Annotated in this window: 118 protein-coding genes and 1 tRNA gene (2 of these 119 running past the window's edge); 67 read left to right on the top strand and 52 right to left on the bottom strand. The window is 59.6% G+C overall.

The genetic code is table 11. The features are described from left to right. A protein-coding gene (locus ACGHU1_RS04115) for a plasmid partitioning protein RepB C-terminal domain-containing protein (RefSeq protein ID WP_390583714.1) crosses the window boundary here: on the top strand, window positions 1–622 show its 3' portion. It extends 281 nt beyond the left edge of the window; 622 of the gene's 903 nt are visible here — the last part of the coding sequence; its start codon lies beyond the left edge, outside the window; it ends in the stop codon at window positions 620–622. Window positions 623–843: 221 nt separating this feature from the next. Here ACGHU1_RS04115 and ACGHU1_RS04110 read toward each other — a convergent pair whose 3' ends face one another. Next, window positions 844–1335, bottom strand: coding sequence for an RES family NAD+ phosphorylase (locus ACGHU1_RS04110; RefSeq protein WP_390583712.1), 492 nt, complete (start codon window positions 1333–1335; stop codon window positions 844–846). Window positions 1336–1340: 5 nt separating this feature from the next. Next, window positions 1341–1691: an antitoxin Xre/MbcA/ParS toxin-binding domain-containing protein gene (locus ACGHU1_RS04105; RefSeq protein ID WP_390583710.1), complete on the bottom strand. Its 351-nt coding sequence runs from the start codon at window positions 1689–1691 to the stop codon at window positions 1341–1343. Window positions 1692–1937: 246 nt separating this feature from the next. Between ACGHU1_RS04105 and ACGHU1_RS04100 the strand changes: the two genes are divergently transcribed. The 3 genes from ACGHU1_RS04100 (at window position 1938) to ACGHU1_RS04090 (ending at window position 3421) form a co-directional block, all read left to right on the top strand. Next, the gene (locus ACGHU1_RS04100) at window positions 1938–2444 is read left to right on the top strand and encodes a hypothetical protein (RefSeq protein ID WP_390583708.1); all 507 of its coding nucleotides are present in this window, start codon (window positions 1938–1940) and stop codon (window positions 2442–2444) included. After that, window positions 2441–2887 carry a hypothetical protein gene (locus tag ACGHU1_RS04095; RefSeq protein ID WP_390583706.1) on the top strand — a complete coding sequence of 149 codons (447 nt, stop codon included), beginning with the start codon at window positions 2441–2443 and terminating at the stop codon, window positions 2885–2887. The genes ACGHU1_RS04100 and ACGHU1_RS04095 overlap by 4 nt, the downstream gene beginning before the upstream one ends. Window positions 2888–3067: 180 nt before the next feature. Next, entirely contained in the window at window positions 3068–3421 is a 354-nt protein-coding gene (locus ACGHU1_RS04090; protein WP_390583704.1) for a hypothetical protein, read from the top strand. A gap of 141 nt (window positions 3422–3562) precedes the next feature. On the opposite strand, the gene ACGHU1_RS04085 is transcribed toward ACGHU1_RS04090, so the two are convergent. Next, window positions 3563–3636: transfer RNA gene (locus ACGHU1_RS04085), tRNA-Gln, on the bottom strand. Between the two features lie 235 nt (window positions 3637–3871). Here ACGHU1_RS04085 and ACGHU1_RS04080 point away from each other — a divergent pair. Both ACGHU1_RS04080 and ACGHU1_RS04075 read left to right on the top strand, forming a co-directional pair. Continuing rightward, window positions 3872–5086 (top strand): Ppx/GppA phosphatase family protein, encoded by a 1215-nt coding sequence (locus ACGHU1_RS04080; RefSeq protein WP_390583702.1) that lies wholly within the window; start codon window positions 3872–3874, stop codon window positions 5084–5086. Beyond that, window positions 5083–5748 (top strand): RlmE family RNA methyltransferase, encoded by a 666-nt coding sequence (locus ACGHU1_RS04075; RefSeq protein WP_390583700.1) that lies wholly within the window; start codon window positions 5083–5085, stop codon window positions 5746–5748. Before ACGHU1_RS04080 ends, ACGHU1_RS04075 begins: the two co-directional genes overlap by 4 nt. 20 nt (window positions 5749–5768) lie before the next feature. Here ACGHU1_RS04075 and ACGHU1_RS04070 read toward each other — a convergent pair whose 3' ends face one another. Continuing rightward, on the bottom strand, window positions 5769–6452 hold the full coding sequence (locus ACGHU1_RS04070) for a c-type cytochrome (protein ID WP_390583698.1): 684 nt from the start codon (window positions 6450–6452) through the stop codon (window positions 5769–5771). A gap of 120 nt (window positions 6453–6572) precedes the next feature. On the opposite strand from ACGHU1_RS04070, the gene ACGHU1_RS04065 reads away from it, so the two are divergent. From ACGHU1_RS04065 to bla, 9 genes are all read left to right on the top strand, one after another. Beyond that, entirely contained in the window at window positions 6573–7478 is a 906-nt protein-coding gene (locus tag ACGHU1_RS04065; protein WP_390583696.1) for a prephenate dehydratase, read from the top strand. A gap of 127 nt (window positions 7479–7605) precedes the next feature. Then, window positions 7606–8250, top strand: a complete 645-nt coding sequence (locus ACGHU1_RS04060) for a hypothetical protein (RefSeq protein WP_390583694.1) — start codon at window positions 7606–7608, stop codon at window positions 8248–8250. Further along, a complete protein-coding gene (locus tag ACGHU1_RS04055; protein ID WP_390583692.1) occupies window positions 8247–9500 on the top strand; it encodes a DUF4350 domain-containing protein in 1254 nt (417 codons plus the stop codon). Before ACGHU1_RS04060 ends, ACGHU1_RS04055 begins: the two co-directional genes overlap by 4 nt. Continuing rightward, entirely contained in the window at window positions 9497–10459 is a 963-nt protein-coding gene (locus ACGHU1_RS04050; protein ID WP_390583690.1) for an AAA family ATPase, read from the top strand. The genes ACGHU1_RS04055 and ACGHU1_RS04050 overlap by 4 nt, the downstream gene beginning before the upstream one ends. Before the next feature lie 4 nt (window positions 10460–10463). Beyond that, window positions 10464–11804 carry a DUF58 domain-containing protein gene (locus tag ACGHU1_RS04045; RefSeq protein WP_390583688.1) on the top strand — a complete coding sequence of 447 codons (1341 nt, stop codon included), beginning with the start codon at window positions 10464–10466 and terminating at the stop codon, window positions 11802–11804. After that, on the top strand, window positions 11801–12892 hold the full coding sequence (locus ACGHU1_RS04040) for a stage II sporulation protein M (RefSeq protein WP_390583686.1): 1092 nt from the start codon (window positions 11801–11803) through the stop codon (window positions 12890–12892). Before ACGHU1_RS04045 ends, ACGHU1_RS04040 begins: the two co-directional genes overlap by 4 nt. Next, complete coding sequence (locus ACGHU1_RS04035; protein WP_390583684.1) at window positions 12889–13827, top strand: RDD family protein; 939 nt, start codon at window positions 12889–12891, stop codon at window positions 13825–13827. The genes ACGHU1_RS04040 and ACGHU1_RS04035 overlap by 4 nt, the downstream gene beginning before the upstream one ends. Beyond that, the gene (locus ACGHU1_RS04030) at window positions 13824–14288 is read left to right on the top strand and encodes a GNAT family N-acetyltransferase (RefSeq protein ID WP_390583682.1); all 465 of its coding nucleotides are present in this window, start codon (window positions 13824–13826) and stop codon (window positions 14286–14288) included. Before ACGHU1_RS04035 ends, ACGHU1_RS04030 begins: the two co-directional genes overlap by 4 nt. Continuing rightward, window positions 14285–15199 carry a class A beta-lactamase gene (gene bla, locus ACGHU1_RS04025; protein WP_390583680.1) on the top strand — a complete coding sequence of 305 codons (915 nt, stop codon included), beginning with the start codon at window positions 14285–14287 and terminating at the stop codon, window positions 15197–15199. Before ACGHU1_RS04030 ends, bla begins: the two co-directional genes overlap by 4 nt. A gap of 3 nt (window positions 15200–15202) precedes the next feature. Here the strand turns inward: bla and ACGHU1_RS04020 are convergent, their stop codons facing one another. Further along, window positions 15203–16258 (bottom strand): isoaspartyl peptidase/L-asparaginase family protein, encoded by a 1056-nt coding sequence (locus ACGHU1_RS04020; RefSeq protein ID WP_390583678.1) that lies wholly within the window; start codon window positions 16256–16258, stop codon window positions 15203–15205. Window positions 16259–16328: 70 nt separating this feature from the next. On the opposite strand from ACGHU1_RS04020, the gene ACGHU1_RS04015 reads away from it, so the two are divergent. Next, window positions 16329–17279 carry an SDR family NAD(P)-dependent oxidoreductase gene (locus tag ACGHU1_RS04015; RefSeq protein WP_390583676.1) on the top strand — a complete coding sequence of 317 codons (951 nt, stop codon included), beginning with the start codon at window positions 16329–16331 and terminating at the stop codon, window positions 17277–17279. On the opposite strand, the gene ACGHU1_RS04010 is transcribed toward ACGHU1_RS04015, so the two are convergent. The 3 genes from ACGHU1_RS04010 to ACGHU1_RS04000 are packed head-to-tail and all read right to left on the bottom strand — an operon-like array spanning window position 17276 to window position 19911. After that, the gene (locus ACGHU1_RS04010; protein ID WP_390583674.1) at window positions 17276–18214 is read right to left on the bottom strand and encodes an alpha/beta hydrolase fold domain-containing protein; all 939 of its coding nucleotides are present in this window, start codon (window positions 18212–18214) and stop codon (window positions 17276–17278) included. The two genes, ACGHU1_RS04015 and ACGHU1_RS04010, sit on opposite strands and share 4 nt — an antisense overlap. Before the next feature lie 45 nt (window positions 18215–18259). After that, a complete protein-coding gene (locus ACGHU1_RS04005; RefSeq protein ID WP_390583672.1) occupies window positions 18260–19057 on the bottom strand; it encodes a putative DNA-binding domain-containing protein in 798 nt (265 codons plus the stop codon). After that, complete coding sequence (locus tag ACGHU1_RS04000) at window positions 19054–19911, bottom strand: DUF692 domain-containing protein (RefSeq protein ID WP_390583671.1); 858 nt, start codon at window positions 19909–19911, stop codon at window positions 19054–19056. The genes ACGHU1_RS04005 and ACGHU1_RS04000 overlap by 4 nt, the downstream gene beginning before the upstream one ends. A 289-nt stretch (window positions 19912–20200) precedes the next feature. Here ACGHU1_RS04000 and ACGHU1_RS03995 point away from each other — a divergent pair, with 289 nt between their 5' ends. The 9 genes from ACGHU1_RS03995 to ACGHU1_RS03955 all read left to right on the top strand — a co-directional run bounded on the left by ACGHU1_RS03995 (window position 20201) and on the right by ACGHU1_RS03955 (window position 27134). Beyond that, complete coding sequence (locus tag ACGHU1_RS03995; protein ID WP_390583669.1) at window positions 20201–20482, top strand: DUF2282 domain-containing protein; 282 nt, start codon at window positions 20201–20203, stop codon at window positions 20480–20482. Window positions 20483–20549: 67 nt separating this feature from the next. Next, a complete protein-coding gene (locus tag ACGHU1_RS03990; protein ID WP_390583667.1) occupies window positions 20550–21023 on the top strand; it encodes a DoxX family protein in 474 nt (157 codons plus the stop codon). Continuing rightward, window positions 21024–21554 carry a sigma-70 family RNA polymerase sigma factor gene (locus ACGHU1_RS03985; protein ID WP_390583666.1) on the top strand — a complete coding sequence of 177 codons (531 nt, stop codon included), beginning with the start codon at window positions 21024–21026 and terminating at the stop codon, window positions 21552–21554. A 1-nt stretch (window position 21555) separates the two neighbouring features. Beyond that, window positions 21556–22209: an NrsF family protein gene (locus ACGHU1_RS03980; protein ID WP_390583664.1), complete on the top strand. Its 654-nt coding sequence runs from the start codon at window positions 21556–21558 to the stop codon at window positions 22207–22209. Window positions 22210–22308: 99 nt separating this feature from the next. Then, window positions 22309–23451, top strand: coding sequence for a flavodoxin-dependent (E)-4-hydroxy-3-methylbut-2-enyl-diphosphate synthase (gene ispG, locus ACGHU1_RS03975; RefSeq protein ID WP_390583944.1), 1143 nt, complete (start codon window positions 22309–22311; stop codon window positions 23449–23451). Further along, a complete protein-coding gene (locus ACGHU1_RS03970; protein ID WP_390583662.1) occupies window positions 23448–23972 on the top strand; it encodes a thioredoxin family protein in 525 nt (174 codons plus the stop codon). The genes ispG and ACGHU1_RS03970 overlap by 4 nt, the downstream gene beginning before the upstream one ends. Before the next feature lie 32 nt (window positions 23973–24004). Continuing rightward, window positions 24005–24892, top strand: a complete 888-nt coding sequence (locus tag ACGHU1_RS03965) for a histone deacetylase (protein WP_390583660.1) — start codon at window positions 24005–24007, stop codon at window positions 24890–24892. A 41-nt stretch (window positions 24893–24933) separates the two neighbouring features. Next, a complete protein-coding gene (locus tag ACGHU1_RS03960) occupies window positions 24934–26385 on the top strand; it encodes an NAD(P)-binding protein (protein WP_390583659.1) in 1452 nt (483 codons plus the stop codon). A gap of 68 nt (window positions 26386–26453) precedes the next feature. Continuing rightward, window positions 26454–27134 (top strand): murein L,D-transpeptidase catalytic domain-containing protein, encoded by a 681-nt coding sequence (locus tag ACGHU1_RS03955; RefSeq protein ID WP_390583657.1) that lies wholly within the window; start codon window positions 26454–26456, stop codon window positions 27132–27134. Between the two features lie 410 nt (window positions 27135–27544). Here ACGHU1_RS03955 and ACGHU1_RS03950 read toward each other — a convergent pair whose 3' ends face one another. After that, window positions 27545–28930, bottom strand: a complete 1386-nt coding sequence (locus tag ACGHU1_RS03950) for a L,D-transpeptidase family protein (RefSeq protein WP_390583656.1) — start codon at window positions 28928–28930, stop codon at window positions 27545–27547. A gap of 247 nt (window positions 28931–29177) precedes the next feature. On the opposite strand from ACGHU1_RS03950, the gene ACGHU1_RS03945 reads away from it, so the two are divergent. From ACGHU1_RS03945 to ACGHU1_RS03930, 4 genes are all read left to right on the top strand, one after another. Then, window positions 29178–30020, top strand: coding sequence for a DMT family transporter (locus tag ACGHU1_RS03945; protein ID WP_390583654.1), 843 nt, complete (start codon window positions 29178–29180; stop codon window positions 30018–30020). Between the two features lie 168 nt (window positions 30021–30188). Beyond that, on the top strand, window positions 30189–32861 hold the full coding sequence (gene acnA / locus ACGHU1_RS03940) for an aconitate hydratase AcnA (protein ID WP_390583652.1): 2673 nt from the start codon (window positions 30189–30191) through the stop codon (window positions 32859–32861). A 239-nt stretch (window positions 32862–33100) separates the two neighbouring features. Next, a complete protein-coding gene (locus tag ACGHU1_RS03935) occupies window positions 33101–33997 on the top strand; it encodes a hypothetical protein (protein WP_390583650.1) in 897 nt (298 codons plus the stop codon). An 8-nt stretch (window positions 33998–34005) separates the two neighbouring features. Continuing rightward, window positions 34006–34467, top strand: coding sequence for a hypothetical protein (locus ACGHU1_RS03930; protein ID WP_390583649.1), 462 nt, complete (start codon window positions 34006–34008; stop codon window positions 34465–34467). 130 nt (window positions 34468–34597) lie between these two features. On the opposite strand, the gene ruvB is transcribed toward ACGHU1_RS03930, so the two are convergent. Genes ruvB through ruvA form a run of 3 tightly spaced genes read right to left on the bottom strand, consistent with a single transcriptional unit; the run spans window position 34598 to window position 36794 of the window. Further along, window positions 34598–35638, bottom strand: a complete 1041-nt coding sequence (ruvB, locus tag ACGHU1_RS03925) for a Holliday junction branch migration DNA helicase RuvB (RefSeq protein WP_390583647.1) — start codon at window positions 35636–35638, stop codon at window positions 34598–34600. Next, complete coding sequence (locus ACGHU1_RS03920) at window positions 35638–36192, bottom strand: DsrE family protein (protein WP_390583645.1); 555 nt, start codon at window positions 36190–36192, stop codon at window positions 35638–35640. Before ACGHU1_RS03920 ends, ruvB begins: the two co-directional genes overlap by 1 nt. Beyond that, a complete protein-coding gene (gene ruvA, locus ACGHU1_RS03915; protein ID WP_390583942.1) occupies window positions 36189–36794 on the bottom strand; it encodes a Holliday junction branch migration protein RuvA in 606 nt (201 codons plus the stop codon). The genes ACGHU1_RS03920 and ruvA overlap by 4 nt, the downstream gene beginning before the upstream one ends. A gap of 77 nt (window positions 36795–36871) precedes the next feature. On the opposite strand from ruvA, the gene aroC reads away from it, so the two are divergent. Next, window positions 36872–37963 carry a chorismate synthase gene (gene aroC, locus ACGHU1_RS03910; protein ID WP_390583643.1) on the top strand — a complete coding sequence of 364 codons (1092 nt, stop codon included), beginning with the start codon at window positions 36872–36874 and terminating at the stop codon, window positions 37961–37963. A 131-nt stretch (window positions 37964–38094) separates the two neighbouring features. Here aroC and ACGHU1_RS03905 read toward each other — a convergent pair whose 3' ends face one another. Continuing rightward, a complete protein-coding gene (locus ACGHU1_RS03905) occupies window positions 38095–38997 on the bottom strand; it encodes an OmpA family protein (RefSeq protein ID WP_390583641.1) in 903 nt (300 codons plus the stop codon). 568 nt (window positions 38998–39565) lie between these two features. On the opposite strand from ACGHU1_RS03905, the gene ahpC reads away from it, so the two are divergent. The 3 genes from ahpC (at window position 39566) to katG (ending at window position 44380) form a co-directional block, all read left to right on the top strand. Continuing rightward, window positions 39566–40132, top strand: coding sequence for an alkyl hydroperoxide reductase subunit C (gene ahpC, locus ACGHU1_RS03900; RefSeq protein WP_390583639.1), 567 nt, complete (start codon window positions 39566–39568; stop codon window positions 40130–40132). A 242-nt stretch (window positions 40133–40374) separates the two neighbouring features. Beyond that, window positions 40375–41964 (top strand): alkyl hydroperoxide reductase subunit F, encoded by a 1590-nt coding sequence (gene ahpF / locus ACGHU1_RS03895; RefSeq protein ID WP_390583637.1) that lies wholly within the window; start codon window positions 40375–40377, stop codon window positions 41962–41964. Between the two features lie 211 nt (window positions 41965–42175). Then, on the top strand, window positions 42176–44380 hold the full coding sequence (katG, locus tag ACGHU1_RS03890; RefSeq protein ID WP_390583635.1) for a catalase/peroxidase HPI: 2205 nt from the start codon (window positions 42176–42178) through the stop codon (window positions 44378–44380). 149 nt (window positions 44381–44529) lie between these two features. Here katG and ACGHU1_RS03885 read toward each other — a convergent pair whose 3' ends face one another. The 3 genes from ACGHU1_RS03885 to ACGHU1_RS03875 are packed head-to-tail and all read right to left on the bottom strand — an operon-like array spanning window position 44530 to window position 46975. Then, window positions 44530–45105 (bottom strand): Smr/MutS family protein, encoded by a 576-nt coding sequence (locus ACGHU1_RS03885; RefSeq protein ID WP_390583633.1) that lies wholly within the window; start codon window positions 45103–45105, stop codon window positions 44530–44532. Beyond that, window positions 45102–46274 (bottom strand): murein transglycosylase A, encoded by a 1173-nt coding sequence (locus ACGHU1_RS03880; protein WP_390583631.1) that lies wholly within the window; start codon window positions 46272–46274, stop codon window positions 45102–45104. The genes ACGHU1_RS03885 and ACGHU1_RS03880 overlap by 4 nt, the downstream gene beginning before the upstream one ends. 41 nt (window positions 46275–46315) lie before the next feature. Continuing rightward, window positions 46316–46975 carry a Tim44/TimA family putative adaptor protein gene (locus ACGHU1_RS03875; protein ID WP_390583939.1) on the bottom strand — a complete coding sequence of 220 codons (660 nt, stop codon included), beginning with the start codon at window positions 46973–46975 and terminating at the stop codon, window positions 46316–46318. Between the two features lie 328 nt (window positions 46976–47303). On the opposite strand from ACGHU1_RS03875, the gene secB reads away from it, so the two are divergent. From secB to ACGHU1_RS03850, 5 genes are all read left to right on the top strand, one after another. Continuing rightward, entirely contained in the window at window positions 47304–47849 is a 546-nt protein-coding gene (secB, locus tag ACGHU1_RS03870) for a protein-export chaperone SecB (protein ID WP_390583629.1), read from the top strand. Between the two features lie 25 nt (window positions 47850–47874). Continuing rightward, window positions 47875–49458: a murein biosynthesis integral membrane protein MurJ gene (murJ, locus tag ACGHU1_RS03865; RefSeq protein ID WP_390583627.1), complete on the top strand. Its 1584-nt coding sequence runs from the start codon at window positions 47875–47877 to the stop codon at window positions 49456–49458. 1 nt (window position 49459) lies between these two features. Further along, window positions 49460–50479 carry a tryptophan--tRNA ligase gene (gene trpS, locus ACGHU1_RS03860; RefSeq protein WP_390583625.1) on the top strand — a complete coding sequence of 340 codons (1020 nt, stop codon included), beginning with the start codon at window positions 49460–49462 and terminating at the stop codon, window positions 50477–50479. 164 nt (window positions 50480–50643) lie between these two features. Further along, on the top strand, window positions 50644–51306 hold the full coding sequence (locus ACGHU1_RS03855; protein WP_390583623.1) for a DUF4136 domain-containing protein: 663 nt from the start codon (window positions 50644–50646) through the stop codon (window positions 51304–51306). Window positions 51307–51422: 116 nt separating this feature from the next. After that, entirely contained in the window at window positions 51423–51863 is a 441-nt protein-coding gene (locus ACGHU1_RS03850; protein WP_390583621.1) for a hypothetical protein, read from the top strand. Here ACGHU1_RS03850 and dut read toward each other — a convergent pair. Both dut and ACGHU1_RS03840 read right to left on the bottom strand, forming a co-directional pair. Further along, on the bottom strand, window positions 51860–52354 hold the full coding sequence (gene dut / locus ACGHU1_RS03845; protein ID WP_390583619.1) for a dUTP diphosphatase: 495 nt from the start codon (window positions 52352–52354) through the stop codon (window positions 51860–51862). The genes ACGHU1_RS03850 and dut overlap by 4 nt on opposite strands. After that, a complete protein-coding gene (locus tag ACGHU1_RS03840; protein ID WP_390583617.1) occupies window positions 52351–54027 on the bottom strand; it encodes a bifunctional phosphopantothenoylcysteine decarboxylase/phosphopantothenate synthase in 1677 nt (558 codons plus the stop codon). Before ACGHU1_RS03840 ends, dut begins: the two co-directional genes overlap by 4 nt. Before the next feature lie 236 nt (window positions 54028–54263). Here ACGHU1_RS03840 and ACGHU1_RS03835 point away from each other — a divergent pair, with 236 nt between their 5' ends. Then, on the top strand, window positions 54264–54644 hold the full coding sequence (locus ACGHU1_RS03835) for a DUF4345 family protein (RefSeq protein WP_390583615.1): 381 nt from the start codon (window positions 54264–54266) through the stop codon (window positions 54642–54644). Window positions 54645–54647: 3 nt separating this feature from the next. Here ACGHU1_RS03835 and ubiB read toward each other — a convergent pair whose 3' ends face one another. Continuing rightward, window positions 54648–56210 carry a 2-polyprenylphenol 6-hydroxylase gene (ubiB, locus tag ACGHU1_RS03830; protein WP_390583613.1) on the bottom strand — a complete coding sequence of 521 codons (1563 nt, stop codon included), beginning with the start codon at window positions 56208–56210 and terminating at the stop codon, window positions 54648–54650. A gap of 25 nt (window positions 56211–56235) precedes the next feature. Further along, entirely contained in the window at window positions 56236–57003 is a 768-nt protein-coding gene (locus tag ACGHU1_RS03825; protein ID WP_390583611.1) for a class I SAM-dependent methyltransferase, read from the bottom strand. Between the two features lie 101 nt (window positions 57004–57104). Between ACGHU1_RS03825 and mutM the strand changes: the two genes are divergently transcribed. The 6 genes from mutM (at window position 57105) to ACGHU1_RS03795 (ending at window position 62000) form a co-directional block, all read left to right on the top strand. Continuing rightward, complete coding sequence (gene mutM, locus ACGHU1_RS03820) at window positions 57105–57920, top strand: bifunctional DNA-formamidopyrimidine glycosylase/DNA-(apurinic or apyrimidinic site) lyase (protein WP_390583610.1); 816 nt, start codon at window positions 57105–57107, stop codon at window positions 57918–57920. A gap of 185 nt (window positions 57921–58105) precedes the next feature. Next, a complete protein-coding gene (rpsT, locus tag ACGHU1_RS03815; RefSeq protein ID WP_390583609.1) occupies window positions 58106–58366 on the top strand; it encodes a 30S ribosomal protein S20 in 261 nt (86 codons plus the stop codon). Between the two features lie 507 nt (window positions 58367–58873). Further along, on the top strand, window positions 58874–60277 hold the full coding sequence (dnaA, locus tag ACGHU1_RS03810; RefSeq protein WP_390583937.1) for a chromosomal replication initiator protein DnaA: 1404 nt from the start codon (window positions 58874–58876) through the stop codon (window positions 60275–60277). A gap of 109 nt (window positions 60278–60386) precedes the next feature. Then, window positions 60387–60827, top strand: coding sequence for a DUF983 domain-containing protein (locus ACGHU1_RS03805; RefSeq protein WP_390583607.1), 441 nt, complete (start codon window positions 60387–60389; stop codon window positions 60825–60827). Beyond that, the gene (locus ACGHU1_RS03800; RefSeq protein WP_390583606.1) at window positions 60824–61588 is read left to right on the top strand and encodes a HesA/MoeB/ThiF family protein; all 765 of its coding nucleotides are present in this window, start codon (window positions 60824–60826) and stop codon (window positions 61586–61588) included. Before ACGHU1_RS03805 ends, ACGHU1_RS03800 begins: the two co-directional genes overlap by 4 nt. A gap of 4 nt (window positions 61589–61592) precedes the next feature. After that, the gene (locus tag ACGHU1_RS03795; protein ID WP_390583604.1) at window positions 61593–62000 is read left to right on the top strand and encodes a YidH family protein; all 408 of its coding nucleotides are present in this window, start codon (window positions 61593–61595) and stop codon (window positions 61998–62000) included. A 6-nt stretch (window positions 62001–62006) separates the two neighbouring features. Here ACGHU1_RS03795 and ACGHU1_RS03790 read toward each other — a convergent pair whose 3' ends face one another. Further along, window positions 62007–62711 carry an NAD-dependent deacylase gene (locus ACGHU1_RS03790; protein WP_390583935.1) on the bottom strand — a complete coding sequence of 235 codons (705 nt, stop codon included), beginning with the start codon at window positions 62709–62711 and terminating at the stop codon, window positions 62007–62009. 34 nt (window positions 62712–62745) lie between these two features. On the opposite strand from ACGHU1_RS03790, the gene dapB reads away from it, so the two are divergent. Then, window positions 62746–63477, top strand: a complete 732-nt coding sequence (dapB, locus tag ACGHU1_RS03785; RefSeq protein ID WP_390583602.1) for a 4-hydroxy-tetrahydrodipicolinate reductase — start codon at window positions 62746–62748, stop codon at window positions 63475–63477. After that, window positions 63474–64124, top strand: coding sequence for an endonuclease III (nth, locus tag ACGHU1_RS03780; RefSeq protein ID WP_390583600.1), 651 nt, complete (start codon window positions 63474–63476; stop codon window positions 64122–64124). The genes dapB and nth overlap by 4 nt, the downstream gene beginning before the upstream one ends. A gap of 35 nt (window positions 64125–64159) precedes the next feature. Here the strand turns inward: nth and ACGHU1_RS03775 are convergent, their stop codons facing one another. The 5 genes from ACGHU1_RS03775 to ACGHU1_RS03755 are packed head-to-tail and all read right to left on the bottom strand — an operon-like array spanning window position 64160 to window position 68556. After that, entirely contained in the window at window positions 64160–64585 is a 426-nt protein-coding gene (locus ACGHU1_RS03775) for a hypothetical protein (RefSeq protein WP_390583598.1), read from the bottom strand. Beyond that, window positions 64575–65810, bottom strand: coding sequence for a dicarboxylate/amino acid:cation symporter (locus ACGHU1_RS03770; RefSeq protein ID WP_390583596.1), 1236 nt, complete (start codon window positions 65808–65810; stop codon window positions 64575–64577). Before ACGHU1_RS03770 ends, ACGHU1_RS03775 begins: the two co-directional genes overlap by 11 nt. Before the next feature lie 25 nt (window positions 65811–65835). Beyond that, window positions 65836–66978, bottom strand: coding sequence for a succinyl-diaminopimelate desuccinylase (dapE, locus tag ACGHU1_RS03765; protein WP_390583932.1), 1143 nt, complete (start codon window positions 66976–66978; stop codon window positions 65836–65838). Window positions 66979–67021: 43 nt separating this feature from the next. Then, window positions 67022–67927, bottom strand: coding sequence for a S1/P1 nuclease (locus tag ACGHU1_RS03760; RefSeq protein WP_390583594.1), 906 nt, complete (start codon window positions 67925–67927; stop codon window positions 67022–67024). Then, window positions 67888–68556, bottom strand: a complete 669-nt coding sequence (locus ACGHU1_RS03755) for a glutathione S-transferase family protein (protein ID WP_390583593.1) — start codon at window positions 68554–68556, stop codon at window positions 67888–67890. Before ACGHU1_RS03755 ends, ACGHU1_RS03760 begins: the two co-directional genes overlap by 40 nt. A 117-nt stretch (window positions 68557–68673) precedes the next feature. Here ACGHU1_RS03755 and ACGHU1_RS03750 point away from each other — a divergent pair, with 117 nt between their 5' ends. Next, window positions 68674–69093, top strand: a complete 420-nt coding sequence (locus ACGHU1_RS03750; RefSeq protein ID WP_390583591.1) for a VOC family protein — start codon at window positions 68674–68676, stop codon at window positions 69091–69093. Window positions 69094–69117: 24 nt separating this feature from the next. On the opposite strand, the gene yihA is transcribed toward ACGHU1_RS03750, so the two are convergent. From yihA to ACGHU1_RS03720, 6 genes are all read right to left on the bottom strand, one after another. Continuing rightward, window positions 69118–69777, bottom strand: a complete 660-nt coding sequence (gene yihA / locus ACGHU1_RS03745; RefSeq protein WP_390583930.1) for a ribosome biogenesis GTP-binding protein YihA/YsxC — start codon at window positions 69775–69777, stop codon at window positions 69118–69120. 26 nt (window positions 69778–69803) lie between these two features. Continuing rightward, complete coding sequence (gene yidC, locus ACGHU1_RS03740; protein ID WP_390583589.1) at window positions 69804–71585, bottom strand: membrane protein insertase YidC; 1782 nt, start codon at window positions 71583–71585, stop codon at window positions 69804–69806. A 72-nt stretch (window positions 71586–71657) separates the two neighbouring features. Next, on the bottom strand, window positions 71658–71867 hold the full coding sequence (yidD, locus tag ACGHU1_RS03735) for a membrane protein insertion efficiency factor YidD (protein ID WP_390583587.1): 210 nt from the start codon (window positions 71865–71867) through the stop codon (window positions 71658–71660). Further along, window positions 71864–72250, bottom strand: a complete 387-nt coding sequence (gene rnpA / locus ACGHU1_RS03730; RefSeq protein ID WP_390583585.1) for a ribonuclease P protein component — start codon at window positions 72248–72250, stop codon at window positions 71864–71866. Before rnpA ends, yidD begins: the two co-directional genes overlap by 4 nt. A 141-nt stretch (window positions 72251–72391) precedes the next feature. Then, the gene (gene rpmH / locus ACGHU1_RS03725) at window positions 72392–72526 is read right to left on the bottom strand and encodes a 50S ribosomal protein L34 (RefSeq protein WP_142787977.1); all 135 of its coding nucleotides are present in this window, start codon (window positions 72524–72526) and stop codon (window positions 72392–72394) included. Window positions 72527–72658: 132 nt separating this feature from the next. Next, complete coding sequence (locus ACGHU1_RS03720) at window positions 72659–73690, bottom strand: alpha/beta hydrolase (RefSeq protein WP_390583583.1); 1032 nt, start codon at window positions 73688–73690, stop codon at window positions 72659–72661. A gap of 147 nt (window positions 73691–73837) precedes the next feature. On the opposite strand from ACGHU1_RS03720, the gene ACGHU1_RS03715 reads away from it, so the two are divergent. Both ACGHU1_RS03715 and ACGHU1_RS03710 read left to right on the top strand, forming a co-directional pair. Further along, on the top strand, window positions 73838–75334 hold the full coding sequence (locus ACGHU1_RS03715; protein ID WP_390583581.1) for a YifB family Mg chelatase-like AAA ATPase: 1497 nt from the start codon (window positions 73838–73840) through the stop codon (window positions 75332–75334). A gap of 63 nt (window positions 75335–75397) precedes the next feature. Beyond that, on the top strand, window positions 75398–76231 hold the full coding sequence (locus tag ACGHU1_RS03710; RefSeq protein WP_390583579.1) for a hypothetical protein: 834 nt from the start codon (window positions 75398–75400) through the stop codon (window positions 76229–76231). Window positions 76232–76235: 4 nt separating this feature from the next. Here ACGHU1_RS03710 and recQ read toward each other — a convergent pair whose 3' ends face one another. The 3 genes from recQ to ACGHU1_RS03695 all read right to left on the bottom strand — a co-directional run bounded on the left by recQ (window position 76236) and on the right by ACGHU1_RS03695 (window position 78947). Then, entirely contained in the window at window positions 76236–78026 is a 1791-nt protein-coding gene (gene recQ / locus ACGHU1_RS03705) for a DNA helicase RecQ (RefSeq protein ID WP_390583577.1), read from the bottom strand. 32 nt (window positions 78027–78058) lie between these two features. After that, on the bottom strand, window positions 78059–78274 hold the full coding sequence (locus tag ACGHU1_RS03700; RefSeq protein ID WP_390583575.1) for a hypothetical protein: 216 nt from the start codon (window positions 78272–78274) through the stop codon (window positions 78059–78061). A gap of 121 nt (window positions 78275–78395) precedes the next feature. Continuing rightward, window positions 78396–78947 carry a winged helix-turn-helix transcriptional regulator gene (locus ACGHU1_RS03695; RefSeq protein ID WP_390583573.1) on the bottom strand — a complete coding sequence of 184 codons (552 nt, stop codon included), beginning with the start codon at window positions 78945–78947 and terminating at the stop codon, window positions 78396–78398. A gap of 221 nt (window positions 78948–79168) precedes the next feature. Here ACGHU1_RS03695 and ACGHU1_RS03690 point away from each other — a divergent pair, with 221 nt between their 5' ends. After that, on the top strand, window positions 79169–79510 hold the full coding sequence (locus ACGHU1_RS03690; protein ID WP_390583571.1) for a hypothetical protein: 342 nt from the start codon (window positions 79169–79171) through the stop codon (window positions 79508–79510). Window positions 79511–79642: 132 nt separating this feature from the next. Here the strand turns inward: ACGHU1_RS03690 and ACGHU1_RS03685 are convergent, their stop codons facing one another. The 3 genes from ACGHU1_RS03685 to galE form a co-directional block, all read right to left on the bottom strand. Then, window positions 79643–80254: an HAD family hydrolase gene (locus ACGHU1_RS03685; RefSeq protein WP_390583569.1), complete on the bottom strand. Its 612-nt coding sequence runs from the start codon at window positions 80252–80254 to the stop codon at window positions 79643–79645. Window positions 80255–80373: 119 nt separating this feature from the next. Beyond that, window positions 80374–80499, bottom strand: a complete 126-nt coding sequence (gene ykgO, locus ACGHU1_RS03680) for a type B 50S ribosomal protein L36 (protein WP_011415100.1) — start codon at window positions 80497–80499, stop codon at window positions 80374–80376. 90 nt (window positions 80500–80589) lie between these two features. Beyond that, complete coding sequence (gene galE, locus ACGHU1_RS03675) at window positions 80590–81603, bottom strand: UDP-glucose 4-epimerase GalE (RefSeq protein WP_390583568.1); 1014 nt, start codon at window positions 81601–81603, stop codon at window positions 80590–80592. 141 nt (window positions 81604–81744) lie between these two features. On the opposite strand from galE, the gene ACGHU1_RS03670 reads away from it, so the two are divergent. The 3 genes from ACGHU1_RS03670 (at window position 81745) to ACGHU1_RS03660 (ending at window position 84286) form a co-directional block, all read left to right on the top strand. Next, window positions 81745–82383 carry a hypothetical protein gene (locus ACGHU1_RS03670; RefSeq protein WP_390583566.1) on the top strand — a complete coding sequence of 213 codons (639 nt, stop codon included), beginning with the start codon at window positions 81745–81747 and terminating at the stop codon, window positions 82381–82383. Further along, complete coding sequence (locus tag ACGHU1_RS03665) at window positions 82380–83519, top strand: M14-type cytosolic carboxypeptidase (protein ID WP_390583564.1); 1140 nt, start codon at window positions 82380–82382, stop codon at window positions 83517–83519. The genes ACGHU1_RS03670 and ACGHU1_RS03665 overlap by 4 nt, the downstream gene beginning before the upstream one ends. An 86-nt stretch (window positions 83520–83605) precedes the next feature. Continuing rightward, window positions 83606–84286, top strand: coding sequence for a DUF4197 domain-containing protein (locus ACGHU1_RS03660; protein ID WP_390583562.1), 681 nt, complete (start codon window positions 83606–83608; stop codon window positions 84284–84286). Here the strand turns inward: ACGHU1_RS03660 and ACGHU1_RS03655 are convergent. From ACGHU1_RS03655 to ACGHU1_RS03645, 3 genes are read right to left on the bottom strand one after another with little or no spacing between them, the layout of a single operon-like run. After that, window positions 84283–84714 carry a cytidine deaminase gene (locus tag ACGHU1_RS03655; RefSeq protein WP_390583560.1) on the bottom strand — a complete coding sequence of 144 codons (432 nt, stop codon included), beginning with the start codon at window positions 84712–84714 and terminating at the stop codon, window positions 84283–84285. The two genes, ACGHU1_RS03660 and ACGHU1_RS03655, sit on opposite strands and share 4 nt — an antisense overlap. Further along, on the bottom strand, window positions 84711–85442 hold the full coding sequence (locus ACGHU1_RS03650; RefSeq protein WP_390583558.1) for a glycoside hydrolase family 25 protein: 732 nt from the start codon (window positions 85440–85442) through the stop codon (window positions 84711–84713). The genes ACGHU1_RS03655 and ACGHU1_RS03650 overlap by 4 nt, the downstream gene beginning before the upstream one ends. Window positions 85443–85451: 9 nt before the next feature. Beyond that, entirely contained in the window at window positions 85452–85970 is a 519-nt protein-coding gene (locus tag ACGHU1_RS03645) for a UPF0262 family protein (RefSeq protein ID WP_390583556.1), read from the bottom strand. Window positions 85971–86117: 147 nt separating this feature from the next. Here ACGHU1_RS03645 and ACGHU1_RS03640 point away from each other — a divergent pair, with 147 nt between their 5' ends. Next, on the top strand, window positions 86118–87632 hold the full coding sequence (locus ACGHU1_RS03640; RefSeq protein WP_390583554.1) for a replicative DNA helicase: 1515 nt from the start codon (window positions 86118–86120) through the stop codon (window positions 87630–87632). A gap of 22 nt (window positions 87633–87654) precedes the next feature. On the opposite strand, the gene ACGHU1_RS03635 is transcribed toward ACGHU1_RS03640, so the two are convergent. After that, on the bottom strand, window positions 87655–88842 hold the full coding sequence (locus tag ACGHU1_RS03635) for a phosphatidylserine/phosphatidylglycerophosphate/cardiolipin synthase family protein (protein ID WP_390583552.1): 1188 nt from the start codon (window positions 88840–88842) through the stop codon (window positions 87655–87657). A gap of 120 nt (window positions 88843–88962) precedes the next feature. Between ACGHU1_RS03635 and rpoZ the strand changes: the two genes are divergently transcribed. The 3 genes from rpoZ (at window position 88963) to ACGHU1_RS03620 (ending at window position 91529) form a co-directional block, all read left to right on the top strand. Beyond that, complete coding sequence (gene rpoZ, locus ACGHU1_RS03630; RefSeq protein ID WP_390583551.1) at window positions 88963–89307, top strand: DNA-directed RNA polymerase subunit omega; 345 nt, start codon at window positions 88963–88965, stop codon at window positions 89305–89307. A gap of 142 nt (window positions 89308–89449) precedes the next feature. Beyond that, window positions 89450–90184: a ParA family protein gene (locus tag ACGHU1_RS03625; protein ID WP_390583549.1), complete on the top strand. Its 735-nt coding sequence runs from the start codon at window positions 89450–89452 to the stop codon at window positions 90182–90184. A 64-nt stretch (window positions 90185–90248) separates the two neighbouring features. Further along, window positions 90249–91529: a DUF3667 domain-containing protein gene (locus ACGHU1_RS03620; RefSeq protein ID WP_390583548.1), complete on the top strand. Its 1281-nt coding sequence runs from the start codon at window positions 90249–90251 to the stop codon at window positions 91527–91529. Between the two features lie 97 nt (window positions 91530–91626). Here the strand turns inward: ACGHU1_RS03620 and ftsH are convergent, their stop codons facing one another. Beyond that, entirely contained in the window at window positions 91627–93591 is a 1965-nt protein-coding gene (gene ftsH / locus ACGHU1_RS03615; RefSeq protein ID WP_390583546.1) for an ATP-dependent zinc metalloprotease FtsH, read from the bottom strand. A gap of 124 nt (window positions 93592–93715) precedes the next feature. Then, window positions 93716–94297, bottom strand: coding sequence for a TetR/AcrR family transcriptional regulator (locus ACGHU1_RS03610; protein WP_390583544.1), 582 nt, complete (start codon window positions 94295–94297; stop codon window positions 93716–93718). A 158-nt stretch (window positions 94298–94455) separates the two neighbouring features. Here ACGHU1_RS03610 and ACGHU1_RS03605 point away from each other — a divergent pair, with 158 nt between their 5' ends. From ACGHU1_RS03605 to ACGHU1_RS03590, 4 genes are read left to right on the top strand one after another with little or no spacing between them, the layout of a single operon-like run. Beyond that, a complete protein-coding gene (locus ACGHU1_RS03605; RefSeq protein WP_390583543.1) occupies window positions 94456–95592 on the top strand; it encodes an ABC transporter permease in 1137 nt (378 codons plus the stop codon). Window positions 95593–95597: 5 nt separating this feature from the next. Then, the gene (locus ACGHU1_RS03600) at window positions 95598–96350 is read left to right on the top strand and encodes an ABC transporter ATP-binding protein (RefSeq protein WP_390583541.1); all 753 of its coding nucleotides are present in this window, start codon (window positions 95598–95600) and stop codon (window positions 96348–96350) included. Window positions 96351–96395: 45 nt separating this feature from the next. Next, the gene (locus tag ACGHU1_RS03595; RefSeq protein WP_390583539.1) at window positions 96396–97400 is read left to right on the top strand and encodes an efflux RND transporter periplasmic adaptor subunit; all 1005 of its coding nucleotides are present in this window, start codon (window positions 96396–96398) and stop codon (window positions 97398–97400) included. 2 nt (window positions 97401–97402) lie between these two features. Then, window positions 97403–98827, top strand: a complete 1425-nt coding sequence (locus ACGHU1_RS03590) for an efflux transporter outer membrane subunit (RefSeq protein ID WP_390583537.1) — start codon at window positions 97403–97405, stop codon at window positions 98825–98827. On the opposite strand, the gene ACGHU1_RS03585 is transcribed toward ACGHU1_RS03590, so the two are convergent. The 6 genes from ACGHU1_RS03585 to ACGHU1_RS03560 form a co-directional block, all read right to left on the bottom strand. After that, complete coding sequence (locus ACGHU1_RS03585) at window positions 98824–99798, bottom strand: HupE/UreJ family protein (RefSeq protein ID WP_390583535.1); 975 nt, start codon at window positions 99796–99798, stop codon at window positions 98824–98826. The two genes, ACGHU1_RS03590 and ACGHU1_RS03585, sit on opposite strands and share 4 nt — an antisense overlap. A 32-nt stretch (window positions 99799–99830) precedes the next feature. Continuing rightward, complete coding sequence (locus tag ACGHU1_RS03580) at window positions 99831–100640, bottom strand: peptidyl-prolyl cis-trans isomerase (RefSeq protein ID WP_390583533.1); 810 nt, start codon at window positions 100638–100640, stop codon at window positions 99831–99833. Between the two features lie 10 nt (window positions 100641–100650). Continuing rightward, complete coding sequence (locus tag ACGHU1_RS03575) at window positions 100651–102567, bottom strand: DUF3604 domain-containing protein (RefSeq protein ID WP_390583531.1); 1917 nt, start codon at window positions 102565–102567, stop codon at window positions 100651–100653. An 84-nt stretch (window positions 102568–102651) separates the two neighbouring features. Further along, on the bottom strand, window positions 102652–103281 hold the full coding sequence (locus ACGHU1_RS03570) for an exopolysaccharide biosynthesis protein (protein ID WP_390583529.1): 630 nt from the start codon (window positions 103279–103281) through the stop codon (window positions 102652–102654). Window positions 103282–103322: 41 nt separating this feature from the next. Beyond that, window positions 103323–103772 (bottom strand): MaoC family dehydratase, encoded by a 450-nt coding sequence (locus tag ACGHU1_RS03565; RefSeq protein WP_390583527.1) that lies wholly within the window; start codon window positions 103770–103772, stop codon window positions 103323–103325. A 5-nt stretch (window positions 103773–103777) separates the two neighbouring features. Next, window positions 103778–104857: a CaiB/BaiF CoA transferase family protein gene (locus ACGHU1_RS03560; RefSeq protein ID WP_390583525.1), complete on the bottom strand. Its 1080-nt coding sequence runs from the start codon at window positions 104855–104857 to the stop codon at window positions 103778–103780. A 199-nt stretch (window positions 104858–105056) separates the two neighbouring features. Between ACGHU1_RS03560 and ACGHU1_RS03555 the strand changes: the two genes are divergently transcribed. The 4 genes from ACGHU1_RS03555 (at window position 105057) to wecB (ending at window position 108600) form a co-directional block, all read left to right on the top strand. Then, window positions 105057–105515 (top strand): glucuronosyltransferase, encoded by a 459-nt coding sequence (locus tag ACGHU1_RS03555; RefSeq protein WP_390583523.1) that lies wholly within the window; start codon window positions 105057–105059, stop codon window positions 105513–105515. Continuing rightward, complete coding sequence (locus ACGHU1_RS03550) at window positions 105512–105994, top strand: glycosyltransferase (protein ID WP_390583521.1); 483 nt, start codon at window positions 105512–105514, stop codon at window positions 105992–105994. The genes ACGHU1_RS03555 and ACGHU1_RS03550 overlap by 4 nt, the downstream gene beginning before the upstream one ends. A gap of 159 nt (window positions 105995–106153) precedes the next feature. Beyond that, complete coding sequence (gene wecC / locus ACGHU1_RS03545; protein ID WP_390583519.1) at window positions 106154–107458, top strand: UDP-N-acetyl-D-mannosamine dehydrogenase; 1305 nt, start codon at window positions 106154–106156, stop codon at window positions 107456–107458. Window positions 107459–107484: 26 nt separating this feature from the next. Then, window positions 107485–108600 (top strand): non-hydrolyzing UDP-N-acetylglucosamine 2-epimerase, encoded by a 1116-nt coding sequence (gene wecB / locus ACGHU1_RS03540; protein WP_390583928.1) that lies wholly within the window; start codon window positions 107485–107487, stop codon window positions 108598–108600. Here the strand turns inward: wecB and ACGHU1_RS03535 are convergent. Then, window positions 108572–109135, bottom strand: a complete 564-nt coding sequence (locus ACGHU1_RS03535; RefSeq protein ID WP_390583517.1) for a hypothetical protein — start codon at window positions 109133–109135, stop codon at window positions 108572–108574. The two genes, wecB and ACGHU1_RS03535, sit on opposite strands and share 29 nt — an antisense overlap. 14 nt (window positions 109136–109149) lie before the next feature. Next, complete coding sequence (locus ACGHU1_RS03530; protein WP_390583516.1) at window positions 109150–109428, bottom strand: hypothetical protein; 279 nt, start codon at window positions 109426–109428, stop codon at window positions 109150–109152. Window positions 109429–109438: 10 nt separating this feature from the next. Between ACGHU1_RS03530 and ACGHU1_RS03525 the strand changes: the two genes are divergently transcribed. Then, on the top strand, window positions 109439–110008 hold the 5' portion of the coding sequence (locus tag ACGHU1_RS03525; RefSeq protein WP_390583514.1) for a polysaccharide biosynthesis/export family protein. It continues 60 nt past the right edge of the window; only the first 570 of its 630 coding nucleotides appear in the window; its start codon is at window positions 109439–109441; its stop codon lies beyond the right edge, outside the window.

Below are 110008 nucleotides of genomic sequence, written 5' to 3'. Positions count from 1 at the left end.
CACCTACAACAAGCGGGTCAATCGGCTTGCGGTGATCCAGGAGCATTACATGATCGTCCGCGCGCTCGATCGCGGTGTCTCCGAGGAGAAGCTTGCGCGCGCGCTCAACGTCGACATCAAGGTGATCCGCAACCGGCGGCATCTGTTGCGAGGAATCAGCGATGACGTTGCCGAGCTTCTGAAGGACAAGCAAGTCGGCCACGTCGCCTTCCAGAAGCTGCGCAAGATGAAGCCGCTCCGCCAGCTCGAAGTGGCGGAGCTGATGGTCTCTGCGAACAATTTTACCTCGTCCTATGCCAAGGCGCTGCTCGCTACTACCAAGCCAGAAGATCTCCTCAACCCCGACGAGCAGCGCAAGGCGACCGGCCTTTCACCTGAGCAAATGGAGCGGCTTGAACGAGAAATGTCCGAGCTCAGCACCGACTACAAGGAACTGGAGATGTCCTACGGTGACGACATGCTTGTGCTGGTCGTGGCATCGGGGTTCCTCGAACGCCTGCTTGGTAAACACGAGATCGAGCGTTTCCTCGAAACTCGCCATCCTGAAATTCTGGAGAACTTCAGGTCGGTTGTTCAGGCGACTTCGCTTGACCAATCCTCAACGACTGGCCGCGCTGCCTAGCATGATGGGGACCCGGACCCGATAAGCGCGGGGACCGCGGTAGACGCCGCACAGTGGGACGGATCGAGCGCGGCGGTGGGAATGGCGGCGAACTCGCACGGAGCCCGCCAACGGTCCGATAGGACTTGACTGAAACGTGTGCCGGGCTTGCAGAGGTCTGGCACACATGCCGATGGAAACTGCCATCTTTCACTATGCCGGCTTGTCAGTTCAAGACAGCCCTACGATCCTCTCCGGGTCAGACGCCCCTCATCGTCAACGAGCCTGAGGTGACCGGACCATTCCCAAAGAACAAGGTTGACGCCATCGGCGTTCGCTTTGGCATAGCTTGGAACGAGCATCCCTACATAGCCATCCGCAATCAGACACTCCGCGAAATCATGCGTCGGAACGGTTCGTCCTACGAGCATATTGTCGCGCCAATCCTCGCTCGACAGAAGGCTTGGAGACATCGAGTATTTCTTCATCGCGCGCACATCGGTAGCGTCGAAAACAGGATCAAGGTTGGCCTGATATGAAACCAGCGTTGTCGGTTGAAGTGCCCCGATCTGATTGGCTTCGCGTAAAGCGTGTTCGGGCTTCAGCGCTGTATAAAGCGTCGCACGGCCGATCCTGTTGAATCGTCCGCCGTATTTCTCGGCTCCCGCACCCGAAAGCGGTTCCTTCGCATATCGAGGATTGAGAGCACGATAAAGCGCTCCTTTATATCTCATAACGATTACGCGAAGACGCCGGCATCCACCGCATCGATATAGGTGAGAACATCGTCCGCCCTACCGTCGTGAACCAGTTGCATCGCGGTTTGGCCAGAAAACCCTGCCAGCGGCTCGGACCGATACCATGCATACGCCAACAACGGCGATCCGAACCGCGGTTCGGTCTTGTTGAGTATCTCGACCATCTGGCGAAGTCGGCGCTGCGTCCTATCGGACGCAATCCGATCCTTACGCTGGATCGCGTCCTTGCCAAGCCCGAGCGAGCGGGCAAGCTCGTCGGCAGTCGTCAAAAGTGCCGTGGCGATCTTGCGCGGCGCGAGCTTACCGTTATCTGCATAATCAGCGATCATCATCGCAACATCTCCAACATAATTGACGCCATATAGCGTCATTTTTAGTGGATGGCAAGGGCTCGAGTGTGAGGACGACCAGTCTTTTCCGGAACGAAATACGACTAGGAAGTATGTTGCCGTCCGACATGCAGTGCGGATGCCCTGCTCAATGATCTGGTCCCACTCGAGCCACGACGGAAGCGTCGCGACGACGCGACTGCGACAGTTCACTTTCGTTACGATCCTGCCGACATCGGCACCATCTATGTGTGGAACCGTAAAACCCGCAAATACATCGAATTGCAGTGCGCGGACGAACGCTATGCGAATGGCATGCCGCTTTGGCTGCATAAGAAGATCCAGGACGAAGCTAAGTCAGAAGGCGCTGCATTCAACACGGAGGAAGAACGGCTTTCTATGCGGGGAAAGCTCGTCCAAGCCATTCGAAACATCTCTCCCAAAGCGCTTGCGGAGTCGCGGAAACGGGTGGCGCAGCTGCTTGAGATCCCTCGGGTCAAGCAGATCACTGGTAGCATCGTCGATCTGACAAACGCAGAACCCGTAGCGATTAGTTTGGGCGATTTTATATCGCATGACCGGGCAGCACTGACCTCACTCGATCACGAAATTCTCTCGCCGCGCCCAGCTCCCAGAAAGGGACGGGCAAAGACCCCTTTAGATCATCGTCGCGAGGAAACCGACCCTACCCAAGGGCAGCTTCCACCTCCTGAGCGAACCCGCAGGAACATAGCCGGCAGAGGAGGTTACGCATGAGCGCTTCGCTCACGCCATCTGAACGGGCGCTCCTCGTTGGCAAGGCGCAGGCGAAATTCAGTGCGATACGGGTTGATTTTCCACCGCAAACCAGTGCCATGGCCATTCTTGACGAGCTGAGGATCGCGGCGCTCTATCGATCGCCTGAAGCAGCATGTGGGGGAGCCACCCGCAGTTTCCCAAGCGAGCCTGTAAAGGAAATGAGGGTCATCGTAGTTAAGCGACGGATCGGAGAAATTTGTGATTTCGCGATCATGGAGGCCTGCCGCAATTCGATCGCCCATCATTTCAGCGAAATGCAGTCTTTCGTGAAATTCTTTCATGGCCGCTGGCCAGAGCGTCTGAACGAGGTCCTCACTGATGTCATGCGGCTGCCCTGCCTTAGGCTGGACGAAAACGGCAATTTCGCTTGGAGCAAAGCTGAAGCTCTTAGGGACTTCTGAGCCGATGAGCGCTTTCATTGCCGCGTCTGCGGCGTTGCAGTCATTGCAGAGTACGACGCGGGCGAATCTTTCGATAACAGCGATCGCTGCGCCGCACGCTCGCTTGCGGATGATATCTGTTTCCTGATCCGCGCCCGCGAGCGCCTTCGCACGCATGATATCGCCAGCACAATCCCCCAAATGATCGTGATGCCAATCAAGCTGGCAGAGCAGGACGCCATTGTCTGTCAGGCGAGCGATTTCGCTCTTCCTACGACCGCAGCAGGGGCAGTTCCAGCCAATCCAAGTTTGCGCCCAAGCCTTGTTGAGGTCGAGTTTTTGGACTCCAAACTGCTCCATCAGCCAGCGGGTCTGCGCGCTCCAACGTCCATCGAACATTTTGGTCAATGCGTGCTGATCGACCTCATCGTCGGTCATCACTGCGAAATCAGGAACATCTACGTGCAACGTGCTCATCTACCCATGTTCACCGAACATCGATCAGGCGGCAAGTCGGTTATCGAAATCAGGAACAACTTCGTTCAACAGTGCTGACGCGCGAGCCGAAGAAAGATGGCACTTCGCGGTTTACGACGGAAAATCAGTTCTTTGTGAGCGAGCGTCAAACCTCAACACGCCAATGCGGCCCACTATTTTGTCACAGCGGGCAAGCTTTGCTGTCAAAGGATAAGGTGCTGGATGCCCCGTGAGGATTCGAACCTCAATTGACGGAGTCAGAGTCCGCAGTCTTACCATTAGACGACGGGGCAATCCCAAGCGGGCCGTAAGCGTCCGCTTGCCGGCTTCTCGCTTTGCGAGCGCGCCTCCTAGTTTTGGCGAAGACCAAGGTCAAGGCTGAAACAGGCACGCTATTTCAGGATCCACGGCGAAATCCCGAATTCGGACCGCCCGTGCCGGTCTGCTTGCTCTCTGTTCCCGCTTCGGTTAGCATTTGTTTCAGGTGCTCGCGTAATATTCACGCGGGTGAGATGAAAGAAGTTGATTATGGCGGACATGATTCCGCCGGACGAAGACAGCAAAGCTGGAAACAATCGGGGCGGCAAGTCCGGCAAGGTAGCCGATTTTCGCTACAAGCAGCCCCGCCAGCGAAACGAGACATCCGGTCGCGGTGGCAAAAGGGATTGCCAAACGCAGGCGGGCTCCAACCCAACTAACCGGCCATCTGGACCGCGTTTGCCGCGTCCTGGCGAAGCCTACGCTGCGCTCGATCTGGGCACCAACAATTGCAGACTGCTGATCGCCCGCCCTTCAGGCCGCGATTTCACCGTGATCGATGCGTTCAGCCGCGTTGTGAAGCTGGGCGAAGACCTGGCGGTGACAGGCAGGCTTTCGGACGAGGCGATGGACCGCGCATTAGGCGCGCTGTCCGTGTGCGCGGACAAGCTGCGCCGGCGCAATGTTCGGCTGGCAAGATCGGTCGCAACCGAGGCGTGCCGGCGCGCCGCAAACGGACCAGCATTTATCGAACGGGTTCGCGAGGAAACCGGCATCGTGCTTGATATCATCAGCGCCGAAGAAGAGGCGCGCCTCGCCGTGCTGGGTTGTCACATCCTGCTCGAACAGGGCAATGGCCCGGCGGTCATATTCGACATTGGCGGCGGCTCAACAGAGCTTGTCCTGCTGGAACCGGGCGGCAAAATCCCCCGCATCATCGACTGGCAGAGCGTCCCTTGGGGTGTTGTCTCCTTAACCGATACAGTCGGCAGTTGCGAAGATAGCGAGTCTGCCCGCCTTAATCGCTATGCGCGAATGCGAGAGATTGTATCAGGCAGCTTTGCACCATTTGCAGACCGGATCGCATCGGCGGCGATGAAAGATGATATCCGGTTGTTGGGCACCAGCGGCACTGTGACAACGCTCGCCAGCCTGCATCTCGAATTGCCGCACTACGACCGTAAGGCGGTGGACGGGCTGATCGTGCCCTCGCACGCCATGCGAGAGATCAGCACCAGACTTTCGGGCATGTCACCTGCGCAGCGCAGCGAACTGCCTTGCATCGGGCAGGACCGCGCCGATCTGGTGGTGGCAGGCTGCGCCATTCTCGAGGCAATCCTCGACCTGTGGCCTGCTGACCGGTTGGGCGTGGCAGACAGAGGCATCCGCGAAGGCATATTGCGCAGCCTGATGGCCGCAGAACGGCAAAGCGCACGCGCACTCGAAGCGTTGAAGAACACCCGATCAGGCCAGATTGGCGCATGACCCGCTCAGGAAAGAATCCCGACCGCCGCGTCAGAACCGCGAAAAAGCGCACAGCCTCATCAACCCGGTGGCTGGAGCGTCAACTCAACGATCCTTACGTCAAACAGGCCAAAGCAGACGGTTATCGCAGCCGCGCGGCCTATAAATTAATTGAGCTGGACGACAGGTTCGGCCTGATCCGCGGTTCAAAGCGGGTGGTCGATCTGGGCATTGCACCGGGAGGCTGGTCTCAGGTTGTTCGTGCAAAAGCGCCAAAGGCAAAGGTAGTTGGTATTGACCTGCTGCCGACCGATCCAATCGAAGGCGTCACGATTTTCGAGATGGATTTCATGGACGACGAAGCACCGGCGGCGTTGGAAGATGCCTTGGAAGGGGCGCCCGACCTTGTCCTGTCCGATATGGCCGCCAACACGGTCGGTCATAAACAGACCGACCATTTGCGCACGATGGCGTTGGTAGAGGCAGGCGCGTGGTTCGCGACCGAAACACTGGAAAAGGGCGGCGCATTCGTGGCCAAAGTGCTGGCAGGCGGCACCGATGCCGAATTACTCACCCTGCTCAAGAAACACTTTACGAGCGTGAAGCACGCGAAACCACCGGCGAGCCGGAAAGGCTCATCCGAATGGTATGTCGTTGCTCAGGGGTTCAAGGGGCGCGGTTAAGCCGCGTCCCTTGGCGGGGATTACTCGCCGGTTGCTTCAGCGGTTTCCGCAGCCGCATCCTGCTCAGCCTCGGCCTCCGCAGCGACATCTGCCTCAGCTTCGCCCTCTGCCACTTCCTCTTCGGCAGGCGGCACGAATTCAGGCACCGGCAGGCCGGAGCCGTTCTCGTTCAGATACAGCGCGATTGCCGCGCGATCTTCGATCTTGCCGAGACCTGCAAAGCTCATCGAAGTGCCGTTGATGTAGCCTTTCGGATTGAGCAGCCACGCATTCATCTCTTCCCAGCCCCAATTGCCATCGGCGCCTGAAAGAGCGGACGAATAGTTGAAACCGGCTTTCGATGCGAAAGGAGCGCCCATGACGCCGTGCAGATTCGGGCCGATGCCATTGGCGCCGCCCTGTGCGACATTGTGGCATGCCTGACACTTCGCGAACACTTTCGCACCGTCATCGGCCGACACCAGCGTCAAAGCTTCTTCAAAGCTCATCTCGGCTGGGCCTTCGGTGCTTTCAGGTTCAGCGATGAAATAGCCCGGTTCTTCGGGCATTTCAGCATCATAGCCGTGAAAATACTTGTCGCTCAGGATCGAAAGACCAAGGCCAAGTCCGGCTGCGAACAGCACCCAGCCAGCGGCGGTGTTGAACAGGTCGCTTCCGCTATTTTCGGCGGCGGGCGTCGTTTCTGTAGAGTTTTCTTGTGTCATCCCGGCGCTCCAATAATGCCGCCTTCGCCCCGGCGCAAGAGAGATCGCAACATCATTTGTTGCGGCGCTTGCAAGCAGGCTTGCCCGGTCCGCCTCGCGGCTCTAGCACGGCAATCAAGTATGCGCAGTTTTCCAGCCCCAGCCCTCGCCATTGTCGAAAAGCTTCGCGCCGCGGCCGAGCGTGATCCGTTGCGGGCTATTGCGTTTCAGGGATCGCCGGGGGCAAATTCACACCGCGCCGCGACCGAAGCCCGTCCCGATGCGCTGCCCCTGCCATGTTTCAGTTTTGAAGACGCGCTCGATGCAGTGAAAGACGGGCGGGCCGGACAGGCGATCATCCCGATTGAGAATTCACAGCACGGGCGGGTTGCAGACATCCATTTCCTCCTCCCCGAAAGCGGATTGTCGATTGTGGGCGAATATTTCATGCCAATCCATCACGCTTTGATGGGAACAGGCGATCCGTCTGACGAGAAAGCGATAGAAGCGGCCTACAGTCACCCGCAGGCTCTGGGCCAATCGCGCGTATTCCTGCGCGAGCGCGCAATTGTGCCGCTAAGCTATGCCGACACGGCGGGCGCTGCGGCTTTCGTCGCGGAGAAAAACGATCCGTCCCTTGCCGCGATCGCTCCCGCTATTGCGGCCGAGCTGTACGGCCTCAACATCTTCGAGACCCATGTCGAGGATTCGCATGACAACATGACACGATTTGTCGTGCTTGCCGACAAACCGGCATTTCTGACAAACGATCCGGCCAAACAGGCGGTGACGACCTTTATCTTCGAAGTGAAGAACATCCCTGCTGCGCTTTACAAGGCGCTGGGCGGATTTGCGACGAATGGCGTCAACATGACGAAACTGGAAAGCTATCAGCAAGGCGCCAGCTTTTCCGCGACCATGTTCTACGCCGACATAATCGGCGCGCCGGGCAATCCATCAGTTGACCGAGCGCTGGAGGAATGCGCGTTCTATTCCAAAGAATTGCGCATTTTGGGAACATACGAGCAAGGGCGCGCCCGCGGCTAGAAAACATCGCGGGGCAAAGCGCCTATCACCTGTTGCGCCGCCTGTATGTCCGTGCCACCAATCTGTCTGAATGACCAACGCGGCACCGATTTCCTCTGACACAGATCAAAGTGATGCAGCAACTGCGGTGAATACGCAGTCGCTGGAGAGCTGGGAGCAGCTTCGTGACGACAGCGATATCCAGTTTGAAGAAATAGAAATACCCGCGCCAGAAGTTCAGGAACCCAGCTGGTTCTTGAAAATGCTTCAAGCATTCTTTGATTTCCTCGGCGAGGTGCTCTCACCGATCGGCGGATTTATCGTATCGATCTGGCCCGTCTTGCAATGGGTGCTGCTCGCGCTCTTGGCCGCATTGGTTCTCTACCTCGTTGCGCGCACATTTGGCCCGCTTGCTTCTCTGCGCAAGTCGCGTGAGCAGGCCGATGAAGAGCCGGTTTGGCAGCCGGATCAGGCCGAAAGCCTGGCGCTGCTGGAAGACGCGGACCGGCTCGCTGCGGAGGGACGCTATGACGAGGCGACTCACCTCCTGCTTAAACGCAGTGTAGCGCAGATCGCGTCTTCCCGTCCCGATTGGGTCGAACCGTCCAGCACTGCGAGAGAGCTTTCTGCCCTTCCCGCCCTGTCTGATGCCGCTCGCGGTGCGTTTGCAACGATGACCGAACGCGTGGAGCGCAGCCTGTTTGCATTGCGCGCCCTTGATGCATCCGACTGGGAGGCGGCGCGCGGCGCCTATGCCGAATTTGCACTGGTCAAGATCGGTAAAAGCGCATGAGCGCAAATTCGCCTTTTAGCCGCCGCACGGTGTTCGGCATCCTTATTGCAGGGTTCGCCACGTTTCTGGCGATGCTGTATTTCATCAGTGCTGGCGATACGGGCGGGCGCGGCAACAATGGCTCTGCCACAGCAGCTGCAACCGGATTGAACGGGTATGCCGGGCTGGTGCGGCTGCTGGAGGCCGAGGATTACGACGTCACGCTCTCACGCTCTCCAGCCGGGCTTGAAACCGATGATCTGCTGATCCTCATGCCGGAACGATACACCGACGCCGAGGCGCTTGGCGAGATTTTGAAAAACCGCGAATATGTCGGGCCAACGTTGGTCATACTGCCGAAATGGAGCGCCGGCCCTCCCCCGCCCGGGACAGACGAAGAGGTCGCAGAGAAATTTGAGGATGGGTGGGTCACCCTCTATGATCCATCGTCACATTCATGGCCTGGGCAGTTGCCCCTGCCTTACCGGTTGGAACAACAACTTGAGAAACTGGAAGAGGATGAACTGGCTGATTGGTCAGGGCTCAACCTTGAAGGGGTCTTGCCGACACAATCGATCACCTTTTCAAAAGACAGCGATATTCATGGTCCGATTGTCACAGACGGTGCCGGCCACACGCTCGCATTTCAGGTCCTCGGCGAAGAGGGTACCGAATATTATAACGACGCGCACTGGACGACCTTTGTTGTCGAGCCTGATCTGGTGAACAATTACGGTCTGGCCGACGCACAGCGCGCGCGGGCGGCGCTCGCGCTGGTGGATGAGGCCGGTTATGGAGAGGGATCCTCGGTAACATTCGACATGACGCTGAATGGCTATGGCGGGGCGATGAACCTCCTTACCCTCGCGTTTCAGCCGCCATTCCTTGCCGCAACGCTGTGCCTGCTGCTTGCCATGCTGATTATCAGCTGGCGTGCATTCCTGCGCTTTGGTCCGGCGGTGGCCAGCCAGTCGGAAATTGCTTTCGGCAAGAACCGACTGGTGCGCAATGGTGCGGCGTTGATCGTGCGGGCAAAGCGGCTGGGCCTGCTGGCGAAACCATATGCCAACCTGTCCATGCGGCGGATCGCGCGGGCGCTGGGGATCGCGCGACCCGATGCGGTTGCCATCGACGAAGCGATCGCCGCCCGCCTTCCGCAAGAAGAACCTTTTTCGGCGCGCGCTGCAAGGTTGCAGAGCGCGGACACCGCATCAGAGATTATACGCGCCGCGCAGGCGCTGAGAGAGCTTGAAGGGAAACTCGCAAAATGAGCATGAGCCTAGATGAATTGCGCGCGCTGGCAGACGCAATCCGCGCCGAGGTGGCGAAAGCCGTTGTCGGACAGACCGAGATGGTCGATCAGCTTTTGGTGGCGATGATCAGCGAAGGCCACGTCTTGCTCGAAGGACCGCCGGGGACCGCAAAGACGTTTCTTGCCAACAGTTTTGCGACTGCACTGGGCCTCGATTTCGGGCGCATCCAGTTCACCCCGGACCTCCTTCCGGGCGACATACTCGGATCGAACCTGTTCAATTTCCAGACCAGCCAGTTCACCCTGACACGCGGCCCGATTTTCTGCGAGTTGCTGCTCGCCGATGAGATCAACCGCACGCCGCCAAAAACGCAGGCCGCGCTGCTCGAAGCGATGCAGGAACGCCGCGTTACGCTGGACGGCGAAACGCATCAGCTTGCCTCCCGCTTCATGGTGGTGGCAACACAGAACCCGATTGAAAACCAGGGCGTCTATCCTCTGCCCGAAGCGCAGCTGGACCGTTTCCTGTTCAAGCTGCTGGTGCCGTATCCCGACGAAGCCGAAGAAACGCGGATCGTTGCGGATTACGGCAAGAGGCAAGGCCCACAGCGCCCGGCCGATCTGGGCGTGACAGCAGTTGCCGATGCGGCAAAACTTCAGGCGGCAAGCGGCGCTTTGGAGCATGTGACCGTAGCCGACGAGATTACGCAATACGTCGTGCGCCTCGTCAGGGCGACCCGCGAACATGCCGAACTGGCCGTTGGCGCGTCGCCGCGTGCCGCGGTCATGCTGGCCAATGCATCGCGCGCCCGCGCGGCATTGGCGGGCCGCGCCTATGCCATTCCCGACGATGTGAAGGCGCTGGCCGTTCCCGTCCTGCGCCACCGCCTCACACTAAGCCCGGCCGCCGAGATCGAGGGCCGCGATATAGAGGCGCTGGTTGCCGAACTGATCGAAAGCACGGAGGCGCCGCGCTGAACCGATGAAGCTGCCGCGCATCCATTTTCCCCTGGTCCCGACTTCGCGGGCGGCATGGCTTATCGCGGCGCTTGCTCCGATCGCCGTGGTCATCGCGGCGACTGCGCCTGCCCTGTGGTTGACGGCACCGGCGGCGGCATTGGTGCTCGTCCTGATGGTCATCGCGGATGGATTGCTGGCCGGCAAATGCCGGGAATGGATGATCCAACCCCCAGCCGACGCCGAAGTCGGGCAACCGGTCACGATCAACGCCTTTGCAAAGTTTTCACGCCGTGTGTCTGGCGAGATCGAAGCGGCGATGGAATTCGATCCTCGCCTGGACCCGACAGGCCGCGCAACGCTTCATCTGGTTGCAGACGAAGACGGCGATTTTTACAGCGGCAAAGTCGATGTTCATCCGGTGCGGCGCGGTACTGCGCCCATCCGCCGGATCTGGCTGCGCTGGTCCGGTCCGCTGGGCCTTGGCGCGCGTCAGCAAAGCAAACTGGCCGATAAGGAAATCCGCATCTGGCCGGATCTCTCGCCAGTGCGAAGCCGCGAATTGCAGGCTTTTATGCGGGACTCGCAAACCGGCCTCATCGCGCGGCGCATCCGCGGGGAAGGCACCCAGTTCGAGGCGCTTTCGGAATACGAGCCCGGGATGGACCGCCGCCGGATCGACTGGAAAGCGAGCGCTCGGCACAATCATCTTTACGCCCGCGAGAATGAAAGCGAACGGGACAACCAGATCGTGTTCGCTTTCGATTGCGGTCAAGCGATGTGCGAACCCGTGGACGGAATGCCCCGCATCGACCGTGCGGTTTCGGCGGCGCTGACCTGCTCTTACATCGCGCTTAAAGGCGGTGACCGTGTTTCGCTGTTCGGCTTTGCCCAGCGCCCCCAATTGATGACGCCGTTCATTTCGGACTCGCGCGCTTTCTACCGGTTGCAAAGTTCGGCGGCGGCGCTGGATTACTCCGCGACGGAGCCGAACTTTACGCTTGCGCTGGCAACCCTCACGTCGAAGCTCAAACGCCGGTCACTGATTGTGCTGTTTTCCGATTTTACCGACCCGACGGCAGCGGAACTGATGGTCGAAAGCATCGGACGGCTCGTCACCAAACACGTGGTCCTGTTTGTGACAATTGCCGATAGCGAGCTGGAAACCTTTATCGCTGAGGAACCCGGCGACATCGCCACCATCGCCCGCAGCGTAACCGCAGACACATTAGCCCACCAACGCGAGATCGTGCTGCAGCGCCTGCGCCGAATGGGCGTCGATGTGATCGAAGCGCCGTGGGATCAGATCGGTTATCAGCTGATCGACCGTTACCTGCTTATCAAGAACAGCGAGGCGATCGGATGAAGGCCGCCGAAGTCACCAGCGCGGTTTCAGGCCGCATCGGATCATTTTTCGGACGCGGCACGGTCGCTGCTCCTGCCGACATCGAAAGCGCGGCATTGCGCTCCGACAAATTCCGTCTGGAGCGCGAGGCCGATTGGCGTCGGCTCGAAGACATCGTTGCCAAGATGGAGCGCGGCGGCCTGCGCCGCATCGATGATGCGGATCTGCTGGCGCTCCCGGCGTTATACCGGACGGCTGCATCCAGCCTTTCGGTCGCACGCGAAACATCGCTGGATTCTGCGACGCTCACCTATCTGGAAAGTCTAGTCCAGCGCGCATGGTTTCAGGTTTACGGCCCGCGCAAGGGCTTCTTCGGATGGTTCAGGGAATTCCTGCTGGGCGGCTGGAGCCGGGCGGTGCGCGAAATCTGGCTGGATGTCTGCATCGCGCTGTTCGTGATGGTAACTGGCGCGATTGTCGGCTGGGTGCTCGTGTCGCAGAATACCGACTGGTATTACCGGCTGGTTTCGACCTCGATGGCGGATAACCGCGTGCCCGGCGCGAGCCGGGAGACGTTGATGCAGACACTTCAGGTGGAAGACAGCGCAGGCGGATTATCCGGGTTTGCTGCGTTTCTTTTCAGCAACAATGCCGGGGTATGCATCCTCGCATTCGCGCTGGGGTTTGCGTTTGGCATCCCCTCTCTCATGCTGCTGATCCACAATATGGCGATGTTGGGAGCGATGGTGTGGCTGTTCGCCGGGCAGGACCTGGGCTGGGAATTCGGGGCATGGCTCAGCGTGCATGGAACAACGGAGCTGTTCGGCATCCTGCTCGCCGGTGCAGCAGGTTTGCACATCGGGCGGTCGATGGCATTCCCCGGCACGCGCTCCATTCTTGAAGCGGCGTCCGAGGCCGGTCGCCGCAGTGCGGTCGTGATGGTCGGCGTTGTCCTGATGATGGTTGTCGCCGCCCTGCTGGAGGCGTTTCCGCGCCAGCTCGTTGCCGGAACCGATAGCCGCTATCTGATCGGCGGTGTTTTCCTCACTTTCTGGCTCGCCTATTTCTATCTCTATCGGCCCGATCACGCCGATGAGGATACGTTATGAAGCCGCGCAAACCGAAATCGGGCGCAGGCAACGCGAAACGCGAACGAACGCTGGTCACGCCAGAAGGGCTCGCCATACCAATTTCCATCGCTTCACGCGGTTCGCGGTTCGGCGCGCTGGTGATCGATTGGCTCATCATCATCACAGTAATGACGTTGATACGCATGCTGATCGGATATGCGAGCGCGGGCGCGATGAATGAAGGGGTCAATACAGCGAATGAGGCCGTGTCCGGTGCTGCTGAATTCTTGGTGGTCGTCCAGCTGATCCTGCTATTCCTAGCTTGGTATGGCTATTTTCTGGTGCAGGAACTGGGACCGCGCGGCGCCACCTTGGGAAAGCGTGCGGTTGGCATTCGTGTCGCATCACGCAGTGGAGGCAGGCTGCCGCCCGAAGCGATCATCGCGCGCAACCTGCTGCGCGACGTCGAAATATTCTTCCCGCTCGTCTTCATTCTGGTCGCGCTGATCATGAACAGTATGGATATGGACACCGGCAATATGATCTGGGCCGCGATTGGCTGGTTGCTGATCTTTGCGCTTTTTCCGTTCTTCAACAAGGACGCCTTGCGCGCTGGCGATGTGATCGCAGGGACGTGGGTGGTCGATTCCCCGCGCACCAAGCTTGCCGATACGCTCTCGACCCAAGGCGCCGCGGCAAAAGGATCGAGCGATGTGACCGGCGCCCGGTACGAATTTGGCGAAGCAGAACTATCGATTTATGGTGAGCGCGAATTGCAGACGCTTGAAAAGATGCTGCGCGATGCGAAGCCAGAGGCGCTGACGACGGTCCATGCGACCATTTGCAATAAGATCGGGTGGGATCCGGGCGCAGGCGATGAACGCGCATTTCTCGAAGCGTTCTACGGCCAATTACGGGCAAAGCTTGAAGGCGACATGCGGTTTGGCAAACGCAAAGCGGACAAGTTTTCGTGACTGGGTTTGTCATTCAATCTGACGATCTCACCAGCGCTGATGTTCTGGGCCTGCTACAGTATCATCTCGATGAAATGCACCAATGGTCGCCCGCTTGTAAGGTGCACTCATTGCCGCCCGAGAGACTGCGCCAAGAAGACGTGACATTCTTCGCTGTCCGCGACGGAGAACGACTGGCCGGGGTCGGCGCTCTCAAACATCTGGACGAGAAGCGCGGGGAGCTTAAATCCATGCGCGCAGCCCCGGACTATCGCGGCAAAGGTATTGGTAAGCTGTTGGTGAGGCACTTTATCCACATAGCAAAGGATCGCGGTTACACCTGGCTGGGCCTGGAGACCGGGCGCACCGAGCAGTTCAAGCCTGCGATACAGCTGTACAAGGCACATGGCTTTTCCGAATGCGGGGCCTTTGCCGATTACACTTCGGACGAATTCAGCCTTTGTATGGAGAGGTACCTGTGAAAGCCGACCGGCGCTTGTTCCTTGGCGGAAGTATCGCGCTGGCAGCATCAGCCTGCATTCCGCCTGACCAGAGCCCGGCCGGGCGGCTGAGCTCCAAGCTGCGCATTATCGAAGCGGCTGCTGGCGGAACGCTGGGCGCGGAAATTCTCGATATGGAAACCGGTCTGGCGATTGGCCTCAACCGCACCCGCCGATTTGGCCATTGTTCATCATTCAAACTGTCGCTGGCCGCGATGGTGCTGGCCTACGATGCGGCGGGAAAGATCGATGCAAGCACCCGAGTGCGCTGGACTGAAAGCGATCTGATGTCCGTCTCCCCCTTCACTGCACAGCGCATTGAAGAAGGGGCGACGCTGCTGGAATTGGCGGAGTTCACGCAGAAATATTCGGATAATGCCGCGGCAAACATCCTGCTGAGAGAGCTCGGCGGCCCTGCCGCGCTGACAGAATTTTGGCGCAGCATTGGCGACGATGTCAGCCGGCTTGACCGGATGGAGCCCGCGCTCAACAATGTCCCGGTGACTGAGGTTCGGGACACGACCACTCCGCTGGCGATGGCGCGCACGGTCGCGAAGCTGACCTATGGCGATGTCCTGCCGGAGGCGCAGCGCGGCTTGCTGCGCCAATGGATGGTGGACACGGCGACCGGCAGCAACCGGGTGCGTGCGGGCCTGCCAGAGGATTGGCGCGCCGGTGACAAGACCGGCACATCGATCTGGCCCGGCATGGGATCGCTGTATGTCGATATCGGCTTTGTGGAGCCCGAAAAGCACGCGCCGATTGCGTTTGCGGCGTATTACCGCGCCCGCGAAACGCATGACGGGATCGCCCCCGCAGCCGAAGAGGTGTTTGCGCGGGTGGGTGATATCATCGCCGATTTCGCGCGCGATGACCGGATGCTGCCGTTTTAGGGTCTACTCCGCAGCGCCTTCGCCAAAGATCGCAACTTCGTTCAAGCCGTCGCTGGTGGCGCGCCCGCGGTACATGCCGGTCGTGTTGAAGCTGTAGAGCGCCTGACCCTCTGGGGTAACAAGGATCACGCCGCCATCCCCGCCCAGGTCTTTGACCTCTTTCATGACAGCATCGGCGATGCCCTGCGCGTAACCCTCACGTTCAAGCCATTCGCGATGTTCGCCGCCGGATTTAAAGGCCTGCTGGGCGCGCACCATCCGAATGCGCGAGCAAATCTCAGCAGCCACGCCCACGCGGATGAAGTATTCCCCCCATCCCGTCGCCGATACGGCGCAGGCCCGGTTATCGGCATATGTGCCCGCGCCGATCACCGGCGCGTCACCGATGCGGCCCCAGCGTTTGCCAGTCATCCCGCCGGTAGAAGTTCCCGCAGCAAGATTGCCGTCCTGATCCAGCGCGACCGCGCCCACGGTCCCGAACTTCAAATCAACATCAATCGCGGACAACGCGTTTGCTTTCATTCTTTCGAGCGATTCCAGACGGCGTTCGGTTGCAAACCATTCAGGAGGCGCGGTTTCCAGTTGTTGCTCACTGGCGAATTGCTCTGCCCCTTCGCCCATCAGGAAGACGTGGGGGCTATCGGTGCGCACTTTTTCCGCGAGCAGGATCGGGTTCTTGATCGTGGTGACGCCGGTAACGGCTCCAGCACTGCGATCGCGCCCATCCATGATCGAGGCATCAAGTTCATTGCGCCCTTCCCATGTAAAAACCGCGCCGCGTCCGGCGTTGAACAGCGGATCGTCTTCCAGCGGCAAAATGGCCGCTTTTACGGCGTCCATCGCGCTGCCGCCCTCGGCCAGAACAGCCTTGCCCGCGTCGAGCGCGTTTTGCAGCGCCGCTTCGTACGCTGCGCGCTGTTCGGTGGTCATGCGATCAGGATCAAGCGTGCCCGCACCGCCATGGATCGCGATCGACCATTCGGGCGCGGGCGCTTTGGCATGAAGCGGCGAGGTGAATGCGAAAAGCGCCGCAGCTGCAGCCAGGATGATCGTTTTCATAGGTTGTAGGCGTAACCCAAACCTGCGCATGATGAAAGCCAGACGGCAGTGCCGTGAGGGAGAAAATACGGTGAGCAAATTTGGCGCCAAATCGACAACCGATGATGTCCTTGATGGTCACGATCTGAACGGGAAGACCGTCTTCGTAACTGGCGGCAATTCCGGTCTGGGGCAAGAAACCGGCCGGGCAATGGCAGCGAAAGGCGCGCACGTCATCCTGCTAGGCCGCAATCAGGAAAAACTGGACGAAGCCATCGGTGAAATTCGCAAGGATAATGGAGAGGGGGAAATCGAAACGCTTCTCTGCGATCTCGGCTCCCTGGACAGCATCCGCCAATGCGGTGCAGAGGCACGCTCGCGCTATTCAAAGATCGATATTCTGATCAACAATGCAGGTGTGATGGCGTGTCCGATGGGACGCACATCAGATGGTTTTGAAACACAGTTCGGCACCAATCACATCGGCCATTTTGCACTCACGAAAGAGTTGATGCCGCTGATCGAAAAAGGCGCCGACAAGCGGATCGTAAACCTGTCGAGCCGCGCGCATCATATTGCCCCCGCAAATCTTGACGATCCGAATTTCGAAGAGGCCGCCTATGATCCGTGGCTCAGCTATGGTCAGGCCAAAACCGCAAATGTGTTGTTCAGCGTGGGGCTGGAGGAACGCTTTGGGGCGAAGGGCATCCATTCGTATGCCGTGCATCCAGGCGGAATCCAGACCAATCTTGGCCGGCACATGACCGAAGAGCAATCCGCTGCCCTGATCGAGCGCGTCACAACCAGCGATCCAGATTTCGAATGGAAGACGATTCCGCAAGGCGCAGCGACGCAGTGCTGGGCCGCGACGGCGCGCGAGGTTGAAGGAAGCGGCGGAGTGTATTGCGAGGATTGCGGGGTCGCCGAAATTGACGATGTGTCTGCAAAAAAAGGCGTCCGCACCTATGCGCTCGCCAAGGCCAGCGCCGACCGGCTCTGGTCGATCAGCGAACAAATGATCGGCGACACGTTCCGCGCCTAGTTTTGCAGAAATTCCTTCAGCAGGGACAGCGTGTCGCGCGATTCCTTTGTCGGGGTTATTGCCATAAAGACATGGGGTGCCGCCTCGTATTCATATAATTTTGCGTCAACACCCGCATCGCGAAGCCTGCCTGCGAAAGAGCGGCTGTCGATGATGAAAAGGTCGTGCCGCCCGGTCCAGATGCGCGTTGGTGGCAGTAACGCTAGCTCTTTGGCGGGCGTGTATAGCGGGCTGAATTGCGGATCAGCGGGATCACCGTCCCCGGCAAGCATTTGGCCGCAGCTGCGCAGTGTCCCGATCTTCAGCATAATGTCGTGCGGTTCGACCGACTTCATCGCCTCGTCCGCCATGGTAAGATCCAGCCACGGAGCGAACAGCGCCAGTTTGCCTGGCTGCGTGCCGCCCGCCCGTACCATACGAAGCGCGAGCGAGAGCGCCATGTGGCCGCCAGCGCTGTCGCCATTGAGAACGATTTTGGCCGGGTCGTGCTCGGCAGAAACTTTGGCAAAAACTTCGTCAGCTAGCGCGTCCTGAGCACTGTAACTTGCCTCTGGGACGACATCGTAAAGCGGTAATGTGACGCTAACGCCAAGCTGTTCAATCATCGCCTCAACCAGCGGCCAATGTTCTTTGAACATCGGCAGGACGAACCCTCCGCCATGAAAATAGATCATATGCCATTCGCCCGGACCGGAGCGAGGGTGCAGGGTCACGGTTTTCTGACCAGCAGCCTCCCACCAATGGACGCGGTATTTGGTTTCAAATTTTGTGGGCATTGCGGCATCGCGTGGCAAATCGCGCGTCGCCATGAGCGCCTCGAATTCGGTGGCAGTATGCGGAAAGACAGACTTACGCCTTGCCATGACCCATTTTACGCCGCGCAGCAGCAGGCTTGGCCTCGTTGTTCGCAATTCGGTCGTCGTATCGGTCAGCATCCCGTTCTCCCTCGCGGTCAAACCCAGACGCATCGAGCTTTGCTGTCAAGTTCGCAGGCCTGTCACCAGACCATCACCCAGCCACCCAACCAGCATCTGCCCAGCGGTCATTGCGGCGCCTTGGATCGCTTCGGCTCTGGCGTCATCGCCTGCGAGCATGACGATCATTTCGCCATAACTCGCGCCGCCTTGAACAACACCGTATGCTGCGGCGTTGTCAGCATCGACCATCTGGAAAACGGGCTGCTCCCCCTCACGCGACACGATGCACCCGCGCGGGGATCGCAGGCGCGGCTCGGGTTTGGCATCGCCTGCCTCATTGCCGAGATAGGTCCAGATTTCGCCCAGATTGGTTTCGAGAATTCGCGCTGCACTATGCGGTTGCAATTCGATCTGCAGCTGCATCCATTCCATGTCGCCAAAATTCGATGTCGCCTTTGCGAATGCCTCAGAAGACACAGGCGGGGTATCGGCCGCGCCTGCCAATTGCAGCATCGTCCATTCCAGCCATGCAAGATCGGCCACTTCGGGATTGCTGCCAAACAGTTCAGTGCACGTGACGTCAAACCCTGCCCCCGCCGCTTCGATTGTCCAGCCGCCTGGCGGGTGCAAGATGGCATGATGCATACTAGCCTGCTTGAACGCGTCCTGCCCAACATATCGCGCGGTCCGTTCATACGTGTCTTCGAGCGCGCCCAGTAAAGCGGAGCGGTAATTGCCGCGATAGACGGACATGCCGGCAGCCTGATCACTGCCCCAACCCAGCTGCAGAGAGGTGTTCTCATTCAGCACGGCGCGCAGAAATGCATCCTGCCGCGATTGAAGGTCCGCGGCGGCGCTCATGCGCTGACCACCGCCCTGCCAGCGATGCGCCGCGCGCGGTCAAGTTCGGTCAGCAATTCGGGCAGTGGCGGGATGTTTTCGTCGCGCTCAATCATGATAGCGACCGGCTGACGAATCATCTCCATCGCCTTTGCGAAAAGCTGCCAGACGCCATCTGCAACTTCGCGGTCATGCGTATCGATGATGAGATCGCGCTGTGCATTTGCCGGATCATGCCCCGCAAGATGGATTTGCCTGACGCTATCGAGCGGCAACCCGCGAAGATAATCGTCCGCGGAAAATCCGTGATTGTTTGCGCTGACAAAAATGTTGTTCACGTCGAGAAGCAGGTGACAGCCCGTCCGACCGGCCATTTCCGTCAGGAATTCCCATTCGGTCATTTCGTCTTCGGGAAAGGTCAGATAGCTCGACGGATTTTCGAACAGCATTGCGCGTCCCAAATGCGACTGTGCCCTGTCTATATTGGCGCAGACCACCTCTAAAGCCTCCTGCGTCAGCGGCAGCGGCAAAAGGTCGTGACTGTTGTGCGCGCTGGTCCGCGTCCAGCAAAGGTGATCGGACACCCAAAGCGGACTGACGCGCCGTTCAAGCTGTTTGAGCCTATCCAGATAAGCCGAATCCAGCCCTCCTGCAGAACCGACCGACATCGAAACACCGTGCATGATCACAGGGTGTTTTTCGCGGACCTGATCCAGAATGCGCAGCCGCCGCCCGCCGTCGACCATGTAATTTTCACTGATGATTTCAACAAAATCGACGGGCACTTCGTCAGACAGAAATGCGTCGTAATGCGGGCTTCTAAGGCCAAGGCCAAAGCCGCCAAAGGGCGCGATAGGTTTGGTGTCCTGCGGCATGAAAGTGTCTCCCAGTTACCATCGGTATAAAGCCGGCTGACGGGCGCGCCTATGCCAATCCAGGTGGCGACCCTCGTGCAGCGTCGCGGCTTTAATACAGGGGTATACGTGCGGACGAGGGCGCCGGTTACACATCGCAGGATGTGTGTTTGCCGGATGAGAGCGCGCCGGAATGCCCGCTCAAATGAAATCTAGCAGTGTGTAACCAAGCTAGTGTTTGCCGCGAATACCATGACAGTTCCGGCACATCGCCAGAACAGCCAAGCAACACAGAATCTGGAGAGAAATCATGAATGCCAAGTCGATCGCGAATGTCGCCGGTCTCGCCCTTACTGCCGGTATCGCAGCCGGTCTCGCCGCTACCCCGGTGGCCGCTCAGGGCGCAAAGGAAAAATGTTACGGCGTTGCCAAAGCGGGCAAGAACGATTGCGCCGCTGGCCCGGGCACAAGCTGCGCAGGAACATCGACCAAGGATTATCAGGGCAACGCCTGGAAACTTGTCGACAAGGGCACCTGCACCAGCATCGAGACGCCGAAAGGCAAAGGCTCTCTGAAGCCAATTAAACGCTGATCAACGATGCTGGCGGCGGGCGATCAGGCCGATTTCCCGCCGCCAGCGTCTGATTGTGGAGGGCAATATGACCGCAATGAATTCATTATGGCAGCGGCTGACAGGCATCTTGTCGGGCAGTTTCATCGAAAGCGCCGTCTTGCTGATGACACGCATCGCTCTCGCCGGGATATTCTGGCGCGCCTACAAGACGAAAGTGGTCGAGGGCACATGGCTTCAGATCGACGAGACGCAGTATTTCCTGTTTGCAGATCAGTTTTCCGGTCTTCCGATCCCGACCGATCTGGCGGTGCCGATGGCAACCTATGCAGAATTTGCGTTCCCGATCCTGCTGGCAATTGGCCTTTTCAGCCGGTTCTCGGCCGCGGGCCTTGCTGTAATGGCGCTGGTCATCCAAATTTTCGTCTTCCCGACATGGGATCATTTTTTCGGCTGGGACATAACTGTCCTCGCTCTTGCAGCGATCATCATCAGCCGCGGCCCCGGCATCTTCAGCGCAGACAAATTGCTGAGCGTGACCGCCGGGTCTAAGGCCAGTTAGATGGTTGCCGACGAACCGACATTAGCCCGCCTCATGGCATCAGCGCAGGAAGGCGATAAAGCCGCAACCAACGTGCTGCTTACCGAAGTCGGCATGTGGCTGGAGCGGTATTTTCGCCGAAGGGTTCCGCCGCACCAGATCGACGATCTGGTTCAGGAGGTGCTGATCGCGTTTTATACGAAGCGCGCGACCTTTGATCCGGCTCGTCCGTTTCTGCCGTGGCTGGCGGCGATTGCGCGCTATCGCTGGGTCGATCACCTGCGCAAGGTTTACAAGCACGACAGCCAGGAATTGATGGACGATGATGCCTCGCAGGACAGCGAAGAAGAGGTCGTGCTAGCCCGCGTCAGCCTGGACCGGCTGTTCGTCCAGCTGACGGACAAACAGGCCGAAGCCATTGAGCTGGTAAAGATCGGCGGATTGTCGATCAAAGAAGCATCCGAAAAAACCGGACAAAGCGAAAGTCTGGTGAAAGTGAATATCCATCGCGGGCTGAGGAAACTGGCCTCTTTGGTAGAGAAAGCTGATTAGAATGGAAAAACATACAAATCGCAGCGATCTGATCGCGGCAATGACTGAAGACCTGACGCCGGTAAAACGGGTAAAGGCTGGCGAAGGGCTGGCCCTGATCGGGCTTGCCACCCTGATTGCGGCGATTGTCGCAATCTCGGCGTTTCAATGGTGGGACGGGCTGCTGACAGGTCAGGCGTCGGGCTATTTCATGATCACGCATGGATTGCTTCTGGTCCTAGGCACGGCGAGCGCAGTTGCGCTTACAGGCAGCGCGATGCCGCGCGTCGGACCGCGCACCAGTGCACCGGCGTGGGGATCGGCGATGCTCGCGATACTTCCCGCAGGTGCGATTACCGGATTGATCCTGGGTAGCGAACCTCATGCACATACCGGTTTGAACGATCCTTTCGCAGCACACTGCGTGTCTGCATCGCTGGCCGCGGCAACACTGGTCGGGATCACAGCTGTCCTCTGGCTTCGCCGCGGCGCACCGGTCGCGATAGAGCGCGCCGGTTGGCTCACCGGCCTTGCCGCCGGATCGCTCGGCACGCTGGCCTATGGCATTACATGCCCGTTTGACACCTATTCGCATGTCGGCCTGTGGCATGTCGCACCGGTTGCAATCGCGGCTGTTATCGGAAGGCTGATCGTGCCGCCCATAATCCGCTGGTAAGGGTCTGAAGGCAAAGGTTTGAAAGGGCGCTGCATGTCGGCGCCCTTTTTGCTGCGGCCTGTCATTGCCCCTTCACTTCGGTGCGACTATATGGCTGTCATGTCTTCAGTACGGCCCTGGCGCGATATCGAACGGCGGCAATGCCGCCAAATCATGGTTGGCGATGTGCCGGTGGGCGGCGACGCGCCGATCACTGTGCAAACAATGACCAACACTCCGACGGAGGACGCGGGCGCAACCATCGACCAGATCCGCCGCTGCGAAGAAGTGGGCTGCGATATTATCCGCGTCTCCTGCCCGACCGAGGAATCGACCGCCGCTTTCGGCAAGATCACGAAAGCAGCCCGCATCCCGATCGTTGCGGATATCCATTTTCACTATAAACGCGCGCTCGAGGCTGCCGATGCAGGTGCTGCATGTTTGCGCATCAATCCCGGCAATATCGGATCGTCCAAACGCGTGGCCGAGGTGGTTCGCGCCGCGAAGGCCAATGGCTGCGCCATCCGTATCGGCGTGAATGCCGGCAGCCTGGAAAAAGACCTGCTCGAAAAATACGGAGAGCCCTGCCCGGAGGCGCTAATCGAAAGCGCGCTGGACCATATCAAGCTGCTGCAGGATCACGACTTCCACGAATTCAAGGTGGCCGTAAAAGCCTCCGACGTGTTCCTCGCAGTTGCTGCCTATCACGGCCTCGCCGAAACGGTCGATTGCCCGCTGCACCTCGGCATTACAGAGGCTGGCGGTCTGATTGGCGGAACCGTCAAAAGCTCCATCGGAATGGGTTCGCTGCTTTGGGCCGGTATCGGCGATACGATACGCGTATCGCTTTCAGCCGAGCCGGAAGAAGAGGTGAAGGTCGGCTATGAGATGCTCAAGAGCCTCGGCCTGCGCACTCGCGGCGTCCGCGTTGTGTCATGCCCCAGCTGCTCGCGTCAGGGTTTCGACGTGATCCGCACGGTCGAAACGCTGGAAAAACGGCTTGAGCATATCAAGACACCAATGAGCCTATCGGTGCTTGGCTGCGTCGTGAACGGGCCCGGCGAAGCGCGCGAGACCGATATCGGGCTGACCGGCGGCGGCAACGGCAAACACATGGTGTATCTTTCCGGCGTAACCGATCACACTGTGCAAAGTGACGACATGCTCGACCATATCGTGAGGCTCGTCGAGGAAAAAGCGGCCAAGATCGAAGCTGGCGAAGCGACCGCTTTCGATCCGCATACGGCAGAAGCAGCAGAGTGATCCGCCCTGCACTGACGCTGTCCGCGGCGATTGTGTTGTCGGTTTGTATCTTCGCCTCGGGTCATAGGTTGTTGGCAGAGCCAGAAGATAGCGGACACGATTATCCCGAAGCCGCATCGTATCTGGTATCAGACGATGCCGCCGCCGATGTGGATGCGGCGTTGCAGCGCGCTGCGGCCAATGAAAAGCGCGTCCTTCTCGTCATGGGCGCGAACTGGTGCCACGATAGCCGCGCGCTCGCCGGCTGGCTGGAAACGGATCGCTTCGCACAAATGATTGCCGCGAATTACGAGCTTGTGTTCGTCAATGTCGGCAGGCCGCAATCGGGTGACGGCCATAATCTCGGCATTGCGAGGCGATATGGTATCGAAGATCTGCCGGGGACGCCAAACGTGCTTGTTATCACCGGTGGCGGCGAACTGGTTAACCGTGAAACAGCAACCACGTGGAAAAATGCTGCCAGTCGCAGCGAAGACGAGATCTTCGAAGAGCTGGTGTCGCTCGCGCAAAAGGCGGTCTGACCCTGCTTCACGTCGTCCATCATGCCGATTATATGGCCCCGCAACCCACGCGCGGGACTTTCAAATTCGACAAATACTACCTCGTCATGGAGGAGCTGAGAGCGTCTGGCGAGCCTGTGACCGAGCACGCGCCCGATCCGTGCCCGCGCGAATGGCTGGAGGCTGTTCACGATCCCGAATACGTTGATGAAGTGTTCCGCGCCGAGGTTCCGCGCGACAAGGAACGCCGCATCGGCTTTCCAGTAACCACGCGCATCCGCGACCGTGTGCGCCACACCAATGGCGGCACCTGGCTCGCGGCGAAGCTGGCGCAAACCCACGGCTATGCGGCAAACAGCGCAGCGGGCAGCCATCACGCGCTTTCCAATACGGGCGCGGGATATTGCGTGTTCAACGATCTGGCGGTGGCGTCCAACCGCCTGATTACAGAAGGCGATGCCAGCCGTATCCTGATAGTCGATCTCGATGTGCATCAGGGAGACGGCACCGCCAGTCTGACCGCAGGACGTGAAGATATCTTCACGCTGTCACTCCACGCCGAAAAGAATTTCCCGGTTCGAAAGGCCCGCTCCACCCTCGACGTTGGGCTGCCGGACGGGCTTGATGATGAGGGTTATATGGCGGTTCTGGACAAACACCTGCCGCACATCCTTGCAGATTTTCAACCCGACCTTGTCCTGTATCAGGCGGGTGTTGATCCGCACGAAAATGACCGGCTAGGCCGCCTTTCATTAAGCGATGCCGGCATGATGACGCGCGATCGCTATGTCGTTCAGGCCGCACGGGCGCGGGGGCTGCCAATCGCGTCTGCGCTGGGCGGCGGATATGGCGATGACCAGCGTGAAGTGGCCGCCCGTCACGCGCGCTCCATGCTGGAAATGGCACGCACGAATTCATCATTCCCGATTCCGCCAGCTTGATGGTAAGCACAGGCGCGTCGCGATCTTCTGGAAGGAATTGTATGTCCGTCTCTGAAACCGATTATCTGATTATTGGAGCAGGAGCCGTCGGACTCGCTTTTGCTGACACCCTGCTGGACGAAGACCCGGATTGCCACATTACGATTGTTGACCGGCATGCCCGGCCCGGTGGACACTGGAACGATGCGTATTCGTTCGTGACCTTGCATCAGCCAAGCGCCACCTATGGCGTCAATTCGATGGAGCTTTGCTCAAACAAAATAGACATGCACGGCCACAATGCGGGTATGTATCCGCTGGCAAAGCATGCTGAAATTCTCGCGTATTATTCCCAGCTGATGAATGAGCGCATGCTTCCAACCGGGCGCGTCGCCTATCTACCGCTGACGGATTATCTTGGCCACGAAGACAACCGGCATTCGGTGCGCGGCATCCTGTCGGGCGATGAGCAAACGATCAATGTTCGCCGCAAACTGGTCGATGCAACATTCTTTCAGACCTCTGTCCCTTCCACTCACAAGCCATCTTTTGAAATTGCCGAAGGGACGCGCTTTGCCATTCCCGGCGACCTGCCCGGCCTTTGGAAGGACCGTGACAATCTGCCCGATCACTACGCTGTTCTGGGCGCCGGAAAAACGGCGATGGATAGCGCCGTGTGGCTGCTTGAGGCGGGAGTGCCCGCAGACAAGATCGGGTGGGTGCGCCCACGCGATTCGTGGATGTTCAATCGCAGCCTGCTCCAACCGGCAGGCGCAAAGATCGAAGGGTTGATGGAATTCCAGCAGGCGCTCGTCGAAACAGCCGCAGCGTCCGACACCGGCGATGAAATGTTTGAAAAATTGGGAGAGCGCGGCGTCATGCTGCGCATTGACGAGGGCGTCACGCCTTCGATGTTTCACTACGCCGTGATTTCGACAGGCGAGGTCGACATGCTCTCGTCAATAAAACAGGTTTACCGCCAAGGCCGGGTGAAACGCATTGAGCCGGGCGCGATGCATTTTGCCGATGAGAGCGTAGAGGTGCCGGAAAAAACCCTGTTTATCGATTGCACCGCCTCCGCAGTGCCGTTTGAGGCGCGCGGCAATCCGCGACCATTTTTCGAAAGCGATCGGATCACCCTGCAGCTCGTTCAAACACCCTTCGTGCCATACAGTGCTGCGGTGGCGGCATTTGTGGAGGCGAATTTCGACAGCGACGAGGAAAAGAACAATCTTTGCCCACCCGCTCCGCTTACAGATTCGACCAGCACTTACCCCTATGCAGTGATGACCAATCTATTCAGCACCGCAATCCTGTCTGGCAACCCGAAAACCAACGCTTTCAATTCGCGCAGCCGCCTGCATCCAACCGGCCCTGCAATCGCGAAACTTATCGAGGAAGGCAGCCCTAAACTTGCCGGACTGCAAAACGTTCGTGCGGCGGTGGAGGCGAATATGCCCGGCACAATCAAACTCGGAATGAAAGCCAAGGCTATCCACGAACAGTCCGGCTGACATCTGGATTTGGAGGTGAAAATTCCTGTTCACGCAAATTGCATAATTGCGCTATTAAGGTGGTCATTATGAAACGCCGCGACCTGCTGAAAACCTCAATCGCTGCCGGAGCCGCTCTATCGCTGCCCGCCAGCGTCGCTGCAACAGCGCGTAAAGGGACAGAGCGCGATAGAGCGTTGTTCAAGCTGGCCAAACGCGAACTGGACCGCGCAGGCGATGTCATCTGGAAAAAAGACATCGTCGGCATTGCTGATTTCGGCGTGCATTCGGCGGAAAAGCGGTTTCATTTCGTCAACTTGGACCGCGAAGAGGTGCAAAGCTTCCATGTGAGCCACGGGACCGGTTCCGATCCTGAACATGACGGATGGCTCAACGAATATTCCAATATCGAAGGCTCAAACGCGACTAGCAAAGGCGCCTATATTACGTGGGAGTGGTATGTAGGGCGTTACGGCACGTCGGTACGCCTCGGCGGGCTGGACCAAACCAACGATGCCGCGCTGCGCCGCTATATCGTGATGCACCGCGCGAAATATGCCGAGCCAGACCATATCGACCGCTGGGGCCGGTTGGGCCGTTCAAATGGTTGCTTTGCGCTGGGCGAAGAACAGTTCCGCATCGCGCTGCTCAACCTTTCAGGCGGACGGCTGCTTTATGCGGACAGTCTTGGCTGGTCGGATGGCTCGCTGGAATTATTGCAGCCAGAAACACCAAACGCAGTCCAGCGATATGCGCCGGGGTCTTTTTAAACCTGTCCCGCAGCAGACTTTTGATCGCGTTCTGATTGCACTCGTTTGGGCGACGTGGGGCGGCGCAATCGTCGGAGGTATCGCGCTAACGTTCCAGCTGATTATCAATCATCGGGCCGGGGGATTTGTCGAGAATTTCTGCACATTGCCATTGGTCGCATTGACGATTGGCGTACTTAGTTTGGTCGCGGTCATCCCGTGTACGCTAGTGTTCGGGCTAATCAGCCAATCACTGATTGCACATTCAAGACTTTCGTGGCTCACGGCATTGATTGTTTGCATCGCAACAGCAAGCGCAACGCAGATCGGCTTTGTGGCATCATTCTGGTGGGATGGCAGTTTCAAACCGGGAGACTTTTACGCCACGACACCTTTTGCACTCGGCGCGGCCGCCACATTCTGGTGGAAACTTAACCGCCAACCCGCGGATCGTCTTCAATGACGATAACTTCATCATCGATCACATTGCTGCGGTTGTCGACGCGCGGCTTGTCTAGGCTTGCCAGAACAGGCGCGTCACGGCCGTAAATGTCGTCGAACGTCTTCATCTCGCCATCGATGTCCGATGCCATGGTGAAATAGGTGATGTAGGCCGGCAACTTATCCTCCATCATCACCTTGGTGTATTCACCAGACGTTGCGATTTCGACCGCCTCTTCCTTGCTGGCTGCTTTACCGAGGATGGCCATTGTAATTGCCAGCTCTAACGCACGCTCTGTGCGAATGCAGCCATGGCTTAGCGCGCGCGCGTCATTGGCAAACAGGTGGCGCGACGGAGTGTCATGGAAGAAAATCGCGTGCGGGTTCGGCATTTCGAGCTTCATCCGGCCAAGCGAATTTCCCGGCCCCGGTTGCTGGACCACAGTGATCCAGCCATTTTCGCCCTTTGTCGCTTTATATCCGTTACGCTTTGCCCAGGCGGGATTGTTCAGCACCTTGTTGCCCAACCCTTCACCCTTCACAATCGACTGCGGCACAGTCCATGTCGGGTTGAACACAACGCCAGATACATCCTCGGCGAGCTGCGGCGTCGCGGTCCGTCCTGGCTTACCCACGACAGTGCGGTACGTGCTTATGATGTTGTTCCCGACGGTGAGGCGCAGCTGGTATTCGGGGACGTTGGTGATGAGGTATTTGCGGCCCAGATCACGGGCCAGCCAGCGCCAGCGGTCCATGTTGGCGCGGATCAATTTGCGCTTTGCCGCCTCGCTTTCGGGCGTCTTTGCAAGCTCATCGCGCAGGCGGGCATAATCGGGATGGGTCGGGTTCAGATGCAACAGGGTGCCGCTTACATCGCCGCTCGCCACCGCTTGCGAAAGCAGGTCCCCGGTACGGAACATATCCCTGTCAGGATCGACCACGAACCACTGTTCGCGCGCGTCCATCGGCGTGCGTCCGTCGCGCAAATCTTCGACCAGCCAGACAAAATTCTTCGACGCTATGCTGTTCAGTTCTTCGGACGGGCCCGATGCAGCTGCCACCCGAAGCGCCTGCAGATCGTAATCGCGTGGGTCCAGCCCTTCTGCGGCAATGTTCGAGACGAAATCGATAAGATCCTGCGCAGCATCGACGCTCCACGTCTGCACCAGCGGCCCCGGCGGGGCGAGATCCCCCTGCACCAGCGGTTCTGACACAATTTGCGGGAACGCTTCGTCAAAACTCGCCTCATCACCTGCTTGCGCTGCCTCGGCAGCGGACGCACCGGTTTCAGCGTCCATAGCCTGCGCAAAAGCGCTGGTGGATAGCAGTGCAAGGGCGCTCCCTGCGCAAACTAGAATGCCGGAAAGTTTTCGCATAAACGTCTCGATGATCCCACATCGCCGCCGCAGCGGCTCAAATACCTTGTTGCGGAGTATACCGCACCCTTACCTCATCTATCAACAAAGATCGCTTTCGCTGTGATGAATTGGCCGTTGTAATTACGTCAATTATGACCGAGTTGCGCGCGTGACCTCTGCCGCGCTTGACTGTAAAGCTGCGGGAGTGTCCGCACCGCCCAACCCTCTAAAGCTTTTATTGCCATTCGCCGCAGCTTCGGCCGGCGTGGGTTTTCTGTCGCTGATGGACGCATTTATGAAAGAGGCGGCGCTGATAACCGGCACATACACCGCCACATTGCTCAGGGCGCTGGTAGGCGCGGCGATCATTGCGCCGGTCTGGCTAATCCGGCGCCGCGGCTGGCCCAGCCGAAATGCGCTGAAATTGCATATGGAGCGCGGCGTCATTTCCGCCTCCATGGCGCTGAGTTTCTTTTACGCGCTAACCAAACTGCCGCTGGCCGAAGCGATTGCGATCAGCTTTGTCGCGCCGCTTCTCACGCTTTATCTGGCACGTGTGCTTTTGGGTGAAGAAATCCAGCGCAAAGCGATCTTCGCCAGCGTCCTTGGGTTTGCCGGAACACTGATCATTGTTGCCGGGCGACTGGGCCGCGATGATGTGTCTGCCGATGTCTGGCTTGGCATCGCCTCTCTCGCCTTTTCAGCCTTGCTTTACGCATACAATTTCGTCGTCATCCGGCGGCAAAGCCAGATCGCAGGACCGGTAGAGATCGCCACCTTTCACAGCGGCGTGGGAGGGGCACTGCTTTTGCTGTTCGCACCGTTCTTTGCCACTGTTCCGCAGGCGGGTTCACTGGCTCCGATTATCGCTGCCGGAGTGCTGACGATTGCCGCGTCGATGTCCATCGCCTGGGCCTATGCCCGGGCAGAGGCACAGGCACTCGTACCCTTTGAATATACGGGATTTCTGTGGGCCAGCCTGTTTGGATGGCTGTTTTTCCGCGAACCTGTCACACTGCCCACCTTCGCAGGGACGGCGCTGATCGTTACAGGCTGCTGGATCGCTACAAAAAAACCGCGCAAACCGGCCGCCGCAGCGTCAACTTGAACGCGTAATCGCAACCGACTCGCAACAGCCGTTCTCACCCTTGACGGAGGGCGAAAGGTCTAGCAGGTGCAGCCCTGCAAATTCACATCGAACCGCGCAGGTTCGACCACACGCTCCCGCAAGGCCCATGATGGCGCGGGAAAGCCACAACAAGGATGGGATATCCCGATGACAGCAATCGGCAAAGACACGCTAGGCACCCGCTCGACCCTTTCGGTAAATGGCAAGGATTACGCCTATTACTCGCTTTCGAAAGCGGCCGAGCAGTTGGGCGACGTATCCAGGCTGCCCAATTCGATGAAAGTGCTGCTCGAAAACATGCTGCGGTTTGAAGATGACGGCTTCACCGTAGGCAAAGAGCACGCGCAGGCTATCGTTGACTGGCAGAAGAATCCGGCCACCGGCAGCGAAATCCAGTATCGCCCAGCACGCGTTCTGCTGCAGGATTTCACCGGCGTTCCTTGCGTGGTTGACCTCGCCGCAATGCGCGATGCGATCAAGGAACTCGGCGGCGACACGGCGAAGATCAACCCGCAGGTGCCTGTGAACCTCGTGATCGACCACTCTGTAATGGTGGACGAATTTGGCCATCCCAAGGCGATGGAAGCGAATATGGCGCTCGAATATGAGCGCAATGCCGAACGCTATGACTTCCTCAAGTGGGGATCGAAGAGCTTCGAAAACTTCTCCGCCGTCCCTCCGGGAACCGGCATCTGCCACCAGGTAAACCTTGAACACATCGCGCAGGGCATCTGGTCGAGCGAAGATGAAAACGGCGACATGGTTGCCTATCCCGACACCTGCGTTGGCACCGACAGCCACACCACCATGATCAACGGTCTGGGCGTTCTGGGCTGGGGTGTTGGCGGGATCGAAGCCGAAGCAGCGATGCTCGGACAGCCGATTTCCATGCTGATCCCGAAAGTCGTCGGCTTCAAACTGGATGGCCGCATGGCAGAAGGTGTGACTGCAACCGACCTGGTTCTGACCTGTGTGCAGATGCTGCGCGAAGTCGGCGTGGTTGGCAGCTTTGTCGAGTTTTACGGACCCGGCGTTGCCAACCTCACGCTCGCCGACCGCGCGACTATCGCCAACATGGCACCGGAATACGGCGCCACTTGCGGCTTCTTCGGCATTGATGACAAGACTATCGAATACATGCGCCTGACAGGCCGCAGCGAGGAAAATCTCGCACTGGTCGAAGCCTATGCCAAGGCGCAGGGCATGTGGTTCGATCCGGCGAATGAGCCTGTATTCTCGAACACTCTTTCGCTCGATATGGGTACGGTTGTCCCCAGTCTTGCCGGGCCTAAGCGCCCGCAGGACAAGGTGATCCTTCCCGAAGTGGGCGAACTGTTCAACAAAGACCTTGCCGAGGTTTACAACAAATCCGCCCCGGTTCGAACCGTGGTCGAGGGCAAGGATCACGACATTGGCGATGGCGACGTGGTGATCGCGGCCATTACAAGCTGCACCAACACCTCCAACCCCGATGTGCTTATCGCTGCAGGTCTGGTGGCAAAGAAAGCCAACGAAAAAGGCCTCAAGCCAAAGCCGTGGGTGAAAACTTCGCTCGCACCGGGATCGCAGGTTGTGACCGACTATCTTGTGAAATCGGGCCTGCAGGACGATCTCGATGCGCTTGGCTTTGACCTTGTCGGCTATGGCTGCACGACCTGTATCGGCAATTCCGGTCCGCTGGCCCCGCCGATCAGTGCCGCGATCAACAACAACGATATCGTCGCCGCATCGGTTCTTTCCGGCAATCGCAACTTTGAAGGCCGCGTCAGTCAGGATGTCCTTGCAAACTTCCTCGCGTCGCCGCCGCTGGTGGTCGCCTACGCATTGAAGGGGACGGTTACCGAAGACATCACCACTACACCGATTGGTCAGGACCAGGACGGCAATGACGTGATGCTTGCCGATCTGTGGCCGACGAACGCCGAAATTGCCGAGAACCGCGCTGCCAATATCGACCGGTCGATGTTCGTTGACCGTTATGCCAACGTCTATGATGGCGATGAGCACTGGCAGGCGATTACGGTTGAGCCATCCGACACGTATCAGTGGCGCGCAGGTTCGACATATGTTGCCAATCCTCCGTATTTCGACGGCATGGAAATGACCCCCGCACCGATCACCGATATCGTCGATGCAAAACCGCTCGCGATCCTTGGCGATTCCGTGACGACCGACCACATTTCGCCTGCCGGCGCGATCAAAGAGGACAGTCCGGCTGGCTCCTATCTCAAGGAAAATCAGGTCGCGAAGAAGGATTTCAACTCCTACGGTTCGCGTCGCGGCAACCATGACGTGATGATGCGCGGCACGTTTGCCAACATCCGCATCAAGAACGAAATGGTCCCCGGTGTCGAAGGTGGCGAGACCACTTATGCTGGCGAGCAAATGCCGATTTACGATGCCGCCATGAAGCACAAAGCCGATGGCACACCGCTGATCGTGGTCGGCGGCAAAGAATACGGCACCGGCTCCAGCCGCGACTGGGCGGCCAAAGGCACAATCCTGCTCGGCGTGCGCGCCGTGATCGTTGAAAGCTTTGAGCGCATCCACCGCTCCAACCTTGTCGGCATGGGCGTGCTGCCACTGCAGTTTAAAGAAGGCAACACGCGCGAAACGCTGGGCCTTGGAAGCGATGACACCTTCTCGATCAAGGGGCTTGGCGATCTTACCCCGGGTCAGGACGTCACTATCGAAGTGACCCGTGAAGACGGCTCCACCTTCGAATTCACCGCTATGTGCCGGATCGATACCGCGAACGAGATGGAATATTACCGCAATGGCGGGATCCTCCATTACGTGTTGCGCAAACTGGCAGCCTAAACTGCGGGATAGGCGCCCGCATCGCGGATAATAACCCCCCTTCGCTTGAGCACGCAGCCTTGCCGGTTGCTTGCAAAACGAAGGGGGTAGCCTGCCAATCATCTGTGTAATCGCGTGAGGGCACGGACCGGGCGGCTGTTTCTCGGCTGAGCGTATTCGACTTCGGTGTCGCCGCTTTGAAGCAGCGCAAGGCTGCGTCCGATAATCGCGCAACGCGCGATCAAATGTCTCTTTAAAGCTTGAACCTGCGCCGGCGAAGGATAGCTGCTGCGGCGAGGCCGAACAGCACCATCATTGGCGGAGCCGGAACTTCGGTTCCGCTGGTGGTCCCGCCAGAGGTCGAGCCGCTGGTCGAGGAAGACGAGCTGGAACTGCTGCTTCCCGTTGAGGTGGACGATGACGAACCCGAGCTCGATGAAGACGAGGTTGACGAGGAGCTGGTGCTGCTTGTCATGTCACCCGACGTGCTGCCGCCTGTAGTCGAACCACCCGAAGACGAGCTTGAGCTGGATGAAGAACCCGACGATGATGACGACGATCCGCCAGTTGAAGTAGCGCCGCTGGAGGTGCTGCCACCACTGGAAGAAGACGATGAAGACGAACCGCCAGAACTGCTGCTGCCCGTAGACGTCGCGCCGCCCGATGAACTGCTGCTCGATGACGAGGAGCTGCTCGAGGAAGAGCTCGAAGACGAACTGGATGACGACGAGCTCGAACTCGATACATCACCGGAACTGCTCGATACGCCGCCAGTGCTGGATGAAACTGCTCCAGTCGAAGTTGAAACCGAGCCGGTGCTGGACGATACTGCGCCGGTCGACGTCGAGGTGGAGACTGCGCCGCTCGACGAGGAGATGGTGCCGCTGGAAGAGGTGGTCGACGTTGAGTTATCGACATCGACGTCAACTACGATACCGCTTGTTCCGCCCGAAGTTGTGGTGCCTGGATCTCCGCCGGTGGTCGTAGTACTGACAACGGAAACATCGCCTGACGATGAACCACCGCCTCCGAAAAATCCGCCAAAGAAGCCCCCTCCGAAACCGCCGCCAAATCCGCCAGAGCCGCCCAGCACAATCGGCGCGCTACCACCGCCGCCGCCAACGGGCGGTAGGGGCGGAAGCGGTGCGGGTGCATAGGCGATCTGTTGAATCGGCGGGCATTCGTTCGGATCGATATAGGCCTGAACAGCGCCCGCCGGCAGCGGCGCATTTTCCGCGACAGTTCCTGCCGGGCCCGCACCGATTGGCTGGCATTCGATAGTGCGTTCGATAATGCGGCGGCGGCGCTGCTCGGGCACCGGAATCTCACGCTCACGCGTTTTGATATATTTGGGTTCGGGTATCTCGATCTGCTCGCCCTTGATAAGTTTGCCATCAAGGTTTGTCGTATACTGCGGATCGTCCGTGTTGAGCGGTTCGGCAACGCGGACTGCACCGCCCTGGATCAGGGCGACACCCGCAACCGCGGCGGAAAGCTTTGCAGCAGCCAATTTGAGCGACATAAGTCCGAACCTCGAAATGTGATGGCTTCGATGCAGAGAATCCGCACTTCCACCTGTTCACCCTGCGTCTTGCAGATCAGGTCCCTGTTATCGCAAGTCAGTTAACCATGATGGCCCGGCTCTGACGGCGAAATCCCCTAAAAACCGCGCTCTTTTCCGAAGCGGTGTCCCGAATTGAAACCAAAGTGAGGCCATTTATGAGAGGAGAAACTAACGCGCTGCGGCGCTGCCCCGCCTACCCGTTACCGGGAAACAGGCTTTCCTGAGGCGGTTTCTGACGCGGCGGAGACATTTCCAGATGCTCCCATCCCGCATCATTCAAAACCCTTCCGCGCGCTGTGCGGGCAAGCAGGCCGAGTTGGATCAGATAGGGTTCGACCACCTCCTCGACCGTGTCTCGCGGCTCAGCCAGACCGGCTGACAGGGTTTCGACGCCGACTGGCCCGCCTTTGTATGTAGTCGCGATCATCGCCAGGTATCGGCGATCCATCGCATCCAGCCCCAGCCGGTCAATCTCCAGCCGGGTCAGCGCATCATCCGCTGCGGATCGCGTCACGGTTTCCTGCCCCGCGACGTGGGCAAAATCGCGCACCCGGCGCAGCAATCGGCCAGCGACACGCGGCGTGCCGCGGGACCGCCGGGCAATCTCGCGCGCACCCTCCGCGTCGATATTCAGACCGAGCAGGTTCGCCCCGCGGGAAACCACGCGGTCAAGCTCGTCATGTGTGTAAAACTGCAACCTAACAGGAATGCCGAAACGGTCCCTTAGCGGCGTCGTAAGCAGGCCCTGCCGGGTCGTCGCACCGATTAGCGTGAACGGCGGCAAATCGATCCGCACGCTGCGCGCAGAAGGCCCCTCGCCGATGATGATATCCAGCGCGCGGTCCTCCATGGCAGGATACAGCACTTCTTCCACCACGGGATTGAGCCGGTGAATTTCGTCTATGAACAGGACGTCATGCGGCTCCAGATTGGTCAGCAGTGCAGCAAGGTCGCCCGCCTTTGCTATAACGGGGCCGCTGGTGGCGCGAAACCCAACGCCGAGCTCGTTGGCCACGATCTGCGCAAGCGTGGTTTTACCAAGGCCGGGCGGTCCGAAGAACAGCGTATGGTCCATCGCCTCGCCGCGCGATTTCGCGCTTTCGATGAACACCCGCAGATTGTCCCGCGCGCCCTCCTGACCGATAAATTCGGACAGGCTCTTTGGACGCAGGGCGCTGTCAGGGTCGCCGGGCTGGCGATCGGCGGAATGAAGGGGCGGGTCGAGGTCGCTCATCAGAACGGGTTGACCGTATATCCTCTCTGCTGGAGCTGGGCATGGGCCGTCATTGCTGAAAGGTCGAGTTCGACGCCCTCGATCAGATCATCGCTTTGCACGCCCCAAACCTGCGCGCTTTGCCCGCACACGATAAAGCGCACACCCTGAGCGACCATCGCGCGCACCATCGCGCCCGAGGCGTTGGCTTCGATTTCGCGGGTTTCGCGCGCTTGCTCTGTGACAAGGTCTAAAACAGCCTTGCCATGCACGACGACCGCGATGTCGATGTTACCTTCGGGAACGCCCGCTGCAACGTGCATGTTGATGAAGCGGGCCGCGCTTTCAAATCCGCGGTTCTTGGCACCCTCATCCGCTTTATCAGCGACATCGAATGCGATGCGAAATTCCGCGTCGGGAGCTATCGCACCCGCCCCATCGACCGCGGCGTGTGGGCCGAAATCGGCAAAGACAGGCCCAGTGTCAAACGCAGAAAAATCCGGCTCCTGCGCCGCTGCCGGTACGGCCAGCAATGCAGCCGCAATAGCGATTGATTTAAGTCTCATCATTCTCATCCTGCCGCCTTTTTCAACGCAACGCGAATAAGATCGCTTTCGCTTGCACCCTCACCCAATTCAGCCTGCGCCCTGGCCACAGCCTGCGCGGCAATCGCCGGTTTGAAACCGAGGTTTTCCAGCGCGCTCACCGCATCCGCGCTTGCTCCGCCAGACAGCATGGCCTGAGCGCCGCCGCTTCCCATTCCGCCGCCCGGCAATGCGCCTGCCTTGTCCTTCAGTTCATTCACGATGCGTCCCGCCAGTTTTGGCCCGACACCGTTGGCGCGCGCCACGCTGGCTGCATCGCCAGCGGCGCAGGCATCCCGCACCTCTCCGGTAGAGAGCGCGGACAGGATAGCCAGCGCCACCTTGCTGCCCACACCCTGAACCGTTGTCAGCAGGCGGAACCAGTCGCGTTCGCCGCTTTCCGCAAATCCGAGCAGGCGCATATCGTTCTCGCTCACCTGAAGGTCGGTATGCACCGTGCAGCCCTCTCCCACCTCTCCCAAAGCAGAAAGGGTTCGCGCGGAACAGTGGACCAGATAGCCCACGCCTTGCACGTCGACGATGGCCCAGTCCTCGCCCGTTTCGTCGAGCCTGCCGGATAGCTTTGCAATCATGCTTTGTTCTTGACCCATCGCAGGCGTTTTCGCCAGAGATTATGGACACCGGCCCACAGTTGCGACAAGAGACACGCATGAGCTTCAACACATTCGGGCGCGTTTTGCGTTTTACCACATGGGGCGAGAGCCATGGCCCCGGCCTTGGCGCGGTACTGGATGGGTGTCCTCCGGGGCTTGCCCTGCACGAAGGCGACATTCAGCCTTACATGGATGCCCGCAAACCGGGACAGAGCCGCTACACAACCCAGCGCAAGGAAGCCGATGCGGTCCGTATCCTGTCGGGCGTTTTCAATGATGCCGATGGTCAGCAGGTCACGACCGGGACACCGATCCACCTGATGATCGAAAATACCGATCAGCGATCAAAAGACTATTCGGAGATCGCGCAAAGTTATCGCCCGGGCCATGCGGATTACACATACGATGCGAAATACGGCATCCGCGATTATCGCGGCGGAGGCCGGTCAAGCGCGCGAGAAACCGCTGCCCGTGTGGCGGCAGGCGCGGTCGCCCGGCTGATCATTCCCGATGTTAAGATCACGGCCTATGTCTGCGAGCTGGGCGGCGACGCAATTGAGCGTGAGGCCATCGATTTCGACGAGATCGGCAAGAATCCGTTTTTCTGCCCCGACAGCTGGGCAGCCAAACGATGGGAAGAAAAAGTCGAAAAAGCTCGCAAGGACGGATCATCACTGGGCGCGATAGTCGAATGCGTGGCTCACGGTGTGCCGGCCGGATGGGGCGCGCCGGTTTACGGAAAGCTCGACAGCGATCTGGCGAGCGCGATGATGAGCATCAATGCGACGAAAGGCGTCGAGATCGGCGATGGTTTCGAGGCGGCAAGGCTGTCCGGGGAGCAAAACGCCGATGCGATGAGCCCCGGCGCAGATGGCAAACCCGTCTATGCGAGCAATCATGCCGGAGGCACCGCAGGCGGCATTTCCACGGGCCAACCGGTCGTTTGCCGGGTCGCATTCAAACCGACCAGTTCAATCCTGACGCCGGTGGATTCAATCAATTCCGACGGCGAAGCGACGAAGGTTCGCACAAAGGGACGCCATGACCCGTGCGTGGGCATTCGCGGCACGCCCGTGGTCGAGGCGATGATGGCTCTGGTTCTGGCCGATCACAAGATGCTGCACCGCGCTCAAGTAGCACAGCGATAGCGCACAAAAGATACGCTCAAGTAGAGAAGCGATAGCGCATATAAGACGCGCTCAAATAGCACAGCGATAGCGCATAAAAAACGGGGCGAACCGCATGGTCCGCCCCGTCAAGTATCATTGGTGTCAGCGGATTAAATGCCGTCCACGCTCTTGCTCACCAGAATGTTCACGGCGACGCGGCGGTTCTGGGCCTTGCCTTCCGGTGTGTCATTGCTTGCGAGCGGATCGGATTCGGCCATGCCGGTCGGCGAAAGCATCCGCCATGGTTCCCAATCGCATTGCTGCTGGAGGTAGTTGACCACGCGGCCTGCGCGGCGTTCGCTCAGTTCCTGATTGATTTCATAGGTGCCGGTCGAATCGGTGTAACCCACCACGAGGAGGAGCGCATTATCCATGCCCGATGCTTGCGAAGCAGCCTGGCAAAGCTCGGCGCGCGATTCCGGCGACAGATTATATTTGCCGGTTTCGAAATAAACGTTCGTGGTGCCTTTGATGTTGTATTTATCGATGTCACCAAAGCGTCCGCGCAGAGCCTCGGTGGCGGCAGCGTTCTGCTCGATCGCTGCGCCCTGCTGCGCGAATTGCTGCGAGGTTCCGCCGCGGATCATGGCGGCGGTCTGCAGATCCTTGCTCTTCAAATCGATGTCGCTGGCGAGCAGCGCACGGCCCCAATTCACGGTTTCGACGCTGACCGGAAGGCCGTTCAGGAGCGAATCGATATCGAGACGATCACGGCCAAGACCGAGGAAACCGCCGCGTGATTTAATGACTGTGCCTTCACCGACGGTGACAACCGTGCTGGTTCCGTCCGACGAGGTAACCTGGATCTGGTTACCGTTGCGGGCGGTGATCAAACCTTCAATCTCGGGCCCTTCGGTAAGGCCGGACATGTCAGCAGGCGGGCTGCCTGTAACGGTGGTGAGGACGCGGTCCTCGCCCATATCCTGATCCTGTGCCACCAGTGCAGTCGGTGCGGCTGCAAGCAGCATGGCGGGAAGGATCAAAGCCTTTGGCGCGTTCGATAAATAATTCATTCTGTATCTCCTTAACTCTTATTTTGGCCTTCTCAGCGGATCAGCAATTGCGCTGACCGATCCCAGCGGACCCTTCCGTTTTTGGAAGGCTGTCTGGCTCTCGCGTTCCCGGAACCTCGGTGGTTAAAAATCGAAATTTGAAGTGCCGGTGATCGACGTGGAGCGGTGACTGTTCGTGGTTACCTTGCTCTTAGGTGAACATTCAACGCCGCCCCCTTTCATGTTAGGGCAACAAGAGCGCGATGTGCGATGAAATGAGAAATCGACTGCCTAAAGATTGCCATAATTGGGCATCGGGAGAAGCCCTGCCGGTGTTTCAAAATGGGATTCGCACGGGCTGATGGAAGCTCGGCGGGATACATCCAGCCGCATTTCACCCGGTTCATGCGCTCTCATTCACATGGTCAAACCGGTGCGGAGGCTATCGCGATTTGGAACCATTCCAAATCGTTCCCGTTTTGGTGATTGAGAAAAGCGATCTTCGCAATCGCACAATTCAACTTTTTTGCAGCGCAACACCGCCTATTTGGCATTGCGAGACTTCAACCAAACCAAAAGGGAATAACTTATGGGCATTATCGGCTCCACCATCAAACCGTTCAAAGCGACCGCTTTCAAAGCAGGCGAAGACTTCTACGATGTCACGCAGGAAGACATCGACGGCAAATGGGCCGTGTTCTTTTTCTATCCAGCCGACTGGACTTTCGTTTGCCCGACTGAACTCGAAGACCTCGGCGAAAAGTACGAAATGCTGCAAAGCATGGGCGTCGAAGTGTTCGCCGTGTCGACTGACACGCATTTCAGCCACAAGGCATGGCACGACACCTCGGAAAAGATCGGCAAGCTCCAGTTCCCGTTCTTGGGCGACCAGCTTCACACGCTCAGCAACAATTTCGGTGTTCTGCGTGAAGAAATGGGCCTTGCGGACCGCGCGACCTTCGTCATCGATCCAGATGGCGTTATCCAGATCATGGAAATCACCTGCGAAGGCGTTGGCCGCAACGCCAACGAACTGACGCGCAAGATCAAAGCGGCACAGTACGTTCGCAACAATCCCGGCCAGGTCTGCCCGGCAGCTTGGGAAGAAGGCAGCGACACGCTGTCCCCTTCGCTCGACCTCGTCGGCAAGATCTGAGCTTATCACGGCCAAAGGGGAGCGCGCGGCTTCCTCCATTTTTCGCGCGCTCCTCGCTTGACCGGGCCGTCCCCTGATTAGGCCCGGTCAGCAAAAAGGGTCCGGATAGACACTCGCTCCCACCCCTCTCCCTTTCCGGGGGCGAGACACTGTCCGGGCCCGATTTGCCGCTAACCTTGCCTGCAATTTGGCAAGCTCTGGGACACCAGTTTCTTCCAATTTATCATCGAAAAGGGTCATTCATGCTCGACGCGAACATGCAAAACCAGCTCAAGCAATATCTTGCCAATCTGCGCGAGCCGATCGAGCTCGTCGCATCGCTGGATGACAGTGAGAAATCCGAACAAACGCGCCAGCTTCTGACGGAGATTGCGGAACTGCACAGCGATGTCAGCGCGCAGTTTGACGGAACACACGATCGCAAACCCAGCTTTATCATCCGCCGCGCAAGCGATGCGGAAAAGTGGGTGCGGTTCGCAGGACTACCGATGGGCCACGAGTTTACGTCGCTCGTCCTCGCCCTGCTGTGGGCAGGCGGTCATCCGCCGAAAGTCGATGCCGATCTGATCGAACAGGTTCGCTCGCTTGAGGGTGATTTTGAATTTGAAATGTTCTTCTCGCTTTCGTGCCACAATTGCCCCGATGTTGTGCAGGCTCTTACGCTGATGGCGCTTGAAAACCCGCGCATCACCGCGACACTGATCGAAGGCGGCACTTTCCAGCAGGAAGTCGAAGATCGCGGCGTGCTCGCGGTGCCTGCGACATTCCTCAACGGCGAAAGCTTTTACAACGGCAAGATGGAGCTCGCCGAAATCCTGTCCAAACTGGACAGCGGCGCCGACGAGAAAGCAGCTGAGAAACTTTCGGCGAAAGACCCGTTCGAGGTGCTTATCGTCGGAGGCGGTCCGGCAGGGACGGCGTCAGGCGTTTACACGGCGCGCAAAGGGTTCCGCACGGGCATCGCCGCCGAACGGTTTGGCGGCCAGCTGCAAGACACTCTGGGCATCGAGAACCTGCCCGGCACCAGCTATACCGAGGGACCAAAACTTTCGGACAATCTCAAACAGCAGATCGGCGAGAACGAGATTGATCTCATGGATCTGGCGCGTGCAGTTCAGCTCGAGGCGGCCTCTGAGGCCGGAGGCATGCACAAGGTGACGATGGCCAACGGCGCCGTGCTCAAATCGCGCGCCCTCATCCTTTCCACCGGTGCCCGCTGGCGCAATCTCGGCATTCCCGGCGAAGAGGAATATCGCAACAAAGGCGTCGCCTATTGCCCGCACTGCGATGGTCCGCTGTTTAAGGGGAAGCGTATTGCTGTCATCGGCGGAGGCAATTCCGGCGTCGAGGCAGCCATCGACCTGGCGAAAATTGTCGGCCATGTCACGCTGATTGAATATGATGATAAATTGCGCGCCGACGAAGTGCTTCAGCGAAAGCTGCGCTCCCTCGGCAACGTTGAAATCATCACCAGCGGGCAGACCACCGAAGTGACAGGCGATGGCAACCGCGTAAACGGACTGGTCCTGAAAGACCGTACCAGCGGCGATGAGCGCACCATCGAGCTTGAAGGTGTATTTATCCAGATCGGCCTTGTCCCGAACACCGAATGGCTCAAAGACACGGGTCTGGAATTGTCGCAATATGGCGAGATCGTCATCGACAAACACGGCGCGACGAACCTGCCCGGCATCTATGCAGCCGGCGATGCGACGACCGTTCCCGACAAACAGATTGTCGTTGCAATGGGCGAAGGCGCGAAAGCCGGCCTTGGCGCATTCGACTATCTGATCCGCAATGAGCCGGTGGAAGACATCGCGCAGGCCGCCTGATCAGCCAAATCCAATCAAAGGCTCGGCCCGTTCTTTTTTGAAGAGCGGGCCGATTGCTTTATGAACCGCATTTCGCCGGGCTACCACTCAAGTATCGCTTTATTCAATCAAACTACGCGCATTAATCGATTGGACTGATCAGACGCGATCCATCATTCTCCTGTCATGGCGCTCGGTTAAGACCGAGTCTCACGAACCAGAGGAGAGAACAATGGACGCGAAGACAGGCGAAATGAGCGGCGGTTGCCCATTCCACGGCGACAGCCAGATGCGCACCCTGCTGGGCCGCACAAACCGGGACTGGTGGCCAGAGGCGACCGCGCTGGATATCCTGACGCAGGATGGCAAGCACGCGGACCCGATGGGCGAGGATTTCGATTACGTCGAAGCGTTCAATGCGATCGATTATAAGGCTCTCAAGGATGATTTGACCGCCCTGATGACCGACGATCAGGAATGGTGGCCGGCCGATTACGGCCATTACGGCCCCTTCATGATCCGCATGGCTTGGCACGCGGCCGGCACCTATCGCACTGGCGATGGCCGCGGCGGCGGCGGCAGCGGGCAGCAGCGGTTTGCCCCACTCAACAGCTGGCCTGACAACGGCAACCTCGACAAGGCACGCCGCCTGCTGTGGCCGGTTAAGCAGAAATACGGCAAGCACATCAGCTGGGCCGATCTGTTCCTGCTCGCAGGCAACGTCGCCATCGAAAGCATGGGCGGCCCGACCTTCGGCTTTGCTGGCGGACGCAAGGATGTGTTCGAGCCTGAGACCGTCTATTGGGGCACCGAAGAACAATGGGTCGATGAAGGTGTCGAAACCCGCATCATACCTGATGAGGGCAAGGCGCTCGAAAATCCGCTGGCTGCGATCCAGATGGGGCTGATTTACGTCAATCCCGAAGGTCCGGGCGGCAATCCCGACCCGCTCCAGTCAGCGCGCGATATGCGCGAAACCTTCGCCCGCATGGCCATGAACGACGAAGAAACCGTCGCGCTTACCGCTGGCGGTCACGCGTTTGGTAAAGCGCACGGCGCTCATCCTGCCGATACTTTCGGCGGTGCCCCGGAAAGCGGAACGCTGGAGCTGCAAGGCTTCGGCTGGCTTAACGACGAAGAGGAGATTGCCAATGGCAACATCACCACTTCGGGCATCGAAGGCAGCTGGTCGAACAACCCGACTTCGTGGAGCCACGACTATTTCCGTCTCCTGTTCAAATATGATTTTGAACTGACCGAAAGCCCTGCGGGTGCGAAAATGTGGACGCCGATCAACCCTGAAGAAGCCGATATGGCTCCTGATGCGCGCGATCCGTCCAAAAAGGTCCGCACCATGATGACGACGGCGGATATGGCGCTCAAAATGGACCCGGATTATCGCGAGATTTCCGAACGCTTTCACGCCAATCCTGAGCAGCTGGATGATGCATTCGCGCGCGCATGGTTCAAACTATTGCACCGCGATATGGGACCCAAAGTCCGCTATATGGGGCCGGAAGTCCCCGAAGAAGACCTCATCTGGCAAGACCCAGTGCCCGCTGGCACAGCCCCGTCCGATAGCGCGATCTCGGCATTCAAGGACGCGATCCTTTCATCCGGTCACTCTGTCAGCGAGCTGGTGAAAGCGGCCTGGGCGTCTGCCTCCACCTATCGCAATTCAGACCACCGCGGCGGCGCGAATGGTGCCCGTGTGCGCTTGGAACCGCAAAGTAGCTGGGAGGCCAACGATCCTGACGAGCTGGCGAAGGTTCTTTCCACAATTGATGGCCTGCGCGGCGACATGTCGATGGCCGATGCCATTGTGCTTGCCGGGTCTGCTGCGGTTGAAAAGGCTGCGAAGGATGCAGGGTTTGACGTGGACGTACCGTTCATGGGCGGACGCGGCGATGCGACCGAAGAAATGACCGATGCGGAAAGCTTTGAGCCGATGGAGCCGTTTGCTGACGGCTTCCGCAACTATCTCAAGACGAAAGCCAGCGTGCGGACCGAAGAGATGCTGATCGACAAGGCGCATCTGCTCGGCCTTTCGATACCGGAACTGACGGTGCTGATCGGCGGGATGCGCGCACTTGGCGCAAACACCGGCAATACCAGCCACGGCGTTTTCACAGACCGTGTCGGGCAATTAACGCCTGATTTTTTCACAAACCTACTCGACATGGGCACCAAGTGGACGCCGGTCGATGCCAGCGGCGATGAAGAATATGTCGGCACAGATCGCAGCACTGGCGCAGAGAAATTCCGCGCAACCCGCACCGACCTCGTGTTCGGTTCGAACTCGCAGCTTCGCGCGCAGGCAGAGGTATACGCCCAGTCCGGCAGCGAAGAAAAGTTCGTGAAAGACTTCATCGCTGCATGGAACAAGGTGATGAACGCCGACCGTTTCGATGTGAGCTACGCGAAATATCACGGCTGATTACGCCGAACCACATAGCCCTGATCCAGCTCCCCCAATTGGATCATGGTCGCAAGAAGCCCTCGGCAGAAATGTCGGGGGCTTTTGTTTAAACAGGTATGCGCGGGTCGCGCTGGTCGAGTAACACGCTTTCCAGCGCCACGCCCCGATCAGCGCCGCCGTTTGAGGACGAGATAAAGCGCACCGTCTCCGCCGTGGCGAATATGTGCCCGCCGAACAGCTGCAATGCTGTCAGCATGATGGCTCGCCGCGAGCCAATCGAGCAGTTTGGCGCGGATAGCGCCCCGCCTGTTGCCGCGGTCAGCAGGATCGACGGGCCGCTCCCTGCCTGCAATCACGAGCACCAGCCGGGCGTCCATGGCGCGTGCTTGGTCCAGGCCGCTGACAATCCGGTCATAGGCGGTGTCGAGCGTGTGGCCGTGCAGGTCGAGCGTATAATCGGGCGCAACCTGTCCGGCTTTCAGCTTGCGGTTCCAATGCGAATCCAGTTCGGATGAGAACATCCGGCGCGGCGGCGGGGGCGCAACGTTTTTGCTACGCTGGGCGACCGGTGCTGGACGCGGCCGCTTTGGCTGGACCGGCGGCGACGGCGGCTTGACCGTTCCGGTCTTGGCATCGGGTTTTGGCGCAGCAGGCATTTTTCGCCCGGCGAGCGGCGTCACGCTTTCAGCGAGCCTCGCCCATGCAGCCTGTTCCTCCCCGCTAAGCCCGCGTGGATAGCTCATCGCGCAATGCGGAGGCGCGCGGCGCTCGCAATGGGAAGCAGAAGCAATGCTTTGCCGCGCCCGCTCATTCCGCCTGCAGTTTCGCGGGCCTGCGCGCCTGCTCCCCAAAAAGTGTCAAACCGGTTCGCGCCCTTGATCGCGCCGCCAATATCCTGCGCAATCCACAAACCATCCGCCTCATCGCGGTCAAGGTCGAGCCATACCGGTGCGCCCAGCGGCACAAAACGCGGATCAGCCGCAACCGAGCTTTCTGGACGGACAGGCACACCCAGCGCGCCCAAGGGGCCATCGCCGGTAAGCTCGGTAAAGAATATCCAGCTTTTGTTGAGGCGCATCAGATCGCGGCCTTCAGCGGGGTTTTCGCGAATATAGGCCATGATGCCCTGCATTGATCCGGCATATTGGCCCGGTCCATCGCCCAGCAATCCGCGATCGCGCATCACGCGCCCGATGCCGGTATATCCGCGACCGTTTTGCCCCGCATAGCCGATGCGGATGATCTCGCCATCGGGTGTCCTCAACCGGCCCGAGCCCTGTATTTGCAGGAAGAAGAACTCCACGGGATCGGCCGCCCATGCGATCACCGGCGCTTTGCCTACCAGCGCGCCTTCCTCGATCTCGGCTCGTTCATGATAGAGCACGAATTCGCCGCTTTCATCATAGCGGCCTAATGGCGCGCGTGCGGTTCGCTCTGCCTCTGGCACCTCTGCTGGCCATGCGCGCTCCAGGTCGCTCGGCATGGCGTAGACGGGCACGGTGAAATCCGCGCTGCGGGTGCGGCTTCCGGCGATTTCCGGTTCGAAATACCCGGTCGCAAAAGCGTCACCGCCGCCAATTTCAACGGGCTGGAAATATGTGCTGAAGAATGTGCGCGCATCGGATGCCGGCCAATTGCTGGCCGCATCACAGGCGGGCCGCCAGTCGGCATTCTGGGTGAGGCCGCTTACATCATCGCGCGCAAGCACTTTTGGGCAAGATTCGATGAAGCTGGATAACGCCCCGCGTGCATCGACCTGGTCAATTTCCAATCGGGAAAATGCCTGGCCCAAGATTGCGCCTGCCATGATGGCGCTGGTCGCATCTGGAGGCGGTGCAGGCGACGGAGCCGGAACCACGCGCCCGCAAGCTGCCAGCAAAAGCATGATTGCCAATGCTGGCCAGATACGCATCACAGTGTCCCGTTAATGGCGGCCACGCGGGCCGGACCAGATCAGCCCTCGTCGGTTTCGTCGAGCACCCAGTTGGGGTCACGCGCGCCGACATTGCGCGAGAATGTCCAGACGTCGCGGCTTTCAATCGCATCGTCCAGCGACCCGGCAACCACATTGCCGTCCTTGTCGCGCGTAACTGAAGCGATATCGGCAACAAACAGCATCGCAATGCGAGCCATCCGGCTGTCCATCGAAGCGGAATGGATGCGCGTTTCCTCAACGCGGATCAGCTTGTTCGACAGGGTGTGCCCTGCTTCTTCGCGCGCGTCGATTGCGGCGCTGAAACCGGCGTAAACATCATCATCGCACAATTCGCGAAGTGTTTCGCGGTCGCCGTTCCAGAACGCTTCGAGGACCATTTCATATGCGCCTTTGGCGCCTTCGATAAAGCTGGGCAGGTCAAATTTGCGGTCCGCACTGGCAATCTCTCGAATGCCGCGCTCGACAGCGGGCATGACCCCTTCGAGCTCAACCACGCGCGGCGGTGTGTTGGGCGCCGCGCTTTGCGCTGGCTGTGCGCTCGGCTGCGCATTCTCACCGGCATCGAAACGCTGCGGGATCGATTCCTCCTCATGCTCGGCCCGCTGGCCCAGCACGGAATAGAGCCGGAACCCCAAAAAGGCGGCGATCATGGCGAGAATGATAATTTCTGGTAGCACGATGTTTGGTCCGATTGCCTTGCGGCCGCTAACACGGCCAATGTGTATGTTTTCAAGAGTTACGACCCGGTTTGAAAGCCGGATGTCCACATTCGCAGGAAAACCCCAAGAATCTCTCAAAGAACGTTTCCTGCCTTAAATAGGCATCAATTACAATTCGCCAACTGGTAATAGGTTGCACCCGGCGGCAAATTTGGCGCCGTTCGTCCGCTTGCCCGCGCGCGCGCCGCCTGCTAGGCGCGCGCCGCAGCAGATGGCAATGATCCGGTGCAAACCGGGCGCAGCGCCTCGCAATTTCAGTGATCCACTTTCGAAAGACAGACATATCATGGCCGACGAAGGCGATATCCTCACCAATCTCGACAACGCCAATTCCGGCCCAAACCCCGGGGCGAACGGCGCAGATACGCAGCCAGCAGCGGCAATCATCACGCAATATGTGAAAGATCTGTCGGTCGAGAATCCCAATTCGCCGGCCTCGTTCCAGTGGCCCGATCAACCAAAGATCGATGTCCAGTTCAACATCGGTTCCGACGCACAAAGCGACGAATTGCACGAAGTGACGCTGAAGGTGAAAATCACGGCGACCTGCGATCAGGGAACCTCCTATCTCATCGAACTGGATTATTGCGGACTTGTCGGCATTCGCAACGTCCCTGAAGAACAGGCCCACGCATTCCTGTTTGCCGAGGCGCCACGCATCCTGTTCCCGTTCGCGCGCCGTGTCATCGCCGACGCCGTGCGCGATGCCGGGTTCCAGCCGCTGATGGTCGATCCGATCGACTTCAACGGACTATATGTGCAGCAGCTGCAGCAACGCCGCCAGCAGGAAGGTGCCGCCGATACGGCCCCTCCGGCTGAAGGCAACGCATAAACGCGTGCCTGCGCGGGCCTGAACATTGAGCCTGCTTAAAAATGTCGGGACCATTGGGTCGCTGACCATGCTCAGCCGCGTTGCCGGATTGGCGCGCGAAATGATATTTTCGCGCGTGCTCGGCGCGAATGCGGTAACAGACGCATGGTTTCAGGCGTTCATCATCCCCAATGTATTTCGGCGTTTGTTTGCCGAGGGGGCGTTCTCCGCCGCATTCGTCCCGATGTTTTCAAAGCGGCTGCACGGCTCTGACGATCCGGCAAAAGGTTTGGAGGAAGCCCGCAGTTTTAGCGCGGATGTTCTAAGCGTATTTCTGCCCGTGCTGATTGCGCTGGTAGCGGTGTTTGAAATCGCCATGCCGGGCGTGATCTGGCTTCTGGCAGAGAAGCCGGTCGATCCGCAGTCCTATTCGATGGCGGTGGATTTTGCGCGGATCATGTTTCCCTACATCATCCTTGTCAGTCTGGTGACGCTGTTCACAGGGATGCTCAATTCGGTCTCCCGCTTTGCGCCGGGTGCCAGTTTTCCGATTATCCTCAACCTTGTCCTGATCGCCGCGCTGCTGACGGGTGAATGGTTCGCAGAAAACACAGGCGCCAGTGTCGAAGAGATCGCTTATGGCATTGCGTGGGCGGTAACCGGGGCGGGCATTATCCAGCTGGCCTGGCTGTATTACTGGACCCGCGTCGAGGGGTTCCGGCCCAAGCTGCTGTGGCCGCGCATCACGCCGGAGGTGAAGCGGCTTTCGATCATTGCCCTTCCCGCAGCGATTGGCGGGGGGGCGTATCAGATCAATACGCTGGTCCAGCTCTATTTCCTTAATCAGCTGGACGATGGATCGGTCAGCTATATGAACTACGCCGACCGCCTGAACCAATTGCCGCTGGGTATCATCGGCATCGCGCTATCGACCGCGATCCTCCCCACCCTGTCCAAATTTGTCGGAAGCGACAACAAGGAAGGCGCAGACCGCATCCAATCCGACGCGATTGAGCTCGCGATGCTGCTGACGATTCCCGCAGCGGTCGCCTTGGCCATTTGCGCCACACCATTCGTCACGATGATTTTCCAGGGTGGCAGATTCGACCTTGCCGATGCGGCCGTCACTGGCAATGTCCTCGCCGCGCTGGTCATGGGATTGCCGGCCTATGTGCTGGTGAAAGTGCTGGTTCCGAATTTCTACGCCCGCGCGGATACCAAAACGCCGGTGATCGCGGCCTTCATCTCGCTTGGCGTATTTATCGCCTTCACCATCGGGTTTCTTGACGTGTATGGCGTGATCGGCGTCGCTTATGCCAGCGTCGTCGGCGCGTGGATCAATGTTGCGTTCCTGCTGGTCGTGCTCGCAAGCAGAGGGTTCTACCGTGTACCGGGCGCTTTGCTGTTTCGCATCGCGCGTCAGGTGCTGGCGGCCGCCGCCATGGGCGCAGCCTTGTTCTACACGCGCGACCTGCTAACCGATTGGTTTGCAGCGGGTCTGTTTGTACGGCTCGGCGCGTTGCTTGCCCTCGTCATTGCGGCGGGCATTGTCTATTTCGGCGTAGCTTTTGCGGTCGGAGCGATCGACCGTGAACGCATCGTCGCACTCACCAAGAAGAAAGCTCCTTAACATGCGCGTCGTCTCTGGCATCCAGCCCACCGGAAAGCCGCATCTCGGCAATTATCTCGGGGCGATCGTCAATTATGTAAAGCTTCAGGATGAAGCGCATGCAAGCGGCGGACAGTGCTTCATCTTTCTGGCCGATCTGCATGCAATCTCGCAGCCGCACAATCCGGCGGAGCTAAAGCAGAACACCCGCGAAATGGTCGCCACGCTGGTCGCATGCGGGGTCGATCCTGCAAAAGCGGTGCTGTTTAATCAGGCGCAGGTTCCTGCCCACGCAGAACTACAATGGCTGCTGAACGGGACGGCGCGGATGGGCTGGCTCAACCGCATGACGCAGTGGAAAGACAAGGCTGGCAAAAACCGCGAAGGCCAGTCGGTCGCGCTGTTCACCTATCCTGTGCTGCAGGCGGCGGATGTCCTGCTTTATCAGGCGACGCATGTGCCAGTCGGAGAAGACCAGAAACAGCACCTTGAGCTGGCGCGTGACATTGCGCAAAAATTCAACAACGATTTTTGCCCTGAGAACGAACCGCTCTTCACCCTGCCGGAACCGTATATTCCGCCCGCAGCGGCGCGGATCATGAGCCTGCGCGACGGGTCATCGAAAATGAGCAAGTCCGATCCGTCTGAAATGAGCCGGATCAGCCTGACCGATGACGCCGATACGATCATGAAGAAGGTGAAGAAAGCCAAGACCGATCCCGAGCCTTTGCCTAGCGAGGAAAAGGGGCTGGAAGGCCGCGCGGAAGCCCAGAACCTCGTCGGCATCTATGGTGCGCTGACCGGGCAAAGCATGGATGAGGTGCTGGCGGATCACGGCGGTCAGGGTTTCGGCGCGTTCAAACCGGCCTTGGGTGAGGTGCTCATCGAAACTCTCGGTCCGATCAATTCACGCTTCATGCAGCTGAAAGACGATCAGGAGGCGCTCGACGCGATCCTCGCTCGCGGTGCGGCGCAAGCCCGCGAAAACGGAATCCCAACCCTAGACAAGGCATATAAGGCGCTTGGTCTGGTGCGCGGCTGATCGCAGTCAGACCACGTTCAATCGCGGTTCAGACCTTTGCTTTACACTAGTGCTGCACAGTGACAGATTACTGATCCGGCTTGCATCGCGGCGCGAAACAATCGTTCCGGCTGAAGCGGCTTTTGCCGGTGGGACGCCGGGATGACGATTTTACAGGGTATGCTATGACTTTTTCGATCAAAACCACCGCCAAGCGGGCCTCGCTTTCTCTCCTGATGGCAGCCGGGCTGTCCGCCTGCGCACCATCATTCAACGCCGATGTTTCGCGTTTCGCGACATCGCTGCCTGCGCCGCAGGGTCAAAGCTACGCAGTCGTGGCAGAAGATCCTAAATTGGCAGGCGGGCTCGAATTTTCGCTCTATGCGGACATGGTCGGCGATGAAATGGAACGGCTCGGCTATGTCGAGGCCCCCTCACCTTCGGAAGCCTCTTTGCTGGTGCGGTTCGATTACGGGGTCGATAATGGCCGCGAACGCGTGCGCACCACAGCGGGCGCGGGCTTCAACGATCCGTTCTTTGGTCCATGGGGCCGGGGATATGGCTTTCGCCGTGGTTACGCGTTCGGTTTCTATGACCCGTTCCTCGCTGGCCCGGAAGTGCGCAGCTACACAGTCTACACCGGCGATATCGATGTGAAGATCGATTCGACTGCAGATGGGCAGCGGCTGTTCGAAGGAAAGGCGCAGGCTGCGTCACGGACGAACCGTTTGCAGACGCTTGTGCCCAACCTTGTCGATGCCTTGTTCACTGATTTCCCTGGGAATTCCGGTGAAACCCTGCGGATTACGATCAAAGATGACGGAAAGCGGGTGCGCACCGTCGACTAATCCGCTATGTTGCGAAAATAACAACCCTTGGATGGGACGATGGGGCGGCGCCAGGGGATCGGCGCCGCCCTTTTTGATTCCTCGAATGTTAATCCGGGAGGCGGTAGACCGGCCTCATGCACACTAGATGGTTCTTGGCCGGGATCGCACTCGCATTGGGCACTGCGTCGGTGGCGGGCGCATGCGCCGTCAACATTCCGCCCGCCTCACGGATTGAGTATGGCAAAGCACAAGGGACGATTGAGGGTGTAGCCATCGTATCGGTGACGACGGCCCGGCACATTGCTGAAAGGCAAGCCGACGCGCATCCGTGGCAGGCCCACGCAGCTATCGTAGAGATGGTCGAAGGAAGCGCGCTGCCGGAAACCTTTCAATTTGAGCGCGGATGTGGATCGTCAGCGTGCGAATGGAATCTGCCTGCGCTGCCGCAAGCAGGAGACCGCTGGGTCGTCTATTTCTGGAAGGATCGCAGCGGTTTATTTCGCCCCTGGCTCACCATGCCAATGGATGAGGCGATCAGGTTCGATCCCTCATTTGCAAAGTCAGGCAAGCACTAAAGCGCAGCATGCCCGCCGGTTGAGCCAAACCCGCCATCACCGCGCATCGTTTCGTCCAGCTCATCCACTTCGTGCCATGACGCATGAACCACCGGCGCCAGCACGAGCTGCGCGACGCGGTCACCGCGTGCAATAACAAACGCATCGGTTCCGTGATTGATCAGCAAGACCTTTAGCTCGCCCCGGTAATCGGAATCGATTGTTCCCGGCGTATTGGGCACTGTGATGCCGTGCTTGAAAGCCAATCCTGAACGGGGGCGCACCTGGATTTCATATCCTTGAGGGATAGCCATCGACAGGCCGGTCGCGACCGCGTGACGTGCACCGGGCGCAATCGTCACATCCTCGGCAGAGACAACATCCATCCCAGCCGCGCCGCCAGTGGCATAGGCGGGCAGAGATAGCCCTTCGCCGTGGGCGAGTCGTTTCAGCTTTACTGGGATGCCGGGTGCAGTCGCGGGCCCTTCCCCGCCAACCAACCGGGCGGTCATTCCGCTGCCTCAGCCTTAAAAGAGGCTGCAATCCGTTCCGCAATCGCCATTGCGACGGCGCTTTTGGGCATTTCATCAAGGCTTTCGACCCCGTCGCCTTTGACGATATGGACGCGGTTGTCATTGCCGCCCATCACATCACCCGAAACATCGTTTGCCACGATCCAGTCGGCGGCCTTCCGCTTGCGTTTACGCTTGGCATTTTCAAGGACGTTTTCCGTCTCGGCTGCAAATCCGATAACCAGTTCGGGGCGCTCTTTGCCGCCGGCCACATTCGTCAGAATGTCGGGGTTTTCGGTCAACATCAATGCAGGCGGTGCAGAGCCGCGTTTCTTGATCTTTTCGTCGAGATATTCTTTTGGCCGCCAATCAGCGACCGCAGCCACCATCACAGCAACATCGGCGGGAAGAGCGCGCTTCACCGCCTTGTTCATATCGTCCGCGCTTTCGACGTCGATACGGTCAACGCCCGCAGGCGTTTTCAGCGATACGGGCCCTGCGACCAGAGTGACTTTCGCACCCAGCGCAGAAGCCGCCGCAGCGATCGCGAAGCCTTGTTTACCGCTGGATCGGTTGGCGATGTAACGTACCGGGTCGAGCGATTCCCAGGTCGGTCCCGCCGTTACGAGGACGTGCCGTCCCTCAAGCGGGCGATACCCAGCGTCGATGTCAAAGCCGCCTGCGCCAACCACGTCATCTACCACGGTTTCAATCTCGCCCGGCGCGCCACCTGCCGTCACCGGCTCGGGAGCGGATTTGCGATCGTCGACTTCGTGGTTGATCGCGCTGATATCGATTGGCGGCGCTGCGCCAGCCCCGCCTTTCTTCGCAAGCAACGGCCCGCCAAAGTCGGGATTGAATTCCGGTTCTTCCTCTTCAGGAAGCTCCTCTAGCGGTTCTTCGCCTTCGATCTCTTCGCCTTGCTGTTCATCCAGCTCGGCAAATTCGGTTTCGATGTCTTCGTGGCTGCGCTTGGCCGTCGAGCGGGGGATAATCCGCGCAAGCAGCCCGCCAAGGCCGCCGCCGCGTTCTTCCTCTGGCTCCAGCGCTTCGAATTCGATGTTTGCGGGACCCGGGTCTTGCTGATCGTTGGCAGGCGCAGGCGCGGGCGCTGCCTCCTCTACCTCGATATCGAAGTGTGCGGCGATTTCACGCCAGATTGCATGGGGTTCGGGCAATCTGCCATAACCAAATTCGCCGCACGCCATGGGACCTTCGTCGGGATGCAGCACCTCGACGCCGGCCTGTTCAAGCAAGGCGATATTGCGCTGGGTCGAGGCATGTTCCCACATGCGCACATTCATTGCCGGAACCGCCATCACCGGCTTGTCCGTGGCAAGGATCAGGGTGGTCGCCAGGTCATCGGCAATGCCGGCGGCCATTTTGGCCATCAGGTCGGCTGTCGCCGGGCAAACCACGACCAGATCGGCCTCGCGGCTCAACTGGATATGGCCCATCTCCGCCTCGTTCTTGAGGTCGAAGAGATTGGTGTAAACCTGATTTTCACTGAGCGCGGCAAGCGACATGGGCGTGACGAATTGCTGTCCGCCTTTAGTAACAACGCAGGTCACATCGCCGCCGCCTTTACGGATCAACCGGACCAGCTCGCATGATTTGTAAGCCGCGATCCCGCCGCCCACAACCAGCAACACCTTGGGTGAAGCCGTATTCACGATGCCCGTCCCCTCGCGTGAAGGTGGCAGAGGCTCAACCAGCCAGTCATGCTTCGTGTTACTCCTGTACGATGCGATCCGCGCCAACCAGCGCGCGAAGACGAGCCTAGCCGTGCAGGCGCGCGCAGCCAAGTGTCAACGCGCGCCTTGTGTATCCCTTGCGTTGCAATGGTTAATTTTTGTTGAGTCCCGACCTCCCTTACCGGTAGATGGTGTTTGGTTTGGGGGAGAATGATGTGATTTTGGCGCTTAGGGCAGGATTGATACTGGGCGGGCTGCTACTCGTATTCATGGGGATCGGGTTTCTGATTGATCCGGCTGTGTCCGCAGCTGATTTCGGCATCACGGTGGAAGGTGCGCACGGGCTGACATCGGTTCGCGCGGACTTTACCGCTTTCTTCACAGTCGGCGGCGCCTGCTTCATCTGGGGAGCATGGCAGCGGCGCCGTGATCCCCTGATTATCGGTGCGGCGCTGATGCTGGTGACGCTGGTTTCGCGCGTGGTCGCGCTTTTGATCGACGGCAGTTTCGACGGATTTATAACCCCGATGGTGGTTGAGGCACTGCTGGGGATTTTCGGGCTGATCGCTGCGAAAAAACTGCCTGCCGCAAATTAGGCGTCAGCCAATCCAGCCCATGCTGGATGCAGCCCACATCGCGCCTGCACCTGCCAGGATCGCGGCCACATAACCTAGGCGGGATCCGCCTGTGCGCGGCTTTCTGTCGGTCAGCAGTTTGATCTCTGGCAAGGGCGGAGCCTCCGGTGCGCCGCCTTTTGGCGGGAATTGCTCTTCAAGCCTGCGGATCAATCCTGGAAGGCGGAACAGCGTTTCTGTGTCTTCCTTGATCCGGTCGGCAACAGCCGCCTCCGGCCCCAATTCGTCGCGGATCCAGCTGCGCACATAGGGCGCGGCGGTATCCCACATATTGATGTCAGGATTTAGCTGGGTGGCGATCCCTTCGACCATCACCATCGTTTTTTGCAGCAGCAACAGATGCGGCTGGGTCTGCATGTCGAAATCGCGCGTGATCGCGAACAGCCCGTCCAGCATCTGGCCGACGCTCAGCTCTTTCACCGGCTTTCCGCGCATCGGTTCACCCACCGCCCGCAGTGCCGTCGCGAATTCTCCGACCGAATGATAACTGGGCACATATTGCGCCTCGAAGTGAATCTCGGAGACGCGTTTGTAATTGCCCGTGGTCAGGCCGTAGAGGATTTCCGCAAGCCATTGCCGCGCACGCCGGTCAATCCGGCCCATGATACCGAAATCGATGGCCACAATCGTACCGTCGTCTTCGATGAACAGGTTCCCCTGATGCATATCCGCATGGAAGAACCCTGCGCTGATGGCCTGCGTCAGGAATGAAATCACCAGCCGCTCGGAAATCGCGTCGAGATCATGCCCGCGCGCGATCAGTTCATCGCGGTTGCTGATCTTGACCCCGTCGATCCATTCGATGGTCAATACGCGGCCATTGGTCCGGTCCCAGTCGATGGCTGGAATGCGGTATCCGCCAACCCCCGACATCTCCTCAGTCAATTCCGATGCCGAGGCCGCCTCGCGCCGCAAATCGAGTTCGGAATTGGACCAGCGTTTGAAATTTGCAATCGTCAGGCGCGGGCGCAGGCGCGTTGCCTCTCCGCCCATAGCCTCCACATGCGCTGCGGCCCATTCGTAGGTCTGGATATCGCGCGCGAATTTTTCACGAATGCCCGGGCGCAGAACCTTGATCGCGACGGTGCGGCCATCTGTCGTAACAGCCTTGTGCACCTGCGCGATGGAAGCCGCCCCAACCGGGTCGGGATCAACCTCTGCAAACATCGTCTCCAGCGGCCGGTCGAAACTGGCCTCAATCGCTGCCTTGATCTCGGTGAAGGGAACCGGAGGCAGGCTGTCTTGCAGGCTGAGCAGGTTTTCCGCCGCTTCCTCGCCCACAAGATCGGGGCGGGTCGCCAGCGATTGGCCCAGCTTGATCGCGGCAGGACCAATTGCCCGGAATGCGCCGCCATAATCGCGCTCACCCTTTTTCCGTGTGAGGGTCGCCCAGCGCGCCAGTTTTACCAGCCTTCGCACCTGTGCGGGCGCGTTGGGGTCATCTTCGATACCGACAAGAGCGCGGCGCCGTGCAAGCGTTACGCCCCATCGGGCAAGGCGGGTCAGGTGAATGATGGGAGCAGTCATTGCGCGGTTGCCGTGCGGCGCGTCCTCACACTTTCCAGCCGGAATGAATGGCGACCGCACCGCCAAGGATCGATTCCACCCGCGTATTGGTAAAGCCTGCGCTGCGGATCATGCTTTCAAATTCGGGCATGGAAGGGAATTTGCGGATCGATTCGACCAGATAGCGATACGAATCCGCGTCACCTGCAATCGCCTGTCCCATGCGCGGCAGCAGCTTGTCCGAATACACGTCGTAGATTTCCTTGAAACCGGACCATTCCGTGGTCGAAAATTCCATGCAGTAAAACCGCCCGCCCGGACGCAGGACACGGTATGCCTCTGCCAGCGCCCTGTCCTTGAACGTCACATTGCGGATGCCGAACACGATCGTATACGCATCAAAGCTACCTGAGGCGAAGCTCACGTCCTCGGCATTCTGGCAGGTAAATACCAGGCTGCCGGTGTCATCGCCTGCGGGGCGGTCCATCGCCCGCTCTGCCCCGACGTCCAGCATATCCTGATTGATATCCGCCACGGTGATGTCCGCGCCGCGATCCGCCATGCGAAACGCGATGTCGCCCGTGCCGCCCGCCATATCGAGGATCTGTTCGCCAGCCTGCGGTTTCACCCGTTTGACAAAGCGATCTTTCCAGCCGCGATGCATGCCCATCGACATTGCATCGTTCATGATATCGTATTTTCGCGCGACGCTGGTGAAGACCTCGCCAACGCGGCGGGTCTTTTCCTGCGGGGTCACGTTTTCGTATCCGAAACTGACCGTTTCGTCGGATGAGTTGTGCGATGCTTCGTTCATAGGGTCGGCCTTAGATGGAATTGCCCCATCCGCAAAGGGTGTTAGAGGGTTTGCGGCGCACTCTTCGCGTGCAAATGCAATTCTATCCGGCGGATATCCCGATGCCCGAATTACCAGAGGTCGAAACGACAGTGCGCGGCCTCGCCCGCTTTCTGGATGGTGCGCGGATCACGCGGGTCCAGATCAACCGCCCCAACCTGCGCCGTCCGTTCCCACCAGACCTTGTGCAGGTGATGACGGGCGCGGGTGTGACGCATCTTTCGCGCCGGGCGAAATACGGTCTCATCCACCTTGACCGCGGATCGACGATGATTTTCCATCTGGGCATGAGCGGGCGCTGGCGCATCGACCCTGAAGAGGCCGAACCGCATGATCATCTGATACTGGAAACCGCCAGCCACCAGTTTGCGTTATGCGATCCGCGCCGTTTTGGATCGGTCGATCTGCTCGCGTCCGATAGGCTCGACAACTGGCCGCAATTTGCCGCGCTCGGTCCAGAACCGCTTGGCCCCGGCCTGACGCCCGAACACCTCAAATCCGCCTTGAAAGGCAAGACGCAAAGCATCAAGCTGTGTCTGCTCGATCAGCGCATCGTCGCAGGCCTCGGCAATATCTACGTATGCGAGGCTTTGTGGCGGGCGGGCATCCACCCGCGCAAGGCAGGCGGCAAAGTGACAAAGCCCCAGCTCGCCCGGCTGGTCCCTGCGATCAAGGATGTCCTGGAAACCTCGATCAAGGATGGCGGTTCATCCCTGCGCGATTACGCACAGCCAGACGGGGAACTGGGTTATTTCGCCACCCGCTTCGACGTGTACGGGCGCACCGCAGAGCCGTGCAGGCGCGACGACGGGGGGTTGATCAGGCGCATCGCGCAAGGCGGGCGGAGCACCTGGTACTGCGCCAAGTGCCAGAAATAAGCTTGCCAGCCTGCAATACGGGGCGCGGCGCTGGTCAAGAATCCTTGACCGCGACAGCCCTTAGCCCTATGTCGCGCGCTTTCCGGTAGCTCGGGCGAATCCCCAGCACCGATTTTCGATCATTACCGATTTCTAGATATCGGTCGCCCCAAGGCGGCCTTACAAAACGCGAGACAGACAAGATTATGGCCAATTCGCCGCAAGCCCGTAAGCGCATTCGTCGCAACGCAACCCGGACGGAAGTAAACACCGCCCGCGTCAGCCGCATCCGCGGCTTCGTCAAAAAAGTCGAAGCTGCCGTCGAAGCTGGCGACAAGGAAGCAGCCGCAGCTGCTCTCAAGAACGCCCAGCCTGAACTGGCCCGCGGTGTTGCACGCGGCGTGATGCACAAGAACACCGTGGCGCGTAAGATGTCGCGCCTGTCAAAGCGCGTCGCCGCTCTCTGATTCGGTTTTGCTGGCCGCGATTCGCGGTCACGCTGGACACAACATGCCTTAAATTGGCTATCGGGCCGCGCTGTAAAAGCGCGGCCCTTTTTGTTTCTAGGTAATATGGCAGTGGCACTGGGTTGGGATCATTCACGCAACCTACGGATTCCCAACGATTCGCACCCTGAAAACTACACATATTCAATAAAAACAAAGACTTGAACGTGGGTCTGCGGGTTAGCACCGAGTCAACCGGAATATTTCAGTTTTTTGAAAATTCCGTTCTTGCTTCGAAAGCCGATGCGCTCTTTATTCATGGCTCATCCGGGTCGGGACAGCTCGGGTTCTAGATACCAGTGACAGGGGGCCCTTGAAAACCACGGTTTTCGAGTGGGGGATCTTATACCTGTTACAGATTTGAAGTGCACTCCGGATGCGGCTCCGGGAGTGGGAAAAATTTGGGGAACGATAGTGCACAATACCGATAAGGCGCGGACAACGCGCCGGAAAGCAGACGACGATCTCATGGAAGATGCAGAAGCCGTAAATCTGGCCGCAGACTGGTCCGATATCAGTCAGGGTCTCCGTAAGGATCTGGGTCATCAATTGCACAGCCAGTGGATCAAGCCGATCCAGGTTGGCGGCATCGACAAGGCAACCGGCCGGCTCGATCTGTTTCTTCCTACAGAATTCTCCGCCAACTGGGTGAAGGATCGCTTTCATGACCGGCTCCAGCTGGCATGGAAGATTGCCCGCAGCGAAGTGCGCACCGTCAATATTCAGGTGCACCCGGGCCGCCGGCAATTGCCGGAACTGCGACTCGACGATGGACGCCGCCCGGCAAATGATGGCGCCAGCGCAATCGCCGTCGCCGCAGGCACAATCGGTGATGCCGGTTTTACCAGCTCTGTCGGCCTCGACCCCTCGCTCACCTTCGCAGCGTTTGTCACCGGAGAGGCGAATGTGCTGGCCTGCAATGCCGCGCAGCGCATGGCCGCGACCGAGCAGCCCCAGTTCTCGCCGCTCTATCTCAAAGCGGCCACCGGTCAGGGCAAGACGCACCTGCTCCACGCCATCGGCCACGCATTTTTGCAGGCACACCCGCGCGCCCGCATCTTCTACTGCTCGGCTGAGCGGTTCATGGTGGAATTCGTCCAGGCCCTCAAAGCCAACCAGATGATCGAGTTCAAAGCGCGGCTGCGCAGTTTCGACCTGCTGCTGGTTGACGATATCCAGTTCATCATCGGCAAGGCATCGGCTCAGGAAGAGCTGCTTTACACCATCGACGCCCTGCTGGCCGAAGGTAAGCGGCTGGTATTCGCAGCTGACCGCGCCCCGCAGGCTCTCGACGGAGTGGAACCGCGGTTGCTCAGCCGTCTTTCGATGGGTCTGGTCGCCGACATTCAGGCTGCCGATATCGAACTGCGCAAGAAAATCCTTGAATCGAAGCTTTCACGTTTTGCCCCGCTCAATGTGCCGGGTGATGTGCTTGATTTTCTCGCCCGCACGATCACCCGCAACATTCGCGAACTGGTCGGCGGCCTCAACAAACTGATCGCCTACGCGCAGCTGACGGGTCAGGAGGTTTCGCTCAATCTAGCCGAGGAACAGCTGACCGATATCCTGTCGGCCAATCGCCGCCGGATCACGATTGACGAGATTCAGCGCACGGTCTGCCAGTTCTACCGGATCGACCGCAGCGAAATGTCGTCAAAGCGGCGCGCGCGCGCCGTGGTTCGTCCGCGGCAGGTTGCAATGTATCTGTCGAAGGTGCTGACGCCGCGTTCCTATCCAGAGATTGGCCGCAAGTTCGGTGGGCGCGACCATTCCACGGTTATCCACGCTGTCCGCCTGATCGAAGATCTGCGCCAGCGCGACGCCGATATGGACGGGGACGTCCGCAGCCTGCTGCGCCAGCTCGAAAGCTAAATCGCCTTCCGCGCCCGATATGCGGGTCCACACATCGCCAACAGTTTGTCGACAGTCCTATACACAGGGCTGTCGACAGCCTGTGCACATGCAGTAAACAGCTTTTCACATGAGTGGTCCCCAGCCTTTTAATGCGCAATCCGATTTGCCGGAAAGCATGACTGCCGCCGCAATGCGGGGCATTCGCGGCCGGTGTCCGCGCTGTGACAAGGCATCGCTGTTTCGCAAATGGCTAAAGCCGGTGGATCGCTGCGCCGCGTGCGATCAGGACTGGTCGCTTCAGCAAGCCGATGACTTTCCGGCCTATATCGGCATCTTCGTGGTCGGCCATCTCCTCGCCCCGGTTGTCATCACGATGATCGGGACTTTCGCAATGTCGGCATGGCTAACCCTCGCCATCCTGCTGCCGATCGCCATCGCAATGCTGATCGCGATGCTTCAGCCCACAAAAGGCGCGGTGATTGCGTTTCTGTGGTGGCGCGGGATTGGCGCGTTTTCGCAGGAGCGCCGCGCCGCCCGTGAAGTCGAACCGGAAAAGCGCGATTTATGAGCCTGTCTCCCGCTCGCCTCGATCGTTTCGCCCGTCACATCGTCCTGCCGGAAATCGGCGGAGCAGGCCAGGTTGCGCTGGCGGGCGCTCATCTTGCGATCATCGGTCTGGGCGGAATCGGATCGCCGGTCCTGCAATACCTCGCCGCGAGCGGGATTGGCCGCTTCACTTTGATCGATGACGACACCGTCGATGTCAGCAACCTGCAAAGGCAGACGATTTTTACCCAGCGCGATGTTGGTCACGGCAAAGCGACAAGTGCGCGGCGCTGGCTGGCAAATTTCGATGATGCGCTGGAGGTGTCGATTTCCGATACGCGCATCACACCGCAAAATGCAGGCGAGCTGATTTCAGGCGCCGATCTGGTGCTGGACGGCACCGACAATTTTGCGACCCGCCTTGCCGTCTCCGATGCCTGCGTTGCCGAACGCACCGCGTTGCTCTCTGCCGCTGTAGGCCGGTTTCAGGGTCAGGTGGGTGCGTTTGCAGGGCATTTGGCCGATCAGCCGTGCTACCGCTGTTTCGTGGGTGACGCCTTCGACGCAGAAGACTGCGACACCTGCGCCGAGGACGGAATGCTGGGCGCGATGGCGGGCTGGATCGGAAGTTTTGCCGCGATGCAAGCGGTGCGCGTCCTGCTTCACGGGGTCAGCAGTTTCGGTGACCCTCAATATGGCAAGCTGCACATCCTGGACGGAACGAAACCCGGTCTAAAAACGCTTAACCTTTCAAAAGACCGTGCTTGCAAAGGATGCAGCTGACGCGATGAGCGACAAATCAAGCTCCAACGAATTGGCAGAAGAACGCACCGATCTTGCCGAAGACCGGACGGATTGGGCCGAGGATCGCACGGTCATGGCGAACGAGCGGACCTTTGCTGGCTGGATGCGGACCGGACTTGCCGCGGTTGGTATCGGCCTCGGTTTCAACGCGCTGTTCAACTCAATGGAGCCGGCCTGGGTACCCCGTCTGATCGCCACCGGCTTCATCTGCATCGGCGTTTTCATTTTCTGGAGCGCGCAGAAAAATGGCTGCGAAGTCCATGACCGGCTGCACGCGCACCATGCCGAACCCATCAAAAGCACCAATCTGAAATTGGTCGCTGGTTTCATGGCGCTCGGCAGCGTCGCTCTGGCCGTCGCCATTTGGGTCATGCGTTTTCCGGAAGCCTGAACGCGCTCAGGCGCGGGCTAGCACCTCATCGACCCATTGCGGGACCAACGATCCTGCCGGTCCATGCCGTGCCTCCCGGAAAAAAGGCGTCCCGTCGCTTGCATCCAGATTTAGCTCCAGCGTGTCCGCTCCTGTCCGCTGCACCTCTTGGACAAAGCCTGCCGCCGGATACACCGCCCCGCTCGTGCCGATGCTGACGAACAGATCGGCCTGCGACAGCGCCGCGTAAATCCGCTCCATCTGATACGGCATCTCGCCAAACCACACGACATCGGGGCGCAAGCTAGGCGCCTGACAGATCGGGCATTGCGGCCTGTCCGACATCGGAGCATCCCACGCGCTGCGCATTTCGCACGCGGCGCAAAGCGCGCTTTTCAATTCGCCGTGCATGTGCAGGACCCGCCGCGATCCGCCCCGCTCATGCAGATCATCGACGTTCTGTGTGACCAGCAGTAAATCTCCTGCAAACTCGCGCTCCAAACGAGCCAAGGCGCGGTGGGCGTCATTCGGTTCAACCGATGCCAGCGCCTCCCGCCGTGCATCGTAAAAGCCAAGCACAAGATCAGGATTGCGAGCGAACCCTTCGGGCGTCGCGACATCCTCGACCCGGTGCTGTTCCCACAATCCGCCCGCGGATCGGAATGTGTCGATGCCGCTTTCTGCCGAAATTCCGGCCCCTGTAAGGATGACGATGCGCTTGATCTCTGCCATGCTGTTCATGAACACGGCAAGGGCTTGAAGATCAATGATACAATTTGGCGTAATCGGACATAAGGGCCGCATGGGATGCGCAATCATCGATGCGATTGGCGAGGCTGGCCATGAATTTCGCGTCGGTGTCGATCTTGGCGGCGACCCTGCGCCAATTTTGAACCAGTGCGATGTCGTGGTTGATTTTTCTTCTCCCGATGCGCTCGGCTCCAATCTTCGCGCGGCTCGTTCTGCCGGCATTCCGATCCTGATCGGGACCACCGGCCTTGAAGAGGAGCATTTCGTCCTGCTTGCCGAAGCTTCGAAGGAAATACCCGTCTTGCAGACCGGCAACACGTCGCTGGGAGTGACTCTGCTCGCGCATCTGGTGAAGGAGGCCGCTGCGAAACTGGGTCCGGACTGGGATATCGAAGTGCTCGAAATGCACCACCGCATGAAAGTCGATGCTCCGTCAGGAACCGCAAAACTGCTGGGAGAGGCGGCTGCCAGCGCGCGCGGCGTTGATCTGGCGGACGCGATGGATAGCGGCCGTCACGGGCAGACTGGGGAGCGGCGCGAAGGCGACATTGGCTTTGCAACCCTGCGCGGCGGCACAGTCGCGGGCGAACACAGCGTCATTTTTGCAGGAAAAGAAGAGCGGATCACGCTGTCGCATTCAGCAGAAAACCGCATGATCTTTGCACGCGGCGCGGTGCGCGGGGCCGAATGGCTTACAGGCAAACCAGCCGGGCGATACGCGATGGAAGACGTGCTAAGCCTCGCATGACCAAAGACCAGATTTTCGAGTTTTTCCGCCGCCTTGCGGAGGATAATCCTGAGCCTGAAACCGAGCTGGAATATGGCAATGCCTACCAGCTAGTCGTCGCGGTCGCTTTGTCGGCGCAGGCCACCGATGTCGGTGTGAACAAGGCGACCCGGCCGCTGTTTGCAAAGGTGGAAACGCCGCAGCAAATGCTCGATCTGGGGCTGGAAGGGCTGATCGGGCACATCAAGACAATCGGCCTGTTCAACTCAAAGGCAAAGAACGTCATCGCGCTCTCGCAATTGCTGATCGACGATTATGGCGGAGAGGTTCCTGACACGCGCGATGATCTCGTGCGGCTACCCGGCGTCGGGCGCAAAACAGCGAATGTGGTGCTCAATTGCTGGTTCAAACAAGAGACGTTTGCAGTCGACACCCACATCCTGCGCGTCGGCAACCGCACGGGTTTAGCCAAAGGCAAAACGCCCGAAGCGGTTGAGGCAAAACTGGAAAAGCGCGTGCCACAGCCGTTTCGCCTACACGCCCATCACTGGCTGATCCTTCATGGCCGCTATGTTTGCAAAGCCCGCACGCCGGAATGCTGGCGCTGCGATCTGGCGGACCTGTGCAGCTTCAGGAAAAAGGTGACGGAAAAGCCTAAGGGGCGTTAATGGCGCGCGGCGCAGGCCGGCAAATTCATGGCAGTCTAGAGTGACGCTGGTTGCGTCCTCAGAAATACAAACGCGAAGAAAATCATAAACAGAAAATCGTTAGCGCCATAAATGGTATAAAAAATACCGGCGAGAAGGTCCTGATCGTAGACCTGGCTCAAGGACTCGGTGGTGATGAAAGAGAGCCACGCGATCACGTAGGCTAGCTTCTCAATCACGAAAACAGCAATCAGCCAGCGTACCTGCGCATAACTTTTGTAGACCGCAATATAGCCAAGCCCCCATAAAAGGATCGACACCAAGCCAAATAAGCCCATGACATTTGGCTGAGCGTTCATCATCACTTCGTTAGTGAGCGCTTTGGAGCACACCAAAACGCCAAGGATGTTGCTGAGGCCAGCGAGGATGAAACCGTTCTGAATTAATTTGTTTCTCACCGCGCCTGCGCTCTCAAACATCATCGGCCGAGATCATCTCGGCCCTGTCGATTTCGCCCGTCATCGCCGCGACCGTAGTCGCAACAGCCGCGTCGCCTGAAACGTTGGTGGTGGTGCGCATCATATCCATGATCCGGTCAACGCCCGCCACGAAGGCAATCGTTTCCAGCGGCACTCCGACCGCGCCGAATACCAGCGCCATCATGATAAGGCCCGCGCCCGGAATACCCGCAGCGCCCACCGCTCCCAGCGTGCCTAGGATCGAGATCAGGAAATAATCGCCCCAGCTCAGGTCTACGCCGAAAATTTGCGCGCCAAACAGTGTCGCGAGGCCAAGATACATGGCCGTGCCATTCATATTGATCGTCGCGCCCAGGCTGATGACGAAACTCGCCACAGAGTTGGACACACCCAGATTGCGCTGTGCACAGCGCAGCGTCACAGGCAGGGTCGCGTTGGAGCTGGCCGTGGAATAACTCACCGCGATTGCATCGATGATCCCGCGAAAGAAATCGATCACCGGCAGCTTCGCAATGAATTTTATCATCCCGCCATAGATCAGCGCGATGATCAGCAGGCATCCGAGGTAATTGAGGAACACCAGCTTGCCGAGCGCGGCGAGCGCATCCAGCCCCAGCGTGCCGGCGACCCATGCCATCAGCGCAAACACTCCGAACGGGGTCAGCTCCATCACAACCATCGTGACTTTCTGCATCACGACCGAACCGGAATCGAAGATTTTGAGGACAGGCTCGCCCTCCTCTTTCGCCATCAGGATGCCGATCCCGATCAGCAGCGAAAACACGATCAGGGGGAGGACGTTTACGTCGGCCATCACCTGAACCGGGCTTTGCGGGATCATACCCAGGATCATGTCGTTGAACGTCGTTTCATTCGGCTCCGGCACGGCGCCCATCTCGATTGCGCTTGTATCGACCCCGGCACCCGGTTGCAGCAGCGTGCCAAGGCCAAGGCCCAGCCAGACGGCAATCTGTCCGCTGACCACAAACAGCAGTAATGCGCGCCCGCCAACAGCGCCCAGCTTCCGGATATCGCCAATACTCGCAACGCCCGCGACAAGGCTGAAAAAGATGAGCGGCACGACCAGCATTTTGATAAAGCCGATGAACACATCGCCGATAATCTTGATGCTTTCCGCCTCTGGCCCCCAGAAATACCCGGCGATCACGCCAAGGATCAGCGCACCGATCACCCGCTGCCATAGCGGAATTGCAAACCAGGTTTTCATGTGCGTCAAATCCCTTTCGGCGGTGTTATTTGCCGAGCGCCAATGCGCCGAGCGCGGCCCGTGTGTAAATCCTGGCTAGCGTATCGAGGTCGGCGATGGCCACCGCCTCGTCACGCTTATGCATGGTCGCGTTGCAAAGACCGAATTCGATCACCGGGCAGACGATGCGTAAGAAACGCGCGTCCGATGTGCCGCCGGTGGTCGAAGCCTCTGGCTGGGTGCCCGTTTCCGCTTCGATGGCATTCGCCAGCATTTCGGAAAACGGCCCCGGCGCGGTGAGGAAAGGTTCGCCAGATATAACCGGCCGCGCAGTGCCGCCGTATTTTTCGGCGATGGCGATGACTTTTTCCGAGAGGCTGGCGCCCGAATGCGTATCGTTAAAACGGATCGAAATGCGCGCTGTCGCCTTGGCCGGGATGACATTATGCGCCTTGTTCGCGACGTTGAATTCGGTGATTTCCAGATTGCTCGGCTGGAACCAGTCGGTGCCTTCATCCAGCGAAAGCGCGTCCAGTTCCGCCAGCATCGCGACCATTTTCGGCATCGGATTGTCGGCCAGGTGCGGATAGGCGACGTGGCCCTGTGTGCCGTCAACTTCCAGCCAGATATTGACCGAACCGCGCCGCCCGATTTTCATCATGTCGCCCAGCCGATTGACGCTGGTCGGTTCGCCGACAAGGCACAGATCGGGCCGGATGCCTTCTGCTTCCATGTAATCGATAAGGGCGCGCGTGCCGTGCAGGGCCGGCCCTTCCTCGTCGCCGGTGATGATGAAGCTGATCGTGCCGGCGTCGCGGGGCACGTCCGCAACGGCCGCCACCATGGAGGCGATGGATCCCTTCATATCGACCGCACCGCGGCCATACAGCAGGTCGCCGCGCTCTTCCGGTTCAAACGGCGCGCTGCTCCAGCCTTGCCCCGGCGGGACGACGTCTAGGTGCCCGGCAAATGCAAAATGGCTCGACCCTTCCGGCCCCCGGCGGATGGCAAACAGGTTCTCCACCGTCTCTTGTTCAGTACCCGCCTCCCCGCTGCCGCGCTGGAACCGGTGCACATCAAAGCCAAGCGGTTTCAGCAGCGCCTCCATCACTTCAAAAACCGCTCCGGTGGCCGGAGTGACGCTGGGCGCGGAAATCAGTGCTTTGGCGTAATCGAGTGCAGTTGGCATATCTGACGGGGTAGCAGGCTCGCTCAGCGGCGCAAGGCGGGCGTTACCGCTGTTCTTCTTGCGGCAGCGGGCCGGGCGCAAATGCGCTTTCCAGCAGTTCGGCAATCCTGATCCCGGCCTGCTGAACACGCTGGCGGGCGATCGGGACACCGCGCACGATATCCTCTTGGCTCAGCGCCGTTTTGTCAGGCAAATCGGCGCCGCACACGTCATCGGTATCGAAGGCTGTCGGATAGACAAAACTGCGGCTGATCGACCAGCTTTCCTCGCCCCAATCCGCAGCGTTTCCGCCGCCTAGCTCTGCGCGCTCCTCTGCTGAGTAACGCCTTACGATCGGTCTATCACCGGTCGTAATGGCGCGCTCTGCCAACGGGCCGTCCCAGATCCGGTGCAAATTAAGGCCGGGCACGATGCCGTAATCAGTCTCACGGTCATTGCCGCCGCGATCACCCCGGTCGCCCGAATGCAGCGGCATATGCACATCGCCGGCGAAGTGGACGAGGAATGCCAGCGCTTCCAACCGAAGCTGATCGGGCAGGCTTTCATCGGCGAGGATGCGGTGGTTGCGTTCGATTTGCCCGGTGACACAGTTGCCGCCCGAACAATTGCTCCGGGCGTTATACACCTCGCAGATCGGCGCTGTCCGGTAATGCCATGCAGCGGTGTAGCCCCACCGCCAGCGTGTCCGGCGCACGCAATCGGGCCACACGCTCGCATCTTGCAAGGTCGCAAGATCGCATTCGGGGGTGCCGAGCAGGTCTTCCGATCGCATCAACGCGCGGATTTTGGCACGCGTTTCGGGCGACACATTCGCCTCTGCAATCTCGGCGGTTTTCTGGTGGGCGTAAAATCCCCAAGCCTGTAGCGGGGCCGGCAGCGCAGCGAGCAGCGCAGCAAACGCGCCCAGGATTATTGAGAGCCGACGCTCTCGTATTGTTCGATGACCCATTGTTCGTCCTCTGCCGCAGCAATCCATTCCTGTGTCCAGGCATGATCCCACATTGCTTCCATATAGCTTTGTGCGAATCCGGGCACACCAATGCCGTACGTCATAAAGCGCGAGACGACCGGCGCGAAGAAAATATCGGCCGCACCGTATGTGCCGAACAGAAACGGTCCGGCCGTGCCATGACGCGCGCGTGCCTCTGCCCATAATTGCAGGATGCGCACGATGTCTGCGCGGGTTTGGTCCGATACGTCCTGCAACTGCGCGCGGCGCCGCACGTTCATAGGCAGTTCGTCACGAAGCGAGGCGTAGGATGAATGCATTTCAGCGACCATCGCGCGCGCCATGCCGCGCGGCGCGTCATCTTTCGGCCAGAACCGGTCACGCCCGACCTTGTCAGAAAGATATTCCATGATGGCAAGGCTGTCCCAGATGACATTTTCCCCGTCCCACAGGATCGGAACCTTCCCGCTGGAGGGCTGCATGTCGCCCATTTCCTGCTTGGTCTGGTCCCAGTGCTCGCCCAGGATCGGGACAATTATCTCCTCGAAATGCAGTCCCGATTGCTTGGCAGCGAGCCAGCCGCGCATCGACCAGCTCGAATAATTCTTGTTGCCGATAATCAGCTTCATATGCCGCCTGCTCCACCTTGCTGGCTGTTGCCTCGCCCGCTGCCCTAGATATTCAGTGTTTCGCTGTCGAGCCTGAACGGGTTACGGCGTGCAGAGAGTAATGACGGAGTGCCCGAGATGAAACTGCCACCTTTCCACCTTGCCTTTCCGGTCGATGATCTTGCTGCGGCGCGCGCATTCTATGGCGGGATGCTGGGGTGCAGCGAAGGCCGCTCATCCGATGAATGGATCGACTTTGATTTTCACGGGCACCAGATCGTCGCGCATCTTGCTCCTGAACGGTCAGGCGATGCCGCCAGCAATCATGTTGACGGCCACGGAGTTCCAGTCCCGCATTTCGGCCTCGTGTTGGACATGGACGACTGGAACGCTCTTGCCGAAAAGCTGAAATCGGCGGGCACCGAATTCATAATTGAGCCGACAGTCCGGTTCCGGGACCGTCCCGGAGAGCAGGCCACCATGTTTCTGCGCGATCCGGCGGGCAATGCGCTGGAGTTCAAAGCGTTCGCCGATATCGGGCAATTGTTCGAAGCATGAAAATCGCGGCTTCGTTGCGGCGGTCTAACCTAGCGCGTCTTGCCCCAAAGCGTCCTGGACAAGAGCGGCTCTCAGCGCGTCGATGCCCATGCCTTTTTCCGCGCTGGTCAGGTGCAGTTCGGGGTAAGCGGCAACGTGTTTCTTTGCCTCTTCGGCGACCTGATTTGCGACCTTGTCCAGATGGCTCGCCTTGATCTTGTCCGTCTTTGTCAGCACGATCCGATAACCGACCGCGGCTTCGTCAAGCATTTTCATCATCTCGCGATCGACGTCTTTCAGCCCATGCCGGCTATCAACCAGCACAAGGTTACGCGCCAGAACGGGGCGACCGCGCAGATAGCTGCGCACCAGTTTCTTCCATTTATCGACGACTGATACCGGCGCCTTGGCAAATCCGTATCCGGGCATATCAACCAGACGAAACTGCAACGGATCGCCCACTTCGAAAAAGTTCAGCTCTTGCGTGCGGCCCGGCGTTACCGATGCACGCGCAATCGATTTACGCCCGGTCAGCGCGTTCAGCAGCGAGCTTTTGCCAACATTGCTTCGCCCGCAAAAAGCGATTTCGGGCACGGTCGGATCAGGCAGAAATTTCAGCTGCGGTGCCGACAGCAGAAATTCGACATGGCCGGAGAACAGCTTGGCCGCGCGTTTCTCACGCCGCTGCTGATCGCGCTCCTCTATTTCAGCCGGGGAAAGTTCGGGCGTCGTCACGCCTTGCCCTTTGCTTTGTCCTCGGCTGCCTTTTTGGCGGCCATGTCGGCTTTATCTTTCTTCGCCTGAGCCTTTAGCCCCGGATGCTTCGAATAGAGATAGCTTTGCTGAGCAAGGGTGAGAATGTTGGAAGTTACCCAGTAGATTAGCAATCCGGCCGCGAACGGCGCCATGACAAACATCAGGATCCATGGCATGAAGTTGAAAATCTGCTGCTGCATCGGGTCCATAGCCGACGGGTTCAGCTTGAACGTGAGCCACATCGTAATCCCCAGCAGCACCGCGAGCACACCGATGCCGAGGAAACCGGGAACCTCGAACGGCAGCAGGCCAAACATGTTCAGGATCGTCGCCGGATCGGGAGCGGACAGGTCGCGGATATAGAGGAACGGTTCATGCCGCATCTCGATGGCGAGCATCAGAACCTTGTACAGCGCGAAGAAAATCGGGATCTGGATGATCATCGGAAGACAGCCGGCCAGCGGATTGACCTTCTCTTCCTTGTACAGCTTCATGATCTCTTGCTGCTGCTGCTGTTTATCGTCTTTATAGCGTTCCTGCAGCGCCTTCATCTTGGGCTGGATCGCTTTCATCGACGCCATTGAGGCAAAGCCTTTTTGCGCGATCGGGAACATCAGAGCGCGCACGATGACAGTCAGCAGGATGATCGCGACGCCGAAATTACCGACAAGACCGTTGAGCGTGCGCAGCAGCCACAGGAATGGCTTTTCGATGATCTCGAACCAGCCCCACGAAATGGCTTTTCCGAACAGCGTGATGCCGGTGTCTTCATACGCGTCCAGAACGGTGCTTTCCTTGGCTCCTGCAAACAGCATCGTCGATTGGGTCAGCGTGCCGCCTGCGGGCAGTGTCTGCGCGTCGTAGATCAGGTCCGCCCGGAACAGATCATTGCCAAGTGACCGGAACTCAGCCGTGTCCGCCGCGCCGTCTCCCGGCACGAGCGCGGTGAGCCAATACTGATCGGTAAAGCCCAGCCATTCGAGGCTGCCTGCCGGAGTGTCGCGGCCGATTTCGGCCAGTTCTTCGTAATTGTTCGGATCGTATAGCGTGTCATCAAAAACACCCAGCGGACCGGAGTGAATGATGAACTGGTCCGGCGATGCATTCAGGCTAGTCCGTTTGATGAGCGCAAACGGCTGGACAATCGCGGCATTGCCGCTGCTGTTTTCGGCCACTTGCTCAGCCGTGATCATGTACTGATCGTCAATCGCGAGACGGATCGAATAGGTGATGCCGTTATCGCCTTCACGAGAGAGCGTCACGGGGGTTTGCGGGGTCAGGCGCTCGCCATCGGCTTCCCAAAGCGCGCTTGACGGCATTCGCTGTCCGCCAACCACGAAACCGAACTCGGCAAAGTACTGGTCGTCGGTGCGGTCTGGCGCGAACAGGCGAACTGGTCCGCTGTCCTTGTTGACGGACTGGCGGTAATCCTTAAGCACGATGTCGTCGATCCGCGCACCGATCAGATTGATCGAACCGGCTAGCCTGGGCGTGTCGATGACGACGCGGGTCGGGCTGGCGAGCGCATCCGACAGGTCGATGGGACCACTCGGCATCTGGGCACCTTCGGGCAGGTCGGCAGCAACGGTGGCTGTGCCCGGCACGCCGCCCGCACTTGCCTGCGCCGCAGGATCGACCTGCTGCGTGGGCGCCGTGACCGAAGCCTCCGGATAAAAAGTCCGCATAGCGAAATCCCAGCCAAGGATAAGGAGGCCGGAAAGCGCGACAGCGAGCAGGAGATTGCGCTGGTTGTCCAAGATAAGATCCCGTTTAGTCGTCTAGTGGTGTGTTATATAGATACTACAGTAGAGATTGCCACTTCCCGCCCCTTACGGCACCGGGTCGTGGCCATGCCCTCCCCATGGATGGCAGCGCCCTAGCCGTTTTATAGCCAGCCATCCACCCTTGAGAGCGCCATATTTGCGCAAGGCCTGGATCGCATATTCGCTGCAAGACGGAGAGAAACGGCACGATGGCGGCAGGATCAGCGACGGGCCAAGCTGCCATGCCCGCGCTATTGCGATGAAGACGTATTTCATCGGCCCGCGTTCCGCTTGTTTCCCCGGCGCGGGCGGCGGCCCCGGCTGGGATCGGTTTTGCCTTCCCGTGCGCGCGTCAGAACGATGTCTAGCTCATCTGCCATCGTTTCAAAATCCCGCTCGACACCGCCAGCGCGGCCGATCAGCACATGATCGTGATCGGGAAGCCCTTTTTGCGGAAGCGCGTCTCGCAAAAGCTCGCGAAAACGGCGTTTCATGCGATTTCGCACTACCGCATTGCCGATCTTCTTTGTCACCGTGATGCCATACCGGATCCCCGCACCGCCATTGGGCCGCGTCAACAGGACGAAACCAGCACGGGCATTGCGCAGCCCTTTATTGGCAGCGATGAAGTCAGCGCGTTTGGTAAGGACCGAAATCATGAATGGCCCTCATACGCGAAACGGGCCCCCAAAGGGACCCGTAAGGCCGGTCGGCCATTCGAAGCGGCATGGTGCTCACCATGGTGATCGCACCACCGGACCGCCCGCTCATTCATGCACGCAGTATTGCGTGCACACGAATTATGCAGAAAGGCTTTTACGGCCACGCTTGCGGCGGGCACGGATGACCTTGCGGCCACCAGGGGTCGCTTTGCGTGCGAAAAATCCGTGCCGGCGGGCACGAACGAGATTGCTGGGCTGAAAAGTCCGCTTCATATCGTCCTCGATAAACTGGTTTGGTCAACTGCGCCGCATATAGATATGCGATTGCAGCCTACCAATAAAAAATGGGCCACCGAAAAGGGCGGCCGGGCAGGGGCGCGCAACTATGGGATAGAATGGTGCGAGTCAAGATGCATCGCGCAAAACAAGTGGTGCATGCTGAAACGTTTTCAGGGCGGTATCGCTCAGCATGGCAAGGGGAAATGCGGGTTTATGGGGTGCGCTCACATTTGACCACGCGGTAAGCGGGACGACCGCGGCAAGAGACATCGGCTTCGCATTATCCAGAAAATCCAGTTTTGCGAATCGCTTCACCCGCGCGGCCGGCCGCGAGGGCACAACCCACGGGGCCATATCATCAGCGCGCAGCCACAGCGCGCCTGCGTGCGGCACAGAATTGGTCATCGCGTAAAATTCACGGGCGCGCTGCTGCGACATGCCCATTTCGACATAGTAATCGAGGTAGAGGCGATTTTCCGGCGCGTCGGGCGCAAAATCTTCCGGCTCTCGCCCGCGCTCGTCGATCCATGAATGCACCGCAAATTGCGCGCCCGGCTCCATCGTTTGCGTTTTTCCGGCGAGGAACAGTTCCACCGCGCCAGAACGGACCGATCCCCTGTTGGGCACGTGCGTCCGCAATCCAGCGGCGCGGATTGCGCGGCCAATCGCGAGATTGGCGATATCGTTGCTAGTCCCGGGAGCTTCGATCAGTTCAAGCACTTCCAATTCGGGAAAGTCACGCATCATCGCGGCGAAAAATGCGGGCGACCGGCCGCCGGTCGACCCGACAAGCTGCGCGCGCGCTTCATCGACAACCGTGAAAGGTCCGTACCGGGCAATTGCCGATGGATCAGGCGGACGCGCATGAACCGGCTGCGTGTTCGTTGAAGAGGCGACCACGCGGCCGCCATATATGCGGGTGGTGATGGTCGTTACACTGGTTAGGCCGTGCGCGCCGCTGCCCGTGTTTGCGCCCATCTGCGAAATTGTATCTGCAGCTGTATCCTCGACGCGGACCCAGCGGCGCGTGGCCGGGTCCCACTCCTCGACCCATGTCTCGGTCGAAACGATCCGCGCGCCCGAATGCACCTGCGCGGCAACGCTTGCAGGGGCAAGCAACAGTTGGAGCACAACAAACAGAGCGGCGAGGTTTTTCACCCTCTGGCAAATATGCCCCGGGCACTTGAGAATTCGCCAAGATTTATCCTTGCAGTTTCCTTTAGAAATTACGCCTAATCGCTCGACAAGGGCTGCTTAACGCTTCAATATCTGTGACTTAGAAGCGGGGATTGGCGGGGAACACCCTTGGTAGCGTTGGTAAAAACTGTGGCCTATCTGGGCCTCGATGCGCGGCGCGTAGAGGTGCAATGTCAGGTCGCATCAGGGCTGCCGCGGTTCTCGATCGTGGGCCTGCCCGATAAAGCGGTGAGCGAAAGCCGCGAACGGGTGCAGGCGGCGCTTTCCGCAATGGGATTGGCGCTGCCGCCCAAACGGATCACAATCAACCTGTCGCCTGCCGACCTGCCCAAGGACGGATCGCATTACGACCTGCCCATCGCGCTTGCCCTGCTCGCCGCAATGGGGGTGACCGATGCTGAGCAGCTGGAAGACTGGATCGCAGTCGGGGAGCTGGCGCTGGATGGCCGCATTGTCGCCAGCCCCGGCGTGCTGATCGCGGCGCTTCATGCGAGCGAGGCGGATGCCGGACTGATATGTCCTGCCGGTCAGGGATCGGAGGCAAAATGGGCGAGCGGCGTGCCGGTGCTTGCCCCGCGCAGCCTTTCCGATCTGCTCGCGCATCTGAAAGGCTCAAAGCTGTTGGACGAGCCTGCACGCGGCGACGTTGCCGAACCGCCAGCCGTCACGGACCTCAAACAGGTGAAAGGTCAGGAAACCGCCAAACGCGCATTGGAAATCGCCGCCGCCGGAGGGCACAATTTGCTGATGGTCGGGCCTCCGGGATCGGGCAAGAGCCTGATGGCGAGCTGCCTGCCCGGCATCCTCCCGCCGCTCGATCCGACCGAGGCGCTGGAGGTGTCGATGGTGCAATCGGTCGCCGGAATGCTGGATGCGGGCCGGATCAGCCGCGCGCGTCCATTCAGGGCGCCGCATCATTCCGCGAGCATGGCCGCGATGACGGGCGGCGGACTGAAAGTGCGCCCCGGCGAAGTCAGCCTCGCGCATCTTGGGGTGCTGTTTCTGGATGAGCTGCCCGAATTCCAACGGTCGGTGCTCGATTCGCTGCGTCAGCCGCTGGAAACCGGCAAAGTCGATGTGGCGCGGGCGAACGCGCATGTCAGTTTTCCGGCGAATGTACAGTTGATCGCGGCGATGAATCCGTGCCGCTGCGGCCATGCGGGGGAGCCAGGCCACACCTGCGCGCGCGGGCCGCGCTGTGCGGGCGAATATCAGGCGAGGCTTTCCGGCCCACTGCTCGACCGCATCGACCTGCATGTCGAAGTTGCCGCCGTCAGCGCGATGGACCTGGCCCTGCCGCCCCCGGCAGAAGGAAGCGCGGATGTCGCCCGCCGCGTGGCCGCCGCTCGCGCGCTGCAGTCGCAGCGCGGCGTGAGGTCCAACGCCGAACTGGACGGAGAAAAATTGGAGCAATTCGCCGCCCCGGACGATGCTGGCAAGCATCTGCTGATGCAGGCTGCCGAGAAATTGCGGCTCTCCGCGCGCAGCTATACCCGCATGTTACGGGTCGCCCGGACCATCGCCGATCTGGCAGGATCTGACGAAGTGGGCCGCGTGCATATTGCAGAGGCGCTGTCTTACAGGCAGACGGTGGGAACGCGGTAATTGCGGAGCTGAATTTTTTTGCAGCCCACAATTGGATCGCAATCGTGCTGCACCGGAAATTTCATGTTCAGAGCCGCCCCAATCCCGCCCGATGAGGCTCGCCGCGAGCAGGGGCGTTTGCAACGGGTGTTGCAGAAATTTCGCTCAGAAAATTCCCGCACCCGCGCGGTCAGCATGGGCATCGCGCTCTTGCTGGAGGCGGTTATTATCGGGCTGCTTTTCCTGATCGGTTTGAGCACGCGGGAAGAAACCGACATGGCCGAAAGCGTGGCCGTATTTCAGGCGTCGGACTTTACCGATAATTCGCCAGAGCCGCAGAGCGCGCCTGAGGAAAGCGCCGAACCCGTAAGCCAGCCGGTGATCCAGCCCGCCGAGCAGGAGCCGGCGCCACGGCCCGAAGTGCCCAGCGAACCTGCCCTGCCTGCGCCCCGGCCTCTGACCAATATCCCGGTGCCCGCCCCTTCGATTGCACCGCCAGCCGAGCCCCAGCCACCTGCCGATCCTCCTCCAATGCAGGGCCCGCCGCGCAATTACGGGCCAGTCGATACCGGCCCGCAGGGCGGCTATGAAAGCCAGCGTGTCGGCACAGCGTCCAATGGACAGCCGCTTTACGCAGCGCAATGGTATCGGGAGCCGACCGATCAGGAACTTGCCGGATACCTTTCGACGGCCAGCGGGCCGGGCTCTGCATTGATCGCGTGCCGGACTGTCCCGAATTACTATGTCGAGGATTGCGAGCTTGTCGGGGAAAGCCCGCAGGGGTCGCAAATCGGCCGTGCGGTTCTGGCGGCGGCTTGGCAATTTCGGGTCAGGCCCGCCCGCATCGGTGGACGATCGCAAGTCGGATCATGGGTGCGGATCAGGATCGATTATATTCGCAGGCCAGCACGGCGATAAGCGTTCAGGCGCTCGCAAATTCGCGGATCACATTGCAGAATTCTGCCCCGTAGGTGTCCAGTTTTTTCGCGCCGATCCCCTGGATTGATCCCATCGCGCCCAGCGTCTCAGGCTTTTCATTCGCCATCGCGCGCAGCACGCTGTCATGGAAGATGATATAGGCGGGGATGCCGTTGGCGCTGGCCAGTTCCTTGCGCTTTTCGCGCAGCGCATCGAACAGCGGGTCGCCCACCGGATTCGCCTCCTGCCCACCACGCCCTGCGCGCTGACGCCGCGCCTTTTTCGGCGGCTCTCCGATCATCACGGCCCGTTCGCCGCGAAGCACTGGCAGCGCGCCCTCACCAAGCGCGAGACCGCCGTGATCGGTGGTGACCAGCATTTCGTGCGCCATCAGGTGCCGCATCACCGGCCTTAATAAAGGGGCGTCCTGATCATCAAGGATGCCGAAAACGGATAATTTGTCATGTCCCCGCTGGGTCACGCGGTCATCATCGCGTCCCAGCAGCACCTTTTCGATATGACCGATGCCGTAGCTTTGGCCGGTGCGGTACACTGCGCTGAGCAGTTTCCGCGAAGTCTCGGTGACGTCGATCACGCTGGGCGGGTTTTCGCAATTGTCGCAATTGCCGCAGTTTGGCGGCGGCGTCTCTCCGAAATGACGCAGCAGGATAGCGCGCCTGCATCCCGCCGCTTCGACCAGTCCGGCGAGTGCATTCAGCCGGGCCCGCTCATTCGCCATGCGGTCTTCCTCGACATCGCCCAGCCACTGGCGCGCCTTGGCAAAATCATTCGCGCTCCAGAACAATTGCGCCGCGGCGGGATCGCCGTCACGGCCTGCGCGGCCTGTTTCCTGGTAATACGCCTCAAGCGATTTGGGCAGACCGGCATGGATGACAAAGCGGACGTCGGGCTTATCAATGCCCATGCCGAACGCGATTGTCGCGACCATCACCATATCATCGGATCGCACGAATTCCGCCTGAACGGCTGCGCGCTGCTCTGGCGGGAGGCCCGCGTGATACGCGCCGACGCTGCGACCCGTCGCCGCGATCTTGTCTGCCAACTCCTCAACACCCCTACGGCTTTGGGCGTAAATGATGCCCGGGCCGGAATTGCGGGCGAGAAAATCGGCGATCTGCTTTGCCCCGCCCGCCTTGGGAGAGATCGCATAGCGGATATTCGGGCGGTCAAACCCCGCAACGATCAGGCCATCATCGGGAATGCCGAGCTGGACCAGAATATCCTTGCGCGTGGTTTCATCCGCAGTCGCTGTCAGCGCCAGGCGCGGGACCTGCGGAAACTGATCGAGCAGCGGCCTGAGCTGGCGGTAATCGGGCCGAAAGTCATGCCCCCATTCAGAAACGCAATGCGCCTCATCAATCGCAAACAGCGAGATATCGGCGGCGTCCAGTAATGAACGAAACGAAGAGGTATTCGCGCGTTCAGGGGCCACATACAGCAGATCGAGATCGCCCTGACGCAGACGCTGCGCGGTGGCGACGTTGTCGTGATCGGCAGAGGTCATCGACGCGGCCGAAATGCCCACTGCACCAGCCGCCCTGATCTGGTCGTGCATCAACGCGATCAGGGGGGAGACGACGATGGCGGTTCCGCGCCGGGCCATGGCAGGCAATTGATAGCACAGCGATTTGCCAGCGCCCGTAGGCATCAGAGCGCAGGTGTGCTCGCCCGCCATGATGCGGTTCACGACCGATTCCTGTTTCCCGCGAAAACCGCTGAAACCGAAAGTCGTGCGCAGAATATCGTCGAGGTCTGTGCCCGCGGCGGTACTCATCGGATTGAAAGCCCTGCTTAGGTGTTTGAAAGTCAGCCGGGGCTAGCGTGTCCGGCCTCTCGCCACCAGTCCGCATAGGACGAGTTATGCACCAGCTTGCGATTTTCGTCTGGCGCGCCGTCATCCCACCAAACCGGACCGCGTTCGCCCAGCGCAACCTTCGCAGCGTGAACTTTAACGCGGGCGGCTTTTTCGTCCGGCGTGCTGGCTGCACGCTTTGCCGCGCCGACAGCGCGGCGCGCGTCCATCAGTTGGTTGACGATTTGCTGGCGCTCGCTTTCGTCAAGCGCCGGGTTCGATGCCCGCCACAGCTGGCCGCGGACGATGATATACCGGCCGTCGGGTGTGCGCAGCGGCGCCTGTGCCTTATCAGCCAGCGGCGGCTCGTTTGGCGGTATCGAGGTTCACGACATCGCCCGCGCCCAGACCCGCGCCCGAACTGGCCATGGAGCCATCTGCCCGTTTGCCCAGATCTTCGCGTTTCACCAGCCACAGGTCTTCGTGTGAGAGAATGCGTCCGTCATGCGCAAGGATCGACACAGGGCCGATTGGGAGGCGGTCCTGTTCATCGACGAGGACCGGATTTTCGACCATTTCAGCGCCGTATTTCTGGCCCCATTGGCGCAAGGCCAGCATCGCGGGCAGGAGGTCAAATCCCTTTTCAGTGAGTCGATATTCGATTTTCCGGCGGTCATCGCTGCACGGTTCACGTTTAAGGATGCCGTTCTCAACCAACTTGGCGAGGCGGTTTGAAAGGATGTTGCGGGCAATGCCGAGCTCGCTCAGGAACTCTTCGAAATGCTTCAGCCCGTTGAAGCTCGCGCGCAGGATCATGAAAGACCAGCGTTCGCCCATCACTTCCAAGGCCTGCGGCAGACCGCATTCGATCAATTCGCGAAGTGGTTCTCTCATATCGCCCATATCAGTCCTTTCCCTGCAACCTATCTAGCGCGTTTCGCGGCAATCGCAAAATCGGCTGGAATCCCAACCGATTCAGCCAGCAACATGGGATGTAAGCACTGCGAATTTTTTAGTTGCAAGAAGAAACCTAATCGCATAGGTGGTGATTCGCAACCAGTTTCAATCTAAAACGTTGCATTGCACAATTTTGTTTCATCCCCTTGTTAAAAAGGTTTGCGAAGATGTCCCTCCCCCTCATCCGTAACATCCGTCTTCCCGTTCTTGCACTCGCTCTTGGCGTGACTGGCGCAGGCTTTGGCGCGGCAATCACGCCCGCACCTGCTGCTGCGCAAGACGGCCCGTATTACGTCGCCACTCTTGCAGAGACCGCTACCGATACGCGTCCGGTTGCCGCCGGTGTCGCATGGGTCTGCAAAGGTACGACCTGTGTCGCAAACAAAGGTCCGTCGCGCCCGCTGCGCATCTGCCGCGGCCTTGCCCGTGAATTTGGCGAGATCACCAGCTTCACCGCAAAGGGCAAAGTGCTGGCGGACGACGAATTGGCAAAGTGCAACGGTAACTGAGGCGCACGCGTCACATACTTTACGCGGCCAATCCCCCGCGTTTTGCTGCCCGGTATCTCTCCACGCCGGGCGCACACTAAACGCCCCGGTGCAGCCGTCCCCCAACAGGCTGCGCCGGGGTATTTTTATGGATCACAGAAAGCCCGAGGACGTCAGCTGCGCTTCGAGAGAGGCGGCGTCGGTGAACAGATGCGCATCCCAGCCGCGTGATCGCGCTGCCTCGATATTGGCAGGATTATCATCGGTGAAAAACAGATCACCGCCCGCCCGCCCGCTGCGGCGCTCCGTGATTTCATAGATGCGCGGCTCCGGCTTGGCGACCTTCTCGGCGCCCGACACCACGATGTCTTCAAACAGGTCAAAGATCGGATGCACAGCGCGAAACTGCGCGAACAGTTCATCACCGAAATTGGTGAGGCAATAAAGCGGCACCCCTGCATCGTGCAGTCGGCGGACAATCGCATGAACCCCCGCGACCGGCACGTCGGCGGTTTCATTGAAGCGTGCTGCATACGCCGCGATCAAAAGGTTGTGATCGGGAAACCGGGCGATGCGCGCGGGCAGCATCTCGCCAAGGGTGACGCCCCGGTCATGCTGAAAATGCCATTCTTCGGTGACGACGTTTGACAGAAACCAGTCGAGTTCCTGGCGATCGGATATCAGTTTTTCAAACAACGAACGCAGCTGCCATTCAAACAAGACGCGCCCCACATCGAAGACAACCGCTTTGTCATGCCCGCTCATATTCTGTCTGCCCCGCTATCGCCTGAAGCCACAAACAGCGGCGGCCCGCTCTCCGGTAAGGAGGCGGGCCGCTGCGGTTTGCCGGTCGCCCGAAAGGACGACCTGCCAATCATGCCAGATTAACCCTGACGGGCTTTGAAACGGCGATTGGTCTTGTTGATGACATAGGTCCGGCCGCGGCGACGGATCACGCGGCAGTCACGGTGGCGGTTTTTCAGCGACTTGAGGCTGTTGCGAACTTTCATGATCTTTTCCCGAAAATAATGCTGGCATCGCAAATGGTGTTCGGACGCCGGAAATTCAAGCCGCGCGCCTAAGCGGCGAATCAGGCGAAGTCAATCATCTTCCCTGATTTGCGTGAGTTTTCGCTCCCACGAAAGTGCATGGTCGATGATAACATCCAGATCATCAAATCGCGGCTTCCAAGGGAGCTGTTTGCGGATGAGCGAGGGATCGGCCACCAGCGATCCCGGATCGCCCGCCCTGCGCCCCTCGATCCGGCGTTCGATCTGGAGATTGGTCACACGGTCTACGGCATCCAGCACCTCCAGCACCGAAAAGCCCCGGCCATAGCCGCAGTTCATCGTCAATGACCGGTCAGGCTGATCGATCAGCGCCTCCAGCGCCAGCACATGCGCCGCTGCCAGATCGCTAACGTGGATATAGTCGCGAACGCCGGTGCCATCGGGGGTGTCATAATCGGTGCCAAACACGGCCACGCTGTCACGCTTACCCAAAGCGGCCTCGACCGCGACCTTGATCAGGTGCGTCGCGCCCGCCGTCGATTGCCCGGAGCGGGCCTGCGGATCGGCCCCTGCAACGTTGAAATATCGCAGCGCGCAATAATTCAGCCCATGCACTGCCGCTGTGTCGGACAGCATTTGTTCGGTCATCAATTTCGACCAGCCATACGGGTTGATCGGCACGCGCGCCGATCCTTCCGTCACAGGCGAGGTTTCGGGCATCCCGTACGTTGCTGCTGTCGATGAAAAGATGAAATGCGGCACGCCCGCCTTCACCGTGCTGTCTATCAACGCGCGGCTTTTGACGGTGTTGTTGTGATAATATTTGAGCGGGTCTTCGACGCTTTCGGGGACGATGATCGAGCCTGCAAAATGCATGACCGCGCCGATTTGCTGCTCGGCAAAAATCCTCGCCAGCAAATCCGCATCCTCGATATCGCCTTCATACAGCGGCACATCATCGGGGACCGCAAACCGGAACCCTGTCGTCAGGTTGTCGATTACCGCCACGTCCCAGCCATTGTCTTTGAGCGCCAGCACAGCGTGACTGCCGATGTAACCGGCCCCGCCGGTCACCAGCACCGATGGCTTTCGGGTTGTATTCATATGAAGTCCTTACCGATGCACACGCCGCAGATGTACGGAACCGCGATGCTTAGCGGGACGTACTGAAATTGGAAGTATGTCCGATTAGCCATGATCGCTTAAAAAGCGGTAAGCCGATATTGCCGATATAAGGATCGCACCATGTTTATCACCCGCATCTCTCGCACCCGTTTCGCTGCGGCCGCGCTGCTTTTTTGCCCTGTGCTGGGCGCATGCACCAGCGCCTATACCGGGCCGGTTGAGGTCACGCGCTTTGTCGCTGAAAATCCTCTTGGACTGGGATCGGGCATGATCGTCCTTGAATTCCCCGAAGAGATGTCGAGTGCGAATGCGCAGGCTGCGTTTGCCACTGCGGTCGGAGCCGAGCTGGAACGGCTGGGTTACACACTAAGCGATGGAGCCGCTGCGGTATCGCAGACCGCCACCATCCGCACCCAGCGCACCGCGATTGAGGGGTCGGGATCAGACAGCCCCGTCACCGTAGGCGGCGGCGCATCCACGGGCACATTCGGCTCAGGCGTGGGCCTGGGTGTCGGCATCAATCTGGGCGGAGGGCGCAACGGACCTGAAATCACCAGCCAGCTGGAGGTGAGAATAAGGGCGGCTGACGGCGAAACCCTGTGGGAGGGGCGCGCGCAGCTGCCCACTTCGATCAAATCACCCTATTCCGAACTGGATGCCAGCGCCCGCACCTTGGCTGCGGCCCTGTTTCAGGATTTTCCGGGTGGCAATGGCGAAACGGTCCAAGTATCGGTCGATGAAATCGAAAGGACCCCATGACCTCAATCTTCATCGACACCGCCTTTGACAGCGGGAATATCGAAACACTTTCAGCAGACGGTACATCGGCTCGGCTCGCCATCCGGCGCGATCACAATTCCGATTTTGCACAATGGTTCCACTTTCGCGTGACCGGCGCAGCAGGCGAAGAAATTGAGCTGAAAATCACCGGCCTCAATGACAGTGCCTATCCTGGCGGCTGGCCCGATTACGACGCCTGTGTGTCGGAAGACCGCGAATACTGGGCGAGAGCGGATAGCTCTTTTGACAAGGCGGAGGAGAACGGAACGCTGACGATCCGGTATACTCCGGCATCCGGCACCGCATGGTTTGCCTATTTTGCGCCCTATTCGATCGAACGCCATCACGATCTGGTGGCCGAGGCTGCGGCGTGTGAAGGTGTTGAACTGACCCGCCTTACCTCAACGCTGGACGGTCAGCCGCTCGACCTGTTGCAAATGGGTGACGGCGATCGGCAGGTGTGGCTTTACGCGCGACAGCATCCCGGCGAAACGCAGGCGGAATGGTGGATGGAAGGCGCGTTGGAATGCCTCACTGATCCGGCTGATCCTGTTGCGCGCGGGCTACGCAAGCATTGTCGGTTGCACATCGTGCCGAATTGCAACCCGGACGGGTCGCGGCGCGGGCATCTGCGCACCAACGCCGCCGGCACCAACCTGAACCGCGAATGGTCAGAGCCCAGCGCCGACAAATCGCCCGAAGTTCTCGCGATCCGGGCAAAGATGGACGAAACCGGTGTCGATTTTGCGATGGATGTTCACGGTGACGAAGCAATCCCTGCGGTGTTCCTCGCCGGATTTGAAGGCATCCCTAGCTGGACCGACGACCACGGCGAGCAATTCTACCGCTATCAGCGGATGCTCGACCGCCGCACACCCGATTTCCAAACCAAGCTAGGCTATCCCAAAACGCCCGCTGGCAAAGCCAATCTGGGCATCAGCACCAATCAGGTTGCCGAACGATACAGCGCATGCGCCATGACGCTGGAGATGCCTTACAAAGATCTGGCCGATTTCCCAGAACCGGAACAGGGCTGGTCCCCTGAGCGGTGCAAGCTGCTGGCGCGGGACTGTCTTGCCGCGCTGCTCGAATGGATCGAAACCGAAAGCGAGTAACGCTCCGGCGACCCCAAAACCTGAGAATATGTGCCGCGCGCGAATGTGTGTTACCTTCCTGCAGACACCGTAAGAGGGGATTACAGATGAAAACGCGCAGCCTTGAGCTCAATCGGCGGCTGCTACTCGGCAGTTTCGGCATGGCGGGTGCGATCGCACTGATGCCATCGGCGGCGCGGGCGCAGGGATTGGGCCTATCCTCTATTCTGGGTCAGGCGACTGACAGCGCGCTTGATAAGCTGTCCCGGCCCGGCGCGTTTTACGGTGACGAAGACATTCGCATTGCCCTGCCAATCGTCGGCGATGTCGGCGGCGGCCTGCTGGGTTCGGTCCTGAACGCTGGCAGCAGGCTAGGCGTGCTTGGCGATGTCACGCGCTCCATCAACGATGCAGCGGGGATCGCGGCGGGGGAGGCAAAGCCTATTTTCCGCGATGCCATTGACGACCTTTCTTTCAGCGATGCGCCCGGCATTATCGGCGAAAGCGATGGCGGCACGCAGTATCTGCGCCAATCGTCAAACGACCGCCTGCATTCGCGGCTGGAGCCGCTGATTGATGGCGCGCTTGAAAAACTGGGTGTCTATACGGCGTTTGATGGGCTGGCGGAAAACCACAGCTTCATCCGCCGTGCTGGACTTGACCGGCAAAGCATTAATCGGTCCGTCACCGATCAGGGGCTGGACGGAATCTTCGCCTATATCGGCGCGGAGGAGCAGGGTTTTCGCAAGAACCCGCTAAAAGGGCTTGGCAGCCTGCTGGGCAATTAATCCAGATGCGCGGGGCCGAATGCGTGCGGCAACAGCGCCGATAGCGTCACTTCGCGTACTTCGCTGGTGCCGACGCACAGCACCACCGGATCCGTTCCGCCCAGCTGCGCGAGTTCATTGAGAACTTGGCGGCACCGCCCGCACGGAGTGATCGGCTCGCCGTCGCCCTTGTCCGCAGGCCCGGTAACCGCAACTGCGATCAGCCCGCCGCGCCTGCCCTCACCCAGAGCTTGGGCAATCGCCACGGTTTCAGCACACAGGGCGAGGCCATAGCTCGCATTTTCGACATTGGTGCCGGTAATGATCGCGCCATCATCAAACAGCAGGGCCGCACCAACCTGATAATCGGAATAGGGCGCATAGGCATGTTTGGCCGCCGTGCGCGCAGCATCGATCAGATCGGACCGCGCATATTTACTGAGCATCATTTCTGCACCACCGTCCATTCAATCGGTTCCGGCGAGGCTTCGCTCACCAAGTGACTGTTGGCACTCCATAGCAGCCATGGCCGCCCGGCATAGTCCGGCCGCGCGCGGTCACGCATCAGCCACAGATCGCGCCCCAGATTGCGAGCGGTCGCGTGGCGTTCCTGAAATCCCTCGGCCAGTTTCAGGATCGCCGGTTTGCCAGAGTGCATCTCAATCTGGTTGACCAATGTCAGCAATTCGCTCTCCACCGCTGCATCGCTGACCGAAGGATCGCAGCCATCGGCAATTTCGGCCAAAGCGACGGCCGGCGGCAGCAGATCATCGCTGCGCGGCACCATACGCGTGAACCGGGCGCTTTGCGGGTCGGCGCGCAGGCACGGGTCAAAAGGGTAAATGACGCCGACCTTCAGGCCGGATGTGAGGGCCGCGTTCAGCCGCGCGGCAAACCCCGGATCGGGCGCACCGCCAACCGGCGCAAGCTCCAGATAGACAAAGTCCCCGCCAAGGGCTTTCAGCGTTTCAAACCGCGTTCCCGATGCGCCGCTGGCGATAACCGCGCCCTGTTCGGGATAAAGCTGCGTATCGGGACGCCATTCGCGCATGTCCCACCAGAGCCACGCCGCGAACGCCAATGCGGTAAGCGCAAGCAGCGCGACAGTTCGGAACAGCCAGCGCCCAGCGCCCGCTTTTCTGCGGCGCGAGGATTTCGCGTTTCGGGACCGTGCCATTGCCGCTGCTCAACCCTTGATATGCAGGACGCAGATCAGCGTGAACAGCCGCCGGGCGGTGGCAAAATCGGTTTCGACCTTACCCTCCAGCCGTTCTTTCAGCAGCTCGGCCGCGTTGTTGTGAATTCCGCGCCGGGCCATATCGATCGTCTCAATTTCGGCCGGGGTCGCTTTGCGGATTGCTTGATAATACGAATCGCAGATGGCGAAATATTCGCGGATTGGCCTGCGAAACCGCGCGAGCCCGATCAGCAGCGTTTCCAGTTCCTGTTCGGCCTCGTCGCTGATCTGCATCACCAGCCGTCCGTCGCGAACACCCAGATTCAACCGGTATGGCCCTTTCGCACCGCGTTCTGCGCTACGGACAGGTTTGAACGTGTTTTCTTCGATCAGGTCATAGATCGCAACGCGGCGTTCCTGCTCGACATCGGCATTGCGCCAAAGAATCGTCTCTTCATCAAGAGCGATGTGGGCAATGCGATGAGTGCCGCCGGGCACTGTCGCGGAATCGGGGGGCAAATCAGCCATGTCGCCATCGCCTTCGCAGATAGATGGGCCACACTTCAAGCACTTCGATTGGCAATCCCCGCTATCCACAATGCAAGCGGGCGGAAATAAAATAAATTGGTCCGCTTTGGCCTTGCTAAATCGCCTGCAAAAATCGCATCAGGGGTCATGGCCGAAGCTGAAAAACTCCAACTCGTCGCAGGCGATGACACGACCGCGCGCAAACTTCCCTCCAACCTTGAGGCGGAGGCTGCGTTCCTTGGCGCGGTGCTGATCGACAACCGTGTGATCGAAGAATTGCAGACGCCGATCCGGGCCGACCATTTCTTTGAACCGCTGCACGAACGTATTTTCGAACGCATCCTCACGCTGATCGAACGCAACGCCACCGCGTCACCGGTGACCCTGCGCCCCTATTTCGAAGCGGACGAGGCGCTGAAAGAACTTGGCGGGCCGAAATATCTTGCGCAGCTGACCGCCAACGGTGCCGGCTTGCTCGCGCCGCGCGAACTCGCCCAGCAGATATATGACCTCGCTTTGCTGCGCGAACTTGTGAGCGTCGGACGCGGTCTTGTCGAAGGGGCGCTGGACACTTCGGAAGAAACCAATCCGATGGACCGGATCAGCCAGGCAGAGGCCGACCTGTTCAAAGTGGCAGAGGGCGCTGCAACCGGAAGCGAGGCCTCCAGTTTCCGCGATGCCGCGCTGACCGCAATCAAAATGGCGGAGGCCGCGATGAATTCGGGCGGCGGCCTGTCGGGCAAGACAACCGGGCTCGATTCCATCGACCAAAAGACATCGGGCCTGCACAATTCCGACCTCGTCATCCTCGCCGGGCGTCCGGGCATGGGCAAAACCTCGCTCGCCACCAACATCGCGTTTAATTGCGCCGAGGCTCACCTCGACTGGCAGCGCGATGGCGGCGAATTCAATTTTGGCGCACCGGCTGCGTTCTTCAGCCTGGAAATGAGCGCCGACCAGCTGGCCACGCGTATTCTGGCAGAGCAGGCAGAGATCAGTTCAGAATCGCTCAGAAGCGGTAAGATGAGCCGCGACGATTTCCAGAAACTGTCATTCGCCAGCCAGCGGCTCGCCGAATTGCCGCTCTATATCGACGATACGCCCGCGCTCACCATCGGCGCACTTCGCACCCGCGCGCGCCGATTAAAACGCCGGCACGATATTGGGCTGATCGTGGTCGATTACCTGCAATTGCTTCAGGGATCTGGCCGCGCCAACGATAACCGCGTCAACGAAATTTCCGAGATCAGCCGAGGGCTTAAAACGCTTGCGAAAGAGCTGGGCGTGCCGGTTATCGCACTGTCCCAGCTGAGCCGTGCGGTCGAGCAGCGCGATGACAAGCGCCCGATGCTGTCCGACCTGCGCGAATCCGGCTCTATCGAACAGGACGCCGATATGGTGTGGTTTGTCTACCGCGACGATTACTATCACGAGGCAAAGCGGCCCGACGGCCCCGGCCCGAACGGTTTCGTGTCCAGCGATGCAGAGGCGAAATACCGCCAATGGGAAGAAGAATTCGAGCATGTCCGCAACAAAGCTTCGCTGATCGTTGCCAAACAGCGCCACGGTTCGACCGGCAATGTGCCGCTGCATTTCCAGGCGGAGATTACCAAGTTCACCTCGCCCAATATGAAAGACTATTCGGACTTTGGTTACAACTAAAGAAGCGGGGGCTTACGAATAATCAGGCCGATTTCGTGCCCGACAGCCCGCGGGCGACACGGTAATCCAGCAGGCTGATCATATGATAAAACCGCCACCGCAGCCGGTTGAAAAACCGGTTGTGTTCGGCGTACCATTTATCATCGACATGCACGCTGGCGTTTTCCAGATGCCCGATAAATTCGCGCAGACGTTCTGCCAGTGCCTCGTCCTCTACGCGCACCATCAGCTCGATATTAATGCGGATTGATCGCCGGTCGAGATTGGCGCTGCCGAAATAGCTCGCATCATCGGCGATCAGTAGTTTCATATGCAGCTTGCACGGCTGGAATTCCACAATCTTTGCGCCCGCTTTCAGCAGGCGTTTGTAAAACAGGCGCGCGACATAGATCGTCGCGTCGATATCCGATTTTCCAGCGGTTACGAGACGCGCTTTTCCGCGCCGTGCCAGCTTCCTGATCTGACGCCGGATACTTAGCGGCGGCCCGAAATAGGCCGTCACCAAGTCTAGCCGCTTTGCTTTCGCGAGGTCTTTTTTGAAACGGTAGGCCCAGTGACTACGCCGGACCAGCGGTCCGCTCATCAAAAGCTGGACCTTGCCCTCGCCCGGATCCCAGTTTCGCACCATTTTGCGCACCGTGCGCAATTGCGAACCGGAACCATGCGTCCATTCATGCAGAAGTTTGAACCATTCGGTGAAGCGTTCTGCAATGTCCCCCTCAATGGCGACACCAAGGTCGCACCAGCCATTGTCCTCTGGCGGGTTGTAATAATGATCGGAGACATTCGATCCGCCGGTCATCACGCGGACATTGTCTGCAACAGCGAATTTCTGGTGGTTGCGGATGAGATAGCGGACATTCCAGTCGGCCGAAAACACCTTGAAATCGCCGCCGGCCTCAACCAGGGGATCGAAGAAACTTGCTGGCGCATCACTGCCGAAATCGTCAATAATAAGCGCGACCTTCACCCCGCGTTTCGCAGCGGCGACCAGTGCATCGAGCACCATCTGGCCCGAGCTATCATCCTGAAACATGTAATAGAACACGTCCAAGGTGCGCTCGGTTTTGTCGATATGATCGATCAGAGCCTCAAGCCTGTCAGAGCCTGCCGGATAGAAGGTAAATGCATGCCCCTGCGCCTCCACCTGGAAGCTGTCGCTGTCCCGATAGTCACTGGTTGGGGTTTTGGATGGATCGGGCGCTTGCATTTGTGTCACGTTAGGGGAACGCACCAGCGCGCGTTCGGTGCCATTTCCTTGACTCTGCGCCCCTCCAACAGTAGGTGACCGCTAGTAATTCTCCAAAAATCCGACTGAAAAGGCCCGCTGATGGCACGCGTAACCGTTGAAGATTGTGTCGACAAAATTCCAAACCGTTTCGATCTGGTTTTGCTGGCCGCACAGCGCGCCCGCGAAATTTCGGGCGGCAGCGAACTGACGCTTGAACGGGACCGCGACAAGAATCCGGTTGTCGCCCTGCGTGAAATCGCGGAACAGACGATCAAGCCGAAAGAGCTGAAAGAATCGCTCATCACCGGTCTCCAGAAAATTCTTCCCGATGATGAGGACGATGCTGATGAAATCGGTTCGCTGAGCCAGTCTGCCGAAGCCCTGAGGATCACTGCAAGCGCGCCGACCCGCTCGACCTCAATCGGGGCCGATTACGACGGCTGATCGGACCAATCATTCAGGGACGATTTGTCCCGTTTTGGAAAAGGCTGCCGGTTTGGCGGCCTTTTTCGTTTCAGCCGTGCTTATTGGCGAAAGACCATCTATGGGTTTGGCAAAATGAGGTTGAGGATCCCGGTTAGGTACCATGGCATCGATTGCAGTCTATAGCGTCAAAGGCGGCGTCGGAAAGACCACGTTGGCGGTCAATCTGGCATGGTGCGCGGCCACCATTTCGCGGCGGGAGACATTGCTGTGGGATCTGGACCCGGCCAATGGATCGGGGTTTTTGCTGGGCGTGGAAGCGAAAAAGAAACGCGCCGCGCAGTCAGTCTTCACCGCTGACGAGGCGCCTGAAAAACTCATCCGAAAAACCGCTTTCGACAATCTGTCGCTGCTGCCCGCCGATGAAAGCATACGCACACTGGGCCGCCAGCTGGGAAGCATTGGCAAGAAGAAACGGCTGGCGAAGCTGACCGAAACGCTCGCCAAGGATTATGACCGGATCATATTCGACTGCCCGCCTGTTCTCAATGAATTGAGCGCGCAGGTCATGCGCGCCGCCGATCTGGTGATCGTGCCGCTACCGCCTTCCCCGCTTTCCGCGCGCGCATTTGAAACCGTGGTTGAAGAGGTTAAGGGCAGCGGCAGGAAACATCCGCCGATCCTGCCCGTGCTCTCCATGCTCGACATGCGCCGCACCCTGCACAAACAGGCGCGCGAGGCGAACCCGAAATGGCCTGCAATCCCGCTCGCCAGCGCGATTGAACAGTGCGCTGTGACCCAGCAGCCGGTCGGCGCCATCGCTCCGCGTTCGGCAGGCGCGCGCGCATTTGCGCAATTATGGACCGCCATCGAACGCAAGCTCGCCGCAAAAAAATAGCATACCCCTTTCCCGCGGCGCGCCGGCGGTCCTATAACCATAGCCGGATCGAGCCGGGGGACCCATGAGCGACGTTACCGAAGGATTAGGCGCAGCCATCGAAGGGTCGCTGGCCGGACACGCGGTGGAGCCGAGCACCGGAGCAAGCAGCGGCGCCGCCGTCTTCGATGGCGCGTGCCTCAATTGCGGTGCGCAGCCAATGGGTGAATACTGCCAGCATTGCGGCCAGAAACAGCACATCCACCGATCTCTTTCGGCGATCGGCCATGATCTCATTCACGGCGTTCTCCATCTCGATGGCAAGTTCTGGCGCACACTTCCCCTGCTCATTTTCAAACCGGGCGCGCTGACCCGCCGATACATCGAGGGCGAGCGCGCGAAGTTTGTCAGCCCGATGGCAATGTTCCTGTTCAGCATTTTTGCGATGTTCGCGGTCTTCCAGATGGTGGGATTGACGGCCCCCACAGACATCAGCGGCGATGCGCGCGAGCAGGTAGAGCGCCTCGTCGAACAGGAAAGCAAACGCGTTTCAGAACGCATTGCCGAGATTGATGAGGAGCTTGCGCAGGACGACCTGTCATTGCAGGACCACGAGGCTCTGGAACGTGAGCGTGAGGGTTTGACCGAGGAACAGTTACTGCTGGGCGGCAGGGGAGAGGGCATTGCCGAGTGGATAGCTGCAGGAGCTGCTGGCACGGCCGAAGACATTGAGATCGCGGGCGCTGCAAAAATTGCAGAGGCCAAACAAAGGCTGGAGACGATGCCCGAAGGGTCGGCGGAGCGGGCCGATCTGGCTGCCGAAATCGCCTCGGCAGAAAACGGCCTTGAGCAATTGCGGCGGTTTGAGGACGCACCCGTCGCCGTCGTGCCGGGGGATGAAGACGGAACCGCGCAGATTACGGTCAAGGAATCGGGCGTAAGTATGATCGATACAGCGCTGGAAAAATGGCGCGAGAACCCCAGCCTGATGATCTACAAAATGCAGGCCAACGGCTACAAATTCAGCTGGCTGCTGATACCGCTGTCCATCCCGTTCGTGTGGCTGATGTTCGCGTGGAAGCGCCGGTATAAGGCGTATGACCATGCGATCTTCATCACCTATTCGCTCAGCTTTATGTCGCTGTTTTTCATCGCATTGTCGCTACTCGGCGCGGCCCAGATGTCCGGCGCGCTGATCTTCGTGCTGCTCACCACCATTGCGCCGCTGCATCTCTACAAGCATCTGCGGCACGCTTATGGCCTGTCCCGCCTATCGGCGATCTGGCGATTTTTCGCGATGTTTGCGTTCATCGTCGTGGTGCTCGGGCTCTTCCTCCAGACGCTCCTGCTGCTCGGCGCGTTCTGACGGCCGGCGGCTGTCGGCTGGCCGCTGGAGCTTCACAACAAAGGCCGTCCGGATCACTCCGAACGGCCTTTCGTGAAAAGCATTAGCAGGATTGGTTTCAGGCGCCTTGCGGGGCCGGTCCATCCTTGCCGCCAAACCGTTTACCGGCTTTCGGAATGGCCGAACCGTGCGATGGCTGCACCGCGCCGCTTGGGCCGGTGGGTTCATCGGGTCGGTCGATCTTGCCGTTATCGAGCAGCTGATTGATTTCATCACCCGTCAGCGTTTCGTATTCGAGCATCGCCTGGGCGAGCAGGTGCAGTTTGTCTTCCTGCTCGGTCAGGATGTCGGTGGCGCGTTTCAGGCCACCTTCGACCAGTTCCTTGATCTCGGCATCGATCAGCTTGTTGGTCTCAGCACCCGCCATCGTCCGCGATGTTTGCCCCATGCCAAGGTAGCCTTCCTGGCTTTCCTCGTACTGGAGCGGGCCGAGCTTTTCCGACATGCCCCATTTGGTGACCATGCTGCGGGCCAGATCGGTCGCATACTGGATATCGCCCGATGCGCCAGAGGACACCTTGTCGTGTCCGAAGATAATCTCTTCGGCAACGCGTCCGCCCATCGCAACCGCAAGGTTGGCGTGCATTTTATCGCGGTGATACGAATAATTGTCGCGTTCCGGCAGGCGCATCACCATGCCCAGCGCACGGCCGCGCGGGATGATTGTCGCCTTGTGGATTGGATCGGAGGCAGGCTCATTGACGCTGACGAGCGCGTGACCGGCTTCGTGATAGGCGGTCATTTTCTTCTCGTCATCGGTCATCACCATGGACCGGCGTTCCGCGCCCATCATGACCTTGTCCTTGGCATCCTCGAATTCCTGCATCGCAACCAGCCGCTTGTTACGGCGTGCGGCCAGCAGGGCAGCCTCGTTCACCAGATTGGCGAGGTCCGCGCCGGAGAAACCGGGCGTGCCGCGCGCAATCGTGCGCGAATTCACGTCGGGCGCAAGCGGCACCTTCTTCATGTGCACGCCGAGGATTTTTTCACGCCCATCAATGTCGGGGATGGGTACGACCACCTGACGGTCAAAACGGCCCGGCCGCAGCAGGGCAGGGTCAAGGACGTCGGGCCGGTTTGTCGCAGCAACGATGATGATGCCTTCATTGGCTTCAAAACCGTCCATTTCGACCAGCAACTGGTTGAGCGTCTGTTCGCGTTCGTCGTTCGAGTTGCCAAGACCGCCGCCGCGCGAACGGCCAACCGCGTCGATTTCGTCGATGAAGACGATGCACGGCGCATTTTTCTTCGCCTGTTCGAACATGTCGCGCACACGGCTTGCGCCAACGCCGACAAACATTTCGACAAAGTCGGAGCCGGAAATGGTGAAGAACGGCACGCCTGCCTCGCCAGCGATGGCTCGGGCAAGCAGCGTTTTACCTGTACCGGGCGAGCCGACAAGCAGCGCGCCTTTCGGGATTTGGCCGCCCAGCTTTGAAAAGCGTTGCGGGTCTTTCAGAAATTCAACGACCTCTTCCAGCTCTTCGCGCGCTTCGTCGATGCCCGCCACGTCGGCAAAGGTAACCTTGCCCGAACGCTCGGTAAGCATCTTTGCTTTCGACTTGCCAAAGCCCATTGCGCCGCCGCCGCCGCCTTTCTGCACCTGGCGCAGCGCGAAAAACGCGATGCCCAGTATCAGGATGAACGGAAGCGACTGGAACAGGATGTAAAGCAGCAGGTTGGGTTCCTCACGCGGTTTGCCTGAGAACTTGACGTCGTTTTCCTGCAGCAATTGCGTGATCTGCGTATCGGAGGGGACCGGTATGGTCTGGAATGCCTGCCCGTTTTTGAGGGTACCCGTGATGAGGTCCGATCCCAGCGCCACTTCTTCCACATCGCCATTGGCAACCTGGGCGCGGAATTCGGAGTACTGAATTTCCGTACCGGGGTTTTGCCCGGCATTGTTAAACAGTGAAACGACAAGGAGCAGCGCGAGGAATATGCCGCCCCAGATCATCAATTGTTTGATCCACGGGTTCTGGCCCTCGGGTGGCTGCTGCTGCGGATCGTTGGGGTCACTCATCGTAAGGGGATTCCTTTCTCGCCCAAGTATGTAGGATCGCACGGGTGAATGGCAAGATAATGCGCGCATTCGCGCAGGCTGTTAAATTTCGAACGCAGTGATGCATTTTTTCGATCTGGTCCGGTCACGCCGGGCTGTCGCGCCCGCCGGATTGATACGCGGCAAGGAAAACGTCCACTGCGCCTGCAATACGGCGGTCGCTGTCTTCGGGCAGCACGTCTGCCCCGAACCGCCGTTCAAGATCGCCCATACCCTTGCACATTGAAACAAACTGTTCTGCGGCAAGGTCAGGATCGCTAATGGTCAATTCGCCATTGGCAGATGCGTGGGCGAGGAAGGCGCTGAACGCCTTTTTCATGCGCCACGGGCCAGCCTTTAAGAACGTGTGGCCGATCGCGGCATCGTGCTCTGTTTCGGCTGCGATTCGGCGTTCAAACTGGATCATCTCTGGCCGCGATAAAAACGCGAACATCCCTTTTCCGATCACGGTCAGCCGGTCGCGAATCGATCCGCGCTCCATTTCATCGATTGAGAAATGCCCGCGCATCTTTTCGCATTCCAGCTCGACCGCGGCGGTAAAAAGCGCGCGTTTATCGCCGAAATTGTTGTAGATCGTGACCTTGGAAACCCCGGCATCGGCAGCGATTTTCTCAATCGAACTGGCCGCATAGCCGTCTTCGAAAAAGCTGCGCGCAGCCGCTTCCACGATCAATCGCTTTTTAGCGATATCGGAGGGGCGACCAGGCCTTCTTCGAATAGCAGTTGACAAGGTGAACGACTCCGTTCAGTTAAACGCGACCGTTCAATATTTAATCAAGCCCTTCGCCAACGCAACCCCCACCGCGACACAAAGGTTCCCCGCTCGTGCTCTGGATCGCAATACGAATGCTGACCGGCGATGCGCAAAAGTTCTATGGACTGCTGTTCGGCATTGCGTTTTCGACACTGCTCATCACACAGCAGCTGACGATTTTCGTCAACTTAATCGAACGCGGGGCGAGCGGTGTTTACAACGCGCCCGAGGCGGAAATCTGGGTGATGGACCCGGTCAGCCGCACCACCGATGTCAACTATGCCATGCCTTCTACCGCACTGGATCAGGTGCGATCTGTCCCCGGTGTCGAATGGGCCGTGCCGCATTTGCGCGCCGTCGCATCGGTGCGCACGCGCTCTGGCGATCTGGAAGGCGTTGCGATTATTGGCGTGGATGATGCGACGCTGATCGGGATGCCCGAAAACATGATTGAAGGATCGGCCGATGTGCTGTCGCAGCCCGGATCGGTGATCATCGACGATGGCGGCGTGGTAAACCTGTTCGAAGCCGGCGCAGACCCCATCGGTGAACGGCTGGAGCTGAACGATCAGCGCGCGGTTATTCGCGGGGTAGCGGATTCCATCCCCAGCTTCACCAGTCAGGTCGTGCTTTATACGAAATACAGCCAGGCGCTGAATTACGTGCCGGGAACGCGCAACCGGCTGACATTCGTCCTCGCCGGGGCATCGGACGGTCTCTCCGCAACAGAAATTGCCGAACGGATCGAGAATCAAACCGGTCTGAAAGCCGAAACGCGCGAGGAATTTGCGCAGGCCGGTGTCGATTTCATCGTGCAGAACACCGGCATCCCGACCAATTTCGGCATCACGGTGGTGCTCGGCTTTGTTGTCGGCGTTGCAATTGTGGGGCTGACATTCAGCCTCTTCATTCGTGACAATATCAAGCAATTCGGCGCGCTGAAAGCCATCGGCGTGACCAATGGCAAGATTGTCCGCATGGTCGCAGCGCAGGCCGCCCTTGTCGGTATTGTCGGCTATGCGCTCGGCGTGATCGGCACGGTCGCGTTCATATACGGGTTTAGCGGCAATCCGTTTTTCAAGGGGTTCTATATCCCATGGCAGATCCCGCTCATCAGCCTTGTCGCGGTTATCGTAATTCTGGCGATCACCGGCTTTATCGCGCTGCGCAGCGTGCTGAGCACGGAACCGGCGGCGGTGTTCAGATAATCGCGATGGCAGACAATTCAAAACCCATGGACACCAGCGCAATCGGCGGATGCTCGCCAGAAGCAGCCATCTGCGCTCGCGGCATCGTGCGTGATTTTCAGGCCGGCCAGTCCACCATTCGCGTGCTCCACGGCATCGACACAGACATTCGCTCAGGCGAGATGACATTCGTCGTCGGTGAAAGCGGGTCAGGCAAAACGACGCTGATCTCGATCATGTGCGGCATTTTGTGGCCCACCGAGGGCGAAGTGAAGGTGTTTGGCACCGACATCTACAACCTGTCGGACAGCGATCTGGTCAATTTCCGGCTCGAGAATATCGGCTTCATTTTCCAGCAGTACAATCTCATCCCGTCGATTGATGCCGCAGCCAACGCCGCCGTCCCGCTGATTGCGCAGGGCATGGATATCGGGCCCGCGCGCGAGAAGGCCAAAGAGCTGCTGGAAAAGCTCAATATTGGCGATCAGGCGGACAAACTGCCCAGCCAGCTTTCCGGCGGTCAGCAACAGCGCGTCGCGATTGCCCGCGCGCTCGTGCATGAACCTCGCCTTGTGGTCTGCGATGAACCGACCGCTGCGCTTGACGCAAGCTCGGGCCGGCGCGTCATGGACCTGCTGCGCGAAGTGGCCGTTGCGCCCGACCGCGCCTGCATCATCGTGACGCACGACAATCGCATCTTTGACCTCGCCGACCGCATCCTTGTGCTGGAAGACGGTAAGGTCACCCATGACGGCAAGGATATGCCCGATGGACACTAATCTGCCCTCTGCCCAGCCCTCCCTTTTCAGCCTGTCGAGATAATCATGGCCCTCCTTCCCCAAAATTTGAGCTTTTCCCGCCAGATATTGCCGGTCGCCGCACTGATCGGGATCGTCATCGCGGCCTATCTGATCTTTGTCGGCCTGCCCGACCGGTCCACGACCGAGCCGGACCAGCAACCGCCCAAAGCGACAGGAGAGCTGGCCGATTCTGCGCGTGTCGCAGGCGCCGGGCTGGTCGAACCATCAAGCGAGATTATCGACATCGGCACGTCTCTGTCGGGACTGGTCACCGACCTGCGGGTCCAGCCGGGCGACCGGGTGGAAAAAGGCCAGCCGCTGTTTCTCGTCGATGACCGCACCGCACGCGCTCGCATAACAGAGACAGGCGCCGCCATCGCTCAGGCCCGCGCTGCAATTGTAGAAGCACAAGCAGCGCAGCGCACCGCCAACGAACAATTGGCGCTTTATCGCCAAATCTCCGATCCCGCCGCTGTCAGCCGCGCTGAGGTGATCCGTGCAGAGGGAGACGCCGCCGCCGCGCAAAGCCGCCTTGCCATTGCGCGCGCGCAGCTATCTTCGGCGCAGGCGCAGGCGAACAGCGCGCGGACGGAACTCGGCCAGCTCACCGTTCGCGCGCCGATTACAGGCGAGATCCTTTCGGTGAACATCCGGCCAGGTGAATTCGTGTCGACCCAGGGCGGCAATTCCGAAGCGATCATCCAGATGGGCGAAACCGTCCCGCTGCATGTCCGCATCGATATCGACGAGAACGAAGCGCCCCGTGTGAACCTTGGCGCGGATGCGGTCGTATCCCCGCGCGGTGCGGCGGAGCTTCAGGTGAAAGCCGCCTTCGTGCGCGCCGAACCGCAGGTTGTGCCCAAACGCCAGCTTACGAACAGTGCGGCTGAACGGGTCGATGTGCGGGTATTGCAGCTCATATACGCGCTGCCCCAAAGCGATGCTTTCCGTGTAGGCCAGCAGGTCGATGCCTTCATCCCGGCGCGCGAATCTGGCGGTTCTGGTGACACAGCAGCGGCGGGCGAGTGAGAATGAAACCCATGCGCCCCTTGATCTCTGTATCGCTGGCCCTTGCGCTTGCCGCGTGTGCGGGCGGTCCTCCGCCCGATATCGCCACACCCGCCCCCGATCTGCCCGCCACATTCCTGTATGCAGGCGAAGCGGACACGGCGGGCGCGGTCGATAGCCTGCTGCCCGAACAAGACCCCGCTTTTGCGGTTCTGAGCGAAGCGGCGATCGCCGATGCGCCCAGCCTTGCCGAAGCGATTGCACGCGTCGAGGCTGCGCGGGCCGGAGCGCGCGGCGCAGGCGCAGCGCGGCTCCCAAACATCGCTGCCGATGCGAACGTGACGGGCACCCGCATCAATCCTGCACAATTTGGCGAAGGCGCATCCAGCTTCATCGAAACAGAGCAGGTCTCCTACGGGGCAAACCTGACCGCCACATGGGACGCCGATCTGTTTGGCCGGTTGAAATCGCAGGAACGCGCAGCGATTGCCCGCATAGACAGCGCCAGCGCATCAGCCGCTGCGGTGCGCAATTCGCTGATCGCGGAAATCGCAGGCAGCGTCATCGACTGGCGCGTGCTGGCAGCGCGCACCGATGCGCTGACCGCCGATACTAAGGCTGCCATGCGCCTCGCCGATCTTGCCCGAACCCGCGAAGAGGCAGGCATCGCGCCCGGTTTTGACCGTATTCGGGCAGAAGCCGCCGCCAGCGCCTCCCGATCAGCGTTGGCCGCGCTCAATAGTGAGCGGGCGCGCATCATTGGCCGATTGATCACGCTGACCGGGCAAACCGGCGGCGAGGTTGCGGCCGCGCTGGCATCGGATGCTGCGGCGTTTGATCTGGGCCCAGTGCCGGGCACCCTGCCCTCTGATCTGCTTGCCAATCGGCCCGATGTGCTGGCCGCAATGGCGGAACTGGCGGCGACCGATGCCGACCTTGCCGCGAGTGCGCGGGCGCGTTTTCCGAGCCTCAACCTGTCGGCCATCGTCGGGCTGCTCGCATTCAGCCCCGGCGACCTGTTCGACGAGGATTCCATCGTCGGCACGCTGGCCGCGGGATTGGCCGGGCCGCTGCTCGATTTCGGACGGCTGGATGCGGAAATTGACGGGGCCGCCGCGAACAAGAAAGCCGCCTTTGCCGTCTATCGCGGCGCAGTGTTTCAGGCGCTGGGCGATGCAGAAGCGGCCTACGGCCTGATCGCAGCTGCCGACAACGAAGCCGCACTCGCTGAAAAAGAGCGCGCCGAACTGGACCGCGCCGCGAGCATCGCGAACTCGCGCTACACCGCCGGGCTGGCGAGTTTCCTTGAAGTGCTTGAGGCGCGCCGTGCAGCGGATGCCAGCGGGGACCGCGCAGCGGCGGCGGCTGGACGCGCTGAACGCGCGCGGGTGCTATTGTGGCAGGCTCTTGGCGGCACGCCGCCCCGTATCGAGCCGAACGAGGGCTAACTTACTACCCGCTCGATCAGCCAGAAACTGCCGGTAATTCCGATACCATATGCGGCGATGCGGATTGCGGGATTTTCAGCCTTGGGCGCGAACCGGGTGAGACCCGCGACCAGCGCCAGCAGCACCGCGATGACCGCGATTTGTCCCGCCTCCACGCCAAGGTTGAATGCGATCAGCGCGCTCGCAATCTCCGTCTGCGGAAGGCCGATCTCCGCCAGCGCACCGGCAAAACCGAACCCGTGCAACAATCCGAATACGAACGCGACCAGCCACGGTGCGCGGCGTGTCCATGTCAGGCGTTCCGGCTGCCCGACCGCGCGCACCAGCTCCACCGCCAGAAACACGATAGATAGCGCGATCAGCGCCTCGACCGGGCGGCCCGGCAGGCCGGTATAGCCCAGCGTCGCCGCGGTCAGCGTGATGGAGTGAGCCACGGTGAACGCGGTCGCCGCCTTTACCACGGCCCAGCCCCGGCGGACCAGCAATGCAAGCGCGATCACGAACAACAGGTGATCCCAGCCCAGCAGGATATGCTCCGTTCCGATCACGAAATAATCGGCCGCAACGGCCCAGCGATCCGGCTCCGCTGCAATCCGGGCTGCGGGCGCATCCGCGGTTAGCCGGAATGTCTGCACAGGCCGGTCCAGCGGCACGAACCGCGCAATCGCATCGGCTCTTCCGGTAAGCCCGCCGAGGCCAAAGCGCCCGTCCGACAGATCGCTGTCGCATCGCAATCGCGCGCTGCCCAGCAGAGCGAGCGGCGCGGCGCGGCGCACCGGATCGGCAGTGAAAGCGCAGCCATCCGGGATGACCGGATCAGCGTAAGCGCCTGCCATGCCGCCAGCATTCGCGGCGACAGGCAACTTCCATTCGAGAATCCATTTACCTGCACTGCGCTGGGTCAGTTCGATCACTGCCGGGCGCAATTCATCGGCGGATGCCGGCGCGCCGATCAATGAAAAAGCGAGCATGGCAAACGCCGCCATTGCGCTGCGAAGGCATATCACTCGGCAACCTCGATCCGGTATGCACCGCGCAGCACAGCAAAGGCGCGGTCTTTACGCGCCGCAATTTCCGCGCTGCGCCACGCATTCTCGACGCGGGGCCTTATCTGATCAAACGCGGCCTCCTGCGAAGAACGCTCACGCAGCCTGAGGAGATGCCAGCCGACGCCTGATTGCAGCGGCCCCTGCCAATCCTGCGATGGTTCAATGCGTGTGAGCGCGCCTGCAAACACCTGCCCGAACACGCTCTCCGCTTCGTTTAACGGCACTGCGTCACGCGTTTGGGGCAGCATCGATGCTTCGCCCAGTGATTGCCATTCGGCCCCTTGCTCCAGCGCGGCAGCGGCAGCCTGCGCCTCGCCCCGGGTGCGAAAGACCAGTTGATCGAAACTGACCAGCACCGCGCCCGCGAACAGATTGGGATTCGCCCTGTAAAAGGCTCTCAGCGTCTCCTCGTCCGGCTGCGCTGTTTCGGCGGCGGCTCCGGCGGCCATGTCCATTTTTGCCACGAGGCGGCGGCGCACGACAACATCGTTCTGGTCCAGCCCCAGCCGCAGCGCCTCGCGGTAGAGTATCTCGTCACGGATGAATTGCTCGATCTGCGCGTCAAGCTCGGCATCGGTGGGCGCGCGGCCCATCGTCCGTTCGAACTGCCCGGCAAGCAGCGCCTGCTGCGGGCGGTCCACATCAATCACACGCGACGCCGGATCAGCGGCAATGCCGCCCGTCCATACGAAAAAGGCATAGAGAAACCCGCCCGCGACCAGAAAATGCAAAAGCGGTTCGCGCGCCCAGCCCGGCAGTGTCACGCTCGCCTCTTCAACTGGCCGGTTTGAGCCAGATCGGCGAGGTGTAGGCGCGTTCCTGCGCGACCGCATCAGCCATCGCCTCCTCGCTCAGCGTGATGCCGAACCGCACCGCGTCGAACAACGTCCAGCGCGGTGTCGGGATTTCGAGAACGCGGACGTAATAGAACGCGCGCTGGCCTTCGCGGTAATCGGGATCGGTCCAGAAACTGCGCAGTTCAGACGCTCCGATATCGTTGGTGTAGGTGGCATCGCTGCGGTCCACCGTATCGCCAACCGCAGGGACACGTCCGCCGGTGCGCGGGCGGGCGTCCATATCGCTCCACACGGCGTCGTAAACGCGCTCCTGCAAGTCGCCGTTTGCATCCAACCAGCCTTTGACGATCTGCACCCGGTCAAGATTTGCGCCGTCTGGGTCTTTCAGCGCCGCGATCAGGAAACCAGGCGCTTTGCCGCCTGCGACCAGTTCGCCGCCCATCGGGACGCCTTCAGTGTAGCCTTTGCGCACCCAGTCTCCGTCCCAGTCCTGCTCTGAAAAGTCGAACCCGCCAAACACGCGCACGCTCATGCGCGGGCCCGTCGTGGCGTAAACCTCGCGCCGGGCAAACGCGTCGAAGATTTCCGCGCGTGTATTGCCGCGCGCCCACGCTGCGGCGTATCCTCCGGCAAGGTAGTTCCAGCCGAACCGACCCTCCCGCGTGCCGAGGTTTTGCGGAGTCATCGCGCGATCAGTAATGTCGGCTTCGTTGCCGGTATGCTTGCCCCAGAAATTGTCCTCATCACCCGTGGCGAGCGCAGTGTGGCTGTCCGTCGAACCGACCATACCGAAAGCATACGGGTTCACGCCCAGCTGTTCCTCCAGCGAAAGCCCGCGTTTCAGCGCCTCGCGGACATACGATCCGCCAAGCATGTCCGGCGTAGCCCTTGCAGTCAGCGGCAAATTGCCCAGTTCCCAGCCTGCGACGCCAAACCCTGCCATTTCATCGTTTGGCGAAAGGAATGGGTGCGTCTCGCTATCACCCTTGATCTGGGTCACTTCGACCACTGGCTCTGCCGCTGCCCGCTTGGCCGCGTAGGCCGCTGTCATGGGCGATCCGTCGGGCATCGTCATTTCAAACATGAGGCCGTTTGAAAGGTTGGAATTGTGCGGGATCGCCAGCGCTTTCCCGCCCGTATTCCGGGCATAGGCGGCCATGTAATCCCACAGCCCCTCAGGCGTGGTGGAAAGACCGGGATAGGGCAGGACCTGTTTCGTGCGGTCGCTGGCATCGCGGAACATGACGACCCGGTGCAAATTGTTGCCGCCCGGCATCAGCGTGTATTCGAAGCCCGCAAACGCCGTGAACACGCCCGGCCTGTTATACCGATCCAGAATATCGAGATGGCTGTCCCAGATTTCGCGCGTGTTTTCCTCTGCCGCCTCGGGATCGGTCAACGCCTCTGGCAGGGTGCCGTTTGCCGCCGCCGTGATCAGCTCTGCAATGGCGAGCTGCGATTGCTCGGGGCTTTCGTGCATCATGTCATACCAGCGCAGCAGTGTCTCATCGCCCTGCGCCATTACGCCCAGCCGGGGTGCATCGTACAAACGCCGCGTTGCGCCCAGACCATCGGAATGGTCAGCAATCACCAGAAAATCGAGCGGCCGGGCCAGTTTCGCCTGCGTGCCGGTGGTCGCCGCAATCGCCTCTCCACTGGCAAAACGCAGCGCGTCTTCCGGGCCAAGGCGCACGCCAAAGCCGAACGCATCGACCGAGTTATCCGTGTGCAGATGGGTGTCGCCCCAATACGGGCGATCAGGAAATTCGGCGAGCTCTATCGCGCCCTCCCCGTCGCCGCGTTGCACGGCATCGACCGCACTTACATCATCGCAGCCCTGAAGGAATAATGCCGCAATACCCGCCAGTGCAAGCGCGCTTTTCGCACTTCTCATTTGCCTCTCCAATGTCCCCGCAAAACATGTGCGCGGCATTGGAGTGCAGGTCAAGTGTGGGCGGATTTCACGCAGAAACTGGTTCTAGAACGGAAGGAAACCGCCGCCGGCAGCGTCGGACGACAGATAGTAGTACCCCATCCCGACTGCCGCCGCGCCAGCGATGATCCACGCGATCAGCATGGCAAGTCCATCGCGCACCATGATGGCAAGGGAGATCATCGCAATCGCCAGCATCGGGCCGCTGCTAGCCCACGGCAGGACCTCCAGCGGCGGCACCATCAGGCACAACGCGATGATAATCGCAGCGGCGACCCTTAGCGCGGGGCCTTTTGCTAACCCTTCCATGCGGCCTTTCGCCACATTGTCGAGCTTGTCAGCGACGCCGGTAACTTTGTCAGTCGCCTTGTCCAATTTCTGCGAGGCGACCGAGCGGTTTTCGATCCATTTGGGCACCCAGATGTGACCGCGCCCCATAATCATCTGCACCGCGATCAAAAGGATCAGCAGCGCCAGCAGGCTTGGCACGCCGGGGATCGCGCCCAGCGGGGTTGCCTCGGTCAAAGCAATGATCATCATTACGGGCGCAAAGCTGCGAGAGCCGAACTTGTCGAGCACATCGCCAAACGACACGGAATCCTCGGCATCGGCCAATTCATCCAGCACTTCGACAACATCGCCGATTGAGTGAGGTTCGGTGGTTTGTTCGCTCATCGCGCCAAATCAACGCACGAATAGCGGTTTTTGGTCCCGACCTACCCCGATTTGCGCAGCAGCGCCGACCGTTCGCACTGGCAAACAACCTCGCCGCGCTGATTCAGCATTCGGTGGACAAATGTGACGATGCCCGCCTCTGGCCGCGATTTGCTGGCCCGCAATTCCTTGATCTCGCTGACCGCATGCAGGGTGTCGCCGATAAAGACCGGCTTGGGCGTGACCACCTTATCGAAACCCAGATTGGCGATCAGCGTGCCCAGCGTCGTGTCGCCCACCGACAGCCCGACCAGCAGTGAAAACGTGAAAGTGGAATTGACCAGTATCTGGCCGAACCCACTTTCCTTGGCTGCCTCGACATCCAGATGCAGTGGTTGGGGATTATGGGTCATGGTCGAAAACAGCAGGTTGTCGGTTTCGGTTACCGTCCGCCTGATTTCATGCTCGATCGTTTCACCGACCTGCCATTCATCGAAGAATTTGCCTGCCATCGCGCTTAATCCTTTGACCAGCTGGCGGCGAGCTCAGCGCCGTCTTCGGTGCTGGAACGCACCGTGCCCGGCGTGCGGCTGAACCGCGGCGCGGGGGCAGTGTGCCACGCGCCGTCATGTTCAACAAACGCGCCGCGCGCTTTCATATGCGGGTGATCGCGCGCCTCCTCCACATCCAGAACTGGTGCGAAACAGGCATCGGTCCCTTCCAGCAGCTTGGTCCATTCGGCCTGCGTTTTCGTCTTGAACATCACGGCGAGGTGCTCGGCATATTCGTCCCATTTCGAAGGGTTCATCTGGCCCGCAGCCAATTCGGCAGGCGCGCCGGATTTTTCCAGAAATTCGGCGTAGAATTGCGGTTCAATAGCTCCCAGCGAGACCTCGCGCCCATCCGCACATTCGAAACAGCGGTAGAAATGCGCCGCCCCGCCCAGCATCCCTTTGCCCCGCTCCGTGGTGATGAAAGGCCGGTCCCGCATCCCGAAGAAAAAGCTCATCAGGCTGGTGGCGCCGTCAACGATGGCCGCATCGACGACCTGCCCTTCGCCCGACCGTTCGCGTTCGTAAAGCGCGGCCATGATGCCGAATGCGCAATACATCGATCCGCCGCCAAAATCGCCAACAAGGTTTTGCGGCGGCACCGCCGGTTCACCGGATTTGCCGATCGCGGACAGTGCGCCTGTGACCGCAATGTAATTGATATCGTGGCCGGCTGCATGGGCCAGCGGGCCGTCCTGTCCCCACCCTGTCATGCGGGCATAGACAAGCCGCGGATTGGCCGCGAGCATCTCTTCCGGGCCAAGGCCAAGCCGCTCCATGACGCCGGGCCGGAACCCTTCGATCAGGACATCGGCCTTTGCCAGCGTATCGCGGCAGAAATCCTTGCCCTCCTGCGATTTGAGGTCGACCGCGACGCGGCGGCGCGCACGCTCCACCACCGGATTGGTGATGGCAGCGCCGGGGCGTTCAACCTTGATTACATCAGCTCCCAGATCCGCGAGCAACATGGCGACATGCGGCCCCGGTCCGATGCCTGCAAACTCGACAACTTTCAGCCCGCTAAGCGGTCCGTTCGAATGGCTCATGGTCAAACTCTCCTCTTGGTTTGCGCTTGTGACGCGCAAGCTTTGCAAGGGCAAGACCTTGGGATCAGCCAGGCGCGCGTCGCGCAGGGGCACAGGGGCGCAGGGGCGCAGGGAAGCAGCGGCGATTGACAGCGGCGTGGTGCAGGCAATATTGGCCGAGCGGCGCAATCCAGCGATATTTTCGGCGGGAATTTTATACGTGGGAAAAGCCACGAAACGGGTCTTGGCAGCGGCATCGGGCGGCGGACACTGGGAACAGCTGATGCTGCTTCGCCCGGCGCTGGAACAGTTCGATCTACGCTTTGCCACGACCGACCGCGATATTGCCGTGCAGCGCGGTATTGATGACGCGGCGATCCTGCCCGATTGCAATCAGAACCATCCGTTTCGTTCCGCCTGGTGCGCCGTGATCGCGTTCTGGACAGTCCTGCGCCTGCGCCCCGATGTGATCATCTCCACGGGTGCGGCTCCCGGATTTTTCTGCATCCTTGCAGGGCGCGTTACGGGGGCGAAGACGCTCTGGATCGATAGCGTCGCGAACGGTGAAAACATGTCGATGTGCGGCAAGCTGTCCGTCCGTTTCGCGCATCAATGCCTGACGCAGTGGCAGCACCTTTCTGCCGAAACCGGACCAGCCTATCGCGGGTCGGTGCTGTGATCCTTGTCACAGTTGGAATGCAGCTGGGTTTCGACCGCCTGATCGCGGCGATGGACGCTCTTGCCCTGCAGCTTGATATGCCTGTCATCGCGCAAACAGGGGTCGGCGAATTCAAACCTTTGAATATGGAAGCGAGCAGCCGGATCGCGCCGGACGAATTTGAAAAGCTGGTTCAGCAATCGCGGCTTATCGTAAGCCATGCCGGGATCGGGACAGTCCTCACCGCGCAGCGATTTCAGAAACCCATCGTGCTGATCCCGCGCCGCGCAAAGCTGGGCGAACATCGCAATGATCATCAGCTTGCTACCGCCGAAAAGCTGGAAGGCAGGCCCGGTATTCTGATCGCGCAGGATGAAACGCAGCTGGCAGGCAAAATCCACGAAGGCTTGGAAATTGGAGATTTTGCAGCGCAGCGTTCGGACAGCGCAGAGCAATTGCAAACCGCGATCACCCGCTTCATCGAAACCGGTGCGCTTTAGCTCTGCAAAAAGGGCACCTATCGCGCTTTCGAACGGTCTGTGTCTGTTTAGGGTGCTTTTCTGGCGACCTTTCCGGATTGCAAAATTGCTAACAAACCTAACGCGATTTTAAGGACTGTCGGCGCATGAAACCCGCGTAATTTCGGGATTTCACCTTCAATGAATGCACCTTTTAACACCGCTGCCGCGATTGATCTGAATGTCGCGGGAGCACCTGCAACAGACCACCAGATTGCGGTTATCGGCCTCGGTTATATCGGCCTGCCGACCGCCGCTGTGCTGGCGAGTTACGGCTGGAATGTCTGCGGCGTCGACGTGTCTGAAAAGGTGGTTGAAACGGTCAATGCCGGCGGCGTCCACATTGAGGAACGCGATCTCGATCAGCTGGTGCGAACAGCCATCGACACTGGCCGCCTCACCGCTTCGAATACGGTGCCAACCGCGCATTTCTACATGATCGCAGTGCCCACCCCGCTGGGAAAAAACAACACCCCCGACATCGCTTATGTCGAAGCCGCAGCGCGCTCTATCGCGCCGCAGCTTTTGCCCGGAGCCTGTGTGATTGTCGAAAGCACGTCGCCTATCGGGACGACCGAGAAAGTTGCTGATATCATTGCGCAAATGCGCCCCGATCTGAACGTGCCAACCTTTGGCGACGCAGAAGGCGGTGACATCGCAGTCGCCTATTGCCCAGAGCGGGTTTTGCCCGGCAAGATCGTGCGCGAACTCGTCGCAAATGACCGGATCATCGGGGGCATGACAGCGGCCTGCGCAGAGCGTGCAATCAACCTCTACGCCAGCTTCGTCAAAGGCGACTGCCTGACAACAAATTCGCGCATCGCTGAAACCGTAAAGCTGGTCGAAAACAGCTTTCGCGACGTCAACATCGCCTTTGCCAACGAACTGTCGATGATCGCTGACGAAATCGGCGTCGACGTTTGGGATGTCATCCGCCTTGCCAACAGGCATCCGCGCGTAAACATCCTTCAACCCGGCCCCGGTGTCGGCGGGCATTGCATTGCGGTGGACCCGTGGTTCCTCGTTTCCAGCGCACCCAAGGCCGCACGAATTGTGCGGACCGCGCGCGAGGTAAACGATCACAAGGCCGTCCATACCGAGCAGCGAATTCGCGGACTGCTGCACGCAGCCTCCGACGCCAAGGTCGCCGTGCTGGGCCTCGCGTTCAAACCCGACATCGACGATTTTCGCGAAAGCCCTGCCCTGGAAATAGCCGAAGCTCTCGCCGAGGATTGCGGGAACCGGATGCTGGTGGTCGAACCATTTATCGATGAGCTTCCCGAAAGTCTCGCAAGCACTGGCGCGGTGCTGATGCCCCTTGATGCGGCGCTGCACGAAGCGGAAATCGTTGTCGTGCTTGTCGACCACACCGCCTTCAAACATCTCACTACGGCGGACCTCGCCGGTAAGATCACATTCGATACGCGCGGGATGCTCAACCCGTGAGCGAAGCCCGCGCGCATCCCCGGATCATGGTAACATTCGGGACGCGGCCCGAAGCGATCAAGATGTTCCCGGTCGTGCGCGCACTGCGCGAGACGGGCCGGTTTGATGTGCGTGTCGCGGTTACCGCACAACATCGCGAAATGCTGGACCAGGTGCTCGAAATTGCAGGGATCGTCCCCGATATCGATCTCGACTTGATGCAGCCGGGTCAAAGCCTTGATGCACTTTCCGCTCGCATAATCACGCGTTTTGGCGAGGCGCTCGACATAGAAAAGCCCGACCGCGTTCTGGTGCATGGCGACACTTTGACAACCATGATGGCGACCCTCGCCTGCTATTTCCGCCGCATTCCTGTTGGCCATGTAGAGGCGGGATTGCGGTCAGGTAACATCTATTCGCCATGGCCGGAGGAAGTGAATCGCAAGGTCACCGGCGCTGTTGCTGATCTGCACTTCGCCCCGACGCAGGCCGCAGCGCAAGCCTTGCTTGCCGAAAATGTCCTGCAGAAGACGATCCACGTGACCGGCAACACGGTCATTGATGCGCTGATGCTCGCCCGCGATGCAATTGCCGCAAAGCCGGAGGCCGCGCCCGAGATCAGCGCGTTGAAAGCGCGCTTCGAAGGCAAACGCATCATCGCCGTCACAGCCCATCGGCGCGAGAATTTTGGCGAAGGGATGAAGCAGATTGCAAAAGCAATAGGACGCTTGGCGCAGCGGGACAATGCAGCGATAATCTATCCGATGCATCCCAACCCCAATGTCAGCGAGGTGATGCGTCCTGCCTTGTCGGGCCATGCCAATATCGCGCTGATCGAGCCGCTCGATTACCTTGGCTTTGTCGCCATGATGGAGGCGAGCGAGATTGTCCTGACCGATTCCGGCGGCATACAGGAAGAGGCGCCCAGCCTTGGAAAACCCGTGCTCGTTATGCGCGATACGACCGAGCGGCCCGAGGGCATCGCAGCCGGAACGGCAAAGCTGGTGGGCGCGAATGCCGAGGCGATCGAGCGCGAAGTGAGCCGTTTGCTCGATGATCGAGCCGCCTATGACGCGATGGCCGCATCCCATAATCCATACGGATCGGGCAAAGCCAGCCAAAGGATCGCCGAAATCATCGGCGAGAACCATGTGCCGGGTTAACAAGCCTCACGATGTGAAGGTAATAAAGCGCGCATCCGGCGAGGAAAAGCACAAGCCCGAGATCAGCGAACCAGTTCAACTTCAAAGGTCCGTAAAGCAGTCCGTCGATCGCGTGCAGCGACGTGATTCTGATTGCTGACAGCAAAATCATCGCCCCGCCGGCTGACGCTGCGAAGATCGTCGCAAAATTCCGTCGCCCTGTCGTTTTTCGCACCAAGCCGGTGAACCACCAAATGAACCCCGCCACGCCAAGTGCGAAAATGCCTGCTGCGATCACGGACTGATAGCTGCGCCGGGCATCGTATAATTGCAGTGCACGCAAGCTTTCACGCAAGTGTTCGCGGATAGTATCCTCGACATCGAACACCCTTATTGCCGCCAGAATGACAAGCAATATGGCCAAAACTGTCCAGGCCCTGACATGCCAAGGTTGCTGACTGCGCAACCGCGCAGTCAGCGCGGCGGATGACAGGACAAAGGCTACCAGCAAATACAATAGACTAGCGGCAATACTCAGGATTGATACGTCGGCCATTTGCACCTTTGTCGTCATGTTCTGCCTGACCACACCTTTGCTGCAGATGCATCATCGCGCAAGAGCCAGCGCCAGCCCTTTAAAGGATCGAATTTCGACTGCGGATCGGCATCGCCGCGTATGGCTGGACCATACCAGTAGGGGCAGGTTAAGCATGTTGCGCTGCAGTAGGAGAGAGTATAGGGATTTTTGCGTATTCGAGGAGGCGTTGTGGTTTTTAAAAAGTTAAACTCGCGAATTGGTGGTTCAATGGTTGCAATCTCTGCAATTGCGCTAACTGCCTGCGCTTCCACGCCGGACCCTGTGATCGGTGCTTCGGTGACGACGCCGCAGAACGATCTGGGTCAAGCCGGATATAGCTGGCAGCGGCCCAATACATACAATTTGCGGCCATCGGACAAGATTTCCGTCAATGTGTTCCGCGAACCTGATTTTTCACTCGAAGCCGTGCAGATCGGCGTCGAAGGCAGCGTGTCCCTTCCGATGCTCGGATCGATCCCGGCTGCCGGCATGACTGCAAAACAGTTTGAAGAAGATCTGACGCGCCGCCTTGCCGCCGCCGGATTGAAAACACCGATGGTCAGCGTCAACATTGCGGAATATGCATCGCATCTCGTAACGGTCGAAGGCGCTGTTTCGGAGCCGGGCGTTTATCAGTTCCAGCCAGGCGCGCGCCTTTCCTCAGCGATTGCGATGGCAAAGGGGCCAGAGAGAACCGCCAATACACAGCAGATCGCGGTGTTCCGGGAAAGCCCGAACGGGATCATGGTCGCCAAATTCGATTATCAGCAAGTCAGCCAGGGAACGATGCTGGATCCAGTTTTGATGCCGAGCGACCGCGTCGTGGTAGGCACAAGCGGTCTGTCTGTCTTC

The sequence above is a fragment of the Erythrobacter sp. MTPC3 genome, from assembly GCF_042854385.1.
GTDB lineage: Bacteria > Pseudomonadota > Alphaproteobacteria > Sphingomonadales > Sphingomonadaceae > Erythrobacter.
The sequence above is the reverse complement of the archived record's forward strand: the minus strand, read 5'-3'. Positions and strand labels throughout refer to the sequence as shown.

Coding starts and splice junctions, on each gene's coding strand:
- ACGHU1_RS04090 (WP_390583704.1), top strand. CDS start 3,068: ATGATCGTGATGCCAATCAAGCTGGCAGAGCAGGACGCCATTGTCTGT.
- ACGHU1_RS03755 (WP_390583593.1), bottom strand. CDS start 68,556: ATGAAGCTGATTATCGGCAACAAGAATTATTCGAGCTGGTCGATGCGC.
- ACGHU1_RS03665 (WP_390583564.1), top strand. CDS start 82,380: ATGACCTCAATCTTCATCGACACCGCCTTTGACAGCGGGAATATCGAA.
- ACGHU1_RS03695 (WP_390583573.1), bottom strand. CDS start 78,947: ATGGGCGATATGAGAGAACCACTTCGCGAATTGATCGAATGCGGTCTG.
- ACGHU1_RS03955 (WP_390583657.1), top strand. CDS start 26,454: ATGAAACGCCGCGACCTGCTGAAAACCTCAATCGCTGCCGGAGCCGCT.
- ACGHU1_RS03600 (WP_390583541.1), top strand. CDS start 95,598: ATGGCAGACAATTCAAAACCCATGGACACCAGCGCAATCGGCGGATGC.
- secB (WP_390583629.1), top strand. CDS start 47,304: ATGGCCGACGAAGGCGATATCCTCACCAATCTCGACAACGCCAATTCC.
- wecB (WP_390583928.1), top strand. CDS start 107,485: ATGGTAACATTCGGGACGCGGCCCGAAGCGATCAAGATGTTCCCGGTC.
- recQ (WP_390583577.1), bottom strand. CDS start 78,026: ATGAGTACCGCCGCGGGCACAGACCTCGACGATATTCTGCGCACGACT.
- katG (WP_390583635.1), top strand. CDS start 42,176: ATGGACGCGAAGACAGGCGAAATGAGCGGCGGTTGCCCATTCCACGGC.
- ACGHU1_RS03535 (WP_390583517.1), bottom strand. CDS start 109,135: ATGGCCGACGTATCAATCCTGAGTATTGCCGCTAGTCTATTGTATTTG.
- ACGHU1_RS04070 (WP_390583698.1), bottom strand. CDS start 6,452: ATGACACAAGAAAACTCTACAGAAACGACGCCCGCCGCCGAAAATAGC.
- dut (WP_390583619.1), bottom strand. CDS start 52,354: ATGACCGCCCGGTTGGTTGGCGGGGAAGGGCCCGCGACTGCACCCGGC.
- ACGHU1_RS04035 (WP_390583684.1), top strand. CDS start 12,889: ATGAAGCCGCGCAAACCGAAATCGGGCGCAGGCAACGCGAAACGCGAA.
- ACGHU1_RS04105 (WP_390583710.1), bottom strand. CDS start 1,691: ATGATGATCGCTGATTATGCAGATAACGGTAAGCTCGCGCCGCGCAAG.
- ACGHU1_RS03960 (WP_390583659.1), top strand. CDS start 24,934: ATGTCCGTCTCTGAAACCGATTATCTGATTATTGGAGCAGGAGCCGTC.
- ACGHU1_RS03690 (WP_390583571.1), top strand. CDS start 79,169: ATGTCCCTCCCCCTCATCCGTAACATCCGTCTTCCCGTTCTTGCACTC.
- dnaA (WP_390583937.1), top strand. CDS start 58,874: ATGGAAGATGCAGAAGCCGTAAATCTGGCCGCAGACTGGTCCGATATC.
- ACGHU1_RS04110 (WP_390583712.1), bottom strand. CDS start 1,335: ATGAGATATAAAGGAGCGCTTTATCGTGCTCTCAATCCTCGATATGCG.
- ACGHU1_RS03855 (WP_390583623.1), top strand. CDS start 50,644: ATGACTTTTTCGATCAAAACCACCGCCAAGCGGGCCTCGCTTTCTCTC.
- ACGHU1_RS03655 (WP_390583560.1), bottom strand. CDS start 84,714: ATGATGCTCAGTAAATATGCGCGGTCCGATCTGATCGATGCTGCGCGC.
- rnpA (WP_390583585.1), bottom strand. CDS start 72,250: ATGATTTCGGTCCTTACCAAACGCGCTGACTTCATCGCTGCCAATAAA.
- ACGHU1_RS03880 (WP_390583631.1), bottom strand. CDS start 46,274: ATGCGTATCTGGCCAGCATTGGCAATCATGCTTTTGCTGGCAGCTTGC.
- ACGHU1_RS03595 (WP_390583539.1), top strand. CDS start 96,396: ATGGCCCTCCTTCCCCAAAATTTGAGCTTTTCCCGCCAGATATTGCCG.
- galE (WP_390583568.1), bottom strand. CDS start 81,603: ATGAATACAACCCGAAAGCCATCGGTGCTGGTGACCGGCGGGGCCGGT.
- ACGHU1_RS04095 (WP_390583706.1), top strand. CDS start 2,441: ATGAGCGCTTCGCTCACGCCATCTGAACGGGCGCTCCTCGTTGGCAAG.
- ACGHU1_RS03575 (WP_390583531.1), bottom strand. CDS start 102,567: ATGAGAAGTGCGAAAAGCGCGCTTGCACTGGCGGGTATTGCGGCATTA.
- dapB (WP_390583602.1), top strand. CDS start 62,746: ATGATACAATTTGGCGTAATCGGACATAAGGGCCGCATGGGATGCGCA.
- ACGHU1_RS04020 (WP_390583678.1), bottom strand. CDS start 16,258: ATGAAAACGATCATCCTGGCTGCAGCTGCGGCGCTTTTCGCATTCACC.
- ACGHU1_RS03795 (WP_390583604.1), top strand. CDS start 61,593: ATGAGCGACAAATCAAGCTCCAACGAATTGGCAGAAGAACGCACCGAT.
- ACGHU1_RS04080 (WP_390583702.1), top strand. CDS start 3,872: ATGGCGGACATGATTCCGCCGGACGAAGACAGCAAAGCTGGAAACAAT.
- ACGHU1_RS03645 (WP_390583556.1), bottom strand. CDS start 85,970: ATGGCTGATTTGCCCCCCGATTCCGCGACAGTGCCCGGCGGCACTCAT.
- ACGHU1_RS03760 (WP_390583594.1), bottom strand. CDS start 67,927: ATGGGTCATCGAACAATACGAGAGCGTCGGCTCTCAATAATCCTGGGC.
- ACGHU1_RS03770 (WP_390583596.1), bottom strand. CDS start 65,810: ATGAAAACCTGGTTTGCAATTCCGCTATGGCAGCGGGTGATCGGTGCG.
- ACGHU1_RS03565 (WP_390583527.1), bottom strand. CDS start 103,772: ATGGCAGGCAAATTCTTCGATGAATGGCAGGTCGGTGAAACGATCGAG.
- ACGHU1_RS03790 (WP_390583935.1), bottom strand. CDS start 62,711: ATGGCAGAGATCAAGCGCATCGTCATCCTTACAGGGGCCGGAATTTCG.
- wecC (WP_390583519.1), top strand. CDS start 106,154: ATGAATGCACCTTTTAACACCGCTGCCGCGATTGATCTGAATGTCGCG.
- ACGHU1_RS03590 (WP_390583537.1), top strand. CDS start 97,403: ATGAAACCCATGCGCCCCTTGATCTCTGTATCGCTGGCCCTTGCGCTT.
- ACGHU1_RS04005 (WP_390583672.1), bottom strand. CDS start 19,057: ATGAGCGCCGCCGCGGACCTTCAATCGCGGCAGGATGCATTTCTGCGC.
- ACGHU1_RS04075 (WP_390583700.1), top strand. CDS start 5,083: ATGACCCGCTCAGGAAAGAATCCCGACCGCCGCGTCAGAACCGCGAAA.
- ACGHU1_RS04000 (WP_390583671.1), bottom strand. CDS start 19,911: ATGCCGCAGGACACCAAACCTATCGCGCCCTTTGGCGGCTTTGGCCTT.
- ACGHU1_RS03585 (WP_390583535.1), bottom strand. CDS start 99,798: ATGCTCGCTTTTTCATTGATCGGCGCGCCGGCATCCGCCGATGAATTG.
- ACGHU1_RS03985 (WP_390583666.1), top strand. CDS start 21,024: ATGGTTGCCGACGAACCGACATTAGCCCGCCTCATGGCATCAGCGCAG.
- ACGHU1_RS03635 (WP_390583552.1), bottom strand. CDS start 88,842: ATGCAAGCGCCCGATCCATCCAAAACCCCAACCAGTGACTATCGGGAC.
- ACGHU1_RS04055 (WP_390583692.1), top strand. CDS start 8,247: ATGAGCGCAAATTCGCCTTTTAGCCGCCGCACGGTGTTCGGCATCCTT.
- ACGHU1_RS04010 (WP_390583674.1), bottom strand. CDS start 18,214: ATGCTGACCGATACGACGACCGAATTGCGAACAACGAGGCCAAGCCTG.
- ACGHU1_RS03825 (WP_390583611.1), bottom strand. CDS start 57,003: ATGAACGAAGCATCGCACAACTCATCCGACGAAACGGTCAGTTTCGGA.
- ACGHU1_RS03570 (WP_390583529.1), bottom strand. CDS start 103,281: ATGAGCGAACAAACCACCGAACCTCACTCAATCGGCGATGTTGTCGAA.
- ACGHU1_RS03640 (WP_390583554.1), top strand. CDS start 86,118: ATGGCCGAAGCTGAAAAACTCCAACTCGTCGCAGGCGATGACACGACC.
- acnA (WP_390583652.1), top strand. CDS start 30,189: ATGACAGCAATCGGCAAAGACACGCTAGGCACCCGCTCGACCCTTTCG.
- ubiB (WP_390583613.1), bottom strand. CDS start 56,210: ATGACTGCTCCCATCATTCACCTGACCCGCCTTGCCCGATGGGGCGTA.
- ACGHU1_RS03670 (WP_390583566.1), top strand. CDS start 81,745: ATGTTTATCACCCGCATCTCTCGCACCCGTTTCGCTGCGGCCGCGCTG.
- ACGHU1_RS03805 (WP_390583607.1), top strand. CDS start 60,387: ATGAGTGGTCCCCAGCCTTTTAATGCGCAATCCGATTTGCCGGAAAGC.
- ACGHU1_RS04045 (WP_390583688.1), top strand. CDS start 10,464: ATGAAGCTGCCGCGCATCCATTTTCCCCTGGTCCCGACTTCGCGGGCG.
- ACGHU1_RS03885 (WP_390583633.1), bottom strand. CDS start 45,105: ATGAGCTATCCACGCGGGCTTAGCGGGGAGGAACAGGCTGCATGGGCG.
- ACGHU1_RS03980 (WP_390583664.1), top strand. CDS start 21,556: ATGGAAAAACATACAAATCGCAGCGATCTGATCGCGGCAATGACTGAA.
- ispG (WP_390583944.1), top strand. CDS start 22,309: ATGTCTTCAGTACGGCCCTGGCGCGATATCGAACGGCGGCAATGCCGC.
- yidD (WP_390583587.1), bottom strand. CDS start 71,867: ATGAAATACGTCTTCATCGCAATAGCGCGGGCATGGCAGCTTGGCCCG.
- rpsT (WP_390583609.1), top strand. CDS start 58,106: ATGGCCAATTCGCCGCAAGCCCGTAAGCGCATTCGTCGCAACGCAACC.
- ACGHU1_RS03965 (WP_390583660.1), top strand. CDS start 24,005: ATGGCCCCGCAACCCACGCGCGGGACTTTCAAATTCGACAAATACTAC.
- rpoZ (WP_390583551.1), top strand. CDS start 88,963: ATGGCACGCGTAACCGTTGAAGATTGTGTCGACAAAATTCCAAACCGT.
- ACGHU1_RS03800 (WP_390583606.1), top strand. CDS start 60,824: ATGAGCCTGTCTCCCGCTCGCCTCGATCGTTTCGCCCGTCACATCGTC.
- dapE (WP_390583932.1), bottom strand. CDS start 66,978: ATGCCAACTGCACTCGATTACGCCAAAGCACTGATTTCCGCGCCCAGC.
- ACGHU1_RS04050 (WP_390583690.1), top strand. CDS start 9,497: ATGAGCATGAGCCTAGATGAATTGCGCGCGCTGGCAGACGCAATCCGC.
- ACGHU1_RS03750 (WP_390583591.1), top strand. CDS start 68,674: ATGAAACTGCCACCTTTCCACCTTGCCTTTCCGGTCGATGATCTTGCT.
- ACGHU1_RS03650 (WP_390583558.1), bottom strand. CDS start 85,442: ATGGCACGGTCCCGAAACGCGAAATCCTCGCGCCGCAGAAAAGCGGGC.
- ACGHU1_RS03775 (WP_390583598.1), bottom strand. CDS start 64,585: ATGATGTTTGAGAGCGCAGGCGCGGTGAGAAACAAATTAATTCAGAAC.
- ACGHU1_RS03905 (WP_390583641.1), bottom strand. CDS start 38,997: ATGAATTATTTATCGAACGCGCCAAAGGCTTTGATCCTTCCCGCCATG.
- ACGHU1_RS03625 (WP_390583549.1), top strand. CDS start 89,450: ATGGCATCGATTGCAGTCTATAGCGTCAAAGGCGGCGTCGGAAAGACC.
- ahpF (WP_390583637.1), top strand. CDS start 40,375: ATGCTCGACGCGAACATGCAAAACCAGCTCAAGCAATATCTTGCCAAT.
- mutM (WP_390583610.1), top strand. CDS start 57,105: ATGCCCGAATTACCAGAGGTCGAAACGACAGTGCGCGGCCTCGCCCGC.
- ruvB (WP_390583647.1), bottom strand. CDS start 35,638: ATGAGCGACCTCGACCCGCCCCTTCATTCCGCCGATCGCCAGCCCGGC.
- ACGHU1_RS03850 (WP_390583621.1), top strand. CDS start 51,423: ATGCACACTAGATGGTTCTTGGCCGGGATCGCACTCGCATTGGGCACT.
- trpS (WP_390583625.1), top strand. CDS start 49,460: ATGCGCGTCGTCTCTGGCATCCAGCCCACCGGAAAGCCGCATCTCGGC.
- ACGHU1_RS03995 (WP_390583669.1), top strand. CDS start 20,201: ATGAATGCCAAGTCGATCGCGAATGTCGCCGGTCTCGCCCTTACTGCC.
- ACGHU1_RS03660 (WP_390583562.1), top strand. CDS start 83,606: ATGAAAACGCGCAGCCTTGAGCTCAATCGGCGGCTGCTACTCGGCAGT.
- ACGHU1_RS03700 (WP_390583575.1), bottom strand. CDS start 78,274: ATGGACGCGCGCCGCGCTGTCGGCGCGGCAAAGCGTGCAGCCAGCACG.
- ykgO (WP_011415100.1), bottom strand. CDS start 80,499: ATGAAAGTTCGCAACAGCCTCAAGTCGCTGAAAAACCGCCACCGTGAC.
- ruvA (WP_390583942.1), bottom strand. CDS start 36,794: ATGATTGCAAAGCTATCCGGCAGGCTCGACGAAACGGGCGAGGACTGG.
- ACGHU1_RS03950 (WP_390583656.1), bottom strand. CDS start 28,930: ATGCGAAAACTTTCCGGCATTCTAGTTTGCGCAGGGAGCGCCCTTGCA.
- aroC (WP_390583643.1), top strand. CDS start 36,872: ATGAGCTTCAACACATTCGGGCGCGTTTTGCGTTTTACCACATGGGGC.
- ACGHU1_RS03685 (WP_390583569.1), bottom strand. CDS start 80,254: ATGAGCGGGCATGACAAAGCGGTTGTCTTCGATGTGGGGCGCGTCTTG.
- ACGHU1_RS04040 (WP_390583686.1), top strand. CDS start 11,801: ATGAAGGCCGCCGAAGTCACCAGCGCGGTTTCAGGCCGCATCGGATCA.
- ACGHU1_RS03560 (WP_390583525.1), bottom strand. CDS start 104,857: ATGAGCCATTCGAACGGACCGCTTAGCGGGCTGAAAGTTGTCGAGTTT.
- ACGHU1_RS03620 (WP_390583548.1), top strand. CDS start 90,249: ATGAGCGACGTTACCGAAGGATTAGGCGCAGCCATCGAAGGGTCGCTG.
- ftsH (WP_390583546.1), bottom strand. CDS start 93,591: ATGAGTGACCCCAACGATCCGCAGCAGCAGCCACCCGAGGGCCAGAAC.
- nth (WP_390583600.1), top strand. CDS start 63,474: ATGACCAAAGACCAGATTTTCGAGTTTTTCCGCCGCCTTGCGGAGGAT.
- ACGHU1_RS03710 (WP_390583579.1), top strand. CDS start 75,398: ATGTTCAGAGCCGCCCCAATCCCGCCCGATGAGGCTCGCCGCGAGCAG.
- ACGHU1_RS03990 (WP_390583667.1), top strand. CDS start 20,550: ATGACCGCAATGAATTCATTATGGCAGCGGCTGACAGGCATCTTGTCG.
- ACGHU1_RS03920 (WP_390583645.1), bottom strand. CDS start 36,192: ATGAGAATGATGAGACTTAAATCAATCGCTATTGCGGCTGCATTGCTG.
- ahpC (WP_390583639.1), top strand. CDS start 39,566: ATGGGCATTATCGGCTCCACCATCAAACCGTTCAAAGCGACCGCTTTC.
- ACGHU1_RS04065 (WP_390583696.1), top strand. CDS start 6,573: ATGCGCAGTTTTCCAGCCCCAGCCCTCGCCATTGTCGAAAAGCTTCGC.
- rpmH (WP_142787977.1), bottom strand. CDS start 72,526: ATGAAGCGGACTTTTCAGCCCAGCAATCTCGTTCGTGCCCGCCGGCAC.